The organism is Prevotella sp. P2-180 (assembly GCF_002251435.1).
Lineage (GTDB): Bacteria > Bacteroidota > Bacteroidia > Bacteroidales > Bacteroidaceae > Prevotella.
The window spans coordinates 1-86,203 of sequence record NZ_NPJI01000091.1 but is presented as its reverse complement, the minus strand read 5'-3'; the positions used below and the strand labels follow the sequence as shown (position 1 = coordinate 86,203).

The window sequence follows — 86,203 nt, the reverse complement described above, 5'->3', positions numbered from 1 at the left end:
ATCTTAGAAACTCACACATTAACAAAATTAAAAAAAAATAAAAACAAAATCAATGGTAGTAAAAGAGCAGGTTATTAGCTCTGCAGAGTTAGAAACTGTTGTAGGAGGAAAGCGTGAGTCTCAAAAGACTTACAATGGTGGGACACTTCAAGAAATTGTTGTAACACCTAATAAGTAATTCTGAAAATCTCACAAAGGATGCGAAATGTTAACAATTTCGCATCCTCGATTGATAAAAGACTACTATACAGATAATTAAAAAAATGAAAAAATATAAAGCTTTCTCACCAGAGGTCACAATTTCAAACATCCGAAAAAGCTTGAATGACATAGGTGTCCTACTATATGAAAACCATATCGTTCACGAGGATTTCTTTTCTTGCCGTGTCTGTCTTGGAAACAACAACTTATTACCTTTAAACATCGGCACAAACGGTAAAGGTCGTTCTTTTGAGTATTCATTAGCAAGCGGTTACGCTGAATTTATGGAACGTTTACAAAATCAATTACTTCTAAACTCAAAGAAAATGCTGTCATCAAAAACTTTTAACTTGTACAGTATTTCATCAAATGAAGCTCAAGGTAACAAGCAGTGTAGTTATTCTACAGATGAGCAGTATGTATCTTCCCAAGAAATAGACTCTTTTGTATTGGAAGAACTGTCCGTCATGAGTGGTATGCAAAGTGCAAATGAATTTAAAAATGCCCTGAATTCATTTAAAAAAGAATATGCTTCTCTATGTGTGCCATTCTATGATGTACAGAATGACTCTGAAAAACTCTTTCCTATTGAGTTGTTGCTTCTACTCACTGGCTCAAATGGAATGGCATCGGGTAATACCCCTAAAGAAGCAATTTTACAATCAATATGTGAAATCTTTGAACGTTATGTAATTAGTGAGATATACTGGCGCGAATTGACTCCGCCAACCATACCTTTTTCTGCATTGCCAAAAGGAAAGACCAAAGAAGTATTAAAAAAATACATTAAGAATACAGGAAACCAAGTTATCGTAAAAGATTGTTCTCTTGGATTGGGAATTCCTGCTATTGGGTTATTGATTTTGGATACAAAAACATACAAATATAACCTTAAAATTGGGGTTGATTTTGTTCCAGAAATTGCATTGGAACGATGCTTTACAGAAATACACCAAGGAAGAGATGTTTTTGGAGGACTCCCTTACACATTCATACATACAAAAGATACTAATGGAGATGCACGAAAAAAAGCAGAAGATAATCTTATGAACATTTTTATAGATGGTACTGGTTTTTGGCCAATTTCTATATTAAAAGAACAACCTTCATATGCTTTCAATGGTTTCAATCAGAGTTATGGTAACAGCAACAGAGAAGATATTCGCTATGCTATACATTTAATACATCGTCTGGGATACAATGTATATATAAGAGACAATTCTATTTTAGGGTTTCCAACATATTATGTTGTAGTTCCTGGCATGAGTCAAATAATAGCAAAAAACCCTTTTGATTCTGTTTATAAGAATTCTTTTGTAGATTTGGCAAAGATAAATCAATTAGGTAATGCGACAATAGAAATTGCCCAAAGCATTCTTCATGCGATAGAAGAGAACTATACGACAATGAAATCAAATTCATTTATGCTAAAGAATGTTTTCGTACACAACACAAATCCTGATTTGAATGAACTTCAAATCGAGATGTTAGGCGCTTTGCTTGCAATTTATATTAAGGAAACACCCACCGCAATTAAATATCTAGAATTATATCTTGAGGATAAAAACAAAAATGACTATCGTTATTATTATGCATGCTTAGAATATTTAAAAACTACAAGAACAGACAACAGTATTCTTAAACTTTTGTATGGGGATAGTCTAGCAAATGAAGTCACAGAAGATTTGCAGGATCATAGTAAAGTGCTGCAGCATTATCACTTCCCGTCATGTCCAAACTGCAAAAGTTGTAAGTTGGCTGGTGAGTGTATGCAAAAAGAGATTGAAGGTATCTCTGACAAGGTTAAACAAAATGGTCATGAATTATCTCAAACTCAAATCGGAATAGACTTATGGAACAAATTAGACTGATAAAAATCAACATAATTTCTCTTGTAACTATATTGCCTCGAATACAGTTGGTTATGCTGTGCCTTGTGCTGACAACCATTTGCATGGCTCAACATTCTGTAAGAGGAACAGTTATTGACACCGAAGGACTTCCAGTAATGTCAGCATCCATTCTAGCACAGCCGTGTGATACAAGTAAACATGATAAACGTGTCACTGTTACAGATATTTACGGTCATTTTGTCGTTAAAGAAATTTCTATACCATATGAATTGACTATACAACACATGGCTTATCAGAATGTACAAGTGACTGACAGTATGCCTACACTCAATATAGTGATGAAACCGAGGGAACAGACACTAAAAGAAGTTACTGTAAAAGGAACACAACCAATGGTAAAAGCGACAGAGGATGGCGGTATTTCTTTTGTTGCTGAACAGATAAGACATAACAGACCCGTTGTGACTGCACTTGACATGTTGGAAGAATTGCCGATGATAATGAAAACCGATGACAACTATATCTTATTGGGTACTACAGAAACATCAATTTTGATTAATGGCAAAAAAACGATGCAAACGCAAGATCAGTTGAAGAAGTATTTGACAGCGACTCCTGCTTCTATGGTAACATCATTGGAGGTGTATTATAACTCGCCTTCCAAATTTGGGGTACATGGAGCTTCCGTCAATATTGTCATAACCACTCCACGACATGAAAGTCTATCTTTTCGTGGGGAAGCATTCATGTCAGCACATAAGAACAACAATGTTACACTTGGCGAAGGTGGATATTTCAGCTTGTCAGAGAAGAATTGGTCAGTCAATGCAGGTTATTCAGAGGATAATATGTCAAAGAAAAGGAATAGACATCTCTCTGCGCAACATTATTTAGGTGATGTCGTGTACAATGTTAACCAACACACTAAAACAGAATCTGATTCAAAAGACAGAACGGCATTGCTGAATTTAGCAATAACACCTGACCAACATCTTGATATAGCTGCCGAATATGTCTATCAGCATAAAGCCCCAGAAAACGATGTGACATATAATACTACAATTGGCGAAAACTATAGTGAAGGTCATACCCATAGCGTTTACAAATCTGATATGCACAATGCAATATTCAATGTGTCATACGATGATTGGGAAATTGGCGGTGAGTTCTGCCATTATCAGGAAGCAGTGAGTCAGGTTATGACAACAAACAGCAGTTCTTCGTCTAAAGACTATCATAACCAGAAATATAATGGTTATAATCTGTATTTCAACGGCGGTGCCCCTTTATGGGGAAAGTATTTGGAGTTTGGAATTGATGGCAATATCAGACAAACAGACAATTCCGTGAGCGAAATTCAGTGTAATAGCCATTCTACGCAATCGGAGTTTGAGACAAATGCGTATATTGGAATGAAATTCTCACTTGGGGAAAAAGGATTCGTAAATACGACTCTACAAGGCGAATATTTATATGCAACCTATAGACATGGTGATGAAAATATAAAGACATTGTGGAAAGATTTTGATATATATCCTACTTTCACGTTTATGTATAGATTTAACCCCATGCATGTCCTGCAGGCAACTTTGTCAAGTACTAAATATTATCCGTCATATTGGGCAAATGCCGATAATCGCACACATATAGACAATTATACTGAAATAGAGGGTAATCCCGATTTGATATCATCAAGGAAATACAGTCTGAATATAAATTACATACTTAAAGGACGATACATCTTTGGTATATTTGGCGAAAGCCAAAAGAACTATTTCACACAACTGTTATATTTGAAATCTGACGAATTGTCTGCCGCTTACAAATACTTTAATATTGACAAGAATGAACGAATGGGAGCGATGGCCATTTTTCCAACCAAATGGTATAAAAACTTTACCTCTCAATTCACGTTATTTGGATTTGTTATGCATCAAAGTGGCGAAATCGAAGGATTGGCTATTAACAGAACAAAAATTTCATCGAGGTTTAACGTGAACAATAACTTCAGCCTTTTTGGAGACAGACTGCAGTTAGAGGTCTCTGGCTGGTATCAATTACCGGTCATTCAAGGATTGTATAATGTAGAATCTATGTATTCCACTAATATGAAAATTAGTTGGTTAACTCCAATAAAAGGTTTAACTGTTACCTTTAAATTCGATGACATAACGAACTCTTACAAAAATAAGGTAAGAACCTCAATACAAAGACAGAACTATGACTTCCATAGTAATGGAGACAGTCAAGCCATAGTCTTGACTGCACGATATACATTCAATGGATATAAGTCAAAGAAAGAAAATATTATTACAAATGATAGACTTGGATTCTAATTATGAAAATTGTTTATCAGCATGATTCTATGCAGTGTGGCATTGCTTGCCTTCAAATGGTATGTCATCATTATGGCCGGAAAGTCTCTGTGGACTTTCTTGCTAACTTGTGTTTTGCTACAAACCAGGGAATTTCGCTATTAGGTATTTCTGAAGCTGCAGAAAAAATCGGATTACGATCAGTCGGGTGCAGAATACCACTTGCCACATTGTTAAAAGCAGAACTACCATGTATTCTTCACTGGAATCAAAATCATTTTGTTGTCCTATATAAGATAAAAAAAAGAGATAAAAGCGTTATTTTTTATATTGCAGACCCAGCAAAAGGATTGCTTACTTTATCAGAGAGGGACATGGAAGAACAATGGGTAAGTGGTCATTCTGATGGATATGACACAGGAATTGCTCTACTACTTGAAAAGACTCCCAAATTCTATGATATTTGTACCTCACATAAAGAATCACATTCTTTCCGTTTCTTATTTGGGTATATAAGCAAGTATCGTCGTTATTTCGTTCAGATAACCCTTGGGCTTATTATCAGCTCTCTACTCCAACTTGTTTTACCATTTCTCACACAAGCTATTGTAGACATAGGCATCAAAAAACAAAATATTGGCTTTGTATGGCTCATACTTTTGGGGGAACTGATGATTACAATCAGCAGAACTATTGTAGATTTCATTCGTCGATGGTTGCTGTTGCATATCAGTATGCGTGTAAACATCTCGCTAATAGGTGACTTTTTCATAAAACTGTTAAATCTGCCTATGTCATTCTTTGATATAAAACTTATAGGTGACCTGATGCAACGTATGAACGACCACTCGCGTGTTAACTCGTTTCTTACTCAGCAGTCACTTAATATTCTCTTTACTATGATTACATTCGTAGTATTTGGAGGTGTCCTGTGTTGGTATAATGGTATAGTATTTTCCATATTTTTCATTGGTAGCCTGCTCAATGGAGGATGGATTCTTACCTTCTTACGGAGAAGAAAAATCCTTGACTATGAACTCTTTGAGCGTCAAGCACAGAACAACAACAAGACTTACGAATTTATCACATCGATGCAAGAGATAAAACTCCAAGATTGTGAGCAACGACGCAGATGGGAATGGGAAGAAACACAGGCTGATTTGTTTGAGGTTCAAATGAAATCTCTTAAACTTCAACAGACTCAGGAAGCAGGAAATATCTTCATTAACGAGATTAAGAATATTGTAATAACTGTTGTGGCAGCATCTGCGGTAATTAACGGACAGATGACGCTCGGTATGATGCTTGCTGTGCAATATATAATTGGACAGCTAAACTCTCCTGTTGAGCAACTGATGCAGTTCTTCTATTCACTTCAAGACGTAAAAATAAGTTTGGAACGTATCAATGAGATACACCGTGCTAAGAATGAGGATGGATATGATAAACTCAAGACATCCCTTAAAGATGTATCATTAGGTATAAACTTGAATAATATCAGTTTCCAATATAACCCACATGCACTTCGTAAAACCGTTGAAAATGTCAATATCAACATTCCACATAGCAAGGTAACAGCAATAGTAGGAGCATCTGGAAGTGGTAAGACCACATTAATAAAACTTTTGCTTGGCTATTATCCTGTGTTGGAAGGATCCATTAATGTTGGAGGGACGGATATCAACGAGCTTAACAAGAAATGGTGGAGAAGACAATGCGGCGTAGTCATGCAAGATGGCATTATATTTTCTGAGTCCATTGCAAGAAACATCGCTGTCGGAGATGGCTATATAGACACTAAACGGCTAGTACAAGCTGCTAATATGGCTTGTATCAAAGACTACATAGACAAACTGCCTTTAGGATTCAACACCAAGATTGGTTGTGACGGTATAGGACTAAGTCAGGGTCAGAAGCAACGTATTCTAATTGCGCGAGCTATCTATAAGAATCCAGACTACATATTCCTTGATGAAGCGACCAACTCTCTCGACGCCTCAAATGAGCGTACTATAATAGAGCATCTTGATAAATTCTATCAAGGGAAGACAGTTATCATTGTTGCTCATCGCCTTAGCACTGTTCGCAATGCAGACCAAATAATAGTTCTTCACGATGGCAAGGTGGTTGAAACAGGAACACACGAACGTCTTATTGCATCAAAAGGAGCGTATTATAATCTTGTAAAGAACCAATTGGAACTCGGCAATTAAATCAAGACAAACATGGAAAAGAAAGACAACATAGAACTTCGTAGCGAAAAGGTGCGTCACATTATCGGACGCATTCCTCCATTATTGATACACTTTGGTACAACTATTATTGCACTAATAGTGCTAGCGATGGCTATAATAACATACTTTGTTCACTATCCAATAACGATTAATGTTAATGGAGAAATAGTAACTTTTGGTCACAATTTACAAGCTAAAGTCTTTGTACCTTACAAATATGCTGCATTATTTAACGAAAAACAAACAGCAAGCGTTGAATTTGAGGGATATGATACAATATTCCAAATGAATATTACCCCACATTTCAAAAAATTAATAACTATAGATGAAAAAAACTATTTTGAAGTAAAAATCAATCTATCTAAAAATGATATTGTTGATTTTCAGATTCAGCCCAAGCAGAAAGTTGAAGCTGAAATTCTTATAAGTGATAAAACAATTTGGCAATTGCTCGGATTCTAGTAGGTAGAAATGCTAGGGTGCTGCCACATTCCTTTATACGATTTCGTTCTTGAAGCAATACCTCTTGTATGTAGTCAATCGGCTCTGCCATTCCTGGCACGTCCGCAAGTTTCTCCACATCTGTATGTGTACATTGTCAGCAGTATTCCTATGTGCCTTGTGCATCATAGCCAACCGACGAACGAAGCAAGAGCATAGACCAAAACTTGTTTGGTCTATGCCTTGCAAGGAGGAGGAAGACGAAGGCAACGACAACGCAAGGCTGAGAACCATCGAGGAGAAGTATGTCCTTCTCCGTGATTTCTCCCAACTGGATGACCGTACATCACAGCGAGCTGACTACATCGAATGGCTCTACTCTGACGAGGACGAGCACCGTCAGGAGATAGATGAACTTTGGCAACAGAGACAACAAAGATTGAACGTTTTCGTTAAGCCAAATGAGCAATGACAAGCTTGCCTTAATCATTGCCATGGCGAGAAAAGGTCGGATGATATCCAACAACAAAAATCAAAAATGATTATGAGCGAACAACAAAACAACAGCCCAATACAAGCAGCCGTCAATGCCCTCAACGGTTTATGTGCTTTTCCCCGTTCCGAATGAATATTTCACCCTTTCTTATGCTGCCTCTTTTCCTGCCTTGCAGGTCATAGATTTGGTCGTTCTTTGGACAATTCACCTTAGGCATGTTTAGTCCGCTCGTTCCTTCTTTTAGAAAGTCAGCTGCCGAAAATACACATTTGCCATTGTCATAGCAAGCAATCAGACGATGGAAATAAATATTCTCGTCTGTCAATCCCAGATTCACAAACTCGTCCTTGCTCATACCGATACCCTCCACCAAATAATATAGGTATTCACCATCACAGTGGTCAACTCCCGAGTCTATAATTAGCCTCTTACGCTTTATACCGTCAACAATCACAGTATCTTCCTTCTGTACAGTTTGAACTATGTCCACGGCATCACCGTGATGCAAGTTTATGTTCATTACAAGGTGTTCCTCTCCGTCCCTGTCTATCCGATACACTCTGCCCCCAGTTTCGTAGGCAACAATATATTGGGGGTAGACTACCTCAGTCAAATTACGATAATCGACAAGCAACTTTTTACATTTCTTTCCATCCACAATAGAGTCACCAGCTACCGCAATGGTCATATATGTGTCTGGTATGTCCTGCCATGTGTCACGATATGTATAAGATAATTTCCACAGTCTTCCCTCTGCCAGGACAGGCATATAAGGACGCTCTTCACTTTTACAGAAATCATCCTGTGTGAATACAACCTTACCATTCTCACCACATTCCGACATATAACTGTAATCACCAATATGCTTGTCAAACAATGTAATCCAGCAATCTTCATTCGAGCCAATTCCTTCCACCCAAATTGCCTTGATAACACAAGCTATCTGATTCTTGTCACCTATAAACAACCTTTTCCGAGGTGTACCATTGACAATTATCTCATCCTCAGTAAGAACCCATCCCCATTCTCCTATCTCATCTCCCTGATGTAGGCTGAAATCCAATATGGGTAGAAAACTATCGATATTCGGATCATGATAAAATACCTTTTGTTCCTTTTCCATCATTACGACTTTGTCGCAATTACCATCTTTGCAGCGCATAACGACTTTACATGCCTGACCGTTAATCACAGTGTCCCTGTCCACTGTACACGTGTAGATGGCATCATGATCATGCACAGGACTCGTGTTCGTCTGAACCATTGTCCATGACTTGCCATTTGACAACAATGTCTGATAATTCCTTCCATAAACCTGCGAGACAAACAGGATAAGGATACTAATAAGTGTTGCTTTCATATTTATATTTTGTTTTTGTTTAATGAACATAGATAGAAACACGATGTGATGAAGAAGTTTCTTATAATTGGAATATTGCCTATAGTTGAATATAGACGACGAGGCTTTATTCCAAATTTCACCTTATAATGAGGATTTATGAAATAAAGGTTTCTGTCTAAAATACAGACGGAAGGAGTCCTTCGTATTGTCTTCTCAAACATTTCTATTGTCATTCTTGTCCTGCGTATTGCCATCAATTCCTTTATGCAATAATCACTTTCATTACTCAACATTAATTTATAAAGAGCTGACGGCAACAGGTGAATGAATGGCAGATGACTCGTTATACATCCCCTACATATTTGCTGATGCCCGCCAAATGGCATCTGCCATGCCGGAAACGATATAAAGGCTACACCGTCTGAAGAAAGAAGACGGGCAATCAACGATAGTAGTCTTTGTTTTTCATCAATATGTTCCATCACATCATGGCAGATGATAATATCAAACGTATGATATTTAGAGTTGTAATTGAAAATGTCTGATGTTACGAATTCACCATTCAGGTTATTCTTATTGAAGAATCGTATGGCATCTTGTATTCTGCCCTCTGAGATATCTATGCCTAAGGTACAGCAGCCCATTTGAGAGAAGGGAACCAAGTTGCCTCCCTCCCCACATCCAATTTCCAATACACGCATCCCTTTGTCAATGCGTTTGTAATTTTGGATAAATGGAATAAAGTAGTCACGACTTGTTGCCGCTAATTCCATAAAATACCTTAATCTGTTTTGATGTCTTTCCTGCATAATCTTTATAACTTTCTGAGTCCTTCATTTATATAGATACTCAGCAGTTAGAAAAGACTGCACGCAGGCTGGATTAATTTACCATGTGAACCTTATTCCAAATGGGCTTGTGAACATCACGGGATGCTCTGTCCATATCGTATGTGTCTCACTTCCAGACGGAATAAACCAGTTGAACGTTGGCTCGATGAAGATGCTCACGTTTGGTGTGAATTTATACTGCACACCGACACTCAGGTTCGTCTGCCATTGGAACGGAGGAGTGAAGTGATGGCTATCTGAATATGCCGACTGCCATTCAACTATATAACTGCTGTCCCACTTGCCATATACAGGGATATGTATTGTGACACCCGCGGAAGAGTATGCAGACAGACGTTTGTAATCCACAAGTCGGTAAGACAGTTTAAACGGCACACCAAGATAATGCGCTTTCTGTTTCTTCACAATCGAATATCCATTTTCGCCCATCGTGAATCGTGAATTAAGGAGCGAATACTGAACACCTGTTTCGATGCTCCATCTGTCAGTCAATGTCTTGCTGAGTGATATGCCGAAAGTGACGGGTTTGTCATGTTCTTCCTTTTCTACCATGTCACCAGTATTGTGGTCGGCAATGTCTATCAAGGCGAGGGTGTCAGCAGGAGTGTTGTCGTGTTGGGTTATATGCAGATACCTGCTGTAATCCTCCCAGGTATTGATATTTTCCGGGAATGTAGGTACTTCTGAATCGATGTCACCGATACTGCCCGTTTGAAGTAATTTGTAGGCATTCTGAGCCAAAGCGGGTCCAAGAGAGCCTGCCGCTAAGAATTTCCACTTATTATTTTTTATGTGAGTGCCTTCTACAAAAAGTCGTTCAGAGCTGTCAATTGGAGTAATAACACTGTCCCTAAGCTCCGTCTGTACGCTGTCTTCTTTCGTCTCTGAGATCATCTTCTGACCATTTTCGATATATTGAATATCATGCAATGAAGGAATGGCAATGGTGTCTGTTTGTTCATTGTCGGATGCAACCACTTCGTTATGCTCTTCTGCGATGCGGATGTGTGGAATGGACTCGTATTCTTGCCGTTTTGGCGAACTTTTCTCCTTTTTCTCCTCAGTCTTTTTCTTGTTAGGCCTAATTTCGCACACATTAGGGTCGTCACGACGAGGCAAAAAGAAATACAATGGAATGGAGATTAGCAACACTAGGATTATTGCCAGATGCTTATAGCCAAGAATCTGCTTCAGCAATACTTTGGCTCTTGATAGTTGAGAGGAAGAACTGTGAGCTTCTATGCCAAGCATACTTGCTATCTCCTTGTGGGAGAATCCCTCGATGAGGGATAATCTGATTACCTTACTGTAACCTTCAGGCAACTGCGAGATGGCATACAGTATGTCCCCATAGTTGATGGCAGAATCGGCTTGGGACGAGAAATCCAGCAGCGAAGCATCATTGGGGTCAACATCAGAAAGAGGAACAAAGTGAATCTTCTCCTTTTGGGATATATGTTTCAATGCGACATTCCTGACAATGGTAGTCAGCCATTCTCCAAATCTTTCGTTGTTCCTCAGATTGCCGAGCGAGGCAAAGGCAAGGACAAAGGCATCGTGGACAAGGTCATGCACGGTGTCCTCGTCTTCCTTTGCGATTTTCATGCACACACCAACCATTTTTGGGTAGTACATCGCATATATCTCATTGAGAGCTTTGGGGTCTTTTGCCTTGGCCCTCTCTACGATAGTGTCTGTCTGCATTAAAACGACAGGGCATTTTTACATTGCCCCTTTTTTATATAGATACTGAATGAGAGCAAAAGACTGCACGACCAAATGTTAAAATGATATTTTTAATATAAAATCAATCCCTACTACCTATATATAATAAGGTAATAGGGATTGTGGCATGAGATTATACTGCCAATAAAAGCGACTTGTCATTCGAAGGTGACATCGAGCATTAAGTCATAAAACATCAGTCGAGTGTTCAAATTCACATCATCATCAATATGTCGGTATTCTTTCTCCTGCTTTTCCGTACTGAACACTGTTTGAAAACCGTTGTTTTCATAAAAAGCCAAAGTCGCAGGGTTGTTATATGCATCAACTAAAACATAACGGCAGCCTGTTTTGTTGTACGGTTCAAGAAACCAATACTTAATATGTCTAAGCACATCGCTTCCAATATGTTGTGACCGAAAATCCTTAGAAACTCCGAGACGGGCGACAAGTACAGCTGGATAATCCTTCAATGCTTTTGCGTGTGGTATGTTGGCCTCTACCTTTTTCCTTCGGGCATTTGGCAAGTCGCTTACCCTTATGCCTGCATTGGCAAGAGTGAAAGCACAGACAACTGTATGTGGTTCTTTATCCAGTTTGTAATAATACGTCTTTCCCAACAACTGCTTTGCATACGCAAAACAATCATTGGCGAAAAAGTCGTCAAGGTCTTTATCTCCACAAGTGAAGCCCTCAATATCCTTCGGAGTATTCAACCTGTGCAAGGAGCATGTAGCGTTAAGAAAACTCATCTGAATTACAAATGTGATTTAGCCAACATTTTACGTACTTCTTCTATTCCGCGATTATATCTTTCTTTCACGGCTTTTTCCTCCTCTGGTGTGCGGTGGAGCATTTTCTGATAATTTGCCTGTGCCTCAGCTTCGAATCGCTGAGCCACTTCACCAGTCAGTACTGGTATGGATGCTATCGGTAGTGCCATATCTTTTATTATTTACTATTCAACGTTATACTTTACCTTGCAAAGGTACTCATAAAAATTGAGAGTAAGCAAAGTTTTACGATTTTTCTTGGTCTTTCAAAGTTAAAATTCTACTTTTCGAGCTGATTTTAGTAAAAAACGACAAGTATAGACTTGTTATTAGGTACATTTTGGGAACAACCGTACAACTTTGTCTGTCATTTTTCCTCAATCTCAACTTCATTTCATCACCCTTTCACATTCTCGGTAGATAAAAGCGCTCCTTTCAGGTGATAACTGAAAGGAGTATTCAGTTGGGAAACTGATTGCAGTATTCAGTTTACGGGTTCACTTCAAGGTAGTCCCACACGTGACAGATGTGACAGACGCTATTACAACATTTATATAATTTCTATTAAAGGGTTACCAGTTGGTAACCCTTTAATTCATTGACCTAATTATAATGCAGGTATGATAAACCGTTGTATTAACTCGTCAACTTCAGAGAAACACGTCTTTGGTCGTGATGGTTACGGGCGACTCTATCTGACGCTTCCATTGCCTCAGATATTCGAAGAATGAGGCGGGTGTGTGGAAGGAGCTGGGGAAGGTCTCGTTGTCAGAGGCAAATGTGATGTGGTAGGGTATTTCGCCAAGAGCTGGCTTTACCACGTAGGGGTAGTTGTCGCTGTTGGCTGGCAGCTCCTTTATGATGTTATCTGCTGGTATGCATATGCCAAGGCCTACGGTCTCGCGCTTGTGTCCAGCAGAGTCTTTTTCCGACACGGGCCAGTCGGTGCCCCAGCAGCCCCTAAGTCCTTTTCCGTCTGAATACTCCTCAGAGTTTTTCACATTAATGAGTCCAGTGGCAAGTTTGAGGCTCTCTATGTCGCCCTTGAACATGACGTCCACGGCACAGTCGCGCCTGCCGGCTGATAGTGTATATAATGTGGTCATGTCTATGCGTTTGGCGTTGTCGCATTTTTCGGGGTAGAACGGGTTCCAGCCCTTGTCTACTACTTTCACGATGGTGCGCAGCGGTCCACATGCCACTATTTCCATTGTTCGTTTATCTACGTCGAGCAGCATTTGCGGCTGGTTGTCGGCCCATCCTCTCAGAGCGCCGAGGCCGAAGGTCTTTCCCACCCATAACACGTCGTCGCCATAGCCGTTGGCTTTCTGTTCCTTGTCGGGGTAAAACTGGGTCTCTTTCAGTTCGAGAGCCTTGCGGTTTTTGCCGTAGATGTCGATGGTCTGCCTTTCGTCAAAATAAATCCTGTATGCCACCATGTCGTTTTCGAAGGCTGGTCCGTGGTGGTGTAGCATCCAGTAGGGGTTGGTGCCGTTGTCGACAGTGAGGCTGCTGATGTAGAGGTCCTGCTTGTTCTGGCTCTTGATTTTCTTGTTTGTGAGCATCATTTCGGCATACACCTGCGGTGTTAAGGTCTGTTCAGCTTCCTGCTTGTGAAGGGTGACGAGAAATTGTTTTTTCTCTTTTTTCTTCAGTGAGGTAATGAAGCAGATCTGGTCGTAGTGTCCGTTGTCGTCGATGTCCTCAAGCTGATAGGGCAGTGTATTGCCGTCGGAGCTTACCACGGCCGACTTGTAGTCAGCCTTCTCGTTGATAGATATCACAATAGGTTCCGCCTCACGGTTGAAGTCGGAATTGTTAGTCACAGTCACTTGTTTTGCCTGTGCAAAAATGGCCAGTGTTGTGGCCGTAGCCATTAATGTAGTCGCGATTCGTTTCATTGTTTTTTATATTTGCTTTAATTTGTTTGTTTTTATAATTTGCAAAATTACACAAAAGTATAGAAAGTGAGCAATAATTTTCCTTAAAAGGAGTATAAAGTTAATTAAAATGCGGATATTTTTATTTTTTTTAGCTAAAGATTTGGCGGATAAAATATTATTTAGTATATTTGCACAAAAATTAAAGGAAACAAGGTGCGGAATATATTAGTATTTCTATTGGTAATGATGGTGACGTGCATAGGTTGCGAATTGCATTTGAAACCTAATGACACTGGTGATGGAGACAAAGACTTGTCTCTCCATCGCTACGACCGCATTCAGAGCCTTTATCTCACCACAGGTGATTTTACGGCTCTTCAGCAGATGAATCTTGTATATCCGATGCAGACCCGCACTTTGATAGAGGACGTTCTGAAGCTTGGCAGGGTGAACGATCCCGACATCAACAACAAGTTTCTGAACTTTTATCAAGACACAGTGCTCCAGGCTCTTATCAACGAGGTGGAGCAACAGTATGCCAATGTTGACGACATAAACCGTGACCTTAGCCGTTCGTTCCGTAATCTTAAAGAGTCACTGCCAAAGATAAAGCTTCCAATGGTTTATTCGCAGATTGGAGCATTAGACCAAAGCATTGTTGTGGGCAACAATGCTGTTGGGGTGAGCCTCGACAAGTATCTTGGCAGCGATTATCCGTTGTATCTTAAGTATTATCCGGAGTCGCAGCGCCGTCTGATGACCCGCGACATGATAGTGCCCGACTGTCTATTGTTTTATATCCTGAGTTATTATCCCATTCCTTCAGACAGTGTGTCCTCCCAGCTTACCTGCGACTTGCACATAGGCAAGATACAGTGGATTGTGAATAAGGTTGTAGGCCGCAAAGTGTTCCGTACTAAGTATGTGGACATGGTGAACAAGTATGTCAAGCATCACAAGGACATATCGGCAGACAGGCTTTTGCTTTTGGCAAGGCTGCCTTGACGTCTTCCTTCCTTTCTCATTTTGTTTACTATGAGGTTTGTAAGTTCGTAATTTTTCAGTCCCCAGTGAGGTGCTATGAGCATGTCTTTTGGCGATTGGGACGCGAATCTCTCCACTACCATGTCTGGCCTAAGGTGTTCTAGGTATCTCACTATCACTTCCATATATTCCTCTGGGGAATAGAGCGGGAAGGGGGTTTTAGAGTAAATATCAGCGAGTTTTGTTCCTTTTATTATCTGCATCTGATGTATTTTCAGTATGTCGAGTGGCAGTTGCGACATATCGTCGGCTTGTCTGATACTGTCTTCGGCAGTTTCGCCAGGCAGTCCTATTATTACATGTCCCCCAACGGTGATACCTCTTTCTGCAGTCATCTCCACAGCCCGTTTTGTTGTGGCGAAGTCGTGACCCCGGTTTATTAGCTTAAGTGTATTGTCGTTTGACGTCTCTATTCCGTATTCCACAGTCACCATAGTTTGCGAGTTGAGTTTTTGCAGGTAGTCGAGCAGTGTGGTGTCGACACAATCCGGTCTTGTGCCAATGACCAGTCCAACCACGTTGTCTACCTCAAGAGCCTCCTCGTAGAGGCTTTGGAGGTGGTGGAGTGGGGCATAGGTATTGGTGAAGGCCTGGAAGTAAGCCATGTATTTCATTTCGGGATATTTTCGTGCGAAGAATTTTTTCCCTTCTTCAAGTTGCTGGCTTACTGACTTATCCTTATTGCAATAGGCAGGGTTGAACGACTGGTTGTTGCAATAGATACATCCTCCGCGGCTGATTTTCCCATCCCTGTTAGGGCAACTGAATCCCGCGTCGACGGATATCTTCTGCACTTTGTACGGAAATTTCCGACTTAGCCATCGTCCGTAGTCATAGTATGGTAGTATGTTGTTCACTGCTTTTCCTTTAATATTTCCTTTAGGAATTTTGATGTATATCCCATGTCACATTCAGCTACGTCTTCCGGTGTGCCGGCAGCAATCAGCTTACCGCCTCCTCTTCCGCCTTCTGGTCCCATGTCGATGATGTAGTCGGCGAGTTTTATCACGTCGAGATTATGCTCGATGATGATTACAGTATTGCCTTTGTCCACGAGTTGTTGTATGATGTCCATGAGAATTCTTATATCCTCGAAATGCAGTCCTGTGGTAGGCTCGTCGAGTATGTAGAGCGTTTTCCCCGTGTCTTTTTTGCTCAGTTCGGTGGCGAGTTTCACTCTTTGGCATTCACCGCCTGAGAGTGTGGTTGAAGGTTGTCCGAGTGTGATATAACCTAATCCCACGTCTTGTATTGTCTTTATCTTTCTGAGTATATCGGGCACATTTTCAAAGAATTCCACTGCTTGGTTAATGGTCATGTTGAGCACATCGGCAATACTCTTCCCTTTGTATCTTACTTCTAAGGTTTCGCGGTTGTAGCGTTTGCCATGGCATTCCTCACACGGCACCATCACGTCAGGCAGGAAATTCATCTCAATGGTCTTATATCCGTTGCCGCCACAGGTCTCACATCGTCCGCCCTTAACGTTGAATGAGAACCGTCCGGGTTTGTAGCCGCGGATTTTGGCTTCGGGCAGGTTGACGAACAGTGTCCTTATGTCGCTGAACACTCCGGTGTAAGTGGCGGGATTGGAGCGTGGAGTGCGTCCTATCGGGCTTTGGTCTACGTTCACCACCTTGTCTATATATTCCACGCCTTCTATGCTGTCGTAAGGCATTGTTTTTTTCATCGAGCGGTAGAAGTGGTGGCTTAGTATGGGCTGTAGTGTTTCGTTGATGAGTGTCGATTTTCCGGATCCGCTGACTCCTGTGACCACGATAAGTGTTCCCAGAGGGAAGTCGATGTCAACCTTTTTCAGGTTATTGCCAGACGCTCCCTTTATTGTTATTTTCTTTCCGTTGCCCTTTCTTCTGTTTTCAGGTATGGTGATGTTGCGTGTTCCGTTGAGATACTCTCCCGTTATGGTAGGTTGCTTTATTAGTTCTTTTGGTGTACCTTGGAATACGACTTCTCCCCCCTTTCTTCCGGCCTTAGGTCCGATGTCTATCACGTAGTCTGCCGCGAGCATCATATCCTTGTCATGTTCCACCACGATAACAGTGTTTCCTATGTCGCGCAGTTCCTTAAGCGACCTTATGAGTCGTTCGTTGTCTCTTTGGTGTAGTCCGATGCTTGGTTCGTCAAGTATGTAGAGCACGTTGACGAGTTGGCTTCCTATCTGTGTGGCGAGTCTTATTCTCTGACTTTCGCCGCCTGAGAGAGAAGCCGACTGCCGGTTGAGCGAGAGGTAGTCGAGTCCCACTTCGAGGAGGAAGTCGAGGCGGGTTTTCATTTCCTTGATGATTTCGTGAGCAATCTGTTGTTGTTTAGAGTCTACGTGTTTTTCAGCCTCTTCCAGCCATTCCCTGAGTTCCGAAATGTCCATGTTTGAGAGTTGACAGATGTCTTTGTTCCAAAATCTGTAAGACAAGGCTTCCCGGTTGAGTCTTTTTCCCTGGCATTCCGGGCATTCGGTGATGGCCATAAACTGGTCAGCCCATTTCTGTATAGCAGCCGATTCATCATTTTCGATCATGTTTTTCAGATATTTCACCACGCCGTCGAAAGCCACGAAATAGTCGCTTGAGGCATGGATTATATCCTTGTCTATACGCACGTTGCCAAGAGTACCGTATAGTATTTCGTTCATGGCATCCTCCGGAATGTCGCATACTGGAGTTTTCAGCGATAGGCCGTAGTTTTTCAGTATGGCGTCAATCTGCCAAAATATCATTTGGTTTTTATATTTTCCAAGTGGTATGATAGCCCCTTCGTGAATGCTGGTCTTTGTGTCGGGAATAACTTTCCGCATGTCTATTTGGTTGATGAATCCCAGTCCCTTGCATCGTTGGCATGCCCCTTGGGGCGAGTTGAACGAAAAGAGGTTTGGAGCAGGGTCGCTGTATGCGATGCCAGTAGTAGGACACATCAGTCGTTTGGAGAAATACTTAACCGTGTCGGTGTCTTTTTCGAGAATCATGATTAGTCCGTCTCCAGCTTTCATTGCCGTAGCCACGCTTTTCCTTAGTCTTTCGCTGTCTTTTTCGTTGACCGGCAGTTTGTCTATAACGATTTCGATGTCGTGGTTTTTGTATCTGTCCACTTTCATGCCTGTAGTGATTTCCGTCACCACGCCGTCAACCCTTGCATTAAGATACCCTTTTTTTCTCATGCTTTCGAATAGTTCGCGATAGTGTCCTTTTCGGCTTTTCACTATAGGCGCGAGAATGAAGATGCGCTTGCCTCTGTAGTCGCGGACAATCATTTCCACCACCTGTTCTTCGGTGTATTTCACCATTTCCTCACCTGTTGAGTAGCTATAAGCCTTTCCTGCCCTTGCGAAGAGTAGTCGGAGGAAGTCGTATATCTCGGTGGTTGTTCCCACTGTCGACCTTGGGTTTTTGTTTGTTGTTTTCTGTTCGATGCTTATTACGGGGCTGAGTCCTGTAATTTTGTCCACGTCAGGTCTTTCCATTCCACCGAGGAAGTTTCGTGCATAGGCAGAGAAAGTTTCTATGTACCGTCGTTGTCCTTCGGCGAAGATGGTGTCGAAGGCAAGTGACGACTTTCCCGATCCCGACAATCCTGTGATTACCGTGAGTGAGTTTCGTGGTATTTCCACGTCAATATTTTTTAGGTTGTGGACTCTAGCGCCCCAAACATTTATCTTTTCGTCTTCTCTTGACATGAAACTAACATAAATTAAAAATTGAAAATTAAAAATTCTTCATTTTCACTCCCCCTCATAATATTTCCTCAGAATGTTTACATCCTTTTTTATATTATATTTTCTTCCGTCGGCGCCCTTTGCCTTCACGAGCACGAAATATGTACCGTCTTTCATCTGTTTTCCATTCCATGTTCCGTCCCATCCGCTGTTGATGTCGGTCCATTCAAATATCTTCTGTCCCCATCGGTTGAAGATATAAGCGTGGAATTCAATTATGCTTTTGTGGCTGGCCTTTGCCTTGTATATATCGTTCACCCCGTCGCCGTTTGGCGAGAAAGCGTTTGGCATATCGAGGAAACTGTTGGAGATGCTCACGGTTATGGTTGCTATAGGCACTTCGTCGGTTACTCCGTTTTCGGTGATATACAGTTCCACTATGGTCTGTCCCGACTCTGAGAAGGTGAACACAGTAGTTTCCTCGTGTCGTGTCATAAACGGTTGTTGTTCTTCGCTTCTTCTGAATCTCCATTCGTATCCCACTGTCGGGTTGTCTTCGTCTGGGTTTGCCTTGAAAGTCACCTCAAGTGGAGCTTGTGCGTCCATGATGGCGTCGGTAGTCTCCATGGTTTCACCATCAACGGTGTAATAAGCCGTTGGATTATATGCTGCAAAGGCATTACAAAGCGAAAAACATGCCGTAAGAATCAAAAATACCAGTTTTTTTTCCATTTTTCAGTAATTTTAAGTGCAAAATTAGTGAATAAAGTTGATTTATCCACTCTTTTTTGGTAATTTTGTACGCGAATAATTCAAATTTATGATTATGATATCCTTTTTAAGACATATTTTACTGTTTTTTGTGGTCTTTTTGGTGCCTATGACCAATGCACAGGCTAAGACTGTGCAGGGAGGCAAGGTACATGTAGGAGTGATGTTGCCTCTTCATGACGATGACGGCGACGGGCGACGTATGGTGGAGTACTATCGTGGTGTGCTTATGGCATGCGACAGTCTCAGGTGTCTTGGAGTGTCGGTGGATGTGCATGCGTGGAACGTGCCGAAGGATGCTGACATAAGCAAGACGCTAAAGGAAAACGAAGCTGCGGCGTGCGACCTTATCATAGGTCCGTTATATTCCTCGCAGGTGCCAGCTCTTGCGGCATTTGCCAAGAAGCATGACATAAAGGTGCTCATACCTTTCAGTATCAACGCCCCTGCCGTGACCGACAACAGCCGCCTCTTTCAGGTATACCAGTCGCCTGAGGATTTCAACGAGCTGGTCATTGCCCGTTTCCTTGAACGGTTTAAAGGCCACCATGTCATCTTTGTAGACTGTAACGACACCACCAGCCGTAAGGGGATATTCACCTTCGGTCTTCGCCGGCGCTTAGAAGCCATTGGCCGTGAGTATTCCATCACCAACGTAAAGTCGAGCGAGGAGTATTTCACAAAGGCCTTCAGCCGCACGCTGCCCAATGTGGTGGTGCTCAACACCGGTCGCTCGCCAGAGTTAAACCTTGCCATAGCCAAGCTCGACAACATGAAGATGAACTATCCAACGCTGAAGATAAAGATGTTCGGTTACACTGAGTGGATGATGTATACGAAATACAACCTCGATAATTTCTATAAGTACGAGGTGCATATCCCGGGCTACTTCCACTACAACCCGCTCTCGTCACGCACCGCCCGCTTCCAGCAGAAGTATCGCTGGAACTTCCATGCCGACATGATACAGGCCCTTCCGCGCTTCGCCATTACAGGTTTCGACCAGGCTTTCTTCTTTATCAGAGGTCTCTACCTCTATGGCGACAAGTTTACGGGCGCTCCAGGTTCCGTGGGCTATACACCAATACAAACACCTCTTGGTTTTGAGCGCGTGGGTAATGGCGGTGGATACAAAAACCGCAGCATACTGTTTGTACACTATCTGCCTGGGCATAGCGTTGAGACAATCCATTTCTAAGTGAAACACATGTAAGACACATTATTATATATATCTATGAACAGACTATATAGAACCTTTCTTCTGCTTTTGGTTACACTGCCCTCAATATTGCATGCCCAAGTGGGCGACCATCGCAACGATTTGTCAGTGGGTTTTAATGGCGGTTACACCATGAGCAATGTGGGCTTCAGCCCAAACGTGCCGCAGTCGCAGCTCGGAGGATTCACGGCGGGAGCCACTATACGCTATACGTGTGAAAAATACTTCAAAAGCATCTGTGCCATTGTGGCGGAGGTAAACCTTACGCAGATGGGATGGAAAGAGAGCATTACAGACCAGGACAACAATCCCGTGATAAACGCATTTTCCAATGAGGCAGAGCAGTATCAGCGTCAGCTTACCTACATACAGGTTCCACTCATGGCCCGTTTGGGGTGGGGTAGGGAGCGTAAGGGTTTTCAGGCTTTCTTCCAGCTCGGACCACAGTTAGGTTTTTTCCTGAACGACAAGGTGACTACTAATTTCGAGTACGACAACCGAAATATCAGCGACCGAGTTGGAGTGCAGCAGTATGCCTACCAGGACACTATTGAGATACAGAACAAGTTCGACTATGGCATTGCCGTAGGATTGGGACTTGAGTTCTCCCGCCCAAAGCTTGGCCACTTCTTGCTCGAAGGCCGATACTACTATGGTCTGGGAAATGTGTTCAAAAACACGAAGTCAGACCCTTTTGGAAAGAGCAACAACAACTGTCTAATGGTGAAACTCACCTATCTGTTTGACATCATGAGGACTAAGAACGGAAAAATTAAGTAAAATTGAAAAACCTGATATTGATAACTTTAATAATAAATTATTAACAAAAACAAAAAATTATGTTTGAAGGACAACCTAAAGGACTTTGGACGTTGGCATTAGCCAACACAGGCGAGCGATTCGGCTATTACACGATGCTTGCAGTCTTTGCTCTCTTCCTAGGAGAGAATTTTGGTTTTGCGGCAGGTACAGCCTCCGAAATCTACACTTGGTTTTTAACCTTAGTCTATTTCCTGCCATTGTTTGGAGGAATGGCAGCCGACCGCTGGGGCTATTCGCGCATGGTGGTTATCGGCATCTTTATCATGTTCATCGGCTATCTGCTGCTCTCCGTACCTCTCGGAGGTGGCACTGTGGCTATCGCTGCCATGGGTGGCGCACTGCTGCTCGTCAGTGTTGGTACAGGACTCTTCAAGGGTAACCTTCAGGTTATGGTAGGCGACCTCTACAACGACCCTAAGTATGCCGACAAGCGAGACTCAGGCTTCTCTCTTTTCTACATGCTCATCAACGTGGGCGCACTCTTCGCACCTACCGCAGCCATCAAGATAATGGACTGGGCACAGCTCTCTTTGGGCTACTCTAAGGCCGACTCCTATCACTTCGCATTTGCCGTGGCATGCGTTTCGGTGATTGCCAGCATCCTGATATATTATCTTGGCAAGAAGACCTTCAGCCAGGTGCTCACCGTGAAAAAGAAAGAAAAAGTGGTAGATGAGGTAGTAGACGAGATGTCGCCTTCCGAGACTCGCGAGCGAATCATCTGTCTCGTACTCGTGTTCACCGTCGTAGTGTTCTTCTGGATGGCATTCCATCAGAACGGACTCACGCTCACCTGGTTTGCTGACGAGTTCACTGCTACAAAGTCTTCTGGCATACAGTCAATGTTCTTCGACGTTACCAACCTCGTGGCGTGTATCTTCCTTGTTTATGGCATCTTTGGCGTCATTCAGAGTGTCACATCCAAGGCAAAGGTTATTTATGGTGTGGTAATAGCCTTAGGACTCGCCATTCTTGGCTACAACTACATAAACCTCGCTCCAGAGATTACTCTTTCAGCCCCAATATTCCAGCAGTTCAATGCCTGCTTTGTGGTAATGCTTACTCCGGTCAGCATCGCCCTCTTTGGCTGGCTTGCCAAGAAAGGCAAGGAGCCTAAGGCGCCAGTGAAGATAGGTCTTGGTATGCTTGTGGCTGCAGCAGCCTATCTGCTCATGACCGTTTCGTCTGTCGGCCTTCCAGCCACCGACCATCCCAACCACGTAGCCGACGTCACACCAAATCTTCTCATTACCACCTACCTCACGCTTACCTTCGCCGAGCTTCTGCTCTCGCCCATTGGTATCTCACTTGTAACCAAGGTGGCTCCTCCAAAGTATAAGGGTATGATGATGGGAGGATGGTTTGTATCCACTGCTCTTGGCAACAAGCTCGTGTCTATCCCAGGTCATATGTGGGGTATGGATCTCACAATCGTATGGGGTACTCTTATGTGCATCTGTCTTGTAGCCGCCCTGTTCATCTTCCTTATTGTGAAGAAACTAAACAAGGTGTGCTAAGATACTCATATTTAGCTAATAAGGGAAGTTAAGGAAGTGTCCTTAACTTCCCATTCTTCCAAAACTCAGGCTCGTTTATATAGTTTTTATACGGAAAAGCAGATAAATTGCCAGGAAAAGAGATGTTTTATAGATATTTGTCTATTTTCTTTGAAAAATATTTGGGACTTTATGATATTTTAATTATCTTTGCACCAAATCTATGAAAATAAAAACAAGAATATGAAACCAATCTGGCATGTTCGCTAATTGCTCTGGCTTGGAGGAGGTTGACCTCTCGGGACTTGACATCTCGCTCTGCACCAACATGGCAAGCATGTTCAAAGAATGCAAGAAGCTAAAGAGCGTGGACCTCACTCCACTCAACACTTCAAACGTGACCAACATGTCCGGAATCTTTACTCTATGTGAGAGTCTTGAGTCTGTAAACGTGAAGGATTTGAACACGTCCAACGTCACCTCGATGAAAAACCTGTTTGACCGTTGCTATTCGCTCAAGTCTGTGGATATCAGTTCGTGGAACACTGATAAGGTTACAACCTTCAACCGTATGTTCTGGAATTGTCAGAAGCTCACCGATGTGAAAATGAATTGTAGCAAGACATCGTTGGAGGAAACGGGAGTTATGGAGATGTTTACCAACTGCTATCTGTTGCCGAAGGTGGACATGTCTTCGTTTGACTTCCATAATGCCAATGATTTCACCTCTATATTCAGCAATTGCAATAGTCTTCAGACTGTTGTGTTCGGCAAGAGCAATACGTCGAATATCATTAAAATGAAGAATGCGTTCGCCTATGTAGGCGGCAACGGCGAGTTCACATGTGTAGATGCCGACTTCTTTTCCGCCACCATAATGGACCAAGCATTTTATAGATGTTCAGCCACTTCCATCAACCTTTCCGGCTGGAATACTACGTCAGTTCAGAACCTTAGCAGCACATTCGCTGATTGTGGAAATGCAAAGAAGATAAACATTTCTGGATGGAGCGCTGATAATGTGACAAGTATCGGCAGTATGTTTAATAGTACAAATATAGAAGAAATTGACCTCGGACCTAATTTCAATGTGCCTTCCAATGTCAATATCGACTATTGGTTCTATTGCACTTCCAACAAGTCGAAAAAAGCCACATTAAAGTGTTCGCGTGCCACATACGATTTGATACAGAATTACATTAAAACAACAGGAGGTCGCAACAGCAAGTCGTTCCTCACCCAGTATTGCACATACAGCGTATATTAGGAATATAAGTTGACGAGTTGACAAGTTGTCAACTCGTCAACTCGTTTTTATTTTACACTCCACTCGAAGAGTCCTGAAGAGTGTTCGGAGGGAAGGTCGAAGTGTCAGCTTCACCTCCTTTGCCGTCAGGCGACCGCTGTTGTCGAAGCTCAGCGTCTGTGCGTCTGTCTTTATCACCTATATATAATAGTCGGCCACTTTTTTGTCCTTGGCATGTAGTGTGCCGTCCTCTTCAATCAGATTATAGGCTCACTCAATCCAGAGCATTACCAGACTTTTATGACATAATTTGAAGGATTTAGTTGCGCCGTCCTCTGAGAAGAACTCTTACGCGCGGAGGGTCATGCCCTTCTCCATCACCTCGCCAAAGTCCACGATGTGCCAGCGCTCTATCTGTGCGTCCTCCACGTCGCACTCAAAGCGTCCGTTCTTTACCACAGATCGCAATGTACTGTTCTTCGGGTCTTCGCCGTCGCGGTATATCCTCAGTTCTACGGACGTTGTCCCTTCGGCCACCGTGCCAACGACGTGGCATTTCACTTGCCCCTGCCCCGCCATTGCGACGAGGGCAAGCAGGATGGTGATGATGGTTTTCTTGTTCATATTCATTTCGTGTTCATCAATTCCTCAATTGTATTACGCAGTGCATCCATATCGTATGGCTTGAACTCGCCAGGAAGCATCTTGCCGTTCTGATCAAACAAGATATACGTGGGATAATGTCTAACGCCTAAGTATTTCTCCACAGCTGCCTGCTGGCTGAGTGGAAGGTTGTAGTGGACGGAGTGTTCGCCAGCCAATTCATATTCAGCAATGACGCTTGCCCATGCTTTGTCCGATGAGTTATTGCAGAGGTAGAGGTAGGTGACGGGCAGGTCGCGGAGTTTCTGGTGAAGCGGTTTTGTGAACTGCTTGAGATTCGCCTTGCAAGGTACGCACCATGTTCCCCAGATGTCAAGATAGACTATCCTGCCACGATAAGGCTCCAGAATCCAGTCCATAATCTCTTTGCCATCTTTCAGGTCTGCCAAGGGTTCGTTTGGCATCAGGCATCCATTGCCTCGTTTCATCTTGGCGGCAAGGTCTGCGAAATATTTGCTCCGCATAAGGATGCGGTCTCGATAATATGGTGGCATTACCGTTTCGTCCAGCACTTTTCGAAGTGCGTCAGACAATGGCCCGTGCATCTGTTCTAGCTGCGAGTATATGGCAACCGCCTGTGAGAGTTGCTTCAGTTCCTCTGACAAATCAAGGTCTCTCACCCGTGGGATATTCTTCAAGAGTACGCGCTCATTGGGTTCCGTCGACTTGATAATCTGCATCAACGGCGTTCCATTAGCGAACATCTGCCTTATCAGAGCATGGAACGGATGGTCAGACAGGAGAGAATCTAGCGTCCCACCATTGACCTTTGCGCGATAGTCATTCATCGACTGGCTCAGTATTGCCAGACTGTCTTTGTCGGCTTGGTTTCTCTCTTCTGCTATATTGATGGCCTCTTCTATAAACTCAAAAGAATAGCCTCCGCTGTTGCGCGGCTTCAAAAGCTCTGAGGTGTAATTGTCAAGGGTGTATGCGAGATCATCCTGTACAAGTGTATAGGGACGTGCAATATCCGAGAACACGCTGTCGCGGAGCCATTGCCAAAGCTGACCATCATCACTTTTCCTGACATCGGGGCTGTCATACCGACGCTGAACCAAGGAATATGCAGCACCCATCTTCCACTGCCATCGGCTGAGCAGGCGATAGCGTTTGGAGAGCATCGGGGATGCCTGTTCCGTCGTCATCCATATTTCTTTGACCCGCTCATAGTCTTTCTCTACTGCTTCCATCAATTCAGCGTCGCTTTTCTTATCAAAGTCACTGCTCTTCACTTTATAGTAGGGCGTGTCATGCGTCAACAGCTCATTCGACAGACGGGAATCGCGCCCCATAACGAAGGTCTGCCCCGTCTGGCTATCCATGCTGATAAAATAGGTCTCGCCTGGTGTGAGTATCAGTTTTGCCCAAAACATTCTGACTACTCCTGTGTTCGCTAATTCAATGTCCAACTCAAAGCGTCCCAAGCTGTCGCACTCTATAGGCAATTCGTTGTCAACGATAGTCTGCAATGGATCTGGGATGCTAATACTCACCCTGTCTTCATGACCTTTGGGTACATTTACAATTCTCCCTCGTAGTGTTACCTTACCGCCAACATTACCGTTATCAATGAAATCACTCTCGTCTTTCGTGGGATAGTCGGGCAATGTGCGCTCTGTCAGTTTAGATACGGTGTAATTCTTTTTGCCGATTCTCATACAGCCATCCTTCCGCTCGGCTTTGCCGCTTGGCTTGTCCAAGAATTTCACTTTCAGTGCTTCTTTTCCACGTCGAAGTATGTATTCGCCTTTGAGGGTGTCAGCCTTGGCATATTCCCAGATTTCGCAGTTATATACGGCATAATTGTCGAATAGCCCAATGAGCCAGTCGCCTGTAGCCTCGTCCCTCAGGCAAAGGTTGAGACCCGATTTTTCTTGTCCCTGCCCCGCCACTGCGACGAGGGCGAGCAGGATGGTGATGATAGTTTTCTTGTTCATTGTTCTTTTCGTTTATATTTGTCCTTACTATTATTATACTCCGTTCATGCGGAAATATGGCCTCCGAGGGCGTTAAACTTTCCTAATCGGACAAAGAAATGGCGTGAAACTGATTCCGCATCGGTTTCTGAGGCATCGCCAAACGCCTTACGCCCAGATACAAGTATCAGCTCACGCCATCTTGCGTGAGCATCAACATCTATCATCCTTGGGCGTTCCTTATTTGGCGAATTACAGAAACCAAGAATCAAAAAGTCAACGCTTCCTTATATCGTTTCTATGTTATGTCCTATCCACTCATGTCATTTTAAGAGGTTTCTATTATCATCGTTCTCCAGCACACGCATCTGATTGATGGCAATCTGATTGAGGCGCACAAGGCGGTCGCCCTGCGGTACGCCCTCATCAATGAGAACGGCATTGATGTTCTCCATATTTGCCAGACAAATAAGTTCGTTGATGGAAGCATAGTCACGGATATTCCCTTTCAGTTCAGGATGGGCTTCACGCCATTGCTTGGCCGTCTGTCCAAACATGGCCACATATCTTGCTCACTCTTGAAGACTGGTTTTGCTCTTCAAAACTCTTCGATTTGCAATTTTCCACAAATGCACTTTTTTGTACCTTTCAATTTTGGGAGCATTATGTTTCTTTCGTGTTTCAGTTACTTGCAAAAGGTTAAAACACTTCAACATGCAAGATGAGGGAGGAAGGGCGATACTCCAATATCAAAAAGACGATAAGTATCCAACATTATAAAGTTAACTACAAGGATAATGAGGCATAAGTAATCCCATGTCCCACTGTCAAGTTATGACAGTCGCCTGTCATAACTATGACAGGCTTGTAGGAGACGTTTGGCTTGTTGCCATAAGACATCTCGTCTCGTTTTATATAAGCCTGCTCCGCTAACACTCTACACTCTACATTATTTCGCGACAACATATTGACAGTCAGATGGTTGGCGAATGTAGAGTACCTCTCAACTCTACATTCACTCTACATTCACCCTACATCATTCACATCAGCATTCGACTGTTATCCATCATTGCAGCCAACGGGTCACAGGCGAACGAAATGAAGAGAAAACGGGCTTCGGATTCTTTGTGAATATATTTGACATTTGAGTGAAAATGGAAGCAACTTGGTTTTATGAAGGGTGAATGTAGAGTGAATGTAGGGTTGAGAGGTACTCTACATTCGCTAACTATCTAAGAACAAGACATTTATACTTAAATGATGTAGAGTGTAGAGCTGTAGCGACATTCATCCTCATAATTATTTGCCATTACTCGAAATGTCGGATGAACCACCATTTTATTCTGAAAGCAGAAACAATACAGTTCTATAACTTTTGCTTTTTTGCCTATGATTTTTGATTACCGCTTGTAGCTTACATCTTTTAAGCTTATCTTTGTACACGAAAACAAAAAACGTTGATCTATATGGACAAAAAAGATATAAAGATGAGAGGAATCTTTCTCGTGATGTTGTGTATTGCCTCCATGGCCCAGGCTGCCGCTAAGGATGATGTGTTCAGCTGGTACGACGGTGGAGCGCACATCAGCTACTCGTTGAGCAAAAGCGTGTCGCCAGTGGTGACGACGGCAATTCAGATGTGGGGCGAGGACATGATGGACGTGACTGGTGCAAAGCTGAAAAAAGAAGGCAACGATGCAAAGGTGCGCATAGTGCAGATGGATAAGGACAAGGCTGCCGAAAAGTCGCTGAAGGCGGCTGGCATCGACGTGGAGACACTGAAGAGGCGGAAAGACGCTTTCTGCATTAAGGTGACAGGCAATCAGCTGATTGTGGCGGGCGGCAACGGACGTGGTACCGCCTACGGCATACTCGAGCTGTCGCGAATGGCTGGAGTGTCGCCATGGAAATGGTGGGCTGACGAGATGCCGGAGAAGCGCAAGAGGCTTGAGGTTCCAGCAGACTTCCATACGGAGCAAAGCCCATCGGTGGAATACCGGGGCATCTTTATAAACGACGAGGACTGGTCGACACAACCGTGGAGCTGGCGAACTTTTTCTCCCGCAAGGCCGGGAATGATAAGTGCCTTGGCATACAAGGAGGTGTTCAAGCTGCTGATGCGCCTAAGGGCAAATGCCATCTGGCCCGCCATGCACGAATCGTCAATTCCTTTCTTCCTCATTCCAGGAGCAAAGGAGGTGGCAGACTCCTGCGGCATTGTCATAGGCACGTCGCACTGCGAACCGATGATGCGCAACAATGCCGGGGAATGGAACACCAAGGAGCGTGGAGCCTACAACTATATAAAAAACAAGGAGGGAGTGCAGAACTACTGGACTGAACGACTGAAAGAGGCTGGGAAGTATGAAAATATCTACACAATAGGAATGCGTGGCATACACGATGGCGCAATGGAGGGAGTGGGCAAGAACCTTGACGACCAGACTGCCGCACTGCAGCAGGTGATTGACGACCAGAGGGTGATGCTCGGCAAGTGTGTAAGTAAGCGTGTTGAACAGATTCCACAGCAGTTTGTGCCATACAAGGAGGTGCTAAAGGTGATGGAGAACGGACTTGTGGTGCCCGACGACGTGATGCTGACATGGTGTGACGACAACTATGGCTACATGACCCGACTGAGCGACTCGCTGCAGCAGAAGCGAAAGGGTGGGGCAGGAGTGTATTATCACCTGAGCTATTGGGGCAGGCCTCACGACTACCTATGGCTGTCAACCACACAGCCGGGACTCATTTACAACGAGATGCGCGAGGCTTACGACCATAATGCACGAAGACTCTGGATTGCAAACGTACATGAACTGAAGACGGCTGCCTACGACCTTGAACTGTTTCTCGACATGGCTTGGAACATCAACTCCATTCAGCCCTCCACCATCTACGACCATCAGCTACGCTGGCTCTGCCGTGAGTTCGGACAACAGGCAGGCGAACGTCTGCTGCCTGTGATGCAGGAGTTCTACCGACTGACAGCTATACGCAAGCCAGAGTTTATGGGATGGACTCAGGTAGAGCTCGACAAGAAGAAATACCAATGGGGATGGTCGGACGTGAGTGACACGGAATTCAGCCTCACAGCCTTCGGCGGCGAACTCGACCGCTATCTCACCGACTGGCGCAAGGTGACCGACGCGTTGGAAGAGATAGAAAAAACATTGCCAGAGAATCGCCATGCCACTTTCTTCTCCCATGTGAAATATCCCGTACTGTCGGCAGCAGCCATGAGCCGCAAGATGCTCGAGGCACAAAGGGCAAGATTCATTGCCAAAACTAAAAGTGGTGCTGGACGCTGGCAGCGCGACGAAGCCCTGTTAACGGCTTGCGCCAAGAGCCAGGATGCATATCAGCAGATACGCAACCTCACCGCCTACTACAATAATGAGTTGGCTGACGGAAAGTGGCAACATCTTATTGTTGACAATCCGCGCGACCTATACGTCTTCTATGCCCCGAAACTGCCGATGATGCTGACCGACGAGGAAGTACACAAATACAAGAACCAGCCAGACAACACGGTCGGTGAAATAGCTAACGACGGAAGCTACATAGCACGCAACGCCTGCCAGTGGGACAAGGCCGACGAGGGGGCTAAATGTGTAGAGGCGTTAGGACATTCTATGAATGCCGTGCGCCTGCCTAAAGGAAGAACAGTCACTTACACTTTCGACTGCCCAAGGGAAGGCGAAGCCATTCTGCGTATGGCTCTCATTCCCACACAGCCCAACGACAAGGGTGAACTGCGCTTCTCGGTAAGAATTGACGGCGGCGAGCCGCAGATGTTCAGCCTCAAGGAACCTTTCCGCTCTGAGCGTTGGAAACTTAACGTGCTCCGCCAACAGGCTCTGCGGGAACTTCCCGTCAATATAGCAAAAGGCAATCATACTCTGACCATCGAGGCATTAGACAACCACATAGTCCTCGACCAATGGATGCTCGACTTCGACAAGAGCCGCAAGTTTTATGTGTTTCCAATAAAGCCGGAATATTAAGTATATAAAGCTACAATGTCAAGCATCTGGTTGTAGTTCGACACGTTGTTGGCGGCAACGACTCCCGTGGGCTCAGTGAGGCGCAACGGGCTACCGTCGGATGACGTGATGACTCCTCCGGCTTCTGTCACTATCAGCGAGGCGGCGGCATAGTCCCACGGACTGAGCAAATATTCGAAATAGAGCTCGCACCTGCCCATCGCCAAATAGCAGAGTTCGGGGGCGCAGGCACCGAAACGGCGTATGTCGTTGCATTTGCCGAAGGTTTCGACGATAATCTTTGAGCACACCTCGGCATACTCCTTATGATATACGGGCAGGGCGGTACACAGCACTGCATTGCTGAAACCACGGTCGGAGACGTGGATCCTCTTGCCGTTCAGAAAGGCTCCCTTGCCTTTCTCAGCATGGAAAAGTTCGTTGGTGCGTGGCAAAAAGACCACACCCATCAGCATCTCTTCGCCATGTTTCAGTCCTACGCAGATGGCGCATTGGTCGATGCCACGGCTGTAGTTGGCGGTACCGTCGATGGGATCTATAATCCATGTGTATTCGTGGCACGAGTCGTTTATGTCCTTTTCCTCGCACAGGAAGCCTGAGTCAGGCATAAGGACAGATAGACTTTTGCATAGGTAGTTCTGTACTGCTACGTCGGATGATGTCACGATGTTCTCGAAACCATCCTTCTGATCTATCTCAAATCCGTCGGTGACCATCAGTTTTGATGCCTCACGGACGATAAAGGTTAATTGTTCTATTGTTATCATTGCGTAACTGATTAATTGTTGTGTACTTTTGGAAATATAAAAAGGTTAAAATGCTGATGTTCAGTATTTTAACCTCAACCATAAGTGATTCCGTAGGGATTCGAACCCTAGACCCACGCCTTAGAAGGGCGTTGCTCTAATCCAACTGAGCTACGGAACCTACTTGGATTTTGCGGGTGCAAAGGTACTAAGAAAAGATGAAACTACCAAATTTTTTCCTTTTTTTTTGCTATAACAGAATAAAATAAATATTCTATTTATCATAATGGCGATTAGCCCGATTGAATATGTAGTATTATAATACCTTGTATTTTGCGAATTTCAATAATAGTTGTTTGGTGCCGGCATTTTGGAATTCGACAGTTGCTTTGGCATTTTCGCCTCTGCCTTCTACAGCCAACACCTTTCCTATGCCGAAACGTTGATGCTCTATGGTCTGGCCTGGATGCAACAGCGATGGACCGAAGTCTACTTTATTGACAAATGGATTTACAGCCGGCTCTTCCTTGCGTGGCGGTACAAGTCGGAGTTTTCTGTCTGCCATGAACTGTGAGGCGACTGGATTTGGATTTTGTTCCCATCGTGGCTTGTTTGGCATTTGAGACGGATTATGTCCGAAGTGTGAATTTTTATTAAAAGACCTTGTCCTTGCTGAGGAAGTTTCCAACATTCCGAAAGTAGCGGCACCCCTACCCTCTATTTTGAGGAAATTTGAAGATATGTCTCTTATGAACCTCGACGGTTGGTCGCTTTCCATACGTCCGTAGCGGAAACGGTTTTCTGCGCATGTAAGCATCAGATGTCTTTCAGCGCGCGTTATGGCTACATAAAGCAATCGTCGTTCTTCCTCTATTCCACGTATGGAATCAGCACTCATGGGTGAAGGAAAGATATTTTCTTCAAGACCTACTACGAAGACGACAGGGAACTCCAGTCCCTTTGCGCTATGTATTGTCATAAGCGACACTTTGGGCTGGTTGTCGTCGTTGTCACTTTCAATGTCAGACATAAGGGATACCTCCTGAAGGAAGTCCACGAGATTCACGTGATTACTCATTCCTTCTTCATGTTGGCTTTCCACGAATCCCTTTATTGCGGCAAGAAGTTCCTCAACGTTTTCCTGTCTTGCCACGTCTTCAGGACTGCTTTTAGCATAGATATCTTTCTGTATGCCACTTTCCCTGATGATAGAGCTTCCTAGCGTATATGCATCTTCGGTGAGCAGTCGTTCGGTCCAACTGTCGACCAATGCCTGAAAGGCTTTGAGTTTGGCGGCAGTGGCTTTGGTGAAGCCTTTGTCCTCGGCTTTTCTCATCACATTCCAGAGGCTTTGCCTGTTATTGTTTGCAGCGTCAACAATTTTGGCGAGCGTTGTAGCTCCTATTCCTCTTGTAGGATAGTTGATAACCCTTTTAAGAGCTTCCTCATCGTTAGGGTTTGCCACGAGTCTAAAGTATGCAAGTATATCTTTTATCTCCTTTCTTTGATAGAAGCTCATGCCTCCGAATATACGGTATGGAATGTTTTGTTTTCTTAGCTGTTCCTCGAAGCTTCGGCTTTGGGCGTTAGTGCGGTAAAGAATGGCGAAATCGCTGTATTCACACTTGTCCCTTCTTTTTATTCTTTGTATTTCGTTTGTCACAACCAAGGCTTCTTCCTGGTCGCTGTAAGCCATTTTCAGCAATATTTTCTCCCCTTCCTCTTTTTTGCTGAACACCTCTTTGGGTATCTGTCGCTTGTTGTGTGCAATAAGGCTGTTTGCAGCTTGCACTATGGTTTGTGTAGACCTGTAGTTCTGTTCGAGTTTGAAGAGTTTGGAATTGTCAAAATGCTTACCGAAGTCGAGAATATTGTCAATGTTTGCCCCACGGAAGCTGTAGATGCTTTGTGCGTCGTCGCCCACCACGCATACGCGTTGCCTTTCGGCAGTGAGCAGCAGCACGATGTCCTGTTGTACGGTGTTAGTGTCCTGATACTCGTCAACAAGCACGTATTCAAATCTTTCAGAATACTTATGCCTCGTTTCCTCGTCGTTGCTGAGCAGGAAATAAAAGTTGAGCAGCAGGTCGTCAAAATCCATGGCGTTGGCCTGTAAGCATCGCTGGTTGTATCGGCTATAGATTTCAGCTATCATCGGTGTTCCGTTGTCGTTGTCGCGTTGTTTGTATCTGGCATCGAGTGCATACGCCTGAGCGTTGACCTTATTGTTTTTGGCGCGGCTAATACGGTCGGCGACAGAAGCCGGTTTATACTTTTTGTCGTCGAGTCCCATTTCCTTAATGATAGCTTTTACGAGTGATCTTGAGTCTGTTTGGTCGTAAATAGTGAAATTATTGTTGAATTCGATTTTTTCGGCTTCGAGTCTTAGTATTCTGGAGAAGACAGAATGGAACGTTCCCATATTAATGTATCTTGCCTTTTCAGGTCCGACGAGCAACCCTATTCTTTGTTTCATCTCGTTTGCAGCCTTGTTTGTAAAAGTCAAGGCAAGTATACGCCATGGTTCCATACCACTTTCTATGAGATATGCAATCTTGTAGGTGAGCACACGTGTTTTTCCCGATCCTGCTCCCGCAATCACGAGTTGTGCGCCATCGCAGTATTCAACTGCCGCCCTTTGTCCTTCGTTTAGTCCACTAAGCAATTCTTCACTATTCATTTTTCACATTTTAGATTCTTTGCGATTTGTTCAGCAATGGCTTCCATACCCTTAATGCTTGGATGCCCGTTTATCTTATGTATGTTCTCCAGTTGAATGAAGTTTACTCCATAATGTTCGCAAATGGCTTTGCTTGAGGTAGTTATCGCTTCTTTAAGTTCGCTGTTCATTACGAAGTGTATTTCTGTGTTGGGGTATCTGTTTTGGAGATGATAGAGCATGTATGCCATTGCAGGTCTGAATGAATAAAGGTCCTGGTCTGTCCAGTCTGAATATTTGTATTCTCCAATGGGAGATCCTGCCCAGCTGTCGTTGGTGGCTCCGAGTACAATTATCACGTCTGGGCATCCGAGGTTCCAGAGTCTTTTGCAGAATGAACGTTGTGAATAGTCTTCTTTGCGGTATCCTGTGCTTGAAATAGTGGACCCGGAGAATGAGTTGTTTCTGCAAAGTTTCATTCCGGTTTTCTTTAGCAGTATGCTCCACCATGTCTGTTCCACGCGTGTGACATCTGTCTTTTCATGTTTTCCTTTGAAATACCACACGAAGTTTGAGTCTGGTTGAAGATAATCTTCAAATGTGCTATAAGAGTCACCGAGAATAGAAAGCGACTTGCCTTGCTGTGCCGACATTGTTGTGGCAAACATGAGCAAAAGCAGGGTAAAAGCGAATTGTTTCATAAATAATACTTTTTTTATGTGGAGTGAGGAGAAAGGATTGTTTTTAGATGAAGAATGAAGAGTGAAGAATGGAGGATACTTCATTCTTCACTCTTCATTCTTTATTTAAGATGTTAGTTCGCCGCTGCGGCTATCCAGTCGTAGATGCAGCTGCATACTCCGAAGAGGGCGATGCCGGCTGTACAGATGGCGAGTGCCACCTTGCTGTTAACGTCGCTCTTGAATGTTGGCAATGGGTTGTCTGACGGCTTGATGTACATGGCCTTGACAATAAGCAGATAGTAGTAGAGACTGATTACTGTATTGATAAGTGCGATGAACACCACGAAATAGGCGAGGAACGAACCTTCCTGTGCTGCTGCCATAAACACGAAGAACTTGGAGAACATACCAGCGAAAGGTGGAATGCCCGCAAGCGAGAACAAAGCGAGTGTCATGAGGAACGAGAGCTTCGGGTTGGTCTTGTAGAAGCCGTCATAGCAGCTCATCTTTGTTGTTCCGCCACCACGAGTCTCAACAACGTTGATGACAGTGAACACCGACATGTTAGCAACTACGTATACGAGCACATAGTATGTGAGCGCAGTCACGCTCATGGCACTGTTGCCCACCACGGCAAGCATGATGTATCCTGCCTGTGAGATTGAGCTGAAAGCCATGAATCGCTTTAGCTCGTTCTGGCGTATTGCGAACAGGTTGGCGATGGTAATGCTGAGCACGATCACTATGTAGAGGATGTATTCCCAGTATTCAACCATAGGTGCAAACACCTTTATGAGGATGATCATAAGTGTGAATGCGGCTGCACCCTTCGACACTACGCTGAGGTATCCGGTTACCGGTGTTGGAGCTCCCTGGTAAGTGTCGGCAGTCCAGAAATGGAACGGCACGAGAGAGATCTTGAAGCCGAGTCCGCTGAAGAAGAAGGCGAGTCCAAGAATAGTCATTGCGTTGACACCTATGCTGCCAGCCACGTCGCCGAAATATAGCGAACCAGTCTCGGCATATATGAACGAGAGTCCATAGAGCATCACACCGCTTGAGAACGATGCTGTGAGAATGAACTTTGCTGCACCTTCAGCCGACTCTTTGCGGTACTTGTTGAAGGCCACGAGGCAAGCCATGGGAATGGAAGCCATCTCGAGTCCGAGGAAGAACATGAGGAAATGTCCAGCCGACATCATCATGTACATACCGAGAAGTGTCGAGATGACGAGCATGTAGAACTCTCCATCCTTGTCTGCCACATCTTTCTGACGCAGCCAAGGCTGAGCCATGATAACCACGACAAGAGTACCTGCCGTGAGAATAAATTTCATGACGTTAGCCGCTGCCGTAGACACATACATGCCTTCAAAAGCCTCTGCCGGAGAGGCGAGTATGCATGAGATACACTGGTAGGCCAGGAATCCGGTGGTGACAGTGAAGAGAGCCTGTGGCCTGCTTGATTCCTTTTTGTGGAAGATGAAATCGACGATGAACACAGCTACCAAGGCTATCATCAGCGTGACCTCAGGCATCATATTTAGAAATTGTCCGTAATTCATATTTTTGCTTATTACATGTTATTTCATAATTACATCAAGGATAGGACCAACTGCATCGCCAATGACGTTGCTTGCCCACATTGGAGCCAGACCGAGGGCTGCTACAGAGAATATGAGGCAGCAAACGGAGAAACGCTCGTCCCATGTGGCATCTGTAAGGGTGAGATAGTGTGGGTCTGCCACATCCTGGAAGAGAATTTTGCCCACTACGCGGAGGATGTAGACCGCTGTCACCACTATTGAGCAGCAGGCGATGATGGTGCAGGCTGTATGGAATGTGCCGGCATTCTCAAATGAACCCACGAAGATGGTCATCTCGGCTATGAAGCCTGAGAAACCAGGAAGACCGAGGTTGGCAAGACCGGCTATGACATAGCCAACAGAAAGGAATGGCATTATCTTCATCAGACCTCCCAAACGACGTACGTCACGAGTGTGTGTGCGTCCGTAAATCATACCGATGAGGGCGAAGAAAAGGGCTGTCATAAGACCGTGTGAGAGCATCTGGAGGATTGCACCGGTACAGGCTGTCTTGGTCATCATGAGCAAGGCGAAGAGCACAAGGCCGCAGTGTGAGACCGACGAATAGGCGTTGATGTACTTAAGGTCGGTCTGAACACAGGCAGAAAGGGCTCCGTAAACCACAGAGATGGTTGTAAGGATAAGGAATATCCATGACAGCTCCTGAGCGGCGGAAGGAAGGAGATACATTGCCACGCGGAAGCATCCGTAGCCTCCGAGCTTCATGAGCACTCCAGCGTGGAGCATCGACACTGCCGTAGGGGCGGATGCATGACCGTCAGGCGACCATGTGTGGAACGGGAAGAGGGCTCCAAGCACACCGAAACCGATGAAAATGAACGGGAAGAATATGTTCTGTATCTCCGGGTCGATATTGTTCATGGCGGCTATCTCATTGACGTTCATTGTTGTGGCACCACTGAAATAGTAGATGCCGAGAATGCCGATGATCAAGAGAGCAGAACCTCCCATAAGCATCAGCGTGAGCTTCATGGCTGCATATTCCTTCTGGCCAGAACCCCATACTCCGATGAGAAGGTACATCGGGATGAGGGCTACCTCATAGAACATGAACATGGTGAACATGTCGGTGCAGATGAAGAATCCGTAGACACCAGTTGAGAGAAGCGTAAACCAAAGGAAGTATTCCTTAGTCATAGGCTTAAGCTGCCATGAGGCAAACGTTCCGGTGAAAACTATGATGCTCGAGAGAAGGAGCATTACGACAGATATTCCGTCTACACCTACTGAGTAGGCAATGTTCAACGGACGGAACCACGGAGTGCTGTATGTGAAGAGCATCACGTCGGTGTTGCCGGCATTACGTGCCTGTATGAAAGCTACCGTAAGCCATGCGGAGAGAAGCAGCAATGCTGTAGAGCCTGCCACCATCACTCCACGCACCTGATTGAGATTGCGCGAGAGCCAAAGTCCGAGCAACATCAGAACAGGAATCAATACGAATAAACTTAATATACTCATATCTTTAATTTCTTAATTCATTAGAGTTAATTAAATGGCAAGCAGGATAAGAGCCAAGGCTACTGAGCCCGTGAGAATCCATACTGCATACTGTCGCACATCGCCGCTTTGCCATGGGCGGATTGTCTCACCTGCCTCATTGGCGCTCCAAGCCATAAAGTCGAATGTGCCGTCAATCACGTGACGGTCAAACCATGCTATTGGAGTTGATATGCAGCGGAAGATAATCTTGTGTGTGACAAACTGATAAACCTCGTCCATATAGAAGCGCTTGTAGGCTGCACGATGGAGCTTTGGGAACGTGCGATAGAGACGGTCGGCTATTGGCTGCTGCTCACCTTTATATATATATGTGGCAAGACAGATACTCAATATGGCTATCACGGTAGATGTGGCGGCCACCTGAAGGTCGAAGTGGATGGTATAGTCCTGACCGTTGGCAGTCACAAAACTACCGAAGCTGCCGCCCAGACCGGCAAAACCGGCGATGGTGGTATACACACCCACACCAACGGTGATGACGCAGAGCACAATGAGTGGAATGGTCATAGTCAGAGGTGCCTCATGCGGAGTGTGGTGAGCGTGGAGTTCCTTGTTTTCTGTGCCCCAGAAGATGCCGTAGTAGAGACGGAACATGTAGAACGCCGTCATGGCAGCTACACCAGTCATAATCCAGCCTACAAGCGGACTGTACTGGAAGCAAGCGGTGATAATCTCGTCCTTTGAGCTGAAGCCCGAGAAGAACGGAATACCAGCTATGGCAAGGCATGAGATGAGGAACGTGATGTGTGTCACCGGCATGTATTTTCTCAGTCCACCCATAGCAGACATCTCATTGCTGTGTACGGCGTGGATGATACAACCTGCACCGAGGAACAGGCAAGCCTTGAACATGGCGTGGGTGAAGAGGTGGAACATGGATGCCATATATCCCAATGAGCCGTGGGTGTCAATTATCTCACCATGGTGACCTGGCATACATACACCGAGCGCCACCATCATAAACGCAATCTGAGAAATGGTAGAGAAAGCAAGCACACGCTTGATGTCGCTCTGGGCGCAAGCTACTGCGGCGGCATAGAAAGCGGTGAACACACCCACCCATACCACGATGCTCATCTGGCCGGGAGCATACTCAATCCACAGTGGGAAGAGACGCGCAATCTGGAACACACCGGCAACAACCATCGTTGCGGCGTGGATGAGCGCGCTGACTGGAGTCGGGCCTTCCATGGCGTCGGGCAGCCAGATGTGGAGTGGGAACATTGCTGACTTACCGGCACCTCCGATGAACATCAGAACAAGAGCTGTAGGAAGTATGAAACCTCCGGCTGCCACCGCCTTTGCCGTATCTACTGGCAGGAACGGTGTGGCTCCAGCTGCCATCTGCAGGTTTTCTACAAACGAGAACGAGAACGACTGTGTGTAGTAACCGAAGATGAGAATACCGATAAGGAAGAAGAGGTCGGCGAAACGTGTCACGATAAACGCCTTCTTCGAAGCGGCCACGGCGGCATGAAGCGGATAGTAGAAACCGATGAGCAGGTAAGAGCTCACACCCACAAGTTCCCAGAACAGGTACATCTGGAAGATGTTGGTTGCCACGACAAGGCCGAGCATCGACATGGTGAAGAGCGAGAGGTAAGCGTAGTAGCGCTGGAATCCCTTCTCTCCATGCATGTAGCCGAAAGAATAGATGTGAACCATAAGGCTGACCGTTGAGATGACTATGAGCATCATGGCCGAAATAGGATCGAGCATGAAGCCAAGGTCGAAGCGAAGGTCGCCTAATGGCAGCCAGGTGAAGTTGAACGGAACGATGGTAGGATATGCACCGTCGGTACACCTTGGCCCGAAGAAATAGCTTAACGCCGTAATATATGAAAGCACGGTGACGATACCAAGCGACGTGGTGCCGATGAGTCCAGCCACCTTGTGCGACATCTTCATTCCAGCCAGTCCGAGTATTACAAACGAGAACAGGGGCAGGAGAAGTATTAGAAATACATAACTATAATCCATAAGGCACAATTAGTATTTGAGGTTTTGGATACTGTTCACCTTGTCGCTGTTGAAACGGTGGTAAACATTGAGTATAATCGCAATAGCCACAGCGGCTTCGGCAGCGCTCACACCAACAGAGAAGAGTGTCATGAAGAAACCTTCGAGCTGGTCGGGATGCAGAAGGCGGTTGAATGCCGCGAAGTTGATGTCTACGGCATTGAGCACAAGCTCAACGGAGATGAGCATGGCTATCAGGTTGCGGCGTGTCACAAAGCCGAATACGCCGATGAAGAACAACAGTGCGCTAAGCACGAAATAACATTCTACTGGTACCATATTACTTTATCTCCTTTTCTTTTCTTGATACTACTATTCCGCCGATGATGCATGCAAGCAGGAACACCGAGATGAACTCGAACGGAAGGACATACTGGAACTTGTCGGAGCCCACGAGTGCGTTGCCTATTACTTCCATCGACACTTCACCGTTTTCCGTAGCTTCCACCACATTGTCTATAAGCCTGTTCTTAGCGAGCACGCACAGCACAGTGACAAGTCCCACCACGGCGAGCAATACGCCTCGTACGATGCTCTTGGCCTTAAGTCTCTCCACAGCACCTTCGAGCGCACGCTTGTTTACCATCTGTATGGCGAAGATGAACAGCATGGTCACACCGCCTGCGTAAACGGCAATCTGAGCCGCACCGAGGAAGGTGTAGTCAAGCAGGAAATAGAGTCCGGCCACTCCGAAGAGCACTATGAGCAGATAGGTGACCGAACGCATGATGCGCTTAGTGGCCACGCTCATGACGGCTGCACCCAAGATGACAACCGCCAGAATGCAAAACATTACAATATTTGCCATATTCTACGTCCTCCCTTACTTAGTTTTAGTATTGAACTTACCAATAGTGAGCGGTGCGCCTCCTTCGAGCAGATTAGGCAAGGAGCTCTTGTACTCTTCCTTGTCGAGGTGAAGCACGAGTGCGTCGCGGTCGAAGGTAGAGTTTTCAAAATCGTTGGTGAACTCAATGGCACCGAAGTTGCATGCGTTGACACACAACTGGCAGAACATGCAGTCGCCGAGGTCATAGCGGTAGTCCACGAGCTGGCGTTTCTTCTTGCCTTCCTCGTTTGTCACCATCTGCGATGTGATTTTGATGGTGCCGTTAGGGCAAGTCTTTTCGCAAAGAGTGCATGCCGTGCATTTCACAGCGCCGTTCTCGTCGCGCAGCATCACCAGTCGCCCGCGGTGGCGCTTTGCCACGTGGAGTGTGGTTTTGCGGTTTTCAGGATATTGCTCTGTGGACTTCGGTGTGAAATACTCCTTCCAGGTAATCTTCATACCAGTGGCAAGGGTTTTCAGTCCGTCGGCAATACCTCCGAAATATGATTTGTTACTCATAAAAACTTTAATTCTTTAAAATTTTAATTCTTTAATATTATCAGAAGTGCCATCCGAATGCCACCACGATGGTCATGAGGATGAGGTTGAGCAGACACAATGGCATGAGGTATTTCCACTCAAGGGTGAGTATCTGGTCGATACGAAGGCGAGGGAATGTCCAGCGGATCCACATCAGCACCCATACCAGGGCGAAGGTCTTTCCGAGGAACCACACGATGCCGGGAATGTAGTTCATTACTGCATCGAAGCCCTCGATGCCTACGTTAACCGGTGCCCAGCCGCCAAGGAATACCGTGGCGCCGATGGCTGCAATAACGAAGAGGTTAAGATACTCGGCAAGGTAGAAATAACCGAAGCCCATACCGCTGTATTCTGTGTGATAACCGGCTGTGAGCTCGCTCTCTGCCTCGGCAAGGTCGAACGGACCACGGTTGGCCTCGGCGTTACCGGCAACGAGGAACACGAGGAAGGCGATGATGGCGGGAATGTGGCCGCGGAAAATCAGCCAATTCCATGGACCGGTCTGTGCCTCCACGATGCCCGACATCTGCATTGTGCCAGTCAGTATCACTGCCGTGATGAGACAGAGGCATAGTGACATCTCGTAGGAAATCATCTGAACTGCGCCACGCATGGCAGACACCACGGAGTACTTGTTGTTACTACCCCATCCGGCGAGGAACACACCAACCACGCCAATGCTCGACACGGCTGTGAGAAGGAATATTCCAACGTTGAAGTCAAGCACCGAGGCTCCCTTGTTCCATGGCAGGAAAGAGAAGGTTCCAACGGAAGCCGCGATTACAAACAACGGGGCGATGAAATAGAGGAACTTGTCGGCCTTGTCAACGGTGAAGATTTCCTTGATGAGCATCTTCAGCACGTCGGCAAACACCTGGAACACGCCCCAAGGACCTACTCGCATAGGGCCGAGGCGGCATTGGAAGTAGGCGCACACCTTACGCTCCATAAATATCAAGATGATGGCCAGTGTGGCGTAGCCTATGAGTATTCCGACGCCCACCAGTACACACTCGATAAGGATAGACCAAAAGTCTCCCAGCCCGAGAGTGTCGCGCAGGAAACAGTCAATCCATGTTGTAACTATACTAAAATCAAACATATATATCTGTTTATTAAACAAGTTCTTTTAAGTTGACCAGTTTTTCAGTTGATAACTCGTCAACTATCTATCTATATCAGGAATTACGAAGTCGACAGCTGCGCACGTGGTCACGAGGTCGGCAATCTTTTGTCCGCGAAGCATCGGGTCGAGAGCGCCGGTTAGAGAAAGTCCCATAGGGCGCATCTTCAGACGCCAGGGACTCTTGTCGCCCTTTGAGTCGATGTAAACACCAAACTCGCCGCTGGCTCCCTCCACCGAGTAGTACCACTGTCCCTCAGGAACCTTGATGATGGGCTTCTGCTTGATATAGAAGTCGCCTTCGGGAATGTTGTCGACGAGCTGCTCGATGATGTCGAGGCTCTGGTACATCTCCTTGATATGGATGAGGTAGCGGTCCATGGAGTCGCAGCCGGTCATCGTTATCTGCTGCCATTCCACCTTGTCGTACATGTCGTAAGGATGGCGCTTGCGTGTGTCGTTTGCCCATCCCGCGGCGCGTCCGGCAGGTCCTGTCACCGCGTAGTTGATGCAGTCGTCGAGACCCATCACGCCCACTTTCTCAAATCTGTTGTGGGTGATGACATTGTCGCCAAACACGTCCATATACTCTTTGATCATCGGTCGGAGATACTTGCAAAGAGCCTTGCAGTTCTTAACGAAGTCGGGGTCGATGTCGTCTTGAAGTCCACCTATTCTATAATAGTTCTGAATGAGTCGTCCGCCGGTGGTCTCCTCCATCACGTTAAGCACATGCTCGCGGTCGCGCATGCAGTAAAGGAACGCCGTGAGGGCTCCGAGGTCCTGTGCGCAGCATCCGCAGTAAAGCAGGTGAGAGTCGAGTCGCTGCAGCTCGTCCATTATGGTGCGGATATACTTGATGCGGTCGGTGAGTTCCACGCCGAGGGCTTCCTCCACTACGCCCACCAAGGCATGGCGGTGCATCATGGCAGAGAGATAGTTCAGACGGTCGGTGAGAGCAAGGGTCTGAGGATATGTGTATCCCTCACACATCTTTTCAATACCGCGGTGTATGTATCCCAAGTGAGGATATATACGTTTCACGGTCTCACCATCGACAACAGTCTGCAGTCGGAGCACACCGTGAGTCGACGGGTGCTGCGGGCCGATGTTTATCACAAACTCATCGTCGGCGAACAGTCTGCGCTGCTCGCTCTTGAGCTTGCCGTCGTCGGTAAGGCTGTAAACAGTGGTGAAATCAGATTCCTGGTCGTCCTCTAAGGTGTAAGAGTCGTTAAACTCCCAGTCCTTGCGGAAGGGGTGTCCCTTGAAGTCGTTTCTCAGGTAGAGACGTCTCATGTCGGGGTGTCCGAGGAACTTTATTCCGTAGAAGTCAAACACTTCGCGCTCAAGCAGGTCAGCCACCTTCCAAAGATGTGTCACGGTAGGAATGACGAAGTCGTTCTCCCCTACCCTTTTTGCCAGCATCTTTACGCTTGTGCGCTCGTTGTTCTTGGTGTTTTCGAGAATATAGATACATCCGAGTCCCTCTTCCGGTCCGAAGTCCTCACCCACTATGGTTACGAGGTAGTCGAAATGTTTCTTTTCCTTCAGGTTTGCCATTTCTACGGCAAACTTGTCAAAGTCAAATACGAGGTTGTTGAGTTTCATTTGGCATCCTCCTGTTCCTTTTTAATGTTTTTCACGAAGTCTTCAGGCGCATCTGCCACTACCATAGGCTTTTTCCATCCGGCAGAGATGGCCTCGTTGGACAGTCCGAGCAGTCGTTCCTCGCTGGTCTGCTTGTGGTTAGCGCCACCGAAGAATCTTTCCACTTTCACCTTGCGCTGAAGTTGCATCATACCATAGAGAATGGCTTCAGGGCGAGGAGGGCATCCGGGAATATAGACATCCACGGGCACTATCTCGCTTATACCCTTCACCACGTTGTAACTGGTTTTGAACGGGCCTCCAGAGATGGTGCATCCACCCACGGCTACAACGTACTTGGGCTCAGCCATTTCATCGTAAAGACGCTTGAAAGCGGGAGCCATTTTGTGGGTTATTGTACCTGCAACCATAATCAGGTCAGCCTGTCGGGGAGAGTTTCTTGTAACCTCAAATCCAAAGCGCGAAAAATCGTAACGTGCGCAACCTACCGACATGAACTCAATACCACAACAACTTGTTCCGAAGGTGAGTGACCATAGGGAGTTACTTCGTCCCCAGTTGATAGCCTGGTCAAGCGACCCTACCACTACGTTGCATCCACCCTCGTGTAGCTCGTCGATGATTTTCTCAAGCCCGGCATTGTCCTTAAACTCGTCGTAAGGAATGCTTTTGATAACAGGTTTTCTTACTTCCATTCCAACGCTCCTTTCCGCCAAGCATACGCAAGGCCAAATACTAATACCAGCATGAAAAATCCGATGCTGCAGAGAGCCATCGGTCCAAACTGTTTGACAGCTACAGCCCAAGGGTAGAGGAACATCGTTTCGATGTCGAACATCAGGAAGAGGATGGCGAAGAGGTAGTAGCCGATGTGTGAAGGCAGCCATGAAGAGCCGCGGGTCGGAATACCACACTCAAACGGCTCACCCTTCACGGGGTTGTACGAACGTGGACCAATGAGTTTGGCTACCACGTAAGCTCCCACTACCAGGACGACAGCCGTCAAAATGACGGTGATAAAAAAGAAAAAATTCATATAAAAATATATTATTTCAAAATTTGTTTCACAAAACGTGTCACTATTCGTGGTGCAAAGGTACTAATATTTTTTTGCATACCGCAACAAATGTGCATACTTTTTTCTCATTTATTTTAAAAAAAACAAAAAACATTGTCTTTTCATCGGAAATGATACCGCAAAAGTCCGTCCATAGGGCTTTTTTCCACACTTCCTACATAAACGTTTTCTTCTAACGCTGACTGAAGGAGCTGAGATTTAAAGTGCCACGCAATGCTTCCGATAAAGCTAACCTGAAGGTCGTCTCGATGGTAACGCTTCACATTTTTCAGGAGAAACTGCCTAAAGTTTTCTGTCACTATTTCGTTCACTTCGTGACGTTCTATGTGACTATGAATGAATGGGGCTAGAGAGGCAAGGAAGCGGTTGGCCATGGGCTGGCGGTACACCCGGTCTATAATATCTCCTTCGGTCATTTGCAATACTTGTAGAAACTCTTTTTTAAGGTCGCTCATTTGGTTGTTTTTTAATATTTCATTTATAAATATTTTTCCAAGTGTAGCCCCGCTTCCTTCATCACCGAGTATATATCCTAATGGTGGTATGTTACCTACGATTTTCTTCCCGTCATAAAGACATGAGTTAGAACCAGTTCCCAAGATACATGCAATTCCTTCTTCATGTCCACAGATAGCTCTTGCAGCTCCAAGTAAATCGCTGTATATTTCCACTTCAACATTGTTATTGAAAGCACTATACAAAATATTTTTCAGTGTCGGAATAGTCTCATCCCGGCATCCGCTTCCGTAAAACACTATCTTTTTTAGTTTATATTCACCAGTTTGCGGCAGGAGCTCGTCTAACACTATCCCATTAATTCTCCTTTCATCTTGATGGTAAGGATTGATGCCTTGTGTAGTGAAACGTTTCACCGTAAATCCGTCTTTAGCAACGCACCAGTCTGTTTTTGTACTTCCGCTGTCAGCTATGAGTATCATCTGTTTTTTTCTTGTTATGTTATTGTTTCATTATTTAGCTGCAAAGTTAAGAAAAAAAATCATAATGACAAAATAATAGTAAGAATAAGTTATGGTTTATCAGACATTTCGAGTGACTACCACTTATTGCGGCATGGTCTGTATATATTACCCTCATTGCCAATAAGATTAATAACCTTTTAGACGTAGGGTTATTAATCTTTCAGACGTAGGGTTATTAACCTTATGTATGAGTCTAACTATTATTCTGCTTAAAAAAACTGAAATGTGTTGTCAGATTCAAAGAAACATCGTAACTTTGCACCCAAAATAGAGATATACACATGAATATTGAAGATATGAAAACAAGCAAAACAATGAATATTAGAGCCATCGCCATGATGATTATGGCGATGGTATTCTCACTGCAGGCAAACGCAGTGCTAAAAGAAGAAAACCTCGACAAGACGCTCGCCATACTGAAAAACGAGCTGACAACTCAGTATGAGGAAATATCTACTCGCACGGCAAGACAAAAAGCAAGAAGCCAGGATATGCACAACAGGATAATGGAGGTGTGGCGTATGAGCAACCAAAATGCGCTCATGCTCTACTCGCAAAAACAAGACTATGTGTTTGACCTGACTTATGCCTGCCACGAAGCTACAAAACAATATCATGACTTTACGAGGGTGAGGATCCCATTTGTCAGCTTTCTCAACCGCACCAAACTCGACATAGCCCGATATGACAGTCTCTCGAAGAGCCTTTCGGAAATACCTGATGCCATGCTTGGGAGAAAGGCTCTCGCAGACCGAAACGAGTGTCTCCGGTTGTCAAAGGCCATACTCAACAACCTTAAACAAAACTACCGCAACACCAGCGACTTCATTGAAATGTATAACAAGACTGCAGCCCACCTGAAGGAGATAAACGACTATGCAAACTTGCGATATAACGACATACAGACTGACATATTCAAGAATGGAAGCGACGACTATTTTACTGTATTGAAGCGACTGCGGTTTGTGATAACACAGATGCGGCAGTCAGTGGAGGAGAAATATAAGGCAAGACCGCTCTCCAACTCGCAGTGGGACAGCAAATTTATCCTCGGGCTTTTTGTCATCATCTTTTTCTATGGCATTGTAGCCTCACTGCTCAACATACTAGTGATAAAAAAACTTCTGCCCCGGCGTATCAGGGAGAAGGAATTCCTGAAACGCCCGTTCTACTTCACCATGGCCTCCACCACCTTTACCTTTGCCTTGATATTGGGCCTGATAAGGGCAACGACGAGCCAGAACTTCTTAATTATGGCCAGCGACCTGCTTGTAGAATATGCTTGGCTATTGGGTATTGTGCTTTTCTCGCTATTGCTTCGCCTCACACATGAGCACATGAAAAGCGCCTTCCGCATCTATGCTCCGCTCATTACCGTAGGCTTTATAGTGATTACATTTCGTATCATTCTCATACCTAACGAACTGGTGAATCTCATATTCCCGCCAGTACTCTTGTTTAGTACCCTATGGCAATGGGGGATGATAAAGCGACACCACAGCAAGGTGCCGCGCGTAGACATGTTTTATTCCTACTGCTCGCTTACGGTGTTTTTGTTCTCAGTAGTGTCGTCGTGGGCAGGATATACACTTATGAGCGTACAGGTGATAATTTGGTGGATTATGCAGCTCACTTGTATTCTGACCATTGCGAGCGCAAACCGCTGGTTGAAGATTATCGGGAAGAAAAAGAAGGTGGACAACAAGCCTATTACCTCCACATGGTTCTACCACTTCTGTAACCAAGCCCTTCTGCCCGTTATGGGTGTGGCCTCTGCAATGCTTTCCATTTACTGGGCTGCCGACGTGTTTAACCTCAGCGTGCTTTGCTGGAAGATTTTCACTACCAACTTTGTTAATCTCGACAACCTGAAAATAAGCATCATACGACTTTCGGTTGCAGTGAGCCTTTGGTTTATATTCTCATACATCTGCAACACGCTGAGGGAGATAATGCGCCAACAGTTTATGCGCAACGACCCTACAACTGCCGATAGTCGCGACATGATGGGGAAGAACGTACTGCAGGTAGTGGTGTGGGGTACATGGACACTCGTGGTGCTGTCGATATTCAGCATCAGTTTTGCATGGCTCATGGTAGTGACGGGAGGTCTGTCGACAGGTATTGGTTTCGCATCGAAAGACATACTTGAAAACATATACTATGGCATATCGCTCATGACTGGACGCATAAAGGTGGGTGACCTTATAGAATGCGACGGAATACGCGGAAAGGTGACTTCGATAAGCTATGTGAGCACACTAATCGAGTCTACCGACGGGTCGGTGATTGCATTTCAGAACAGCCAGCTCTTTACGAAAAACTACAAGAACCTCACTCGCAACCATGGCTATGCCCTATCGGCTATAGTGTTTGGTGTGGGTTATGGTACAAACATAGAACAGGCGCGACAGATAGTGGAACAGGCCGTGAACGACATGCACCATCCACTCATAGACCCTGAAAAGCCTGCAAAAGCCGTGTTCCTTGACTTTGCCGACAGCAGCATCAACATCAAACTGCTCTGCTGGGTTGACGTACTGAAACAGGCTTATGTGGAAGGCGATATCAGAAACTGTATTTACGACACTTTGAACACCAACAACATTGAAATGCCGTTTCCGAAAAGAGATGTGTATGTTAAGGAATTAAGACAAGACTGAAAACCTACGAGGTCAAAGTGAGTTTACTTCTTGCCAGAAAGTTTGTCCCAAAGCCAAAGGACGGTTACAGAGCCTATGACACAGAACACAAGATTCTTAAAGTATCCTGCTCCTGCGAGATTGACATTAAAAAGCGAGCCGATAAACGCTCCGACATAGCTGCCTACTACGCCGATGAAGAGGTTCATGCAACATCCTTTGCCCTCCCCGCTCATGATACGGTTGGCAATGTAGCCGATGACTATACCTGTTAGTATCGGCCAGGTGGTGAACTGAGAAATATGGTCAAACATCTATTTCCTTATTATTTGTTTATCTGAATTTGTCAACAATATCACTTATTGCATTGAGGGCATCTCCGGAGAATATTGTCCAGTGGTCAGCATCCACCTCAAAATACGGTGCATCCGGATATAACTCACGCCACTTTTTCCTGTTTCCGAAATATTCATTGTATTCTTTAGTAAACAATTCTTCGTCTGTAATATCCGGCCCGTTGTATTCCAGCTTGCGAGTAATCTTAGAGGCCATACAAAGAATCATGTCACCAGTGAATTTGATATGTGGTCTGGAATTAATAATATGATTCTTTATGCGCTTATGTTCTGCCTCAAGATTGGTTTTGTCCATCTCTGTGACTTCCTGTGTTGGCCTGTCAACAGCACCTTCCACCATAAGCAGTCTGGGCCGTGAAATGCCCTTGTCGATAAGACGCTGGGCGTAATGCATAGCAATCTCTGCACCCATACAATGTCCTGTAACAGCATGTACATTGACACCTTCAAGTACAGTTCGCGTAATCTGTTCATAGAAATCAATAAGTACTTCAAAATCAACCTTTCGTTTCCAAAGGAAATACTCCACAAATCCTTCCATCACGAAGACAGAATACCTGTCGCTGAACTTCTTTATAAACTCGTCGTAGAAAGGATGGCAATACATATATCCACAGAATAGTACCAAAACAGGCTTTGCCGGGTCATAATCGTTGGCCCAGAAGTAAAGGCGCTGAGGTGTGGAAAGAAAACCTCTTATAGTTGGATTCTCGAAAATTGATGAAACAGAGACATTAACCCCCATAAACTCTGCCTCAACGGCAATTTTCATAGCTTGCATTGATGTAAGTCCAAGATTCATGAGGTTATATGTGACTCCGATATTCTTTAGCTGCAATACCTTTTCAACTATAGCCGTGACCACCTTTTCGTCTACTGTCTCTGCTGCAACATAATGGCTGTCTATCACTGTTTCAGGAAGTGGAAGCCTTTTCATGTCCACCTTGCAACTATGATTGTATGGGAATTCCTCCATATAAATAATAAACGATGGCACCATATAGTCGGGAAGTTTTTGGGCTAACAATTCCTTTATCATACCACTATCAAGTTTATTTGATGCAGTATAGTAGGCGCAAATAGTTTTACGTCCGTTTACCTCTTTCAGGTCAACTACTGCTTGTGTAACACCTTCACATTGTGACAAACAAGCTTCAATTTCTCCTATTTCTATTCTGAATCCACTTAGTTTGACTTGCCTGTCAACCCTGTCTGTATAAACAAGTTCACCATCTTCATTCCACCATACAAGGTCACCGGTCTTATACATTACATCATAATCATCTGATGATGCAAATGGATTATTTATGAAGCGTTCAGAGGTTAGTTCTGGCCTATTCCAATATCCCTTGGCTATCTGTGGCCCGGCTAGATACAACTCTCCGACACATTCCTTTGGAAGAAGATGGAGGTTATCGTCAAGGACATAAGCACAAGAATTCGGCATAGGGCGACCAATAGGGATGGCTGAATAATTATCTATATTTTCAACTTCAGCATATGTTGAGATAATAGTAAATTCTGTAGGTCCGTATACATTGAATAGCTTGACTTTTGAATTCGGTATAACATCTAATCGTTCACCTCCTAATGCTACTAATTTAAGAGGTAATTCATAATGTTCAAGTAATTCAACACCAAATCTTGTAGTGAAACTTGCATGAGTTATATGATGACTTTCAATATATTGTGAAACAAGTGCAGGCTCCAACAGAATATCTTTATTTAATATATGGAGTGTTCCACCGCAACACAAAATTGGGCAAATTGCAAATAAAGAAGCGTCAAAACCGAAACTAAAATGACAAATGAAACTGCTTGTTTCCTGTAATTCAAAAATATCAATACAAGAAGAACAGAACGAAGACAGTGCCTTGTGCTGGACTACAACGCCTTTGGGTTGCCCCGTAGAACCAGAAGTATATATCATATACGCATTATCTTCTTTATCTACCATTGGTAAAATATCGGAATAAATATTCTTGTTTTCTAAAAAGTATTTTTCATCTATTACAAATTTTGCTTTACTGTCATCAATAATGTAATCAAGACGTTCTTTTGGAAAATCATTTGCTAACGGCAAATATGCAGCACCAGCCTTAAAAATTGAAATAATACCAATGACCCATTCCTTTGTCCTATTGAGATTAATGGCTACGAAGTCACCTTTTTTTACACCTCTTCTGATAAGTCTCGAAGCGAGAATATTTGATTGATAATCCAGCTCCTTATAAGTAATGGAGCCAAACTCATCAACTACTGCAATATTATTTGGATATTGTTCAACGCATTTATAAAACATTCTCAGAAATGTAGAAAATTCTGTCTTTCGTTTCTCTCCTTTTGACAGTTCCAACATTATGTTTTTTTCTGCATCTGAGACAACATTAATATTTACAATACACTTTTCAGAATCGCTTATCATAAAGTTCACAACGTTACACATGCAATGCACAAACTGCTGCATCTCAAATTGCGTATGCTTAGCGTCGTTGTAACACAAGCGTAGATCAAATTCCCCTCGATTTTCAAACACAACCATGTTCATATTCGAAGACACCTTACCCAATGGCAATGCTTCAATTATGAAATTGTGACCATCAAGTTCCAATTTCTCTTCCAAGCCAGACTGGTAAACAAAAGAAGTCTCGGGGTGCATACCCAAATCCTGACAGAAATGGCTGAATGGATAAATGCCATGACGAATTGTTCCCATCATTTCTCGTTTCATGGAAGAAATGAAGTCGAGTATCGTTTCGTCGTTTCGTATTTCCACACACACTGGAGCAGACTTGATGAACGGTCCCATACTCTTTCTGAACCTTCGCTCGGTACGACCATGGTTGACCGTATAAAAAGCGACTTTCTTCTCCCTTGAAAAAATGGATAGTGTATAGGAATATGCTGCCATCATAAGCAGATTGGGCGTGACAGAATTAGCCTTGCAAAAGTCATTGACTATATCTGCAGAAATAAATTCTGACACCGACTTGAGACTGCCATATTCGCCTGCAAGCTGAAGACGTGTCTTTGTCATTGTGACTCCAGAGAACATATCCTTGTAATGGTCTTTTGATTTTTGATATGCATCTGTAGCAAACGATTCTTTCTCAGATAATATATAATCAAAATATGTTGTATCCTCAGGTTTTACTTCTATCCCTGCATAGATATCTCTAAGAACCCAGTGGAACATAAGTAGAGTATTGCCGTCTGACACTGCATGAAAATTGTCAAGCAGCATAATCAAAGTTGATTCTGTCTCTACAATGGCCACATGTACCAATGGCTCGTTATAAATGTCAAACGGTCGGACAAATTCTCTTACCACATGAGCTAACCCGTCATCTGTCGCAGTAATACGTTCAATTGTAATCTTTCTCTCTGGGTCTGGAAAAATGCACACTTTTCCATCGTCAACAATTATATGCGATGAATAAATAGGGAATAGGGAGAACGTCTTCTTCAGTGCTTCTTCCAATCTATCCGCATCAATGTCTTTTGACAAATGATATATATAAGGAACATTGTATTCCGTTGTATCGGTTTTTTTCAACCATGTATAATAGAACCCTAATTGGGTTTCAGAGAGAGGATAATAAGTATTTTCCATATTCATTAGTGTAAATTAATTGATAGTGTTGCCAAGAAATTTCTACCTTGCTGGAGTATAGGTGCACGGTGACCTCCCAATCTGTAAGTATGATTTAGAATATTGTAACATCTAAAGCTTAGTTCTCCCCAAACTTCATTATATCTTAATCCTAAGTCTAATAAACAAGAAGAAGGTATCTCGTATGGCATATTTGCTAACGATTCTCCATTTTTAAATAAGAAACTACCTGACATCTGCCCTACTTGTTTTGTAGAGTAAGAGAGATTTAGTCCAAACCATAATCCTTTTACAAGTTTATCAATTTCTTTTTCACTCGAAATATGACAAACAAAATCAGGTATTGCGCTGATATGACTGCCTGTAGAAGAGTAGTTTCTTGCTTTTGCTTTCTTTTGGAACAATACAGAAGCATTTGCAAAATAATTTTTATCCTTATACGAAATAATACTCTCAAGACCAACCATATCTAATATTCCGGATTCTCGTTGTGAGCCAATATTTGTGGCCATAATATCAGATGAATGATTATAAAAAATATTACCATTATATATTAGGTTTGGCGTTATTCTTATAGTTGACGACAACTGATAGCTATCCATATGTTGTGGATTCAAATCAGTGTTTCCAAGGTAAAGCGTGCTGGAAGCACGATAGAAGAATGATGCATCTACATAAGAATGAGCATAAGACAATTTGGTGTTCCACTTCTCATTCGGTATATATATTAATGCCATTCGAGGTGAAATAACATTCATCTCTCTGTCATCATAACGTTTCTTGTGGTCATAACGCAATCCTCCATTCAAAATCACTTTTGGGGAAAAGTAATGCTTTATTTGACCATATACTGAAAAAGAATTCTCTTTTCCGTTCTTATATACGGAATTTTCATCATTAATAGCAGTCATTATTACGCCATCATAGTTAGCTCCAATAGAGAAATAATTGTAATGACTATTAAAATAGCCCATCTGAGCCCCCACAAGAATTGTGCCTTTGGCTTTACCAAGTTTGTAACTATTCGCCAATTGAATTTCTCCTTCGACATTCACATTATCCCAACCTTGCACACAAAATGCTCCTCTACTAATTATCAGAGAATCTTTTATATATGGATTGGTAGGATGTAGTACAAGGCCTATATTTGAATAAGGATAAGGCAAAGAGTCACCTAATACATTATATATATCTGTCTTCTCAAAATTGTATGACAATGAAGCAGAAAGCGAAGTGTTGTCGTTTAATGAAATGGTATAATCTGCTATCGCATTAGTTGTAGTGACACTTCGTCCTGGTTTTGTTCCGTTAATTTTAGAATATTTGTCATAGTCACACAAAGAATAGAAATAGAGAGAGTTATATGACTGTACTCTCTTACTATGTTGATGGCTTAGTGTCAAAGTCAAGTCTTTCCAACGGTATTTCATACCAAAATCAAAGGCGGGTTTATTGTTGTATCCGTCAACATACATTGTTCCGTCTTTTTTTATAAGACCATAAAAATCTTCGTCATCGGGCGATATATTATATTTATAGCCATCAGAGGCATAAAGGCTTCCCCAAATAAGTATTTCTGAGTCTATGAATCCTTTACCAAAGAGGATTTCTCCTTTGTATGTGTTGTTATCACCCATACCGTATGTGGCTCTTAGACCATTTACGTCGGAACCTGACTTTGTAATAATGTTTACTACTGAAGTTAAGGCTACGTTTCCATAAAGTGAGGATGCGGGGCCGCGGAGAACCTCTATCTGCTTGATATTGTTCAATGCTATGCGGTAGTCAGGAGCTATTGAGTTGGTGGCATAGCTATTAAGTCTGTGGCCATCACGCATGATTAGGATATTTTCTTGAGATGAAGAATAAATGCCTCTCATTGACAAATTACACTCTTCTCCTTCCAGTGGTGTAATGCCTGGAACAAAGGTCATCAACAGGTCGCGAAGGTTCTTAGCCCCCGATGCCTTTATCATGTCTTCGGTGATAAGTGTCACAGGTACCGGAGACTCGTCGATGCTCTCTGCCTGCTGCGAGGCGGTGGTAATGGTGGCCGACTTGCCGCGCTTCATGCTTTCGATGAGGTCGACGAAACGCAAGGGGTCGGAAAGGGTCGGGGTGAAGTATGGGTTTTCCTTCAGCAGAAGTGAGGCATAGCGGGTGGCCTCGTCGCTGTTGTCTTTTTCCATATAACAGAGCGAGAGGAGATGGTAGGCTGTGCTTCGTGTGCGCGAGGTAAGGCGAGACATATTGTCTTTGAGCAGGCTCACGGCTTCGTCGAAACGGCCTATTCGGTAGGCTGTTTCAGCTTGTTGGCAGATTTCTATCTCTGCGGCTGTCTGGGCGGTGGCTGCGATACTGACGGCGAGACTGAATATTATGGTGAATATTTTTTTCATCTACTATTTCTTGAGGATTGGAATGATCAATGTGAAACACGTTCCGGAATGTTCCACCGAGTCGAACTCTATGCGGCCGTTGTGCTGATTGATGATGTTGCGGGTGATAGACATACCGAGTCCTGTGCCTTGTCCGAGTGGTTTGGTGGTAAAGAAGTTCTGGTAGATTTTTTCCTTCACTTCCGGAGTCATTCCTATACCATTGTCTGATATGACGATTGATAGTTCGCCGTTGGCGGCTATTGTTGATATTGCTACTTCGGGGTGATAGCTATCCCCTTCGGCTTGAAGGCGTTCCCATACGGCATAGAAGGCATTGTTGACCACATTGAGTAAGGCGCGGCTGATGTCTTGTGGGACTACGGCTATCGGCGGCAGAGCTTCGGCATACTGTTCAGTGATAGTAACGTTGAAGCCGTTGTAGTTTGCGCGCATGGCGTGGTATCCGAGCCATGTGTATTCATGCACAATAGCATTGATGTCAGAAGGTATACGCTCACCTTCTTTTCCGCGGGAGTACTGAAGTATGTTCTGAATTATGCTTGTGGCACGTTCGCCGTGTTCACGTATTTTTCCGAGGTTTTCTCTCAGGTCTGCCATGATGTCGCTGATGTCGTCTGCATCGTCTGCAGGCAGCTTGTCGAGATTATCGTCGAGGTCGTCGCCGAGATCATTAAGCAGCGTGTCGGACAGTTTACTGAAGTTTATGACGAAGTTGAGCGGGTTGCGTATTTCGTGTACGATGCCCGCAGTCAGCAGACCTAACGACGCCAACTTTTCCTGTTGCTTTAGTTGGTCTTGAAGATTTCTCAACTGTTGTTTCAATTCTTCTACTGTTTCCATATTAGTTGCATTTAGTTATTCTTGGGGAAGTGAGATGGTGAACTTCGTCTCCACCTCTTTCTTTGACTCTACTGTTATCTCACCGCCATGGTTAAGCACTATCTCTCGGCTGAGGTACAAGCCCACACCCACTGCCTCGGCTGTGGTCTTGGTGGTGAAGAATGGGTCAAACACATTGTCGATGATGGTTGACTCGATGCCGATGCCATTGTCGTAGATGCCGATGTCTACCCAACCCTCTGTGGCCGACGGTGATATTGTGAGGCGTACGATGGGCGAATATGGTTTCAGGCGGTATTTCTTTGTCACGGCGTAGATGCTATTGCCTATCATGCTCATCACCACACGACTTATCTGTTCGGCGTCCACTCGTGCGGTGTGTGGCGTATCGAGTCCTGCCGACTCTATGGTGATGCAGGCTTCTGCCAGTTCCTTGGCGTAGTACGACTGTGTCATCTCAATATTCTTGCGGCATAGAGCCGAGAGGTCGGTGGACTCGAGGTTGCACTTGCGTTCCTTGAGCATTTCCTCCATGGCCTTCAATATTCGGGTGGTATTGACTCCGTGTTCCTCTATCTTGGAGAGGTTGGTATGTAGCATGTCGACGATGTCGAGACAGTCATCGTAGTTGTCGGGAGTCATCTTTTCCTCGTCGTCTTCAAGATTTTCCTTTATGTCCTTGAGCAGTCCGAGACTCATGTGAGAGAAGTTGTTGACGTAGTTCATCGGGTTGAGTATTCGGTCAACCAGTCCCTTTGTGAGAGTTCCGACGGTGGCCATTCTCTCCTGGCGGAGAAGTTGGTATTGTGCGGCGTTGAGTTCTTCGAGTGCTTTTTCGAGGCTGTTTGACTTCTCTTCGATTTCGTCTTTCTGCTGTCTTATCTGCGAGGTACGTTCCTCGACGATGTTTTCCAGCCTAATCTTTTCCTTAAGTAGTCGTGCCATGCGCCAGCGTATGAACATCACAACGAAGATGGCGAGCATAAGGACATAGAGCAGGATGAAATACCAACGGAGATAGATGGGATAGTGTACCATGAGTTCCACCTTTGCACTATCGACGAGACGTCCGTAGCGGTCGCGAGCCATAACCTCGAAGGTGTAATGGCCTGAACGTGGATTTGAAAGTGTGGCGTATGGAGTATTGCTCCATGCCGACCACTGCTGGCTTTTGTCGAGGCGATATCTGTACTCTGTGTCACCGATGGTGGAGAGCATGTCAGTGGAAAAATATATGGTGACACTTTGAACGTCGCTCTCAAAATCCAGTTCACTGAAAGGAAGGCTTGGTTCGAGCTTGTCGCCCTTGTTGAATCCGCCCCAGATAACTGAGTCGTTGTTCATGACGATGCTGCGGATATACACTTTTGTTTTGTGACTGAAGTCGGTGTCGCGATATTCAGAATTCCAACAGATAAGGCCAAAATTACCTCCTGCCCAGGCATAATTACCATCGATCTCAAGCGAGCGGACATTGAGTTTGTGGACTGGGCGTAGCAGTTGGTTTAACATAGTGTAGTCTGTGGTATTCGAGAAAACCATTAGTTCGCGACCTTCGTTGTTGGTAGACCAAAACCGGTCTAAATTGTCGAAGAGTGCAAGTTGCGGAAAGCTATAGTTGATATTGTTTTGCTTTCCGACTTCGGTTTTTTGCAGCGACTGTGTCTTTTCGTCCCATTTAAACACTCCTATGCGTCCTATGACGTTTATCTCACCATTGTGTTCTATAAGGCTATAGTTGTAGCGTTCAGCCGGTTTATTGCCATCTTTGGGCAGAATCTCGTTGAGTTTGCTGAAATCGCCTGTACATCTGAATACTTGTCCGTAGATATTTCGCACCCAAAGGTTTCCGTCGGGTGTGAGTGAGAATGTGGTGGCTTTTTCTATGGTATTCACCTTGCGGCGGTTGCCTGACTTGTCGATAAGGAAAACTCCATCTATTTCGCCTGCGTAGAAACTGCCGTTATCTAACGGACATACAGCTATTGTATGTTTGTTGGATAACTGACTGATATTATTGCCATTTATAATATAGATTCCTCCAGCAGTTGATGCACATAGCCTGCGCTGCTTGTCGAGACACAGGTTCCAGCAGGCGTTGTCTATTTTGCCTACCCTTTCGAAGGCGTTGTCACGCTTGATAAAGAGTCCGCGCAACGTTCCGACATAGAGTCCTACGGGTGTCTGACAGATGGACAGAACCTCGCCAAGAAGACCGTCGGTTGCTTGAAAAGATGTATAGGCCGTATAAACGTCTGCAAGGAAGATGCCATCGTCGGTAGCTCCCCAAAGGTTACCGTATTTATCTGCGAAGACGGCGTTTACATTGTCGTTACACAGTCCACCACGTTCAGAGAGATGATATTTTTTACTGCCATCTGCAGAAAGGACCACAACGCCGAGTCCGGCGGTAGCGAGTACAGTACATCCGTCACTTAGCTTAATGCTCTCGTTAACCTTCACTCCGGAGTAGAGTTGCGGATTGTCTGATGGCGTCTTCGATATTTTGTATCCATCCATGCAGTTGTCTTCCAGTCCAGCGGTGCCAATGGATGTCTCGATGCAAATCTTACCGTCTTTCTCGCTGATGTCTGTCACTTCGCCGATGAATCCTTTGTTATCGCGCGAAAAAACGGTTTTAAGTTTCAGTTCTCCGTTCTTTGCCGAGGAAAGATATCCAAATACGTTGTATCCTCCTACCCATATTCGTCCGTTATGGTCTTTGAAGAGGCGTGTAATTCGGAAAATGCCTGGTGCATGTATTATGGTCCACTTTGACTGGTCATAGCAGAGCAGTCCTTCAAAGTTAGCAACATACACACGACCCTCGTCGTCGCTGAGTATGTCGAAGTTGCGGTTGTGGGCTCCGTAGTCGTCTGTAGTGAAGTTGACAAAGAAAGGGTGTCCCACGGCCGCCCTTGTTTCTACGGCAACGAGCGTCCATATTAATATGATGATGCAGTATATCCTTTTCATAAGCCAATATCAGTCTTTAAGTTTTATTTTCGGAACATTGTCACCCACATAATAAGACCACTCATCGTCTGTGAAGTCACGTTTGAGGCTTGAATGTACGGTGGCTGCCATTTCTGACGGCGACACTACAATACGAGAGACGGCACCCGACTGTGATCCAACAAAGATGGAGTTCTGGTCGGCACTGCATAGGCAATAGAGCCACGACGAATAGTCTTTTAGGGCCACAGCCTCGCTGTTTGTGGCGTTTGCGTCCCAAAGGTTCACCACTCGGTCGTAACTTGCAGAGAAGAGGAAGTCGTCTTTGAAGAGCAGGTCGGTTATGCGTGAACTGTGTCCAACGAGTTTTCGTAAACTGTTGCCATTGGCGTCTAGTATGAAGATATCGCCGTTTTCAGTACCCACAGAAGCCCTTTGTTTGTCTTTAGACCAAGTGTATGCCGTTATCTCTCCATTCACTCTTATGTCCTCAGGAGTAATTTTTCCAACGGAGTTCACTTGCCATGCCTTAGATTTTTCGCCGAAGACCAAAACGTTTCCTTCACGTTTGCCTATGGCTGTGATGTTCTGTGGCATATCAATGTTTTTCACTATCTGTCTTTTCACGGTGTCAAATAGATAGAGTCTCGCCTTTGCCACGAGGAGAAGTCGGTTGGATGAGATTCGGCAGATATGTGTCCAGCCGGTCTTTTCGGGCAGTATGAAAGGCTGCGCCACTTGTCCGTTGGCCACAGACTGCAGTTTACCATTGAAACTCAGCGCATATATTACCCCGTCAGAATCAGTGCAGACATCGCGGTAGCTGCAACTATTGTCGCTTGCCAGAAGATGTTTTTCCCATATTCCCGATATGTGTCTCCACTTTGTTATTTCTCCATATCTGCTAACAGACACGAAATGACCTTTATTGTCAAGAGGTATGATTTTTGATACTCCGCCCTTGTGTATAAGACTTGAAGAGAAGCTTCCGCTATTTTGGCTTAACGACTTGAAAATGACAGGTATATTAACATTTCCCTTATAACTTGAAGTAAATTTCCACGCAGCGTAAGCGAGAAGAGCTGAAGCGTCTTTGTTTCCAGCGAGATACTGTGTTGAGGAGAGAGATGCGAGCGAACGTCCGAGTGCGATGTAGCTAAGCGTATCGGCCACGTTACGTGCATATTCGGCTTTGATTTGCTGTGTAACGGCAAGTTCTTTTTGTTGCTCTGCCATATTTCTTGCCTCCACCACATTACGTGCAAATTCCTCTGCTTTTCGCTGTTCGCTTTCAGCCTTGGATCGCATTTCGTCTGCCACCCTCATTTGGAATAGAGCTTCCTCTCGGCGTTTGTCGGAGATATCCATCTGCTGATAGGCTATATCTTCCATTTGCTTGCTGATTCTTTCCACTACAAAAGAATTACCGTCACGTTGCTCATACTTTGAAATATTAGCACGAAGCTCGTTAATGTCGGCCTTGAGTTGGTTATTGTCGCAATATAGCTCGTAAGCCACTCCCGCCAATGCGACAGTGGACAAGCCCAAAATGTATGTTATAGCCTTGTTGTATCTCACGTTTCTATAATTATTATTCAAGTTTCATTCAATGTATCGAGGTATTATTTAATCCTCTTTATTGCCATCAAAGTGATGTCGTCGCTTTGCGGCTCATAGCCGGCAAAGATGGAGACGTCGGTAAGGATGGCTTGGCAGATTTCCTCGCTTCCTGTAGGCCCTACACGTCTGAGGGTGTTTTCAAGGCCCGACTCGTCGAACATCTGTCCGGATGTATTGAAGGCCTCAGTCACTCCGTCGGTGAAGAGCACGAGTGACTCGCCCATATCGAGTTTCATCTCATTCTGAGTAAATTCCATGTTCTCAAACATACCTGCCACGATGTCGGAGCTCATGGGCAGAGCCTCTATCGAACCATTGGCGTGAACGATGTATGGAGGGTTATGGCCGGCATTGGTATATTCTATCGTTCCGGTCTGAATGTTGTATATGCCGTAGAAGACAGTGACGAACATAGAGTCTACACTCTCGTTGCAGAGCATATTGTTTACACAGTCGAGACACTCCTTGGTGGATATTCCCCTCATGCCAGTGGCACGCAGAAGGGTACGGCTGACGGCCATGAATATGGATGCCGGCACACCCTTGCCGGAGACGTCGGCAATGACAAAGCCCAAACGGTGTTCGTCGATACGGAAAAAGTCGAAGAAGTCGCCTCCCACTTCCTTTGCTGGCGTCATGGTTGCAAAGAGGTCCACCTTATCGGCTATGTCGGGCATTGGCGGGAAACGGCGCGGCAGGATGGCCTGCTGTATCTCTCCAGCCACTGCGAGGTCGCTCTTGATGGACTCGAGCTGGTTGTGTTCCTGCTGCGACTTTCTCACGAAGTCAATTTCCTCGATGGCCTTTTCTATGGTTCGTGAAAGGTCATCAAGATCTATTGGTTTTGTTGCGAAGTCGAAAGCACCATTGTTCATGGCCGAACGGATGTTTCCCATATCACCGTAAGCTGACACCATGATACATTTCAATGCCGGATTGCGCATCTCATTGATTTTGGTAAGAAGCGTCAGTCCGTCCATCTCAGGCATATTGATATCGCTGAGAATGATGTCGAAATCTTTCTTTTCAAGCACTAACCTGAGAGCTTCCAGGCCATTATGTGCGAATGTGAACTCATACTCGCCCTTGCGGATTTTTCTTCTGAAGTATTGTGTTAGCAATATCTCCAAGTCAAGTTCGTCGTCTACGCTCAATATTTTTATTGCCATATTGGATAATTGTATAATAATCTTTAATTAACGACTGCAAAGATAATAACTTTATTTATATTATCAAAAGAAAACAAAGAAAAAAATTACATAATTCAAAAAAAAGTGTCTTGCTTAAGAACACAAGACACTTTTTTATAATAAAGGAATTAACAAGTTGCGGGTTGTCAACTAAAATACTTACTCTTCCAAAGGCACTGCAAAATAGGCTTTGCGACCTGTAGGATAGATTCCTTGGATGTAGAGCACAGGTTCCTTGCTTGTGGATGCTTCTTTCACAACCCTTTGCAAGTCCTCGATAGTCTTTATGCTCTCGTCGTTGACTCTTTGTATGATGAATCCGCGGCTGATGCCTGCCTCAGACATCTTTCCTTTGTTCACCTTAGTCACCTCAAGTCCATAAGAGATGTTGAGCTGTGACTTCACTTCCTTTCCTATCTCGCGGAAGTTAGCTCCAAGTACATCTAGGTCAGCATGCTTCACTACCTTTGTGTTGCCTTGCTCGTTCTTCAATGTGATGGTCTCTGTCTGCTTCTTCTTGTCACGCATATACGTGAGCGATACCTTGTCACCTGGGCGTTTCTTTGCAATTATCTCCTGAAGCTCAGCCATGCGTGTCACTTTCTGTCCGTCGACAGCCACAATCACGTCGCCCTTTTTCAGTCCAGCGTCAGCAGCGGCTCCGTCGTCAGTCACCTTGTCGATGTACACACCTTCCATGGTGCCGAAGTCCACTTCTTTGCCTTCTTCTTTCTGCATGTCGATAAAGTTCTTCACATCGCCACCCTGGATACCGATCACTGCACGCTGAACAGTGCCATATTGCTTCAGGTCGGCTACAACCTTATTCATAATGGTAGTTGGGATGGCAAAACCATAACCGCTGTATGAACCAGTCTGAGAATACAGTGCAGCATTGATGCCCACCAATTCTCCCTTCACGTTTACAAGCGCACCGCCAGAGTTGCCTCGGTTGATAGCCGCGTCGGTCTGTATGAATGCCTCAACGCCATTTGCCCCAAGCGAGCGTGCCTTGGCGCTCACGATGCCAGCTGTTACGGTGTTGTTAAGTCCAAGAGGGTTACCCACGGCCAATACCCACTCGCCCACCTTTATGTCTTCGCTGTTAGCGATGGCGATGGCAGGAAGGTTTTTCCCGTCGATCTTGATGAGAGCGAGGTCTGTGTTTTTGTCGGCACCAACGATGCGTGCCGAGTACTCCTTATTGTCGTTGAGTGTAACGGTAAGTTCGTCAGCTCCTTCAACCACATGGTTGTTTGTCACGATATAGCCATCTGTGGAGATAATCACTCCCGAACCTGTAGCCTCACGTTTCGGAGTCTGCACCTGGCGTTTTTGTGTGCCGCCGTTTCCCCTTCCGAAGAAGCCGCCGAATGGGTCGGAGAAGAAGTCGCTGAACGGGTCGCTCTCTACGTCCACGGTCTTAATCTTCGAGTTCTGGACATATTTGATATGAACAACGGAGGGTAGAGCCTTTTCGGCTGCGTAAGTTAAGTCTACTGGCTGTCCTACAGCGATAGGAGCAGCTTCTGCCTTGTTGAAAGCTGCCACCGAAAAAGCGATGGCCACCAAGCTTAGAGCTGGTAAGATAAAATTCCAAATCTTTTTCATTATCATTAATTATTTTACTTAAAACTATTTCACGTTATTGTTTTCCGGGTGCAAAGATATGCGCAAAATGTGTTAATTGTGCATTTTGGGTCAATCATTTGTCGCAATTTAACAGTTCGATATTTGCAGTTAACGGCTGTTTGCTGTTACACATATAACATGAAATAAAAATTAACTTAATAATTAACGCAATTAGAGTTGACGAGTTGTCAACTTTTCACCAGGTCAATTATTTGACGGAATGTCTTGTTTCTTTTTATGTAGTACTGCCATAGTATGGAGATGCATATACGTTCTGGAACTGCGTCTACGTTGGCTGTGCTCTGAATAGTCTCCCGGTCGTGTCTGAAGTCGTTTTTCCATGCCTTGAATGCCATACGAGCCTTGATAACAGCCTTAAAATCGCCAATACTTCTTCCTAACACAAGCATTTGTAAGGCGGCAAGCCAATCGAGCAAAAAGCGCATTCTCATTACTTTCCGAAGTTCTCTGTCGGGAAGGTTTTTGTAGAGCATGGTAAGATTGTTACGGAAGTTTAAGTATGTCTTCATTGGATTGCTTTTGGGGAGCGTACCGCCGCCAAGATGAAACACCGCACTGTCGGGAATGCAGTATACCTTACGTCCGAGAAGACGAAGGCGCCAGCAAAGGTCTATTTCCTCGTTATGTGCGAAGAAGCGCCCGTCGAAGCCTCCTGCATTCCAGTAGTCACTACTGCGAATCATCATGCAAGCTCCTGTAGCCCAAAGAATAGGCATTGCAGTGTCATACTGCCCTTTGTCGCGCTCAATGGTGTTGAACACACGTCCTCGACAAAAAGGATAACCGTAAAGGTCGATGAAACCGCCACATGCCCCAGCATACTCAAATGAATCAGTGTCTATAATTGACAATAGCTTAGGCTGGCAAGCCGCCACGTCGCGATGTGCGTCCATAAACTCTACCAAAGGCTGAAGCCAATGATGTGTCACTTTCACGTCAGAGTTAAGCAGTACATAGTATTCAGCCTCTATCTGCGATAGTGCCTTATTATATCCTTCGGCAAATCCCCAGTTTTTTTCCAGTAAGATTACTTTTACCTGAGGATATTCACTGCGTAGCATTTCCACGGAATCGTCTGTTGAGGCATTATCGGCAACATATACCACAGCATTGTCCACGATAGAGTAATTTACCACATCAGTTAGGTATCGTCTCATCATGTCCACTCCGTTCCAATTCAGTATTACTATGGCTATTTTGTTCATCTCGTTATTATTAAATTATCCCCATCAGCGATGTTTTGTCGTGGTTGAAGTCACCAAGACATACTTCTATAATTTTATTGTCGTATTCTGGCTTTGCTTCTGCCGGTGGCAGTTCCACTCTTATGTAATTTTCCGTAAAGCCATGCATGGCCTTTCCCCTCGGGGCTTTTTCGAACAGCACCTTGGCTTTTTGTCCGATATGGCGGCTGTAGAAATCCTGTGTCTTAGCGTCGGAAAGTGCCAAGAGCCTGCTGCTTCGTTCTTTCTTTGTTATCTCGTCCACTTTATAGTCTATCTTCAAGGCTGCCGTACCTGGACGTTCGGAATATGGGAACACATGCAACTGTGTCACGTCGAGCGATTTGAGGAAAGAGTATGTCTCTTCAAAACACTCTGGGGTTTCTCCACGGCATCCCACCATCACATCGACACCGATGAAAGCTTCGGGCATGACTGTCTTTATGCGACGTATCTTGTCGGCAAAGAGCTGTGTGTCGTAATGTCGGTGCATAAGTTTCAGCACAGTGTCGCTACCACTCTGAAGTGGGATATGGAAATGTGGCATGAAAGCACGGCTATGGGCGCAATAGTCAATGAGTTCATCGGAGGCGAGGTCAGGTTCAAGGCTGCTGATGCGGAATCTTTCTATTCCTTCCACTTCGTCGAGACGCTTAACAAGATTCAGGAACGATTCGCCTGTTGTCTTACCGAAATCGCCGATGTTCACTCCAGTAAGCACAATCTCTCGTCCTCCTTCTGCAGCAGCCTCACGAGCCTGCTCCACTAGCGAGTCGATGGTGGGATTTCTGCTGAATCCGCGAGCAAAAGGAATGGTGCAATAGGTACAGAAATAGTCGCAGCCATCCTGTACCTTTAGAAAAAAACGTGTTCGGTTGCCTCTTGAACAACTCGGAGCAAAGGTCTTTATGTCCTTTGTCTTCACAGAGTAGTGTTCGTGAAGATGTGTCTCACGTGTTTCTCCAGCAGCCCATTTTTCCGATAGGAACTGTACGAGATTCGCTTTCTCGTTGCTGCCCAAAACGAGGTCAACGCCTTCAATGTTACTTATCCTCTCAGGTTCGAGTTGTGCGTAACATCCTGTTACTACAACGAAAGCCCCCGGATTGTTTCTCACCATGCGATTGATGGCTTGTCGGCATTTATGGTCAGCCACGTCAGTGACCGAACAGGTATTGATGAGGCACAGGTCGGCAGTTTCGCCTTTCTGTGCCGTCATCACTCCCATGTCGGCAAGCATTTTCCCGAATGTTGAAGTCTCGGAAAAATTCAGTTTGCAGCCAAGTGTATAATATGCCGCTTTCTTACCTTGAAAGGCTGAGAAATCTATCATATCAACAAGCCTTGAAACTCATGTCGAGTCCTTTCACTGAATGAGTCAACGCACCTACAGAGATGAAGTCGACGCCACACTCAGCATAATCACGCAGTGTATCGAAAGTGATACCTCCGCTTGACTCTGTTTCATACTTATGGTTGATTATCTCCACTGCCTTTTTGGTGTCGGCGGGAGAGAAATTGTCGAGCATGATGCGATCTACGCCACCACGGTCAAGTACCTGTTGTAATTCGTCAAAGTTTCTGACTTCGATTTCGATTTTCAGGTTTAATCCGTTTTTCTCAAGATAATCATGGCAACGGTTGATTGCATTAGCTATTCCTCCGGCAAAGTCTACATGGTTGTCTTTCAGCAATATCATGTCAAACAATCCGATACGATGGTTGCATCCACCACCAATCTTCACAGCTGCCTTCTCGAGCATGCGTAGACCTGGAGTAGTCTTTCGTGTGTCAAGCACTCGTGTGTTTGTTCCCTTCAGTCTTTCTACATATCGACTTGTAGTAGTGGCTATACCACTCATTCTTTGCATGATATTAAGCATGAGACGTTCTGTTTGCAACAGAGAGCGCACCTTTCCACTAACAATCATGGCAATGTCGCCCTTTTTCACCCTAGTTCCATCCTCCATGAGCACTTCCACTTTCAGTTCAGGGTCAAAACGTCTGAACACTTCTTTTGCCACCTCAACTCCAGCAAGCACCCCGTCTTCTTTTATTAAAAGGTGAGACTTGCCCATTGCATCTTCTGGTATGCAGCACAATGTGGTATGGTCGCCGTCGCCAATGTCTTCAGCAAAGGCGAGGTCGATAAGTCTGTCTACTAATTCTTCTACTTTTAGCATTGTATCTTTATTTAACGATTAAGACAATTAATATTTTCTACAAATACAATCCCACTCCCAGACGGAAGCCGATGGTGCTATAGTCCTTATGGCTCTTGAACGACTGGTTGTAATATATTTCCGGTTCTATCGTTACACAACGTCCGATAAAGAAGGCATAGCCCACATGAACGCTCGGAAGAAAATCATCGTAAAGGTCGCCAACATGAAGGTAGTTTACTCCGGCACCAAGATAAATGCCGTTCTGTTCTATATAATAGCGGGCACCGGCTCCTAACGACAACTGGGCTGGTACATCTGTGCTTTTCTTATATCCCACAGAACCGAGAACCATGACATTGTCCATGAAGAGATAACCACCCTTGGCAGACAAACCGAAGCTGGCCTTTTCACTGCCGTTGTAACTGAGATTAAGTCCAGACACGGAGACGTTTCCATACTTCTTTCCGGATTCAAACTGGGCATGGGCGGCAATGGCTACCATAATTGCCATTACTACAAGACATAGTTTCTTTTTCATAATTGATACTGTTTTTGTTTATAATAATTTATTTAGTTTCGCATTTGCCCAACTTATTTTCCCTTATGCTTCACATAACGCGAATGCCATATATGGAACCAACCGTAAGAGGCAATGAGAACTGCTACTCCTAACGGATATCCTACTGTCTCAGACATGCCGAAAGCCTGATGGGAAACGAAGAGGAATGTTGAACATACCGTGGTCATAAACAATGCCGGGACAAGAGTGATGACATACGGTTTGTCGTTCATTACAAGATATGCAGTTATTGCCCATAATCCGAAGACAGCCAAGGTCTGATTTGCCCAACCAAAATATTTCCAAACTACATTAAATCCGTCAGGATTGCCTATCTGCCAGAACAACAAGGCGAGACAGGCAAGAAACATCGGAATGCAGATAAGAAGGCGGTTGTGGATGCCCTTCTGCTCAAAGTGCAACGACTCTGCTATGATAAGACGGGCGGAACGGAAAGCTGTGTCGCCACTGGTAATGGGAGCCGCCACCACACCTAGCACTGCCAATATTCCACCTACCACGCCAAGCCAGTCTTCACACATAAGATATACGACCTTAGGTGCCGAAGTGGAAATACCAAGCTCTTTCGTGGCCTCAAACATGGTGTAGCCAGGAGTAGGGTCGCCATAGAAGAAATAGGAAGACACGGCTGCCCACACCAAAGCAACGATGCCTTCTGTAATCATGGCACCGTAGAATATCGGACGACCCATCTTCTCACTCTTCAGACAACGAGCCATCAAAGGACTCTGTGTGGCATGGAAACCGCTGATGGCTCCACAAGCTATGGTGATAAAAAGACAGGGGAACAGCTGGTCTTTGAACGAGCTGTCTACTGTAAGCGCCTTGTTGCCAAGACCATCCCAAATTTCCGGAATGGAAGGCCATTTCAATACCAACACTACCACAAGCGCAACTGCCATGAACAACAAGGCAATGGCAAAAAGCGGGTATATCCTGCCTATGAGCTTGTCGATAGGAAGCAAGGTGGCAATAATATAATATAAGAATATTAATATCACCCACATAGCTGTTGTGCCTCCAAACATCTCAAGAATCTCTGCAGGACTATACACAAACACCGAACCAAGAATCATAAGCAGGAAAACTGAGAAAAACAATATAGCCTTCTCAGCCTTAGTACCTAAATAACGCCCAACGATAGAAGGCAGGCTTGCTCCCTCGTTACGCATTGACAGCATTCCTATCATGAAATCGTGAACTGCTCCTGCAAATATGCAGCCGAATACTATCCACAGATAACTTGACGGACCAAACTTCGCGCCCATGATGGCACCAAAAATTGGTCCTGTACCAGCTATGTTCAGAAACTGGATAAGGAATACTTTCCAGTTTGGCATAACAATAAAGTCCACACCATCAGACTTGGCTATTGCCGGAGTCACACGGTCATCGGGACCAAACACCTTTTCAACAAACTTGCCGTAGGTGAAATAGCCTATGACAAGAGCTACAAGACAAATTGCGAATGATATCATAAGTTAATATTTAAAATTCTATAGTTAAAACTCCTTACCTTTATTATATCGTGCGTGCCACACAAGAAAAACACCCCAAATAGCGAAGGAAATGGCGAAACCGAGTGGATAGCCCACCTCCAGTTGGAAAGACAGCAGCTGGCGTGACACAAACAGATAGGTCATGCACACGAATGTCATGAACACAGCCGGGACGTATGTTATGATGTATCGCTTTTGTTCCTTAACGAGATAAACAGTGAGAGCCCAAAGAGTAATGGCTGTAAGACACTGGTTAAACCAGCCCAAATACTGCCAGAGAACTCCGAATCCATCGGGATTTGCCACCTGCCACATCAGTAACGAGAAAGTGCATAGAAACAATGGCATGGAAATAATCAGCCTGCGCTTCAGTGTACGCTGTTCTATCCTGATGAAATCGGCAATTATCAGACGTGCAGAACGAAGCGATGTGTCACCAGTAGTGATTGGCGCCGCCACTATTCCCAACAAGGCGAGTATTCCTCCTGTTATGCCTAGCCAGTCCTTGCACACAATATTCACCACATGGGGAGCTGAAGTGGCAAAACCATTGTTACCTACGAGAGAGAGTACCTCATAGCCTGGCTGGGGTGATGCGTAAAAGAAATAAGAACCGATGGCAGCCCAAATTAAAGCTACAATACCTTCTGTTATCATTGCACCATAAAAAACTGGACGTCCGAGACGTTCAGATGACATACAGCGCCCCATCAGTGGACTCTGTGTGGCATGGAAACCGCTTATTGCACCACATGAAATCACTATGAAAAGACAAGGAAAGATATTGTCCTTCCAGTCTGGGCTTACCTCCATGGCTTTGTTGCCCAACCCATCCCATATTTCAGGTATCGTGGGCCATTTTACCAGCATCACCACCAACATTGCTATGGCCATAAACAACAAAGAGATAGCAAATAGCGGATATATGCGCCCTATGATGTTCTTAATTGGCAGAATGGTGGCAATGAGATAATATACTAAGATGACCACTATCCAAAAGAACTCTGAGCCTACGATATTGCTTAGTATTGCGGCAGGGCTATAGACAAACACCGCCCCAACAATCATAAGAAGAAACACCGTGAGGACAAGCATTGCGACACGAACCTTTGCACCAAGATACTTGCCAATGACCTCTGGTAAACCAATGCCGCCATTACGCATCGACACCATTCCGCTGAGATAATCGTGAACAGCTCCTGCAAAAATGCAGCCAAACACTATCCACAGATAACTCGACGGTCCGAACTTTGCCCCCATGATGGCACCGAAAATAGGACCAGTACCTGCGATGTTCAGAAACTGAATCATAAAAATCTTCCATCGGGGAAGTGTTATAAAGTCTATGCCGTCAGCTTTCAGAACAGCAGGCGTGGGACGATCGTCAGGGCCGAATATTCTCTCGACCACTTTTCCGTAAAAAAAGTAACCTAAAACCAAGGCTACAAGACTGACAATAAAAGAAATCATATTTTTTTCAGTTGTTTTATAAATTCTTTGGTGCAAAAGTAGCAATTTAATTTGAAATATGAAAAAAAACTCATAACTTTGCAGCAAAATTTCAAAAAAAAGAATGAAACATACCACTTTTTTGCCAAAATATGCCCTAATTACAATAATGTTATGCATGGCAACAACATTTTGGGCTGACGGGAAACACGAGGTTAGGGCTGTTTGGCTTACTACCATTGGCGGGCTCGACTGGCCTCACTCTTACGCACAATCTGCCCATTCCATCGAAAAGCAGAAAAATGAACTCAGAGACATGCTAGACAAACTGCAACTCGCAAATATCAACACCGTATTGCTCCAGACCAGAGTAAGGGCAACCACCATTTATCCTTCCGATATTGAGCCGTGGGACGGATGTATGTCGGGAATACCTGGAAAAACGCCTGGATACGACCCTTTGGAATTTGCCATCGACGAATGCCACAAACGTGGTATGGAACTCCATGCTTGGGTGGTAAGCATACCTATAGGAAAATGGAACGGATACGGATGCCGACAACTAAGAAAGAAAAGACCGGATATTGTAAAGCGCATAGCCGACGAGGGATTCGTTAATCCGGAAAAGACGGCAGCGGCTGATTATATCGCTTCCATCTGCGCGGAGATAACCGAAAAATATGACATCGACGGCATTCACCTCGACTATATCAGGTATCCTGAAACATGGCAAGGACGAATTGACGTTGTAAAAGGCAGAAAAAACATCACACGCATCGTGGAAAAAGTGGCAACGGAGGTGAAGGCAAGAAAGCCTTGGGTGAAAATGAGCTGCTCGCCGGTGGGAAAGCACGACGACCTCGCACGATTCTCAAGCTACGGATGGAACGCTCGCACAAAAGTATGCCAGGATGCCCAAAAATGGCTCGCCGACGGACTCATGGACCAACTCTACCCTATGATGTATTTCCGCGGCAACCAATATTTCCCTTTTGCCGTAGACTGGAAAGAAAACGATTGTGGAAAGGCTGTGGCATCGGGACTTGGCATCTACTTCCTTTCACCCAAGGAGAAAGACTGGGACATAAACGTCTTGCGACGTCAACTTCACTTTCTCAAAGACGCTGGTTTAGGACAGGCTTTCTTCAGGTGTAAATTTCTGTTAGACAACGTAAAAGGCATTTATGATATAATAAAGGATGAAGTAAATGTCTTTCCAGCCATCGTTCCAGAGATACAATCGCCAAACAATGCTGACGATGTTATGCCTCCACTTTCGCTTCATCTCGTAAAGGGTAACGGTATCGACAGGCTTAGCTGGAACGATACAAAACCATACCCGCAGACCGATGGTCGTTACCACCTTTTTAATATATATATGTCGGAGAGTTATCCTGTCGACACTGACAATCCTTCAAATCTCATAGCCACACGATGGACGAAAACAAGTATCGACATTCCGGTGACTAACCGGCGTAAACCCATACACTATGCGGTGACAGCCACCAACCGCTATGGTCAGGAAAGCAAGGCCACCTGTACAGCAGCGCCAGCCACAAGCTCAGCTCTCGACGTTGAAGGCATGCTTCCATGCAACGGCACCACACTCCAACTCCCCCACAAGACAGAATCATCCGATGCCGAATATCTGGCAATAGAGAGCATAGCGGGTAATATCATTGCTACACTTCCCTACTCCACACAAGAAGCAAACGTGGCTTCCATTCCTGAGGGATTCTATGTCGTACGGTCTCTCAACAGAAAAGGGGCAAGCCACAGAATTGGGTTCTTCATAATAAAACGTTAAACAGAATGGAAAAAATAATATTGGGCATCGACCCGGGAACAAACATTATGGGATATGGTGTCATAAAAGTTAAGGACAACAAGGCCGAAATGGTAACCATGGGCATCATCGACCTTAGGAAGTTTGGCGACTCATACCTCAAACTGGGACATATCTTCGAAAGGGTGACTGGCATCATCGACGCTTATCTACCCGATGAAATGGCCATCGAGGCTCCTTTCTTCGGGAAAAACGTACAGTCGATGCTAAAACTCGGAAGAGCCCAAGGCACAGCCATAGCAGCTGCCGTTCATCATGGAGTGCCAATACACGAATATGCCCCGTTGAAAATTAAGATGGCCATCACCGGACAGGGACAGGCTTCAAAGCAACAAGTGGCCGGAATGCTGCAACGTCTTCTCAAACTTGACGAGAAAGAAATGGGCAGATTCATGGACGCTACCGACGCCCTTGGGGCCGCATACTGCCACTACCTCCAGATGAGTCGGCCAGAAACGGATGCCAAGCAATACCGAGGATGGAAGGATTTCGTAAACAAAAACAAAGAAAGAATAAATAGAAATTCACAAGATGCAAAGAATTATTGAAATTGAGAACGGCGTGACACGAATGCCGGAATGGCGACTTGCCAAACCAGTGAACTTCACTCTCGACGAGGGAGAACATATTGCAATAGTAGGCGGAAACGCAAGCGGAAAAACCATGCTTGTAGACATCATCACCGGGCGACACCCTCTGCTGATGAACGAACCGAAATACGACTTCAGGCCCAGCACACACGAACAGGCTTCAGAAAACATCAAATATATAGCATTCCGTGACTCTTACGGCGACAACGACGGTCAATACTATCTGCAACTACGCTGGAACCAACAGGAAATAGACAAGGAGACCCCTGTAGTGAACGACCTTTTGGAAAGGGCTTTCCTCTTGGCGGGAGAAGACAATGCCGAGCGCCGACAACTCCAGTCTCACCTCTACGACCTCTTCCATATTCGTCATCTGCTCGACAAATATATCATCTTGCTTTCGAGCGGCGAGCTGCGAAAGTTCCAGCTTACTAAGGCATTACTTTCAGATCCGAGGGTAATCATTATGGACAACCCGTTCATAGGACTCGACGCAGGTACACGCGACCAACTAAAAGCCCTACTCTCTACCCTTTCACAAGAAAGGTCGCTGCAAATTATCCTTGTTCTGTCTAAGACCGACGACATTCCAGACTTCATCACCCACGTTGTAGAAGTGAAAGACATGACTGTAGGCAAGAAAATGTCAAGGAAGGAATATGTAGAACAAAGACCAGCCGACCCGGAAAAAGTCCTTTCCGACAAAATGAAAGAGGCTATTGTCAACATGCCTTACCGTAACAACGAATACTCTTCAGACGAAGTGATAAAAATGAAAAAGGTGTGCATAAGATATGGCGAACGTGTGATTCTCGACACTCTCGACTGGACAGTAAGAAACGGAGAACGATGGGCTCTCGGAGGACAAAACGGTGCTGGAAAGTCCACCCTGCTATCGCTCGTCTGTGCCGACAACCCACAAAGCTATGCCTGCGACATAGCTCTCTTCGGACATCCAAGAGGTTCTGGTGAAAGCATCTGGGACATAAAGAAACACATCGGATACGTATCTCCTGAAATGCATAGGGCATACAACCGCAACTTGCCAGCCATACGCATTGTGGCAAGCGGACTTAAAGACTCCATGGGGCTGTATGTTAAACCGGACAAATCCGAATACGACATCTGCAGATGGTGGATGGAAGTGTTTGGACTGAAAGGAAAGGAGGACACGTCGTTTCTGAAACTCTCAAGCGGAGAACAGCGCCTCGTGCTACTTGCCCGAGCCTTCGTGAAAGACCCGCAGCTGCTTATTCTCGACGAACCTCTTCATGGTCTCGACAACCGCAACCGTCGCTTGGTGAAAGACGTGATAAACACCTTCTGTCTACGCCAAAACAAGACTCTCGTCATGGTGTCGCACTATCAGGAAGAACTTCCTGCTTGCATCGACCATCAGCTGACACTAAAAAGGCATGTCTGACTATCTTAGCCTTAAGCCCTGACCTACAACAATATTGTCGTATGGTGTCATATTGTTCATCTTATAGAGGTATTTCATGCGAATACCATAGAGCTGTGATATGGAGTACATCGACTCACCGGCACGTACATAGTGCAAGCGGTCTTTATAACTCTTCGGGGCTTTCTTGGCTTTCTTCTTCAGATAAACGATGTCGCCTTCTGACAGACTTGCAGAAACCGGCAGTTCATTATACGCAGCCAACTTACGTTCACTCAGGCCTATTTCCTTTGCTATCGAACTGAAAGAGTCGCCGCGGCGGGCCTTTAGGTAGTAGTTGTTGTTGAACTTATATATCGGGTGAGTCATACCGCCGGGAGCCACGCGGTCCTTTGTGGCAGATGCCAGGAAGCGGTCGTAGTGTTTTGCGTGATCGTATTCATAGAGTTTATACAACTCAATGATATTAATGAGTTTTGTGGCATAGCTGGGATTGGTGGCATATCCCGCAGCCTTCAGTCCCTGTGCCCACCCTCTGTAGTCGGTGTTTTTCAGGCTGAACAGGCTTTGGTATCGCTTTCCCGAAACCAAAAAGCGCGAATGGTCCTCATAGCTCTCGTATGCGTTGTTGTAAGCCCTGAAACACTCGTTGCTGGCATCGTCGTCGTGATATACTTTACGTCCCTTCCACCCGTGGCACTTTATGCCAAAGTGATTGTTGCCCTTCCGCGCAAGCTCACTCCTTCCCGCTCCCGACTCAAATAGTCCCTGGGCGAGAGTGATGCTGGCTGGTATATGGTATTTCTTCATCTGCTCTATTGCCACATCCTTATATTGGTCAATATATTGCTGGTACGTGGAGTTCCACTTCATTTGGGCTGTGGACATTATTGCGTTAAATATTAACGCTATGGTAAATAATGATTTTTTCATTCAATAAAACTACTATAAACTGTTATTCTTGTGCAAAATTATACAAAAAAAGCGAGTATAAAGAAGATTTTTATTAATTTTGCAAGAAAATTAGGTTTATTATGGAAGTAAAGACTATTTCAACAACATTCCACGTGGCAAATTTCGAAGAATTGTCGGAAGAAGACAGGATGCTCGTGGAAAAAGCCATCAGTCAGACAGAAATTTCTTACGCCCCTTACTCCCACTTCCATGTGGGTGCCGCCGTAAGACTTGACAATGGTGTGGTTCTTGGCGGCTGCAATCAGGAAAACGCAGCATTTGGTGTCTCCATGTGCGCCGAGCGGTCAGCCCTCTTTGCCGCAGGAGCCAACTATCCTGACGTGGCTGTCAATTCAGTGGCAATAGCAGCCCGCGATGCTTCAGGACTTCTCGCCGAGCCTGTCAGCCCCTGTGGCGTTTGCCGGCAAGCCATGGTTGAGACAGAGTCCCGTTACGGAAAGCCACTGCACATTCTGCTCTACGGAACGAGACACACTTTCGTCATCAATGGCATCAGCAGTCTAATGCCCCTTGCCTTCAGTACTTTCTGAGCCTACTCAACCACAACAATCAACAGGTCTTTCACTGTCTCAAGTGTAAGACGGTTAATATCATGTCTCATCAGTGTCGACTCGTCCTGACGCTGCAACAGGAGTGGACTGCCCTTTATTTCCACTTTCAGCCGTTTCCCTTCCTGAAAGACTTTCATACTTACGTTTCCGTTGAAATAAGGCAAATCGATGGTTCCCGTAAGCATGCTGTCGATAACCTTTTCAAGCCTTGGGCCGTCGAAGTCGAAACAGAAGGAACTTACTTCCATTGAGTATGAGTATTGTGCTTCCGGCCACCTAAGCCTTGCCTTAGCCACAGAGTCACTACACAGAGCCACAAAGTCGTGATTAGAAATTTGCCATTTAGTCATACCCGACTCAAGCCGAGAAAGATCGAGCACTCCGGTCACTAAAAACATGAGGCGTTCAGTATGATGGTTGATGGCCTCTGCGGTTTGCGACCGTTGTTCCACTGTCATGTTGTCGTCGTCAACAAGACTTTTCGTCATTGTCATCACTTCTTTAAGCGGATTGCGTATAGCAAGGCTCATGGTATTGAAGAAATTCTCCTTTTGCCGGTTATGCTCTTCTGCTTCGGCCAACGCGTCAGCTGTTTTTCTTTCCGTTTTCTTGAGTCTTACATAAGTAGCCATTAATCTCTGCATTATTACTATCAGTATTGCCACGACGAGTAGCACAATCACCATACCCACAAATCCCATTCTTCCCCTAAGCAGTTCCTCCTCAGCCTTTAAAGAGTTCACCTTTCCCATGTTTTGTAGTTCTTCAGTCTGCTCGTTCGATATTAGCTTGCTTATGGAGTCGTTTGCATGGCGTATTTGCCTATAAATCTCCAAGGCTTGTCCATACTTCTTCTGCCTGTAGAATATGTCGGCACGCATTATTAGACAAGTCAAGAGGTTGCTCATTCTTACATTAATCTTCTCCCCTACCTTCATGGCTTTATCGTTAAGTAGGATGGCTTCGTCAAGCATTCCTCGGCATGTTCTGTTATAACAAAGAGCATATAAGTAAAGAGGTTTGTATGGCGGATAGGTGAGACGGTCGTAGAATACTTTGCCTTTTGCCTCATGCTTGGCGGCTTTGTCGAAATCACCCACATATGACCAGTAAAGGATATGACAATATTCCACAAAAAGGCGATGGTCGTTGAGTGTTATGTCCATGCCAGGAGCCAAAAGCAGCATTTTGTCCATCACTATGTCAATTTCCTTTAGGGTCTGGCCCATTCTGTCGAATCTTTGTACAAAAATATTATAGTCGAGGCTATGCATAAGCACGGTGAACTGCATTTGCAGGTCGTCATTCTTATACATGGTTTTCATGGCCTTTTTCAATACATCGTCAGCCTCATGCCAACGATAAGTGCCTATGTAAATCTGCGCCATTATGACATATGCTTTTGTTATGCCAGAGTAATCTTTGAGTTTTTCAGCTTCAGCCAGCATCATGTCAGCCTGGTCAAGGGCATATTCATACCTTCTTGAGAATACGAGTGAATTGATCATGGTATACTGCATTTCAAAATACATACGCCAGCTCTTTGCCTTTCGTGCCACTTTCATGCCACGCCTTGCCCAATACTCCACACTATCCAGACTTTCGTCGTACATATAATGATGGTTTACGATGAAAGCCAGGGCGTTGGCCTGAGTAGTGTCAATATTCAGTCTCTCCGCTTCTTCAAGTAGCAGGTATGCATCGTTCACTCCGTCGGGCATAAGCTGTGAAACGGTAACCAGTTCTGACAGTTTCTCAAGTCGTTTTATGCCGTGAGGCAGTTTTGTCGCTTCACGTCGCAAACTGTCCACCTTTGCCTTCTCTGCCTCCTGTCCGTCAACTCTTCCGAGCACGCACAATAATAAAGAAAGTATTAATAACAGTTTTTTCATGGTTTTTTCTCCTTTCTTTCCAATGGATGTGTGAAGCAGAATCTTGCTCCATCATGATAATCCGGGTCTACCCATATCTTTCCGCCAAGACGTTCGATAATGAAACGACAGATAGAAAGCCCAAGTCCTGTGCCATTGTCGCTTTCATTTGCTTTCTCAAAACGGTTGAACACCGCCTCCCGTTTCTCCGGGGCTATGCCGCACCCAGTGTCGGTCACAGCAAAACAAGCCATATTGCCGTCAGAGGAGAGACTCAGGGTGATGGAGCCTTTCTCTGTAAACTTGCTGGCATTTACTAAAAGATTGATGAGCAACTGCTGAAGACGGGCCTCGTCGGTAACAAGCGGCAGCGAGGATAATGTGGTTGAGAACGACATTGTTGCGGCTGTATGCTTTACCTTGTTGACTGTCTCCACCACGTTTCGGCAAATATCCACAGCATCATGGTTGCCTATCGAAAACTGCATCTCATTGTTTTGTCCTAATGAAAAGCCGACCACGTCGTCTATGAGTTTCAATAGTAAATTGGAGTTCTGGCCTATTACTTCCTCAAACTGCTTACGTGTTGCCTTGTCGAGACTATTATCGGCAAGTATGGTCGAAAATCCGGCTAAAGCGTTCAATGGCGTACGTATCTCGTGACTCATATTTGAGAGGAAAAGATTTTTCAGACTTACCGAATTCTCTACCATCTGACGTGCATGCTCAAGACGGTTTTGCGAGTCAACAAGTCGTCTGTTATACCTGCGCAGCAGAAAAAGGCCCGTCAAAAGCAGTCCAATAACTACAAGACCTCCGAAAACTACAAATAATATGAGGATATTACGTTGCTTGTTGGTACGCAGTTTCTGTTGTACCACTTGGTTGGCGGCACGTTCCTTGTTTACTTTCGCTATATAGCTCTGAACACTGGCAGAGTCTACTGTAGCTATCTCTTTCCTGTACCTGTCGCATTCCTCTTTTAAAGTTTTCGCCGAAAGGCTGTCACTATTTGTGTCAGCAGCTGTCATTGCCATTGGAAAGACTATCAAGTAGAAGAGTGTAATTATCAATTTTGATAATAATCTCATAAGATAATATTTATTCAATCTGCTGTTTCTTAAAATGATTCGACTACAAAGTTAAGCTAAAAGAATGAAATAGACAAGAAAAAAATGAAAAAGTTTCAATATTTTTTTGGTGAATAGACTATTTATTGTTATTTTTGCAACATTGTTGAACAAAATTGCACATTTATTCATGAGAAATATCCTTTTTTATGTGGTTTTTCCTCTTCTGTTCCCTATGGCTGCCGATGCCCAGGAGATAAAGCCCGAGACAATGGTCGACGATACCTATTCGCGTCAGCCGTACAACATTAATTCTGATATTATCCACGACATTACATCCGCCACCGACACTCTTCACCTGCCAGACCTTGACGATCGTGGCAGAGTGATATCACATTCTTTCTACCCCTACTATTTTGGTGGTTCGTGGAGCAACTGGCGACTTCACGAAGGCCTGAACCTCAGTCTTGGTGCTTCCATATTCTCACAAATAGGTAAGCACGCCTATGGTGGCGTCGGTTTCTCACAAAATCTGTCGGCACAATATGCCATGGCTCTCTCGTCAAGACTCTCTTTGGCCGTAGGTGGATATTTAGACAACATGTTTTGGGCCAACTCCACATTCCGCGACGCTGGACTCACGGCTGTGCTCGGATATAAGTTTGACGAACACTGGGAAGGGTATCTCTATGGTCAAAAAAGTATAGTCACAAACATACCTATACCTTTATATATACAGGAGCTCAACGACATGGGCGACCGGATAGGCGCTGCCATAAGATACAATTTCAACCCCAACTTCAGCGTACAGGTATCTATAACGAGAAGTTATAACGGGAAGTTATAATACATTTGGTCCCCATAACTCTCCAATACCCCATAACAAATACAACTCTTGAATAATAAATAGAAAAATGAAACTTGACGGAAGAAGAATGAGCGACAATATTAGCGATCGTCGCGGTGAGAGAATGAGCATGGCTGGAGGTGGTCTGAGCTTGCTTAGGCTGCTTGCAATACTGCCTGGAGGAATAAAGACTAAACTCATAGGACTGGCGGTAGTGGCGGCTGTGGTGGTGGCCACACAAGGCACATCGGGACTGTCGGGACTGCTGGGCCTTTCAGGACCCCAAACAGAACAAAGGCAGTATCAAGGCACACCTGAGGAACAAGAACTCTATGAGTTTTCAGCTCAGATACTTGCCGGAACAGAAGACGTGTGGACCGAACTGTTTGAGAGAATGGGAAAACGGTATATACCACCAAAAATGGTGATATACAAGGATGCAGTGCAGTCGGGCTGTGGAAATGCCACATCAAGCACAGGACCATTCTATTGCTCTGCCGACCAGACTGTGTATATCGACCTCTCGTTTTTTATGAATATGAAACGACAGATAGGAGCCGATGGCGATTTCGCCTACGCTTACGTCATAGCCCATGAAGTGGGACACCACGTACAATACTTACTTGGCGATCTCGACCGTATACATGAAAAAATGGCATCAGCAAGCGAGAAGGAAAGCAACAGGCTCAGCGTGCGTTTAGAACTGCAAGCCGATTTCTATGCCGGAATTTGGGCATATCACGACAACCGCATTTTCAGCAGTCTTGAAGATGGCGACATAGACGAAGGTCTCGATGCGGCACGCAAGATAGGCGACGACTATCTTCAGAAAAAAGCTCGCGGCTACACCGTTCCCGACTCCTTTAATCATGGTACGTCGTCACAGCGTAGCCGCTGGCTAAAACTAGGAGCCCATAGCGGCGATCTCTCCCTTGGCGACACTTTCACGCCGGAATACAGTAGCCTGTAGGAGTAGATGCAAGTCTTAACAACTCAAGTTTAGCATGGGCTCAAATATTACTTCTTTTACTTGCAAAGTTGAGTTACTATTCATAGTTAAAGAAGCCGAGATGTTTATTTCAGCCCTCTGTTTTTCAGCAGAGGCTCAACACTTGGTTTCTTGCCACGGAAATTGACATACATGTCCATGGCATCGTCGATACCGCCGGGAGTGAGAATATACTTACGGAACTTCGACGCCACTTCCTGGTTGAAGATGTCGCCAGTCTCCTTGTAAGCTTCAAAGGCGTCGGCTTCGAGTACCTCTGCCCACATGTAGCTGTAGTAACCTGCTGTATAACCGCCACCCATGGTATGGTTAAAATATGTTGTGCGGTAGCGGGGAGGAATCTGACTGAGAAGACCACGGTCAACAAGCGTCTGACGCTCAAACTGAAGAAGGTCGAAATCGTTTGGAATACTTGTCAACACATGATAGTCCATGTCGAGCAGAGAGGCAGCCACATATTCCACAGTGGCGAAACCCTGACCATACTTCCCGCTCTTGTCAAGCTTCTCCACTAGTTGCTGAGGCATTGCCTCGCCAGTCTTATAGTGCTTTGCATACACTTTCAGCACCTCAGGCGCAAAAGCCCAGTGCTCGTTCACCTGCGAAGGTAGTTCCACAAAGTCGCGGGGAACATTCGATACACCAGCATAATGAACATCCTGGAAGAACTGATGCAGGGCATGGCCAAACTCGTGGAACATAGTGCTTGTCTCGTCGGCACTCAACAATGCAGGTTCGCCGGCTGCCGGTTTGGTGAAGTTGCAAACTATGGTAACTATAGGTATCACCTTTTTCCCGTTTTCGTATGTCTGGTCGCGATAAGTTCCGCACCATGCACCGCCACGCTTTGAAGCCCGCGGGAAGAAATCCATGAAGAGAATGGCAAGACGGCTTCCGTCGCGGTCAAGACATTCAAAGGCCTGTGCGTCTGGATGTGGCAGCGGCACATTTGATATTGGCTTCAATGTGATGCCATAGAGACGGTTGGCACAATAGAATAGTCCGTCGCGCACGTTCTCAAGCTTCAGGTATGGACGGAGCTCGTTTTCGTCGAAGCTGTACTTAGAGCGTTTGGCACGGTCGGCATAGTAACGCCAGTCCCAACCCTCCGACTCAAAGTCGCGTCCGTCTTTCGCCATCTCTGCCTGTATGTCGGCCAGTTCCTCCTTAGCCTTGTCGAGGGCAGGATGCCACACCTGGTCAAGCAGTTCGTAAACTGCCTCTGAGGTCTTTGCCATACGGTTGTCAAGAGCCATCGAGGCATAGTCTTTGTAGCCCATGAGCTGAGCCTTCTGCAGACGAGCCTTCACCAGCTTTTTCACCACTTCGCGGTTGTCGTTGGCGTTGCCGTTGGCACCACGGCTGATATACCCCTTGAACATACGCTCGCGCAACTCACGTCTTTCAGAATATTGAAGGAATGGCATTACACTTGGATTGTGAAGCGTAAATACCCATTTCCCATCCATCCCGGCCTCTGCAGCCGTTTCGGCGGCATTGGCCACAAGAGCCTTAGGTAGCCCGGCAAGGTCGTCTTTGTTGTCTATCACAAGCCTGAAGGCGTTGGTCTCTGCAAGCATGTTCTGTCCGAAGGCTACCTGAAGCATTGATATCTCCTCGTTAAGCTTTCTCAGCTGTTCCTGTTTGGCGGCGTCAAGGTTAGCACCGCTTCTCACAAACGACTTGTAGGTTTCCTCGAGCAGTTTCTTCTGCTCCTTATCGAGATTCATCTGCGACTGGTTGTCATACACATATTTCACTCTTTGGAAAAGAGCGGCATTCATCGTGATGTCGTCACTATGACGTGACATCATAGGCGAGATCTCGCGGCTTATGGCCTGCAGCTCGTTGCTGGTGTTGGCACTGTTCTGTCCATAGAACACACTTGCCACCTTGTTGAGCAACTGACCGGAGCGGTCGAGTGCGGCTATGGTATTGTCAAACGTAGCCTGACGCTTGTTGTTTACAATGGCAGCAATCTCCTTGTTGTGTTCTTCAATGCCCTTCACAAAGGCAGGCTTGTAATGCTCTGCCTTTATCTGCTCAAAAGGCGGTATGCCAAAAGGCGTTGAATACTTTGCAAGGAAAGGATTTCCTCCCTTTGCCATGGCGCTTCCACAAACCATTGCAGCTGCGCAAACAGTAATAATTGTCTTTTTCATCGTGTTTTGGTCTTAATGGTATATTAATTTTGAATTATCGAGTGCAAATATATGAATAATGTTCCATATATACAAATATTTCGTGAAAAAACATTCATTGTGTTCCTTGGTAAACGTTTACGTTAATATTACATGCTGTGATTGTTGCAAATAAAGCTTTTTTCTGTATCTTTGCCGAAAAATTCAAATAACAACATTATGAGGAAACTATTTACTACTTTGGCCATGACACTGGGATTGGCCATGAACTGCATGGCGGAAGCCGTGCAAACCATCATTGTCAACGGAATTCAGGTGTCTGGGAAAAGCATTGTGACTATGACTTTCGAAGGTGACAACGCTGTGTTGGAATATTCAGACATGACCTCTGAAAAAGCTCCAATAGAACAGGTCTGCATCTTGCTTAGCTACGATGCAACGGATGTGAACGGCTTGAGGGAAACCATGTTCACATACAACGGACTGGTGGACGACATGCTCGTCGTAAAAGGTCTTGAAGACCAAACGGATGTTACCGTCTACGACGCCACAGGAAAAGTCAAGGCTAAAGGCAAGGCCAATGCGGGAGAAACTCGCATCAGCATGAAGGGAATGGCTCATGGAATATACATGCTGAAAGCAGGAAAAGCTATTGTTAAGATCTCAAAGAAATAAAACAAGGAGGAACTGATGATGAGAAAACTGATATATACACTCGTGGTAATGGCTCTCACCGCAATACAAGGCAGCATGGCACAGACAGCCGACCACTCGGTGAAAAGAGACCTCACAAAGTCGCAAATGACCCTGAGAATGAACAACAACGAGGTAAAATACTACAACCTCGACCAACTGAAGACAGTGGCGTTTGAAGGCGACAACACCATGGTGACTACCACCGACAACACTACAGACACCTACACGAAAAATGTGGGACGACTGTCGTTCTCAAAAACACAGGATGGGTCCCAAGCAAAAGCCTCGTTCGACAACACCACAGGAAAGGTGGCCATAAAAGAGGCTAAGGGATGGCTCGAGTCGCTGTACATGACATGGGACAAGACCGAAGAAGCCGAGTCTTACAATATATATATAAAAGGCGGACAGTACAGCACCTATACCAAGGTCGATGGCCAGCTCGTAAGAGACTACGGCACATACGGACGCGTAGACATACCAGGACTGAAAGCTGCCGACGACTACGAGGTGAAAGTAGTGCCTGTAAAAAATGAAACAGAAGTGACAGACGCCGCAAACGTGGCTTCCGGATTCAAGGTGAAAAACTACAGCCGTGAGGGATTTGCACACCTCAACTATAGCGGCATCGGCGCATATAACGACGATGGAACACTGAAGTCAAACGCCAAGGTGCTCTACATCACTTCCGCCACTGCAAAGACAGTAACCACAAGCGTGCTAGTCGACAAGACGCAGAAAGAAGTCACAGGCCTGCAATCCATCATCGATGCCTACCAAAAAGGCACCGACACCACCCCACTTGCCATACGTATCATAGGCAAAGTGACACTCGACGACCTCGACCATATCTCAAGCTCCGCAGAAGGACTTCAGGTAAAGGGACGCAACGCATACTCGGAGATGAACATCACCATCGAGGGCATTGGAGAAGATGCCACAATAAGCGGGTTCGGCATATTGGTGAGAAACTGCAAAGGTGTGGAAATGAGAAACTTCGCCATCATGCTCTGCTTGGACGACTGCATCTCGCTCGACACCAACAACAGTAACATTTGGATTCACAACATCGACCTCTTCTACGGCAAGACCGGTGGCGACGCCGACCAGGCAAAGGGCGACGGCACCGTCGACCTCAAGGGAGGAACAAAATATGTGACCATAAGCTCCAACAGATACTGGGACTCGGGAAAATCTTCACTCTGCGGCATGGGTGACGACGAAGCCAACTACATCACCTACCAAAACAACTGGTTTGACCACAGCGACTCACGCCACCCGAGAATCAGGTGCATGACCGTACACATCTGGAACAACTACTACGACGGAGTGGCCGAGTATGGCGTGGGAGCCACTACTGGCTCAAGCGCATTCGTCGAGGCAAACTACTTCCGCAACTGCAACAAGCCTATGCTCATCTCCATGCAGGGAAGCGACATCAACAACTCTGAGCACAAGGGCACATTCTCAAGCGAGGACGGTGGCATAATAAAGTCTTTCGGAAACATTTTTGCTGAAAAGTCAAGCAACTTCAAATATGTCACTTACCAGCAGGACAACACTGAGTTTGACGCTTACGAGGCTAAGGAAAGAAACGAAACCGTGCCCGCTGGTGTAAAGGCCAAGCAAGGTGGAACAGGATACGACAACTTTGACACCAACAACAGCCTTATGTACACCTATGCAGTTGCTGACGCCACCGACGTGCCAGCCAACGTGACTGGCTACTATGGAGCCGGACGACTCAACCACGGCGACTTCGCATGGGACTTCACCGGCAAGGACTCTGACTACAACTTGGACTCAGCACTGAAGTCTGCCCTGGAAAGCTACAAGTCATCACTCGTGAAGATATTCGGCGGCGAGGAACTTAACGGTGGCGGAGAAACTGGAGGAGAAACTGGAGGCGAAGAAGGAGGAGAAATGGAATCCCTCATCACTTGCCACTTCACCGGCAAGACCCCGTCAAACAATTTCTTCACCATCTCCGGAAACTACAGCAACACCAAGGGCACCGCAACTGTGGACGGAGTGACCTATAAAGAGTGTTTGAAGATAGAAAGTTCCACATCCATTGCCTTCACTATAACCGAAAAGATGACTATGACTCTCTATTTTGGTAGCGAAGACACTAATGTAAACATTAAGGTGGACAAAAAGAAGATTAGCGGCGACACTGCTACCAAAACCCTTGTCACCACCTTAGAGCCAGGCCCCCACACTCTTACCAAGGGCGACACCTGCAACCTTTTCTTCATCAAGTTAGAGAAGTAATACCCCTCTAATTTGCAGGGCGGCATGTTCATTTATAGAAAGATTGACAAAGTATGTAATTGCTAATTTGCTATTTTACTTATTATAGTAAAATAGCAAATTAGCATTCATCTCCGAACAAAAATCCATGTCCCCTAAAAAAAATGACATTTATTTATCGTCTCGAAACCATGCTTCTTCGGCGGACACCTGATGAAGGGCTCACAAACTTCGAGGCTTACTTCACCCTAACGCCATTCTAAACCATCAGCACGGTGTTACTACCAAATATTTTAATAAAAAAAAAATTGCAAGGCATAAAAACGATTTGCGAGCAAATTGAGCAAAAGCAAATTGAGCAAATTGTTTTTTTAAATTGTTACAGAATGGTTTCAAATTAAAAGTATAATATATAT

Annotated in this window: 67 protein-coding genes, 1 tRNA gene and 1 pseudogene; 21 read left to right on the top strand and 48 right to left on the bottom strand. The window is 45.1% G+C overall.

Translation table 11 applies throughout. From position 1 onward, the window contains the following. Positions 1–52: 52 nt before the first annotated feature. From CIK98_RS18960 to CIK98_RS13325, 6 genes are all read left to right on the top strand, one after another. Positions 53–178: a hypothetical protein gene (locus CIK98_RS18960; RefSeq protein WP_256387778.1), complete on the top strand. Its 126-nt coding sequence runs from the start codon at positions 53–55 to the stop codon at positions 176–178. An 85-nt stretch (positions 179–263) separates the two neighbouring features. After that, complete coding sequence (locus CIK98_RS13345; RefSeq protein ID WP_094385033.1) at positions 264–2,072, top strand: YcaO-like family protein; 1,809 nt, start codon at positions 264–266, stop codon at positions 2,070–2,072. Beyond that, on the top strand, positions 2,054–4,390 hold the full coding sequence (locus CIK98_RS13340; protein ID WP_094385031.1) for a TonB-dependent receptor: 2,337 nt from the start codon (positions 2,054–2,056) through the stop codon (positions 4,388–4,390). The genes CIK98_RS13345 and CIK98_RS13340 overlap by 19 nt, the downstream gene beginning before the upstream one ends. A 2-nt stretch (positions 4,391–4,392) precedes the next feature. Continuing rightward, on the top strand, positions 4,393–6,582 hold the full coding sequence (locus CIK98_RS13335) for a peptidase domain-containing ABC transporter (RefSeq protein WP_094385029.1): 2,190 nt from the start codon (positions 4,393–4,395) through the stop codon (positions 6,580–6,582). 12 nt (positions 6,583–6,594) lie between these two features. Further along, positions 6,595–7,065: a hypothetical protein gene (locus CIK98_RS13330; protein WP_094385027.1), complete on the top strand. Its 471-nt coding sequence runs from the start codon at positions 6,595–6,597 to the stop codon at positions 7,063–7,065. 124 nt (positions 7,066–7,189) lie between these two features. Then, the gene (locus CIK98_RS13325) at positions 7,190–7,516 is read left to right on the top strand and encodes a hypothetical protein (RefSeq protein ID WP_141210549.1); all 327 of its coding nucleotides are present in this window, start codon (positions 7,190–7,192) and stop codon (positions 7,514–7,516) included. 121 nt (positions 7,517–7,637) lie between these two features. Here CIK98_RS13325 and CIK98_RS13320 read toward each other — a convergent pair whose 3' ends face one another. The 6 genes from CIK98_RS13320 to CIK98_RS13295 all read right to left on the bottom strand — a co-directional run bounded on the left by CIK98_RS13320 (position 7,638) and on the right by CIK98_RS13295 (position 14,132). Further along, positions 7,638–8,900, bottom strand: coding sequence for a hypothetical protein (locus CIK98_RS13320; protein WP_141210548.1), 1,263 nt, complete (start codon positions 8,898–8,900; stop codon positions 7,638–7,640). Between the two features lie 2 nt (positions 8,901–8,902). Further along, positions 8,903–9,691, bottom strand: coding sequence for a bifunctional 2-polyprenyl-6-hydroxyphenol methylase/3-demethylubiquinol 3-O-methyltransferase UbiG (locus tag CIK98_RS13315; protein ID WP_094385021.1), 789 nt, complete (start codon positions 9,689–9,691; stop codon positions 8,903–8,905). 78 nt (positions 9,692–9,769) lie between these two features. After that, on the bottom strand, positions 9,770–11,437 hold the full coding sequence (locus tag CIK98_RS13310; RefSeq protein ID WP_094385019.1) for a sigma-70 family RNA polymerase sigma factor: 1,668 nt from the start codon (positions 11,435–11,437) through the stop codon (positions 9,770–9,772). A gap of 179 nt (positions 11,438–11,616) precedes the next feature. Continuing rightward, positions 11,617–12,210 carry an N-acetyltransferase gene (locus tag CIK98_RS13305; RefSeq protein WP_094385017.1) on the bottom strand — a complete coding sequence of 198 codons (594 nt, stop codon included), beginning with the start codon at positions 12,208–12,210 and terminating at the stop codon, positions 11,617–11,619. Positions 12,211–12,215: 5 nt separating this feature from the next. Beyond that, positions 12,216–12,401, bottom strand: coding sequence for a hypothetical protein (locus tag CIK98_RS13300; protein WP_094385015.1), 186 nt, complete (start codon positions 12,399–12,401; stop codon positions 12,216–12,218). A gap of 480 nt (positions 12,402–12,881) precedes the next feature. Continuing rightward, positions 12,882–14,132, bottom strand: a complete 1,251-nt coding sequence (locus CIK98_RS13295) for a DUF4861 domain-containing protein (protein ID WP_094385013.1) — start codon at positions 14,130–14,132, stop codon at positions 12,882–12,884. 195 nt (positions 14,133–14,327) lie between these two features. Here CIK98_RS13295 and CIK98_RS13290 point away from each other — a divergent pair, with 195 nt between their 5' ends. Beyond that, a complete protein-coding gene (locus CIK98_RS13290; protein ID WP_253249741.1) occupies positions 14,328–15,119 on the top strand; it encodes a gliding motility protein GldB in 792 nt (263 codons plus the stop codon). On the opposite strand, the gene CIK98_RS13285 is transcribed toward CIK98_RS13290, so the two are convergent. Genes CIK98_RS13285 through CIK98_RS13275 form a run of 3 tightly spaced genes read right to left on the bottom strand, consistent with a single transcriptional unit; the run spans position 15,068 to position 19,557 of the window. After that, entirely contained in the window at positions 15,068–16,015 is a 948-nt protein-coding gene (locus tag CIK98_RS13285) for a TIGR01212 family radical SAM protein (RefSeq protein WP_371683275.1), read from the bottom strand. The genes CIK98_RS13290 and CIK98_RS13285 overlap by 52 nt on opposite strands. Continuing rightward, positions 16,012–18,846 (bottom strand): excinuclease ABC subunit UvrA, encoded by a 2,835-nt coding sequence (gene uvrA, locus CIK98_RS13280; protein ID WP_094385011.1) that lies wholly within the window; start codon positions 18,844–18,846, stop codon positions 16,012–16,014. The genes CIK98_RS13285 and uvrA overlap by 4 nt, the downstream gene beginning before the upstream one ends. A gap of 45 nt (positions 18,847–18,891) precedes the next feature. Then, complete coding sequence (locus CIK98_RS13275; protein ID WP_094385009.1) at positions 18,892–19,557, bottom strand: gliding motility-associated C-terminal domain-containing protein; 666 nt, start codon at positions 19,555–19,557, stop codon at positions 18,892–18,894. Between the two features lie 94 nt (positions 19,558–19,651). On the opposite strand from CIK98_RS13275, the gene CIK98_RS13270 reads away from it, so the two are divergent. The 4 genes from CIK98_RS13270 (at position 19,652) to CIK98_RS13255 (ending at position 24,400) form a co-directional block, all read left to right on the top strand. After that, complete coding sequence (locus tag CIK98_RS13270) at positions 19,652–20,794, top strand: hypothetical protein (RefSeq protein ID WP_094385007.1); 1,143 nt, start codon at positions 19,652–19,654, stop codon at positions 20,792–20,794. 36 nt (positions 20,795–20,830) lie between these two features. Next, positions 20,831–21,595, top strand: coding sequence for a porin family protein (locus tag CIK98_RS13265; protein ID WP_094385005.1), 765 nt, complete (start codon positions 20,831–20,833; stop codon positions 21,593–21,595). 59 nt (positions 21,596–21,654) lie between these two features. Further along, complete coding sequence (locus tag CIK98_RS13260) at positions 21,655–23,154, top strand: peptide MFS transporter (RefSeq protein ID WP_094385004.1); 1,500 nt, start codon at positions 21,655–21,657, stop codon at positions 23,152–23,154. A 238-nt stretch (positions 23,155–23,392) separates the two neighbouring features. Then, a complete protein-coding gene (locus CIK98_RS13255) occupies positions 23,393–24,400 on the top strand; it encodes a BspA family leucine-rich repeat surface protein (protein WP_094385002.1) in 1,008 nt (335 codons plus the stop codon). A 36-nt stretch (positions 24,401–24,436) separates the two neighbouring features. Here CIK98_RS13255 and CIK98_RS18305 read toward each other — a convergent pair whose 3' ends face one another. The 6 genes and pseudogenes from CIK98_RS18305 to CIK98_RS17740 form a co-directional block, all read right to left on the bottom strand. Beyond that, a complete protein-coding gene (locus CIK98_RS18305; protein ID WP_172409949.1) occupies positions 24,437–24,577 on the bottom strand; it encodes a hypothetical protein in 141 nt (46 codons plus the stop codon). 150 nt (positions 24,578–24,727) lie between these two features. Then, positions 24,728–24,940, bottom strand: coding sequence for a hypothetical protein (locus tag CIK98_RS13250; protein WP_172409948.1), 213 nt, complete (start codon positions 24,938–24,940; stop codon positions 24,728–24,730). Positions 24,941–25,005: 65 nt separating this feature from the next. Next, the gene (locus CIK98_RS13245; RefSeq protein WP_094384998.1) at positions 25,006–26,982 is read right to left on the bottom strand and encodes a TlpA disulfide reductase family protein; all 1,977 of its coding nucleotides are present in this window, start codon (positions 26,980–26,982) and stop codon (positions 25,006–25,008) included. A 44-nt stretch (positions 26,983–27,026) separates the two neighbouring features. Next, positions 27,027–27,188 (bottom strand): hypothetical protein, encoded by a 162-nt coding sequence (locus CIK98_RS18300; RefSeq protein WP_172409947.1) that lies wholly within the window; start codon positions 27,186–27,188, stop codon positions 27,027–27,029. A gap of 96 nt (positions 27,189–27,284) precedes the next feature. Then, a pseudogene (locus CIK98_RS13240) lies at positions 27,285–27,524 on the bottom strand (KilA-N domain-containing protein); the annotation flags it as partial. A 223-nt stretch (positions 27,525–27,747) separates the two neighbouring features. Further along, positions 27,748–27,927, bottom strand: coding sequence for a hypothetical protein (locus tag CIK98_RS17740; RefSeq protein ID WP_141210546.1), 180 nt, complete (start codon positions 27,925–27,927; stop codon positions 27,748–27,750). Positions 27,928–28,427: 500 nt separating this feature from the next. Here CIK98_RS17740 and CIK98_RS13235 point away from each other — a divergent pair, with 500 nt between their 5' ends. Continuing rightward, positions 28,428–30,968 carry a glycosyl hydrolase 115 family protein gene (locus CIK98_RS13235; RefSeq protein ID WP_253249740.1) on the top strand — a complete coding sequence of 847 codons (2,541 nt, stop codon included), beginning with the start codon at positions 28,428–28,430 and terminating at the stop codon, positions 30,966–30,968. Here CIK98_RS13235 and CIK98_RS13230 read toward each other — a convergent pair. The 15 genes from CIK98_RS13230 to CIK98_RS13160 all read right to left on the bottom strand — a co-directional run bounded on the left by CIK98_RS13230 (position 30,965) and on the right by CIK98_RS13160 (position 46,307). Beyond that, positions 30,965–31,735, bottom strand: a complete 771-nt coding sequence (locus CIK98_RS13230; RefSeq protein ID WP_094384996.1) for an inositol monophosphatase family protein — start codon at positions 31,733–31,735, stop codon at positions 30,965–30,967. The genes CIK98_RS13235 and CIK98_RS13230 overlap by 4 nt on opposite strands. Before the next feature lie 85 nt (positions 31,736–31,820). Continuing rightward, a tRNA-Arg gene (locus CIK98_RS13225) sits at positions 31,821–31,895 on the bottom strand. Positions 31,896–32,030: 135 nt separating this feature from the next. Then, the gene (locus tag CIK98_RS13220) at positions 32,031–34,394 is read right to left on the bottom strand and encodes an ATP-dependent helicase (RefSeq protein ID WP_094384994.1); all 2,364 of its coding nucleotides are present in this window, start codon (positions 34,392–34,394) and stop codon (positions 32,031–32,033) included. Next, positions 34,391–35,074 carry an SGNH/GDSL hydrolase family protein gene (locus CIK98_RS13215; protein ID WP_094384992.1) on the bottom strand — a complete coding sequence of 228 codons (684 nt, stop codon included), beginning with the start codon at positions 35,072–35,074 and terminating at the stop codon, positions 34,391–34,393. Before CIK98_RS13215 ends, CIK98_RS13220 begins: the two co-directional genes overlap by 4 nt. Positions 35,075–35,187: 113 nt before the next feature. Continuing rightward, the gene (locus CIK98_RS13210; RefSeq protein WP_094384990.1) at positions 35,188–36,621 is read right to left on the bottom strand and encodes an NADH-quinone oxidoreductase subunit N; all 1,434 of its coding nucleotides are present in this window, start codon (positions 36,619–36,621) and stop codon (positions 35,188–35,190) included. An 18-nt stretch (positions 36,622–36,639) separates the two neighbouring features. Continuing rightward, positions 36,640–38,124: a NuoM family protein gene (locus CIK98_RS13205; RefSeq protein WP_094384988.1), complete on the bottom strand. Its 1,485-nt coding sequence runs from the start codon at positions 38,122–38,124 to the stop codon at positions 36,640–36,642. A gap of 30 nt (positions 38,125–38,154) precedes the next feature. Then, on the bottom strand, positions 38,155–40,146 hold the full coding sequence (gene nuoL / locus CIK98_RS13200) for an NADH-quinone oxidoreductase subunit L (RefSeq protein WP_094384986.1): 1,992 nt from the start codon (positions 40,144–40,146) through the stop codon (positions 38,155–38,157). Positions 40,147–40,155: 9 nt separating this feature from the next. Next, entirely contained in the window at positions 40,156–40,464 is a 309-nt protein-coding gene (gene nuoK, locus CIK98_RS13195; RefSeq protein WP_094384984.1) for an NADH-quinone oxidoreductase subunit NuoK, read from the bottom strand. A 1-nt stretch (position 40,465) separates the two neighbouring features. Beyond that, entirely contained in the window at positions 40,466–40,993 is a 528-nt protein-coding gene (locus CIK98_RS13190) for an NADH-quinone oxidoreductase subunit J (RefSeq protein WP_094384982.1), read from the bottom strand. A 15-nt stretch (positions 40,994–41,008) separates the two neighbouring features. Then, positions 41,009–41,533 carry an NADH-quinone oxidoreductase subunit I gene (locus CIK98_RS13185; protein WP_094384980.1) on the bottom strand — a complete coding sequence of 175 codons (525 nt, stop codon included), beginning with the start codon at positions 41,531–41,533 and terminating at the stop codon, positions 41,009–41,011. 40 nt (positions 41,534–41,573) lie between these two features. Further along, on the bottom strand, positions 41,574–42,659 hold the full coding sequence (gene nuoH / locus CIK98_RS13180; protein WP_094384978.1) for an NADH-quinone oxidoreductase subunit NuoH: 1,086 nt from the start codon (positions 42,657–42,659) through the stop codon (positions 41,574–41,576). Positions 42,660–42,722: 63 nt separating this feature from the next. Beyond that, the gene (locus tag CIK98_RS13175) at positions 42,723–44,291 is read right to left on the bottom strand and encodes an NADH-quinone oxidoreductase subunit C (protein WP_094384977.1); all 1,569 of its coding nucleotides are present in this window, start codon (positions 44,289–44,291) and stop codon (positions 42,723–42,725) included. Then, positions 44,288–44,986: an NADH-quinone oxidoreductase subunit B gene (locus CIK98_RS13170; protein ID WP_094384975.1), complete on the bottom strand. Its 699-nt coding sequence runs from the start codon at positions 44,984–44,986 to the stop codon at positions 44,288–44,290. Before CIK98_RS13170 ends, CIK98_RS13175 begins: the two co-directional genes overlap by 4 nt. Next, on the bottom strand, positions 44,977–45,327 hold the full coding sequence (locus CIK98_RS13165; protein WP_094384973.1) for an NADH-quinone oxidoreductase subunit A: 351 nt from the start codon (positions 45,325–45,327) through the stop codon (positions 44,977–44,979). The genes CIK98_RS13170 and CIK98_RS13165 overlap by 10 nt, the downstream gene beginning before the upstream one ends. Positions 45,328–45,470: 143 nt before the next feature. Continuing rightward, the gene (locus CIK98_RS13160; RefSeq protein WP_094384971.1) at positions 45,471–46,307 is read right to left on the bottom strand and encodes an ATPase; all 837 of its coding nucleotides are present in this window, start codon (positions 46,305–46,307) and stop codon (positions 45,471–45,473) included. Positions 46,308–46,645: 338 nt separating this feature from the next. Here CIK98_RS13160 and CIK98_RS13155 point away from each other — a divergent pair, with 338 nt between their 5' ends. After that, a complete protein-coding gene (locus tag CIK98_RS13155) occupies positions 46,646–49,012 on the top strand; it encodes a mechanosensitive ion channel family protein (protein WP_253249739.1) in 2,367 nt (788 codons plus the stop codon). A gap of 23 nt (positions 49,013–49,035) precedes the next feature. Here CIK98_RS13155 and CIK98_RS13150 read toward each other — a convergent pair whose 3' ends face one another. From CIK98_RS13150 to CIK98_RS13085, 14 genes are all read right to left on the bottom strand, one after another. Then, entirely contained in the window at positions 49,036–49,305 is a 270-nt protein-coding gene (locus CIK98_RS13150; protein ID WP_094384969.1) for a GlsB/YeaQ/YmgE family stress response membrane protein, read from the bottom strand. A gap of 19 nt (positions 49,306–49,324) precedes the next feature. Next, positions 49,325–52,960: a non-ribosomal peptide synthetase gene (locus tag CIK98_RS13145; protein WP_172409946.1), complete on the bottom strand. Its 3,636-nt coding sequence runs from the start codon at positions 52,958–52,960 to the stop codon at positions 49,325–49,327. Between the two features lie 5 nt (positions 52,961–52,965). Continuing rightward, positions 52,966–55,359 carry a TonB-dependent receptor domain-containing protein gene (locus CIK98_RS13140; protein WP_094384965.1) on the bottom strand — a complete coding sequence of 798 codons (2,394 nt, stop codon included), beginning with the start codon at positions 55,357–55,359 and terminating at the stop codon, positions 52,966–52,968. 3 nt (positions 55,360–55,362) lie between these two features. After that, positions 55,363–56,202: a sensor histidine kinase gene (locus CIK98_RS13135; protein ID WP_094384963.1), complete on the bottom strand. Its 840-nt coding sequence runs from the start codon at positions 56,200–56,202 to the stop codon at positions 55,363–55,365. A 15-nt stretch (positions 56,203–56,217) separates the two neighbouring features. Then, positions 56,218–59,178 (bottom strand): sensor histidine kinase, encoded by a 2,961-nt coding sequence (locus tag CIK98_RS13130; protein WP_094384961.1) that lies wholly within the window; start codon positions 59,176–59,178, stop codon positions 56,218–56,220. Positions 59,179–59,187: 9 nt separating this feature from the next. Continuing rightward, positions 59,188–60,756 carry a WD40 repeat domain-containing protein gene (locus tag CIK98_RS13125; RefSeq protein ID WP_141210545.1) on the bottom strand — a complete coding sequence of 523 codons (1,569 nt, stop codon included), beginning with the start codon at positions 60,754–60,756 and terminating at the stop codon, positions 59,188–59,190. A 23-nt stretch (positions 60,757–60,779) separates the two neighbouring features. After that, positions 60,780–61,946 carry a PP2C family protein-serine/threonine phosphatase gene (locus tag CIK98_RS13120; RefSeq protein ID WP_094384957.1) on the bottom strand — a complete coding sequence of 389 codons (1,167 nt, stop codon included), beginning with the start codon at positions 61,944–61,946 and terminating at the stop codon, positions 60,780–60,782. Positions 61,947–62,126: 180 nt separating this feature from the next. Further along, a complete protein-coding gene (locus CIK98_RS13115) occupies positions 62,127–63,578 on the bottom strand; it encodes a Do family serine endopeptidase (RefSeq protein ID WP_094385038.1) in 1,452 nt (483 codons plus the stop codon). Positions 63,579–63,787: 209 nt separating this feature from the next. Beyond that, the gene (locus CIK98_RS13110; protein ID WP_094384955.1) at positions 63,788–64,825 is read right to left on the bottom strand and encodes a glycosyltransferase family 2 protein; all 1,038 of its coding nucleotides are present in this window, start codon (positions 64,823–64,825) and stop codon (positions 63,788–63,790) included. 10 nt (positions 64,826–64,835) lie between these two features. Further along, complete coding sequence (gene mtaB, locus CIK98_RS13105) at positions 64,836–66,176, bottom strand: tRNA (N(6)-L-threonylcarbamoyladenosine(37)-C(2))-methylthiotransferase MtaB (RefSeq protein ID WP_094384953.1); 1,341 nt, start codon at positions 66,174–66,176, stop codon at positions 64,836–64,838. 1 nt (position 66,177) lies between these two features. Then, positions 66,178–67,026, bottom strand: a complete 849-nt coding sequence (gene nadC, locus CIK98_RS13100) for a carboxylating nicotinate-nucleotide diphosphorylase (RefSeq protein WP_094384951.1) — start codon at positions 67,024–67,026, stop codon at positions 66,178–66,180. 37 nt (positions 67,027–67,063) lie between these two features. Next, on the bottom strand, positions 67,064–67,546 hold the full coding sequence (locus CIK98_RS13095) for an outer membrane beta-barrel protein (protein WP_094384949.1): 483 nt from the start codon (positions 67,544–67,546) through the stop codon (positions 67,064–67,066). Positions 67,547–67,599: 53 nt separating this feature from the next. Next, positions 67,600–69,066 (bottom strand): carbon starvation protein A, encoded by a 1,467-nt coding sequence (locus CIK98_RS13090; protein ID WP_094384947.1) that lies wholly within the window; start codon positions 69,064–69,066, stop codon positions 67,600–67,602. Positions 69,067–69,090: 24 nt separating this feature from the next. After that, positions 69,091–70,557: a carbon starvation protein A gene (locus CIK98_RS13085; protein WP_094384945.1), complete on the bottom strand. Its 1,467-nt coding sequence runs from the start codon at positions 70,555–70,557 to the stop codon at positions 69,091–69,093. A 157-nt stretch (positions 70,558–70,714) separates the two neighbouring features. Here CIK98_RS13085 and CIK98_RS13080 point away from each other — a divergent pair, with 157 nt between their 5' ends. From CIK98_RS13080 to CIK98_RS13070, 3 genes are read left to right on the top strand one after another with little or no spacing between them, the layout of a single operon-like run. Next, positions 70,715–72,343, top strand: coding sequence for a glycoside hydrolase family 10 protein (locus CIK98_RS13080; RefSeq protein ID WP_253249738.1), 1,629 nt, complete (start codon positions 70,715–70,717; stop codon positions 72,341–72,343). 5 nt (positions 72,344–72,348) lie between these two features. After that, the gene (gene ruvC / locus CIK98_RS13075) at positions 72,349–72,930 is read left to right on the top strand and encodes a crossover junction endodeoxyribonuclease RuvC (protein WP_094384941.1); all 582 of its coding nucleotides are present in this window, start codon (positions 72,349–72,351) and stop codon (positions 72,928–72,930) included. Further along, positions 72,914–74,395 carry an ATP-binding cassette domain-containing protein gene (locus CIK98_RS13070; protein ID WP_094384939.1) on the top strand — a complete coding sequence of 494 codons (1,482 nt, stop codon included), beginning with the start codon at positions 72,914–72,916 and terminating at the stop codon, positions 74,393–74,395. The genes ruvC and CIK98_RS13070 overlap by 17 nt, the downstream gene beginning before the upstream one ends. Here the strand turns inward: CIK98_RS13070 and CIK98_RS13065 are convergent, their stop codons facing one another. Beyond that, positions 74,396–75,307 (bottom strand): glucosaminidase domain-containing protein, encoded by a 912-nt coding sequence (locus CIK98_RS13065; RefSeq protein WP_094384937.1) that lies wholly within the window; start codon positions 75,305–75,307, stop codon positions 74,396–74,398. It abuts the gene before it with no gap. A gap of 101 nt (positions 75,308–75,408) precedes the next feature. Between CIK98_RS13065 and CIK98_RS13060 the strand changes: the two genes are divergently transcribed. Continuing rightward, the gene (locus CIK98_RS13060) at positions 75,409–75,879 is read left to right on the top strand and encodes a cytidine deaminase (protein ID WP_094384935.1); all 471 of its coding nucleotides are present in this window, start codon (positions 75,409–75,411) and stop codon (positions 75,877–75,879) included. 2 nt (positions 75,880–75,881) lie between these two features. On the opposite strand, the gene CIK98_RS13055 is transcribed toward CIK98_RS13060, so the two are convergent. Continuing rightward, positions 75,882–77,792 (bottom strand): sensor histidine kinase KdpD, encoded by a 1,911-nt coding sequence (locus tag CIK98_RS13055; protein ID WP_141210544.1) that lies wholly within the window; start codon positions 77,790–77,792, stop codon positions 75,882–75,884. After that, on the bottom strand, positions 77,789–78,862 hold the full coding sequence (locus CIK98_RS13050) for a sensor histidine kinase KdpD (RefSeq protein ID WP_141210543.1): 1,074 nt from the start codon (positions 78,860–78,862) through the stop codon (positions 77,789–77,791). Before CIK98_RS13050 ends, CIK98_RS13055 begins: the two co-directional genes overlap by 4 nt. A gap of 169 nt (positions 78,863–79,031) precedes the next feature. Here CIK98_RS13050 and CIK98_RS13045 point away from each other — a divergent pair, with 169 nt between their 5' ends. After that, positions 79,032–79,688: a hypothetical protein gene (locus CIK98_RS13045; RefSeq protein WP_253249737.1), complete on the top strand. Its 657-nt coding sequence runs from the start codon at positions 79,032–79,034 to the stop codon at positions 79,686–79,688. A gap of 67 nt (positions 79,689–79,755) precedes the next feature. Then, a complete protein-coding gene (locus tag CIK98_RS13040) occupies positions 79,756–80,658 on the top strand; it encodes a neutral zinc metallopeptidase (RefSeq protein ID WP_094384929.1) in 903 nt (300 codons plus the stop codon). Positions 80,659–80,762: 104 nt separating this feature from the next. On the opposite strand, the gene CIK98_RS13035 is transcribed toward CIK98_RS13040, so the two are convergent. Beyond that, positions 80,763–82,859, bottom strand: coding sequence for a M3 family metallopeptidase (locus CIK98_RS13035; protein ID WP_094384927.1), 2,097 nt, complete (start codon positions 82,857–82,859; stop codon positions 80,763–80,765). Positions 82,860–83,057: 198 nt separating this feature from the next. Between CIK98_RS13035 and CIK98_RS13030 the strand changes: the two genes are divergently transcribed. Continuing rightward, on the top strand, positions 83,058–83,513 hold the full coding sequence (locus tag CIK98_RS13030; RefSeq protein ID WP_094384925.1) for a T9SS type A sorting domain-containing protein: 456 nt from the start codon (positions 83,058–83,060) through the stop codon (positions 83,511–83,513). Between the two features lie 15 nt (positions 83,514–83,528). Next, a complete protein-coding gene (locus tag CIK98_RS13025) occupies positions 83,529–85,808 on the top strand; it encodes a pectate lyase (protein ID WP_253249736.1) in 2,280 nt (759 codons plus the stop codon). Positions 85,809–86,203: the final 395 nt, after the last annotated feature.

Coding starts and splice junctions, on each gene's coding strand:
- nuoH (WP_094384978.1), bottom strand. CDS start 42,659: ATGTTTGATTTTAGTATAGTTACAACATGGATTGACTGTTTCCTGCGC.
- CIK98_RS13315 (WP_094385021.1), bottom strand. CDS start 9,691: ATGCAGGAAAGACATCAAAACAGATTAAGGTATTTTATGGAATTAGCG.
- ruvC (WP_094384941.1), top strand. CDS start 72,349: ATGGAAAAAATAATATTGGGCATCGACCCGGGAACAAACATTATGGGA.
- CIK98_RS13230 (WP_094384996.1), bottom strand. CDS start 31,735: ATGATAACAATAGAACAATTAACCTTTATCGTCCGTGAGGCATCAAAA.
- CIK98_RS13045 (WP_253249737.1), top strand. CDS start 79,032: ATGAGAAATATCCTTTTTTATGTGGTTTTTCCTCTTCTGTTCCCTATG.
- CIK98_RS13080 (WP_253249738.1), top strand. CDS start 70,715: ATGGCAACAACATTTTGGGCTGACGGGAAACACGAGGTTAGGGCTGTT.
- CIK98_RS13270 (WP_094385007.1), top strand. CDS start 19,652: ATGATATCCTTTTTAAGACATATTTTACTGTTTTTTGTGGTCTTTTTG.
- CIK98_RS13065 (WP_094384937.1), bottom strand. CDS start 75,307: ATGAAAAAATCATTATTTACCATAGCGTTAATATTTAACGCAATAATG.
- CIK98_RS13260 (WP_094385004.1), top strand. CDS start 21,655: ATGTTTGAAGGACAACCTAAAGGACTTTGGACGTTGGCATTAGCCAAC.
- nuoL (WP_094384986.1), bottom strand. CDS start 40,146: ATGGATTATAGTTATGTATTTCTAATACTTCTCCTGCCCCTGTTCTCG.
- CIK98_RS13320 (WP_141210548.1), bottom strand. CDS start 8,900: ATGAAAGCAACACTTATTAGTATCCTTATCCTGTTTGTCTCGCAGGTT.
- CIK98_RS13325 (WP_141210549.1), top strand. CDS start 7,190: ATGTGTACATTGTCAGCAGTATTCCTATGTGCCTTGTGCATCATAGCC.
- CIK98_RS13265 (WP_094385005.1), top strand. CDS start 20,831: ATGAACAGACTATATAGAACCTTTCTTCTGCTTTTGGTTACACTGCCC.
- CIK98_RS13030 (WP_094384925.1), top strand. CDS start 83,058: ATGAGGAAACTATTTACTACTTTGGCCATGACACTGGGATTGGCCATG.
- CIK98_RS13025 (WP_253249736.1), top strand. CDS start 83,529: ATGATGAGAAAACTGATATATACACTCGTGGTAATGGCTCTCACCGCA.
- CIK98_RS13190 (WP_094384982.1), bottom strand. CDS start 40,993: ATGGCAAATATTGTAATGTTTTGCATTCTGGCGGTTGTCATCTTGGGT.
- mtaB (WP_094384953.1), bottom strand. CDS start 66,176: ATGATAGATTTCTCAGCCTTTCAAGGTAAGAAAGCGGCATATTATACA.
- CIK98_RS13175 (WP_094384977.1), bottom strand. CDS start 44,291: ATGAAACTCAACAACCTCGTATTTGACTTTGACAAGTTTGCCGTAGAA.
- CIK98_RS13340 (WP_094385031.1), top strand. CDS start 2,054: ATGGAACAAATTAGACTGATAAAAATCAACATAATTTCTCTTGTAACT.
- CIK98_RS13140 (WP_094384965.1), bottom strand. CDS start 55,359: ATGAAAAAAATATTCACCATAATATTCAGTCTCGCCGTCAGTATCGCA.
- CIK98_RS13170 (WP_094384975.1), bottom strand. CDS start 44,986: ATGGAAGTAAGAAAACCTGTTATCAAAAGCATTCCTTACGACGAGTTT.
- CIK98_RS13215 (WP_094384992.1), bottom strand. CDS start 35,074: ATGAAACAATTCGCTTTTACCCTGCTTTTGCTCATGTTTGCCACAACA.
- CIK98_RS13110 (WP_094384955.1), bottom strand. CDS start 64,825: ATGAACAAAATAGCCATAGTAATACTGAATTGGAACGGAGTGGACATG.
- CIK98_RS13145 (WP_172409946.1), bottom strand. CDS start 52,960: ATGGAAAATACTTATTATCCTCTCTCTGAAACCCAATTAGGGTTCTAT.
- CIK98_RS13035 (WP_094384927.1), bottom strand. CDS start 82,859: ATGAAAAAGACAATTATTACTGTTTGCGCAGCTGCAATGGTTTGTGGA.
- CIK98_RS13310 (WP_094385019.1), bottom strand. CDS start 11,437: ATGCAGACAGACACTATCGTAGAGAGGGCCAAGGCAAAAGACCCCAAA.
- nadC (WP_094384951.1), bottom strand. CDS start 67,026: ATGCTAAAAGTAGAAGAATTAGTAGACAGACTTATCGACCTCGCCTTT.
- CIK98_RS13300 (WP_094385015.1), bottom strand. CDS start 12,401: ATGGCACTACCGATAGCATCCATACCAGTACTGACTGGTGAAGTGGCT.
- CIK98_RS13150 (WP_094384969.1), bottom strand. CDS start 49,305: ATGTTTGACCATATTTCTCAGTTCACCACCTGGCCGATACTAACAGGT.
- CIK98_RS13070 (WP_094384939.1), top strand. CDS start 72,914: ATGCAAAGAATTATTGAAATTGAGAACGGCGTGACACGAATGCCGGAA.
- CIK98_RS13245 (WP_094384998.1), bottom strand. CDS start 26,982: ATGAACAAGAAAACTATCATCACCATCCTGCTCGCCCTCGTCGCAGTG.
- CIK98_RS13305 (WP_094385017.1), bottom strand. CDS start 12,210: ATGAGTTTTCTTAACGCTACATGCTCCTTGCACAGGTTGAATACTCCG.
- CIK98_RS13205 (WP_094384988.1), bottom strand. CDS start 38,124: ATGAGTATATTAAGTTTATTCGTATTGATTCCTGTTCTGATGTTGCTC.
- nuoK (WP_094384984.1), bottom strand. CDS start 40,464: ATGGTACCAGTAGAATGTTATTTCGTGCTTAGCGCACTGTTGTTCTTC.
- CIK98_RS13160 (WP_094384971.1), bottom strand. CDS start 46,307: ATGATACTCATAGCTGACAGCGGAAGTACAAAAACAGACTGGTGCGTT.
- CIK98_RS13165 (WP_094384973.1), bottom strand. CDS start 45,327: ATGAATTTTTTCTTTTTTATCACCGTCATTTTGACGGCTGTCGTCCTG.
- CIK98_RS13135 (WP_094384963.1), bottom strand. CDS start 56,202: ATGGAAACAGTAGAAGAATTGAAACAACAGTTGAGAAATCTTCAAGAC.
- CIK98_RS13040 (WP_094384929.1), top strand. CDS start 79,756: ATGAAACTTGACGGAAGAAGAATGAGCGACAATATTAGCGATCGTCGC.
- CIK98_RS13295 (WP_094385013.1), bottom strand. CDS start 14,132: ATGAAACGAATCGCGACTACATTAATGGCTACGGCCACAACACTGGCC.
- CIK98_RS17740 (WP_141210546.1), bottom strand. CDS start 27,927: ATGTTGTCGCGAAATAATGTAGAGTGTAGAGTGTTAGCGGAGCAGGCT.
- CIK98_RS13335 (WP_094385029.1), top strand. CDS start 4,393: ATGAAAATTGTTTATCAGCATGATTCTATGCAGTGTGGCATTGCTTGC.
- CIK98_RS18960 (WP_256387778.1), top strand. CDS start 53: ATGGTAGTAAAAGAGCAGGTTATTAGCTCTGCAGAGTTAGAAACTGTT.
- CIK98_RS13115 (WP_094385038.1), bottom strand. CDS start 63,578: ATGAAAAAGATTTGGAATTTTATCTTACCAGCTCTAAGCTTGGTGGCC.
- CIK98_RS13220 (WP_094384994.1), bottom strand. CDS start 34,394: ATGAATAGTGAAGAATTGCTTAGTGGACTAAACGAAGGACAAAGGGCG.
- CIK98_RS13120 (WP_094384957.1), bottom strand. CDS start 61,946: ATGGCAATAAAAATATTGAGCGTAGACGACGAACTTGACTTGGAGATA.
- CIK98_RS13275 (WP_094385009.1), bottom strand. CDS start 19,557: ATGGAAAAAAAACTGGTATTTTTGATTCTTACGGCATGTTTTTCGCTT.
- CIK98_RS13055 (WP_141210544.1), bottom strand. CDS start 77,792: ATGAAAAAACTGTTATTAATACTTTCTTTATTATTGTGCGTGCTCGGA.
- CIK98_RS13095 (WP_094384949.1), bottom strand. CDS start 67,546: ATGAAAAAGAAACTATGTCTTGTAGTAATGGCAATTATGGTAGCCATT.
- CIK98_RS13210 (WP_094384990.1), bottom strand. CDS start 36,621: ATGAATTACGGACAATTTCTAAATATGATGCCTGAGGTCACGCTGATG.
- CIK98_RS13060 (WP_094384935.1), top strand. CDS start 75,409: ATGGAAGTAAAGACTATTTCAACAACATTCCACGTGGCAAATTTCGAA.
- CIK98_RS13085 (WP_094384945.1), bottom strand. CDS start 70,557: ATGATTTCTTTTATTGTCAGTCTTGTAGCCTTGGTTTTAGGTTACTTT.
- CIK98_RS13090 (WP_094384947.1), bottom strand. CDS start 69,066: ATGATATCATTCGCAATTTGTCTTGTAGCTCTTGTCATAGGCTATTTC.
- CIK98_RS13130 (WP_094384961.1), bottom strand. CDS start 59,178: ATGAAAAGGATATACTGCATCATCATATTAATATGGACGCTCGTTGCC.
- CIK98_RS13330 (WP_094385027.1), top strand. CDS start 6,595: ATGGAAAAGAAAGACAACATAGAACTTCGTAGCGAAAAGGTGCGTCAC.
- CIK98_RS13345 (WP_094385033.1), top strand. CDS start 264: ATGAAAAAATATAAAGCTTTCTCACCAGAGGTCACAATTTCAAACATC.
- CIK98_RS13155 (WP_253249739.1), top strand. CDS start 46,646: ATGAAAACAAGCAAAACAATGAATATTAGAGCCATCGCCATGATGATT.
- CIK98_RS13235 (WP_253249740.1), top strand. CDS start 28,428: ATGGACAAAAAAGATATAAAGATGAGAGGAATCTTTCTCGTGATGTTG.
- CIK98_RS13255 (WP_094385002.1), top strand. CDS start 23,393: ATGTTCGCTAATTGCTCTGGCTTGGAGGAGGTTGACCTCTCGGGACTT.
- CIK98_RS18300 (WP_172409947.1), bottom strand. CDS start 27,188: ATGATAGATGTTGATGCTCACGCAAGATGGCGTGAGCTGATACTTGTA.
- CIK98_RS13050 (WP_141210543.1), bottom strand. CDS start 78,862: ATGAGATTATTATCAAAATTGATAATTACACTCTTCTACTTGATAGTC.
- CIK98_RS13185 (WP_094384980.1), bottom strand. CDS start 41,533: ATGAGTAACAAATCATATTTCGGAGGTATTGCCGACGGACTGAAAACC.
- uvrA (WP_094385011.1), bottom strand. CDS start 18,846: ATGTCAAGAGAAGACGAAAAGATAAATGTTTGGGGCGCTAGAGTCCAC.